Below are 111,306 nucleotides of genomic sequence, written 5' to 3' on the forward strand. Positions count from 1 at the left end.
GGGTGTTCGATGACTTGCGGATTCTGGGCGCTACGCGGATCGACGATCAGCAGCGTCAAGGTTGCCGGCGCGGTCTTAAACGTCACCGCGCCGCCGATCAGGTAGGGTGCGGAGACGACGACCCTGTCGGCCGCTCCGCCTCTGGCGGCGGTGTAGGCCACCCCGGTCGATGGCAAAGCGAAAGCCCTGTTCATGAAGGTGTCGATGCCGCCGCCGCCGAGGAGCGGCGTCTGGGATGCGAGCGTCATCATGTTGAACTTGCCCGCGCTGACGGAGATGTGCTCGCCGAAATCTTGCGTAACGCTGACGGAAAGCGCCGAATGGTAGCCTTGCTTATTCACGTAGGCTTGAGCGGTGTTGACGGGAAGGAGCGCGTTGTCCCTGCGGTTTATGTCATCGCCGAAATAATGCTCGTATTGCGCGCTGACGTGGAAGCCCGGCCACAGGCCGAGTTTCGCCGCATCGATCTTTAGGAAGGCGTCGACTTTGCCGCCATAGAACCATGTCCGACTCGCGTCGCCGGCAATCTGCCCTTGATAGAACTGCGTCACCCAAACATCGGGCGCGACGCCAAAGCGGCGCAATTGCGCCTTGGGGCCATCGGGCGTGTCGGTCAGGGAAGATTGCGTGGCCAAGGACGACAGCGCGTCTTCTGCGCGCGCATGGAATGTCGATGCCGCGAAAAGCACAGGTACAGCCAGCAGGGCCCTTGGAAGAGATCTTCTGATCACCAGGCTCTCCCGATTTGCGCCGCTCCGAGAACCCTACTGATAAATCAAAATGGTCCTTCTGATGGCCGGCCTGCTTGTATTTTTGGGATCGGCGTTACCTTTCGGCCACTACCCCGCCTGTAAAAAACTCTCCAGCACCATCTTCCGCCCGGCCTTGTCGAAATCCACCGTGCACTTATTCCCATCCACCGCCGCGACTGTGCCCGGCCCGAATTTCAGGTGAAACACCCGGGCCCCCGCGCCGTATCGCCCATTGGTCGATGAGCGGGCGACGACCTCGCCGTCGATCGTCATCGGCTGTTTGGCGCGCGGGCGCGACTCGCGCATTGGCTCGGCGCGCGGCGTCGCGGCGCCCGCCTTGGCGCGCTTCCAGCCCGGCGTCGAATAATCGGAGCCATAGACATCGAGATTGGCGAAGCGCGAGACCGCATAGCCGCCATATTGCGAGGCGCTCGGCGCCTCCACCACTTCGACATGGTCCGACGGCAGATTATCGACGAAGCGTGACGGCACGGTCGGCTGCCACAATCCGCGAATGCGGCGGTTGCTCGCGAAAAATATGCGCGCCCGGCGTTTCGCGCGCGTGATGCCAACATAGGCGAGCCGGCGCTCCTCTTCGAGCCCTGCGCGGCCCTGCTCGTCGAGCGAACGCTGATGCGGAAAGAGCCCTTCCTCCCAGCCGGGGAGATAGACGGTCTCGAATTCGAGACCTTTGGCCGCATGCAGCGTCATCACCGAGACGCGCGCCTGCTCCTTGCCTTCCTCGGTTTCCATGACGAGCGAAACATGCTCCAGAAAGGCGGCGAGGTCGGGAAACTCCTCCATCGCGCGCACGAGTTCTTTCAGGTTTTCGAGCCGTCCGGCGGCTTCCGGCGTCTTGTCGTCGCGCCACATTTGCGTATAGCCGGATTCGTCCAGCACCATTTCGGCGAGCTCATGCTGGGGCTTTGAATCGATCAGACTGCGCCAGCGCTCGAAATCCGTCACGAGGCTCTTCAAAGCGCCGCGCGGCTTGGGCTTCAGCTCCTCCGTCTCGACAAGAAAACGCGCCGCCTGCATCAGCGGAATGCGCTCGCGCCGACCATATTCGTGCAGCAATTGCACGGTCGCGTCGCCCAGGCCGCGCTTCGGCGTATTGATGATGCGCTCGAAGGCGAGATCGTCGGAGGGCTGCGCAACGCAGCGCAGATAGGCGAGCGCGTCGCGAATTTCGGCGCGCTCATAGAAGCGTGGGCCGCCGATGATGCGATAGGGCAGGCCGATCTCGACGAAGCGCTCTTCGAATTCGCGCATTTGGAAAGAGGCGCGCACGAGTATGGCGATCTCTTCGAGCGAATGGCCCTTGCGCTGCAATTGCTCGATGTCCTCGCCGATGACGCGGGCTTCCTCCTGGCTGTCCCAGACGCCGGTGAGCGTCGGCTTCTCGCCCTCTTCGCCATCGGTGAACAGCGTCTTGCCGAGACGTCCTTCGTTATGCGCGATCAAATGCGAGGCGGCGGCGAGGATGTGCCCGGTCGAGCGATAATTGCGCTCGAGCCGCACGATCTTGGCGCCGGGGAAGTCCTGCTCGAAGCGCAGAATGTTTTCGACTTCCGCGCCGCGCCAGCCATAGACGCTCTGATCGTCGTCGCCGACGCAGCAGACATTGCGGCGTCCCTGCGAGATGAGCCGCAGCCAGAGATATTGCGCGACATTCGTGTCCTGATACTCGTCGACGAGAATATATTTGAAGCGCTTCTGGTAATCCGCGAGCACGTCGGGGTTCTCGCGAAAGAGCCGCAGCGTCTCGAGCAGCAGATCGCCGAAATCGACCGCGTTGAGGATTTTGAGGCGCTCCTGATAGAGCGCGTAAAGCGCGCCGCCTTTGCCATTGGCGAAACTCTCGGCCTCGCCCGCCGGCACTTGCGCGGGCAGGAGGCCGCGATTCTTCCAGCCGTCGATGCGCATGGCGAGCGCGCGGGCGGGCCAACGCTTGTCGTCGATGTTTTCGGCCTGCAACACCTGCTTGAGCAGGCGGATCTGATCGTCCGTGTCGAGAATGGTGAAATTGGGCTTCAGCCCCACAAGCTCGGCGTGGCGGCGCAGAATTTTGGCGCTGATAGCGTGGAAAGTGCCGAGCCATTGCATGGCCTGCGCGCCTTCGCCGACGAGCATTTCAACGCGCTCGCGCATCTCGCGCGCCGCCTTGTTGGTGAAGGTGACGGCAAGGATCTCATAGGCGCGCGCCTGGCCCAGCGCCATGATATGCGCGATGCGCGTGGTGAGCGCGCGGGTCTTGCCAGTGCCGGCGCCGGCGAGGACGAGCACCGGGCCGTCGAGCGTTTCGACCGCGGCGCGCTGCTCGGGGTTGAGACCGTCGAGATAGCGCGGCCGTTGCGCCGCCGCGGCCGCGCGGGCGGCGAGCCCGCCGGCCTGCGGCGCGTAATCGTCGAAATCGGTCAACCCTTTGCTCCTTCTGATTCCTCAGACGAGCATATAGGAGAACGGAAGGCGAATCACGAACAAGGGAGGCACCTTCTCCCGCAGGCGGGAGAAGGAGTCACGCTGCCAAGCTTAGGATTCATTTCCCTCTTGGCGATCAGCCCCCGACCCGCTATAAGGCCCTCTAACGTGGCGCGTGGCCGGAAGGTCCCGCGCCGCGACTGTTTTACGGCGCGCGTTCTTTTGCGGCGCCACAGGCAAGTCAGGCAAGCGAATGGTCAACCCGTTTACATTCCTGCAGGAAGTGCGCACCGAGGCGAACAAGGTCACCTGGCCGACCCGCCGCGAGACGATGATCACGACCGGGCTCGTGATCCTCATGGTGCTGTTCGCGAGCCTTTTCTTCGTCGTCGTCGATTCCGCCCTGCGCTTCGGCGTCGGCCTGCTGCTGCAGGCCGGCCAATAATTCTTTAAAGGAGCTGAGCGCGCCCCATGGCCATGCGCTGGTATATCGTCCACGCCTATTCGAACTTCGAAAAGAAGGTCGCTGAGTCGATCCGCGAAGGCGCCGCCCAGCGGGGCCTGGCCGAGGCTTTCGAGGAAATCCTCGTGCCGACCGAGCAGGTCGTCGAGGTGCGCCGCGGGCGTAAGGTGTCGACCGAGCGCAAGTTCTTCCCCGGTTATGTGCTGGTGAAGTGCAATCTGACCGACCCGGTGTTTTCGCTCATCAAGAACACGCCGAAGGTCACCGGCTTTCTCGGCGCCGACAACAAGCCCATGCCCATCTCCGAAGACGAGGCGATGCGGATCAAGGGCCAGGTCGCCGAGGGCGTCGAGCGTCCCAAGGCGACGATCAGCTTCGAGGTCGGCGAGACGGTGCGCGTCGCGGACGGCCCCTTCGCCTCCTTCAACGGCCTGGTCGAGGAAGTGGACGAGGCCCGTTCGCGCCTCAAGGTGGCGGTCTCGATCTTCGGCCGCCCGACGCCTGTCGAGCTGGAATTCGGACAGGTCGAGAAAGTCTGACGCTGCGGGACGCCTGAAGGGCTGCCGTCAAATGGCGGCCAAGGCCGCCGCCGCAATCAACCATCCTGCTGATGCGAACCCGACTGTGGTCGCGACGCAGCTCAGCAACATCCAGGCGAGGAACGCGCCGGGCGGCGACGCGACATAGCTGGGCCGGAGGGCGCAGACGAGAAAGCCCGCCGGGTTGAAAAAGGCGCCGAAGCAGGCGCTCGCGACGACCCATCCCGGGGGGACGACCGCAAGCAGGCGGAACAGTCCGAAAAACACGAATAAAAATAAAGCCATCATTAAATAGTCGATGTGCGATTTCAGCAGGTCCCTGACATTTGGAATCCAGCGGGCCGCCGCGTTGCTTCCTTTCGTCGTCGCGAGAAGCAGCCATGCTTCGACGAGCGCGATGAAAAGACAGGCAGAGGCGCTGAGGGCAAAAGCGGCAAGCGGCATTTAGGTTCCTTTCCGAACTGGCGTGGCTGAGCCAGGTCTGCAGTATGGCTCCTTTGGCCACGGCCAGCTTGCATGGACGCGCGGAAAGACTTGACCAGAAGCGCGAAGCGACGGTTCATGTCGCAGCCCTCGAACTCCTGCGGTGTATCGATGGAAGCGCGCGATCTACGCTTCGATTTGCCTGGCCTTTCGCTGGAGCAGCGGTTGCGGCGGTGGCGGGACGCCGTCGGCGATCATCTCGTCGATGTCGACATGCGCGCTCCGACCGACGCACCGGCCCGCGAAGCCTTCACGGGCTCGATGACGATTCATCCGCTACAGGACGGATCGCTCGCCCTCGTCGACGCCGCGTTCCAACGCCTGGATCGCACGGCTGAGCGTATCCGGCGCGCGTCGACGGAGACGGCGCTGCTTACCCTCATTCTCTCAGGGGAATGCCGCATCTCTCAGCGCGACCGCGTCGCGCGCCTTGGGCCCGGCGATCTCTGCCTCTATGAAAGCGTGAGCCCCTACCGGCTAGAGGTGACGGGGCGCACCCGCGCCATCGTCGTGACCGCCGACCGCGCTGGCGTCGAAGCGGCGCTCGGCGACCTTCGTCCTTTCGTCGCGGCGCCTTTGTCGTTCGCCTCCGCTCCCGGCGGGCTGGCGGCGAATTACTGGAAGGATCTCGCCCTTCGGCTGCCGTCGCTCGACCCGATGAGCGCGCGCCGGCTCGTCGCGGCAGGTCTCGAAATCGTTTCCGCGGGCCTTGCTGACACATATGGCCATGCGCAGCCGGCTGGCGCGGCGCTGGTCCTCAGTCGGGCCAAGGCCTTTATCGCCGGGAACCTTCACCGCGAGTCTTTGAGCGGGAAAATGGTCGCTGCGACCGTCGGATTGTCCGAGCGCCGGCTTCAGGAACTCTTTCAGCAGGACGGCGGGACGCTCTCCGGCCATATTCGGAGGGCGCGCCTGGAGGCGGCACGCCAACAGCTTGCCGATCCCGCTTTTGCGCATGTTTCCATCGCCCGGATCGCCGATAATTTTGGTTTTCCCGACGCCGCGCATTTCAGCCGCGCGTTTCGAGCGAGATTTGGGGTGAGCCCACGAGAAGCGCGAGCGGCGTCGCTCCCGAGCGCGGAGGGGAGCGTTGCGCCCCGCTCGAAATGATTTGCCTTCCCGCTCCATTCCGCTATAAGACCGCCAGCCCTCCCTCCGAGGGCTTTTTTCGTTCCTCTGACAGGGAACGAAAACCGACGTGGCAGGCCCGCCCCGACGCCATCGGGGAGCACGGATCGGACCACGGACTGCAACCGATGGCTAAGCGTGCGTGAGCGCGCGACGCCGTCATTTGTTGGAGAAAGCAAATGGCAAAGAAAATTGCCGGCTACATAAAGCTGCAAGTGCCGGCCGGCGCGGCGAACCCCTCGCCGCCGATTGGTCCCGCGCTCGGTCAGCGCGGTCTGAACATCATGGAGTTCTGCAAGGCGTTCAACGCCAAGACGGCGCAGATGGAGAAGGGGACGCCGATCCCCGTCATCATCACCGCCTATCAGGACCGCTCCTTCACCTTCGAGATGAAGCAGCCGCCGGTCTCCTTCTTCCTGAAGAAGGCCGTTGGCCTCAAGATCGGCAAGAAGCCGGCCTCGGGCTCGAAGACTCCTGGCCGTAACGTCGTCGGCAAGGTGACGCAAGCGCAGATCCGCGAGATCGCAGAGAAGAAGATCGTCGATCTCAACTGCGCGTCGATCGAATCCGCAATGTCGATGATCGCCGGCTCCGCCCGCGCGATGGGCCTCGAGGTGGTGGAGTAAGATCATGGCGCATATCGGAAAACGCATCGCCAAGGCCCGCGAGGGCATCGAGCGCACCAAGCTCTACGGGGTCGACGAGGCTGTGAAGCTCGTGCGCAGCCGCGCCACGGCCAAGTTCGACGAATCGGTCGAGATCGCCATGAATCTCGGCGTCGACCCCAAGCATGCCGACCAGATGGTTCGCGGCGTGGTCAATCTGCCGAATGGCACGGGCCGCGTTCTGCGCGTCGCCGTCTTCGCGCGCGGCGCCAAGGCGGACGAGGCCAAGGCCGCCGGCGCCGATGTGGTGGGCGCGGAAGATCTGGTGACGACGGTGCAAGGCGGTCAGATCGACTTCGATCGCTGCATCGCCACCCCGGACATGATGCCGCTCGTCGGCCGTCTCGGTAAGGTGCTCGGCCCGCGCGGCATGATGCCGAACCCGAAGGTCGGCACGGTGACCATGGACGTCGCCGGGGCGGTGAAAGCCTCCAAGGGCGGCGCGGTGGAGTTCCGCGTCGAAAAGGCCGGCATCGTGCAGGGCACGGTGGGCAAGGCCTCTTTCGACGACGGCAAGCTCGTCGAGAACATCAAGGCCTTTGTGGACGCGGTCGCCAAGGCCAAGCCGCAGGGCGCCAAGGGCACCTACATCCAGCGTGTCGCCATCAGCTCGACCCAGGGTCCGGGCGTGAAGGTCGACGTCGGAACGCTCGGCGCGACCGGGGCGTAAGGGCTAATTACCCAATTAGAGAAAAGCCGGCAGGGAGACCTGCCGGCTTTTCGCTTTTGTTGAGGCGCGGATGAGGCTCGCGACGTCTGTGTCGCCAGACGTCTCTGCTCCAGAACAGCCCTCGTCGGATTTCGCGTTGCGTCTCAAACGAAAACGCCCGCCGGTCAGGCGGGCGCTTCTCTGCATCTGTCTCAGCGGACGATCAATTGGTCCTTCACCTGGGTGAGGACCTCGCCGGTGACGATCTTTCGCGCCGCCAGCTCATCGACATATTTGAACGGGCGCGCCTTCACGATGGCTTCGGCGATCGTCTTGTTGAAGCCCTTCACCTCTGAAAGCTGCTGGACGGTCGCCTTATTGAGATCAAGGCGCTGGGCTTCGGCCGCCATTTTGGCGGAGGGCGCCTGAGTCATGGTCGCGACCGGGGCGGGCGTCGTGGGTTTCGCGACCGGCGCTTCGGCGAGGGCGGGGGCGGCGGCGAGGAGGGCGGCGGCGAGAAGAAGATTGCGGATCATCGCTTGAAACTCCTGGTGATCGAGACCGTGTCTCGATGGATTGGAGTTTCGTTCAAAGCGGCTGAACAGCCGCTGAGGGCGGCGTTCAGCCGCCGTTTAGCAAAGGAGGCCTGACGCCGCTACTTGGTCTTGCGGCAGGCAGGGTCTTTCGACACGCAGGCGATGCCAGGCAGGGAGCAGCCATCGCGCGTGCAGACCATGCAGCCGTCGCTCCATTCCCCGCATTCGGGGTGATCGTCGCCGAATGCGGGCACGGGTTTTTGCGCCGCATGGGACGGCGCGGCTGTGTCGGGCTCAGCGAGGGGCGGCGTCTGCGCGACGGCGGCGGGGATAACGAAAACCGTCAGCAGCGCGACCAGCCGGGTCCTCATTTTTCGCCGACCCGCTTCACTGCGTCGAAGCCCTTCGCTTCCAAGGCGAGATGCAGCCGGTTCTGCAGCCCGTTGTCGTCGCCTTTGACGAGCAGCGCGGCGTTGTCGGCGATGGCGTTGCAGAGCGCCTCGACCCAGGGCTCTTCGCTTTTGGCGAAGTCGTTGAGCACATAGCTATGCACCAGCGCCTTGTCGCCGGGATGGCCGATGCCCATGCGCACGCGCTTGTAGTCGTTGCCGACATGGGCGGTGATGGAGCGCAGCCCATTATGGCCGGCGACGCCGCCACCGACCTTGATGCGGCATTTGGCCGGCGCGAGGTCCAACTCGTCGTGGAAGACGACAATGTCGCCAACGGGAATTTTGTGGAAGCGCGCGGCCTCGCCCACCGAACGGCCGCTCTCGTTCATATAGGTCTGGGGCTGGAGCAGCAGCACTTTCTCGCCGCCGATATTGCCTTCGCTCACGAGGCCCTGGAAGCGGGCGCGAGCGGTCGCAAAGCCGTGGCGACGGGCGATCGCTTCGAGCGCCATGAAGCCGATGTTGTGGCGGTTTTTGGCGTATTGGCGGCCGGGATTGCCGAGGCCGACGAAGAGCAGCATGGGATTGGTCCTAACGCTCTTCCCTCCTCCCGCTTGCGGGAGAAGGCGTCGCGCCGGAGCGCGTCGGATGAGGGGGCCCTCACCCGACCCTCGCTGACGCGAGGGCCACCCTCTCCCGTGCGCGGGAGAGGGGATTTGTCGTAATTACTTCTTGCCCTTGGCGGGCGCAGCGGCGGCCGGAGCCGCTTCCTCTCCGCCGCCGGCCGGCGGGGCGAGGCTCGCCACGGTGAAGTTCTTGTCGGGATTCGTGGGCTTGCAGCCCTCGGGCAGCGGGATCTGCGACATGCCCAGCGAATCGTTGAAGTCCATGCCGGCCAGATCGGCGACGATCGCCTCCGGGATATTGTCGGCCGGCACGTACATCTCCACCGAGTGATACACGATGTTGAGGGCGCCGCCGCGCTTCAGGCCCGGCGAAGTTTCCTGGTTGATGAAGTGGACCGGCACGTTCACCTTGAGGCGCGAGCCGGGCTTCAGGCGCAGGAAATCTACATGGATCGGGAAGTCGCGAACGACGTCGAGCTGATAGTCGCGCGGAATGGCGCGCTCCTTCTTGCCGTCGATCTCGAGCTCGAAGATCGTCGTGAGGAAGTGGCCCGCGAAGATCAGCTGGGTGGTGACCTTCTTGTCGAGCGACAGCGGCAGGGGCGCTTCGCCGCCGCCATAGAGCACTGCTGGAATACGGCCCTCACGGCGAACGCTGCGGGCGGCCCCCTTGCCGGTCCCGCTGCGCACCGTGGCCGCGAGCGTTTTCATCTCGGCCATTTTCGGTGTCCTTTAGAAAAAGAAAAAGCGCCGCTCGCCTCCAGGGGTGTCGGAAACGCAGGCGCCGGGCGCAGCTTATAGGGGAGCGCGGCGGCTGAAGCAAGGCGGATGCGGCAATGCCTCGCTTGCGTCGGACCGGCGACCGCATTTACAGGGTTGAAATTGCACAGTTGAGGGCGGGCCATAATAGGGGGCCACGGGGGGATCAGGCTTCATGACAATAAACCAATCGCGCCGCCGGGTCGTCGTTACCGGCATGGGCGCCGTGTCTGCGGCGGGCGTCGGCGCCTCGGCCTTATGGGCCGCCGCTCGGGACGGTGTGTCCTGCGTCCGGCCGCTGAAGCTCGCGCGACCCTATCAGGGCCGCATCAAGATCGCGGCTCAGGTCCCGGACTTCGACCCGACCGCGCATATCGAGTCGGAGCTGCTGCCCTATTGCGATCCTTTCACCCAATACGCCATCGTCGCCGCCGACGAGGCGGTCGGACAGGCGGGCTTTGCGCGCAAGGATATCGGCGGGCCGCGCACGGCGGTCGTCATCGGCACGGGCATCGGGGGGGCCCATACGATCGACGACACGTCCTACTATGAATATGCCGAGGGCGTGCGCCCCGAGACGCTCGCCGTGCCGCGCCTCATTCCCAGCGCCGCGCCGACGACCCTCGGCATGCGCTACGGCGCCAAGGGGCCGACCTTCGCGCTTGCTTCCGCCTGCTCTTCGGCGACGCAGGCCATCGGCGAGGCGTTTGAGATGCTGCGGGCGGGCCGGGCGGATCGCGCCATCGCCGGCGGCGCCGAGGCCTGCGTCATAAATGGCTCCATGCGGGCTTGGGAAGCGCTGCGAGTGCTCACCCCCGATTTCTGCCGGCCATTCTCGGTGAAGCGCAACGGCATGACGCTCGGCGAAGGCGCTGCGGTCTTCATTCTGGAGACGCTGGAGTCGGCGCTGGCGCGCGGCGCGACCCCGCTGTGCGAGCTTGCGGGATATGGCACGACGAGCGACGCTTTCGACCCGCTGCGCGCCGATGTCGAAGGCCCGGCGCGCTGCATGCGGCTCGCGCTCGAGAGCGCGGGGCTGGAGGCGTCGGCGGTCGATTATCTCAACGCCCATGGCACCGCGACCTACGCCAACGACATCACCGAGTCCGAAGCCATGCGCGCCGTTTTTGGCGACCGGCCGCCGCCGGTGTCCTCGACCAAGCCGATACACGGCCATGCGCTCGGAGCCTCGGGCGGTCTGGAGCTCTGCGTGACGATCAGCGCCCTGCGCGAGCAGACCGCGCCGCCGACGATCAATTTTGTCGAGGCCGACCCCAAATGCCCAGTGGACGCTATTCCCAACGAGGCTCGCAAAATGCCGATCCAGGTCGCGCTCTCCAACTCCTTCGCTTTTGGCGGGATCAATGGGACGCTGGCGCTGAAGGCGATATAGCTCGGGGCGCGGGGGCTGCGCCGCCGCGCTTGCGACCCCTGCCGCAAAGGCCTAGGAAGGCGCTTGCTTGCCATGGTTGACAAGTCGATGACGGAAGAGGGCAAGGAGCCCGATCCGGCCCCAAAGAAGGCGGATTCGGGCTCGAAAGCTGGCAAGGCCGGGACCAATAAGAACGCCGCGCTTTCCGCGGCGCTCCGCGCCAATTTGGCGCGCCGCAAAGCTCGCGAGCGGGCGGTGAAGGCGGCCGCGCAAAAGAGCGACAGCGAGGATTAATGGACAAGATAAAGATCACCGGCGGCGCGCCCTTGAACGGCGTCATTCCCATCTCCGGCGCCAAGAACGCCGCGCTGCCGCTGATGATCGCCTCGCTTCTCACCAAGGAGACGCTGACGCTCGAGAATATGCCGCAGCTGGCGGACGTCACGCAGCTGGAGCGGATCCTCGGCAATCACGGCGTTGATTTCACCATCTCCGGCAAGCGCGCGACCGACACGGAAAATTCCGGCCGCACGGTGCATTTTACCGCGAGCGAGATCGTCGACGTCACCGCGCCTTATGAGCTTGTGTCGCGCATGCGGGCGAGCTTCTGGGTCTTCGCGCCGCTTCTTGCCCGCATGGGCGAATGCCGGGTGTCGCTGCCGGGCGGCTGCGCGATCGGCACGCGTCCGGTCGATCTTCTGCTGATGGCGCTCGAAAAACTCGGCGCCAATATCGAGATCGAGAACGGCTATGTGGTCGGCATGGCCAAGGACGGGCTCGTCGGCGCCGAAATCGACTTTCCCAAGGTCACGGTTGGCGGCACCCATACGGCTCTGATGGCGGCGTCTCTTGCGCGTGGAACAACCGTCCTGCGCAACGCCGCGCGCGAGCCTGAAATCGTCGATCTCGCCGAATGCCTCATCAAAATGGGCGCGCGCATCGGTGGCGCGGGAACCTCGACGATCGAAATCGAGGGCGTTACGTCTCTTACCGGCGCGCGCCACGCCGTGATGCCGGACCGGATAGAGGCCGGCACCTACGCCATGGCGGTGGCGATGACCGGGGGCGACGTTCTGCTCGCCGGAGCCCGCGCCGATAGTCTGCAGGCGGCCTTGGACGTGCTGATCGAGTCGGGCGCGACGGTTTCCGAGACGAATGAGGGCTTGCGCGTCTATCGCAACGGGGTGGGGATTTCCCCGGTCGATGTAGAAACCGCGCCCTTCCCGGCTTTCCCGACGGATCTGCAGGCGCAATTCATGGCGCTGATGACCCGCGCCAAGGGAACGTCGCGCATACGCGAGACGATCTTCGAGAACCGCTTCATGCATGTGCAGGAGCTTGCTCGGCTCGGCGCTCGCATCAAGCTCGAGGGGGATACGGCGATCGTGACCGGCGCAGATCATCTCGATGGCGCGCAGGTGATGGCGACTGATCTTCGCGCCTCGGTGTCGCTCGTGATCGCGGCGCTTGCCGCGCGCGGCGAGACGACCATCAATCGAGTGTATCACCTCGATCGCGGCTTCGAGCGGCTGGAGAAGAAGCTTTCCGGCTGCGGCGCGCAGATCGAGCGCGTCAGCGGGCAGGGGTAAAGTCGCGTTCCCGTCATTTCGAGCGAAGAGAAGCAATCCAGGAGCCCCGCGGCGGCTCTAGATTGCTTTGTCGCTTCGCTCCTCGCAATGACGGTCGCTCGGCCAGGGTGGGAATGTCATTCCCGGCAGGCTGAAGGCCTGACCGGGAATCCAGAGCGGGCGCGGCGCTCTTGCAGCAATGTCCCTGGATTCTTGTCCAGAGCCTCAGAGCAATGACCTGAACTCTTCCTCGGTCATCCCTGTCTGTTCGATTATCAACCTCAGCAACGGCCTCTTGATATCGCCGCTATGCATTGGAACGACGGTCGTGCGCTTCGTCTCGGGATGGCGATAGGTGGCGTGGCTGCCTTTCTGGCGCTGGAAGACGAAGCCCGCTCTTTCGAGTGCCCTGGCGACCTCTTTGGCGTCGAGGCTCGGAAGGCGCGGCGTCATAGGCCTCAGGCGGCAATGTCGGCGCGAACCATGACGCCAAGCGTTACCGCTCGGTCGATCTGGCCAGTCTCCGGAATCGGGTCCCCATTGGCCGCGAGCGTCTCTATGTAAACCGCCAGCGCCTCCTCGGCGTTGCGCACAGCGGACTCATAGGTTTCCCCCCACGTCTGGCAGCCAGGAAGCGTCGGGAAAACAGCCAGATAGCCGCCTTCGTCTTTGCACGGCTCGATCGAAAGGGGGTATGAGAGCGTTTTGAGCATGCACTCAATCTAGCAGGTTCGATAGCTAGAAGGGAGTGAAGGCTCGACTCTTATCGCTCTGCGCGCCGGGAGGCGCGCGGTCCAGGCAGCATCAGACCGCGAGCCTTCAGGCGTGCAACCTCCGAAATCACCCCCGCGCCGCGAGCGGCACGACATTGTGCAGCTGATCCGCCGTGTCGAAGAAACGCCGCAGGTTGCGCGCCGCCTGACGAATCCGTTGCTCGTTCTCGACCAGCGCCAGCCGCAAATACCCTTCGCCATGTTCGCCGAAGCCCTCGCCTGGCGCGACGGCGACGTCCGCCTTTTCGATGAGGAGCTTCGAGAACTCCAGGCTCGACATTGAGCGGAAACGCTCCGGCACAGGCGCCCAGGCGAACATCGACGCGCTCGGCGCCGGGATCGGCCAGCCCGCCTGGGCGAAGCTCTCGACCATCACGTCGCGGCGTTTCTTGTAGATGGCGCGCATCTCTTTGATGCAATCGTCGGGGCCGTTCAGCGCCGCCGTCGCCGCCACCTGAACAGGCGTGAAGGCGCCATAGTCGAGATAGCTCTTCACGCGCGCCAGCGCCGCGCAGAGCCGCTCGTTGCCGACAGCGAAGCCCATGCGCCAGCCGGCCATGGAGAAGGTCTTCGACATGGACGTGAATTCGGCGGTCACGTCCATCGCGCCTGGCACCTGCAGCACGGACGGCGGCGGATCGTCGTCGAAATAGACCTCCGCATAGGCGAGGTCGGAGAGGATGAAAATCTCGTGCTTCTTCGCGAAGGCGACGAGATCCCTGTAGAAATCGAGCGAAGCGACTTCCGCCGTCGGATTCGATGGATAGCAGACGATCACTGCGATGGGCTTAGGTATCGAATGCGCCATCGCCCGCTCCAGCGCCGGAAAATATTCCGGCGTCGGCGCCGAGGGCACGGAGCGGATGACGCCGCCCGCCATCAGAAAGCCGAAGGCGTGGATCGGGTAGGAGGGATTGGGGACCAGCACCACGTCGCCCGGCGCGGTGATCGCCTGCGCCATATTGGCGAAACCCTCCTTGGAGCCGAGCGTCGCGACGACCTGCGTCTCGGAATCAAGCTTCACGCCGAAGCGGCGCGCATAATAGGCGGCTTGCGCCCGGCGCAGCCCGGCGATGCCCTTGGAGGCGGAATAACGGTCGGTGCGCGCCTTGCCGGCGGTCTCGACGAGCTTGTCGACGACATGCTTGGGGGCGGGCAGGTCTGGATTGCCCATGCCCATGTCGATGATGTCCGCGCCGCCGGCGCGGGCTTTGGCCTTCAGCCGGTTCACTTGCTCGAAGACATAAGGGGGCAGGCGCTTGATGCGATAAAAATCCGACATTCTTTCTTTGTTCCGGGAGGCGGCGAGACGAGGAGTTTAGCTGATTTGGGTGGTCTGCGGGAGGGGGCTGGGCGGGCGTTCAAAACCGCACCAGCGTCCTCAGCCCCAGCACCAGGGAATTATGCAGCGTCGCGACCCCCGTTGGATCGCGCGGATCAGGGGCATTTCCGCCAGGACGCCTGATATATTGGAGATCGGGCTGAAGGTACCAGCCTGAAGCCATGCGCGCAATATAGGTGGCCTCGACCAATTCCTCGCTGGAGCGGATCGGGGCCAGGGGATTGTTGAAGAACGCCGTGTCGCGATCGAGGCCGCGCGCGCCATTGGATATTCGGGCGTAGCCGACCGCCACGCCGAAGAGATCGTCCGGACGCGCGTCGATCACGCCGACGAAGGAGACGCCGGCGTCCGCCGAGGCGCTGACGAGATTGCGGTCATTGGGGGTAAGCCCGGCGCGCAGGAAAAACCCCGCGCCGCGACCGGGCCCTGCGCCGGCGCCGATCTGCTGGTCGAGGATGGCGTAATAACCTTGGTCGCCATGCCTTTGGAGTGAGACTCCATTGCTGTTGGGATCCGAAAGCGAGAGGAAATCCGTACCCCAGCGCTGATCCGCGAATTGGCCGAAATGCCGCCATCCTCCCAGCTTCAACACGCCGTCGAGCCCGTTGAGGCCATATTTGAGCTGCGCCTCGCCGATGACATAGCGCGGATCTCTCATCCGGAAGCGTAGCCCGTCGGGATTGCGCCGCTGGGGATCGGCGTTGTCGAAGGGCGTCTGAGGTCCGGCCGGGTCGCCGTCCAGCACGGCGGCGAGAAAGGAGAAATGCGCGTTTGGATTGAGCGTGACGCGCGCGCCCACATTGGAGAGGGGATAGGCGGGGCCGCCACCGGGCAGGTTGGAGGCGTCGACGACCGGCCAGCCAAAGGCGCCGTTGACGAACACCGCGCCCCAGATGGGATACATGAATTCCTGATCGGAGCCGAGTTGTCCGGCGCGGATGTTGATCCTGTCGTCGAAGAGGCTCTGCTGGAGCCAAAGCTCGTAAAGCCGCGTCGCGCGCGAGGCCTCGATATTCGAGGGCGGCATCAGCGCGCCGACATAAAGCGCGTCGATCCCTCGCCCATGCAGCTGAAGCCCGCTCGCGTGAAGCGCCAGGCCGGGGATATTGGCGAGCTTGCCGAAATCGGCGTCGAGCGAGAGACGGAACCTGCCGTCATACGCCGCGCCCTGCCGCAGGCCGCCGCTGGTATTGGCGAAGATTTCGCCGATATATTTGCCGGTGAGACGGACGCCCAACTCCTCGAGCGCGTCGCGCTTCTTCCTCAGCGAGGGCCCGGGCTCCGGCAGCACAGAAAGAACCGAGCGCGAATCGCCTGGATCGATGGGCGGCGGCGTGGGATCGTGGCGGTCGCGGGACGGCCAAGCGGACGCGTCGCCGGCGATGAGCAGCGCGAGTCCGAGTAGAGCTGCGCGGACAAGAGAGGGTCTGCGCCGGTTGCGCAAATGGTCCGGGCGGCGTTTTGGCGCGAGCATTAAATCCTGCGGCTGGCGTTTTGCCCGGAGCCTAGCAGTTCAAGAGTTCTTGTGGAAATCTAGCTTCGCATTCATCTGTCTGAAAGACTGTCTCTTTCCGTCCACGTCGAAAACTGGCGCCAGGCCTGCTATAGCAGCAGCGATCCCCAGGGTGGGGCGTTTCGTTTCAAGGGTAAATCATGCAGCTCGACGCACAGAGCAAGGAAGCGGCGGCAAAGGTCCTGGTCGAGCCGGAGGCAAAGACCGAAAAGCCGCTCGACGAGGACATCCGCCTCCTCGGCCGCCTCCTCGGCGACGCCGTGCGCGAGCATGAGGGCGACGAGGCCTTCGAGCGCATCGAGACCATCCGCCGCCTGTCCGTCGCGGCGAGCCGCAACAAGGATCAGGACGCCGCGGCGAAGCTCGACGCGCTATTGCGCTCGCTCACCGCCAAGGAGGCGACGGCTGTCATCCGCGCCTTCAGCTATTTCTCGCATCTCGCCAATATCGCCGAGGATCTGCACCCGCTCAAAGAACGCGCCCGCGCGCTCGCCGACGGCGGGACGCTCGACGAGCCGAGCCTCGCGCGCTCGTTTTCGCATTTGCGCAAGGCGGCGATCGGCCCCGGCAAGATCGCCTCGGCCCTGTCGCGCGGTTGGATTTCGCCGGTGCTCACCGCCCATCCGACCGAGGTGCGGCGCAAATGCCTGCTCGACGCGGAGCGCGCCATCTTTACGCTGCTCGCCGCTCATGAGCATCTCAAGGGCAAGGAGCGCGCGCGCAACGAGATGGAGCTGCGCGCCCGCGTCACGCAATTGTGGCAGACGGAGCTTCTGCGCGAATCGCGTCTCACGGTGCGCGACGAGATCGAGAACTCGCTGTCCTATTACCGCTCGACCTTCCTGCGCGAGATTCCGAGGCTCTACGGCAATATCGAATCGAAACTCGACGGGCTGCGGGTGCCGCCCTTCCTGCGCATGGGCGCCTGGGTTGGCGGCGATCGCGACGGCAATCCCAACGTCACGGCCGACTCGCTCTCGACGGCGCTACGCATGCAATGCGAGACGGCCCTGCGCTTCTATCTCACCGAAGTGCATGCGCTCGGCGCCGAGCTGTCGATCTCGCGGCGCTATGGCGGCGCGACCAAGGCGCTCGAGGATCTTGCCGCGCGTTCGGGTGACGATAATCCGCATCGCGACAACGAGCCCTACCGCCGTGCGCTGATCGGCGTCTATTCGCGTCTCGCCGGCACGCTGGAGAAACTCACGGGCCAGCAGGCCATGCGCCATGCGCTGGCGCCGGGCCAGCCTTACGCCAATAGCTGGGCTTTCCTCGCCGATCTCGTCACGATCGACGAATCCTTGCGCGTCCATCACAGCGAGGTGATCGCCTCGCAGCGCCTGGAGCCGTTGATCCGAGCTGTGGAAGTGTTCGGTTTCCATCTCGCGACTCTGGACCTTCGCCAAAGCTCCGACCGTCACGAAGAGACACTCTCGGAGCTTCTCGCCGCGGCGCGCGTCGCCGAAGATTATGCCGCTCTTCCCGAGACCGAGAAGCAGCAGCTTCTCATGCGGCTCCTCTCCGACCCGCGTCCTGTGCGTCTGCCGGATCGGGTCTACAGCGACCGCGCGATGAGCGAGCTCGCGATCTTCGAGCGCGCGATCGAGATGCGCCGCCTTTATGGCGATGAAGCCATCCGCCATTACATCGTCAGCCATACGGAGACCGTAAGCGACCTTCTGGAAGTGCTGCTCCTGCAGAAGGAGTGCGGCCTGATGCGCGGCACGCTCGATCCGCGCGACGCGGAAGCGGTAGCGGCCGATCTCATCATCACGCCGCTGTTCGAGACGATTGGCGATCTGCGCAACGCGGCGCCGATCATGCGCGAATTTTACGCGCTGCCGGGCATTCAGCGGCTCGTCGTCAATTCCGGCGCTCAGCAGGACATCATGCTGGGCTATTCGGACTCCAATAAAGACGGCGGCATTCTCACGAGCATTTGGGAACTCTACCGCGCCTCGACCGCGCTCGCGGAATTCTTCGCTTCGATCCCCAATGTGACGATGCGTCTCTTCCATGGGCGCGGCGGCACGGTGGGCCGCGGCGGCGGCCCGAGCTACGACGCCATTCTGGCGCAGCCGCCGGGCACGGTGAACGGCCAGATCCGCCTCACCGAACAGGGCGAGGTGATCGCCGCGAAATACGCCAATCCGCAGATCGGCCACGTCAATCTGGAGCTGCTCGTCGCCGCGACGCTGGAGGCGACGCTGCTTTCGCAGCACAAGGCGCCCGCTCCGGAGTTTTTGGAAATCGCGGAAGAACTATCGCGATCCGGCATGGCCGCCTATCGCAAGCTCGTCTATGAGACAGACGGCTTCGTGGATTATTTCTTCGCCTCGACGCCCATCACGGAAATTGCTTCGCTCAACATCGGCTCTCGCCCGGCTTCGCGAAAGCCGTCGCGCAAGATCGAGGATTTGCGCGCGATCCCGTGGAGCTTCTCCTGGGCGCAGGCGCGCGTGGCCTTGCCGGGCTGGTATGGTTTCGGCTCGGCCATCGCGAATTATCTGGAGCAGGATCACAAGGAGCGCATCGAGCTGTTGCGGCGCATGGCGACGGAATGGCCCTTCTTCCGCTCGCTGCTTTCCAACATCGACATGATTCTGTCGAAGACCGATCTTCAGATCGCGCGCCATTATGCCGAGCTTGTCGAGGATCGCGCTCTGGCGCAGCGTATTTTCGCGATGATCGAGGCTGAGCACGCGCGTTCGGTCGATGCGCTGACGCAAATATTGGGCACGACGGAGCGGCTTGCCGACAATCCGACGCTGGCGCGCTCCATTCGCCAACGTTTCCCCTATATCGCGCCGCTCAATTACATCCAGGTCGAACTCATCCGCCGCCACCGCGCCGGCATGATCGACGACGAGATTCGCGAGGGCATTTTGATGTCGATCAACGGCATTTCGGCGGGCCTGCGCAATACGGGCTGAACGAGAGGCCTTCGTTTCTTGTATCCCTATCGCTCGTTCGCGCGAGCGATAGGGTGCGTGCGGATTGCGGCTCGTATATCAAATCAGGCAAACGAGCCGATCGCGGCCCGCTTGTCCTCGACGACTGGCCGCGCCTCCGCGAAACCATAGAGCGCGCCCTGAAAATATTCGACGCCCCAGTCACGCAGAATGCGCGCCGTCGCTTCGTCCTCCACCCATTCCGCCACGACCTTGATGGAGAGATGGCGCGCGAGGTCGATCAGCGTGCGTACGAAGAAGCGGTCGTCCTGGGAGTTCGTGATATTCTGGATGAAGGCGCCGTCGATCTTGACGATGTCGAAGTTGAAGTCCCGCAGATTTCTGAAGGACGTGTGGCCCGCGCCAAAATCGTCCATCGCGACTTTGACGCCCTGTTCCTTGCAAACGGCGATGAGGTTTCTTGTCGTCTCGAAATCCTCGATCAGGCTCGTTTCGGTGATTTCGACGATCAGCCTGTCCGAGATGGACGGATTCATCGTGATCGCCGCTTTGAGGCGGTCCGGCCACTCCGGATCGAGCACCGTATTCACCGAGCAGTTCACCGAAACGCGCAAATTGGGGTCGGCTGCGAGCCTTTCCAGAGCGAGCTCCATCACGCGCTGATCGAGCAGACGCACGAGCCCGGCCTTTTCCGCGACAGGCAGCAACGCCGCAGGGGACGCCATGGTCCCATCCGGCAGGCGTATCCGCAGCAGCGCCTCGTGGAAGGCGGCTTCTCCGGTAGCTGCATGGACGACAGGCTGGAATGCGAGATCGACGCGGCGCTCATTGAGCGCCGAGACAATGCTGTCGGCGACCTGCAGCGTGCGAAATCGCGCGTCCTCCCGGGCGAGTGACGCCGTATAGGCGACGAACCGCTTGCCATTGTTCTGGCGCGCCACGTCGAGCGCCTCCTCGGCATGCTGCAAGAGCACGTGGGGAAGGCGACCCTCGCGCGGCCCGATGACCCCGCCGATGCGGATCGTGGTGGGAATGGGTCCGGCGGAAGTTTCGAAGGGCGCGCTCTTTACGAGTTCAAGCAGGCGCTGGGCGGCGACGAGCGTTTCATCGGCGTCGCAGTTTTCGAGCACGAGAGCGAATTTATTGCCGGCATGGCGCGCCACCACGTCGCAGGCCCGCACATTCTCGCGCAGGCGCTTGGCGAGGTTCGCAATCACCTCGTCCCCGGCGTCATATCCATAAGTCCGGTTGAGCGCGAACAGGTTCTCCAACGCGACGAGCAGCACGGCGAAGGGCTTACGTGAGCGTTCGGCCTGCTGGAGGAAACGGGCGATATGCTCGCCGAGCTGGGCTCGGTTCAAAACGCCCGTCAGCGGATCGATCTGCGCGCCCAGCGCGAGCTTGCGCTCCATCTCGTGGCGCTCGGTGACGACCCGCACGACGCCATAAGCGCGCGAAGGTTTGCCGGTGGGGCCGGCGAACCAGCGGCCGGTGTCCTCCACCCAAACGAGCGGTCCTTGGCCAAGCTCCCGCGGCTGAGCCAGGGCGTAGACCACCTGATAAGGAACGCCTTCCCCTGCGTCCGTCTTGCCGGATTGCACGATGGCGTCATAGCGGGAGGCGCCGCTTTCACGCGCAATCCGCTCGCCATAGCCGAGCCCGGTGTCGAGATCCTCGCCGGCGATGGGCCCTAGGATTTCACCAAGATTCGGGCCCCAGGTCAGTCGATCCGAGCTGAGCTCCCAGTCATAGACGACTTCTCCGATCGACGACAAAATCTCCCGCGGGTCCGGGCCGGCGACAGGGGCGGGCGCGATCGGGAGGGCGGGAGGCTCCCGCGTCACAAGAGGCGCTTTGAGAATAGATGAATGAATCGTATTCGCAGCGGGGGCCTCCAAGCCGCGATTTGCGATATGGCGCAATTGCATTTTTGGCGGAACCTTCGGCGCTGTTTCGGGTCCTCCACTGTCGCCTCGAAACGTAAATGCCACGTTGCGGCTTCTGCCGAATTTTCCGGCAGGCCTCCTCAGCCCGTTCACATAGCCCGGTTTGTGCTTAAGAAATCGCGGCGCTCGGCCTCTCTGGACGGGGGGCCGCTCGCATGCGATTGATCCTGTGGATAAGACATTCTCTGGAGTCGAAACTGATGAACGCCTCTCCTTTCAATGACATCGGCCTCGATGCGCTTAAGGCCGGTCTCGCCGACGGCTCGATCCTTCTGGTCGACGTCCGGGAAGCCGACGAATATACCGCCGGCCATATCAAGGGGGCGCTGTTCAACCCGCTCTCGCGCTTCGACCCGACGAAGCTCCCCGTCGCGGGAGAGGGGCAGAAGGTCGTCATTTACTGCCGCTCGGGCCGGCGTTCCGTGTCGGCTATGGAGCAGGCCCGGCTCGTTGGGCGGCGCGACTGCAACACCCATTTCGGCGGCGGCATCCAGGCCTGGCTCAACGCCGGTCAGCCGGTCGAGCAGGGGATGTAATCACCCCCAAAGCGCGACGGGCGGCGGGGTCATGGTCGAGCCCTCATAGACCAGGCCCGGCTCGCGGTCCCTGGCGAGCAGCAGCGGTCCATCGAGATCGACGAAAGCCGCCATCTCGCCGATCAGCATGGCCGGGGCCATGGCGAGCGAGGTGCCGACCATGCAGCCGGCCATGATCTGCAAGCCCATCTGCCGGGCCGCTTCCGCCATAGCCAGGGCCTCGGTAAGGCCCCCGGCCTTGTCGAGCTTGATATTGACCGCGTCGTAGCGGCCCCTGAGCGCCTCCAGGGAAGCCCTGTCGTGGGCGCTTTCATCGGCGCAAATGGGGATGGGCCGAGCGATCTTCGCCAATATGTCGTCCTTGCCAGCGGGCAAGGGCTGCTCGACCAGCGCGACGCCGTGGCGCGCGCAGACGTCGAGCTGCACGGCCAGCGTCTCCTCGCGCCAGGCTTCATTGGCGTCGACGATGAGCTGCGCATGCGGAGCCCCTTCCCGGACGGCGGCGAGCCTTGCGTCGTCCCCCTCGCCGGCGAGCTTTACCTTCAGGAGCGGCCGGGCGGCGGCTTTGAGCGCGGCCATGCGCATCTCCTCGGGCGTCCCGACCGATAGCGTATATGCGGTGACGAGCGGCGAGAGGCGCTCGAAGCCCGCGATCACATAGGCGCGCCGGCCCGAGCGCTTGGCCTCCAGATCCCACATGGCGCAATCGACGGCGTTGCGCGCCGCGCCTGCCGGCAGCAGTCGCTGCAAGGCGGCCCGGTCGGCGCCCGATTCGATCTCGCCGCGCACGCCCTCGATCGCCGCGACGACGCTCTCGACGCTCTCGCCGTAGCGTGCGTAGGGCACGCATTCTCCGCGTCCCACGACATCGCCCGCGCGTAGCATCGCCGTGACCACCCGCGCCTCCGTCTTGGCGCCGCGAGAGATGACGAAGCGCCCGGCGATGGGGTAGGCTTCGACGGCGAGAGTCAGCTCGATGCGCAAGGGCATGGCTCCATTAGCTTGCAAGTCGGCGAATACTGTGCGCTTGCGCGCTTGTCGACCGCATGTCACGAAGTTAAGAGCATTTGCAAGCTGCCGCTGAATCGCCTTCCGAACGAGGCCGCATGGCTGTCGACGCCGCCCAGAATCCCCCGGACGTCTCGCCCCTCGAGGGCGGCGCGCGGTTGGCGCTCGCCGGCGATTGGACCCTCGCGGCCTCCCGCCGCCTCGAAAACAAGGCGCAGGAGGTCGTCGATTTCGGTCGCCGCGGCGACTTCGTGACACTCGACCTTTCTGGCGTGTCGCGTCTCGACACCGCCGGCGCCTGGCTGATCAATCGCGCCCGCCGCACGCTTGCGCGATCCAATGTCGGCGTCGCGCTCGAACATGTGCGTCCCGAGCACGACATATTGCTCGAGGAAGCAACCTACCGCGATTTCCAAGCGCCCGCGCGCAAGTCCGTCCCCATCGTTCTGGAGCTTCTCGCGGATGTCGGCCGCGCCATCGTCTACAGCCTGAAGGAATTCTACCGGGGCATCGCCTTCCTGGGCGAATTCGTCGCGGTGCTGGGATATATCGCGACGCACCCGCGCCATTTCCGCGGGACCTCTCTCGTCGCGCATATGGAGCTGATCGGTCTGCGCAGCGCGCCGATCGTTATCCTCATCAATCTCCTCGTGGGCGCCATTGTCGCCCAGCAGGGCATTTACCAGCTCATCAGATTTGGCGCGACAACCTACGCCGTCGACCTGATCGGCATATTGGTGCTGCGCGAGCTCGGCGTCCTGCTCACCTCCATCATGATCGCGGGCCGCTCGGGCTCCGCCATCACCGCCGAAATCGGCTCCATGAAGATGCGGGAGGAGATCGACGCGCTGCGCGTCATGGGCCTCTCGGTCATCGAAGTGCTCGTCGCGCCGCGGGTGCTGGCGCTCATCCTGTCGCTGCCGATCCTGACCTTCATCGCGGATATGTCCGCGCTCTTCGGCGGCATGCTGGTCTCCTGGGGCTATGGCGGCATCAGCCCCGCAGCTTTTTCCTCACTGCTCAGGGAAGCCATCGGATTCAACACATTCATGGTCGGGATCATCAAAGCGCCGTTCATGGCGCTGGTCATCGGGCTGATCGCGATGATCGACGGGCTGGCGACGCAAGGCTCCGCCGAATCGCTCGGCCGTCAGGTGACGTCCTCTGTCGTGAAATCGATTTTCATGGTCATCGTGCTCGATGGCCTCTTCGCCATCTTTTTCGCCTCGATTCATTACTAACCGGGCCTCTATGAGCTTTCTTACCAACGATGGCTGGGGCGGAACGACAGCCGACGTCATTATCAGCGTGCGCGACCTCATCGTCGGCTTCGGCGACAAAATCGTGATGAAGGGGCTCGATCTCGACGTCTATCGCGGCGAGGTGCTCGGCTTTGTCGGCGGTTCGGGGCAGGGAAAGTCCGTGCTGACCCGCGCGATTCTGGGCCTCGTTCCGACCCGCGGCGGCTCCATCCGCATTTTCGGCAGGGATCGCGACGCGCTGGCGCCGGCCGAAAGGCGGGCGCTCGAGCAGCGCTGGGGCGTTCTGTTCCAGAACGGCGCGCTCTTTTCCGGCCTTACGGTGAAGCAGAACATCCAGATGCCGATGCGTGAGACCCGCGATCTCTCGCCCCGGCTGATGGATGAGCTCGCCATGCTCAAGCTGGACCTTGTGGGCTTGAAACCTGACGCGGCCGACAAATTTCCGTCGGAATTATCGGGCGGCATGGTCAAGCGCGCGGCGCTGGCCCGCGCATTGGCGCTCGACCCTGAGCTCGTCTTCCTCGATGAACCGACATCCGGCCTCGATCCGATCGGCGCGGCGGAATTTGACGAACTAATTGGGACGCTGCAGAAAACGCTCGGGCTGACGGTGTTCATGGTCACCCATGACCTCGACAGTCTTTACGCGATTTGCGACCGGGTCGCGGCGCTCGCCGATGGCAAAGTGATTGCGGCGGGGCCGCTCGAAACCCTGCTGGAATCGGATCATCCCTGGCTTAGGGCATATTTTCACGGGGCGCGCGGCGGGCGATTCGCCGCGAAAAGCCCCGACTGAAGAGGACGAAGATGGAAACCCGCGCCAATTACGCCTTGATCGGTGCCTTCACGCTGGCGACGATTTTTGCGGCCTTCGGTTTCGTCTTCTGGTTCTCGGGACCGAGCCAGGTCGGCAAGCAGGACGCCTATCAGATCGTCTTTGCGGGGTCGGTTTCCGGGCTCTCGCGCGGGTCTTCTGTCCTTTTCAACGGCGTGAAGGTCGGCGAGGTCACCCACATCGCCATTTCCGAAAACGATCCCAGCAAGGTCGACGTTCTCGTGAAGATCGACGAGCATACGCCGGTCAAAGCCAATACGCGCGCCCGGCTGGAGACCCGCGGCTTCACCGGCGTCGCCGACGTGCTGCTGGTCGGCGGCACGCCCGGCGCGCCCGATCTGGTCGCGGAGGAGGGGCAGCACTACCCGCAGATTCAGGCCGAGCGCTCCGAAAACGTGCAGTCGCTTTCCACTAAGGCCGCCGCGCTGCTCGTGAAGCTCGACACGCTCCTCGATGAAAACAAGGACACCATCCGGGGCACGCTGAAAAACGCGGAAACTTTCACCAAGACGCTCTCGGACAACTCCGAGCAGATCTCCGCCTTCATTAAGGATGCCGGCGACGCGGCCCATTCATTGAAGCCCGTCGCGGCGCGGCTCGACCGCTTCCTGGCGGCGGGCGAGCAGACGCTGAAGGCGCTCGACCCCAAGCAGCTCAAGGCGATCACGGGCAACGTCGCCAGCGCCTCGACAAATATCAAGAATTTCTCGGCGACCGGCCTCAAGCAATATGAGCAGCTGGCGGTCGACGCCCGTAAAGCGATCGACTCGCTCGACCAGGCGATCAAATCCATCGAGCGCGATCCCTCGCAGTTCATCTGGGGCCCGTCGCAGACGACGCCGGACTATCGCGCGCGCTGACCGCCTGGCCTTTGGCCGCCCGGCATGTGGGCCGGCGCGGCTTTGTCTTCCCGGCCCGCTCGCGCTAGATAAGCCAAAGCCGTGCAGGCTCGGGCGGATAGGCGAAGGGCGGGCGTCCAAGCATGGGGCAGGTGCGCATTTCGATATGGACGCCGGCAAGGCGCGCGTCTTTCGCGGGCCTCGCCTTTCTTGTCGCCGGCTGCGTCGCTCCGACCCGCGAAACCTTCGATCTCGCTATGGCGCCTAGCGCTCTGCAGGTTGCGATGGGCGGCCCTGTTCTCGGCGTCAGGGAGCCGACGGCGACGCCGCCGACGAGCTCGGAGCGCGTGGTCGTGCGCAACGTCGATGGGAGCGTCGCCCTGCTGCCGGACGCGCAATGGTCGCAGCCCCTGCCGCGCCTCCTGCGCGAGCGCATGATCGAGGCCCTACAGCGCCGCGGCGTCGCTGCTTCGAGGATCGGGTTCGGAAGCAACCGGGCGCTCGCGACCGACATTCGGCGGTTCGAAATCGACGCGGCGCGCAATGTCGCTGTCGTGGAGATCGCCGTCTATATCGTGGACGAAAGCAGTGGCGCGACGCGTGCCGGGCACAGCTTCAGCGCGGAGGCGCAGACGCCAGAAAATATCGGGTCGGGCGCCGTTTCCGCGCTTGGCCAAGCGGCGGCGCAGGCCCTCGCCAAGATGGCCGATTGGGCGCGCGGGCGCTAGAAAGAAATCGCGGCAGGAGCCGGCCCCGGTTTCGCGGGCCCAGCAGGGCGCCTATGAAATGCGCGGAAGTCTTGTTGGGGGCTAGCGCGACAAACGGCCCGATGCTAATCGAACGCAGCAAAATTCGAGTGTTCGGCGCGGCCGAACGGCGGAAAGCGTTCGGGGTCGCGCCTTTGACGAGACCTCGGGGTTGACCAGGACCAGGGAAGACGGGCGTCATGGTGAAGATGAGCTTCGACGACACAGCGACACGCTACGGCGCCGAACCGGGCGGCGGCGCGCCGACCAAGGTCAAGATCACCTTCGTCGACTCCAACGGCCAGCCCCGCACGGTCGAGGGCGAGGTAGGCTCCACCGTGATGGAAACCGCCCGCCGCAACGACATCCCGGAGATCGCGGCCGAATGCGGCGGCGCCTGCGCCTGCGCCACCTGCCATGTCTATGTCGACGAGAAATGGGTCGAAAAGGCCGGCAAGCCCTCGCAGATGGAAGAGGACATGCTCGACTTCGCCTTCGACGTGAAGCCGAATTCCCGCCTGTGCTGCCAGATCACCGTGCGCCCGGAGCTCGACGGGCTGGTCGTGACCACCCCCGCCCAGCAGGGCTGATAAAAGGGGATCGCGAGCCTTCAGGCTCGCCCTGGAATGCGCGCCTGAAGGCGCGTGGTCCTGTACGCTCAAATGCCGGGCGTGAACTCTTCCCTCCCCTTTACGGGGAGGGTGGCCCCGCGCAAGCGGGGTCGGGTGGGGTAAGGCCCCACCACGATCGTGGCTGCGCGAACCCCACCCGTCGGCCTTCGGCCGCCGACCTCCCCGTAAAGGGGAGGTAAGGAGGCATACCCACACATCGTCGTTTGCCCCCGGCGTCCCCGCGGCGCGGTTTGGCGTTGCATCTTGCGACGAATGCTATAGACGAACGCGAGCGGCGGCGGGTGGCTCATCCGCCGGTCGGCTGGCCGCGTTCGAAAATCCTCCCCGGTTTCTTCGCCAGGCCGTTTCCGACCCGAGAGAGGGTATTCGCCCATTCGCCGTCCCAGCGTGCGGCGATGCGCGCCGCCATTGATGTGAGGATTTGACGCATGAACCAGGTCAACGAAGCCGCGATCGAAACCGATGTCGTCATCGTCGGCGCCGGCCCGGCCGGGCTTTTCGCGGTGTTCGAACTGGGGCTCCTGGACATCAAATGCCATGTCATCGACATTCTGCCGCGCGCCGGCGGCCAGTGCTCGGAGCTTTATCCCGAGAAGCCGATCTACGACATTCCGGGCCTGCCGGAGATCACCGGCCAGGGCCTGACGGATAATCTGCTCAAGCAGATCGAGCCTTTCCACCCGACCTTCCACTTCAACGAGATGGTCGAGACGCTCACCTCGCTCGGCACGCCGGAGAAGCCGGCCTTCCGCCTCACCACCGACGCCGGCAAGGTCTTCCACGCCAAGGTCGTCGTCGTTGCGGCCGGCGGCGGCTCGTTCCAGCCCAAGAAGCCGCCGATCCCCACGATCGAGCAATATGAGGGCAAGTCGGTCTTCTACGCCGTGCGCCGTATGGAGGACTTCCGCGACAAGGACGTCGTGATCGTCGGTGGCGGCGATTCGGCGCTCGACTGGACGCTGAACTTGCAGCCGATCGCCAAGAGCCTGACGCTGGTGCATCGCCGTGACGCCTTCCGCGCCGCCCCGCATTCGGTTTCGGCCATGCAGGAGCTGGTCGCGGCCGGCAAGATTTCCTTCAAGCTCGGGCAGATTACGACGGTCGAGGGCGCCGACGGCGAGCTGTCCACGGCGCTTCTGAAGGGCAATGACGGAGTCGAGCAGAAGCTCCCCTGCCAGCGCCTCATGCCCTTCTTCGGCTTGACGATGAAGCTCGGCCCGGTCGCCGAATGGGGCCTGCAGCTCAACGAGAATCTCATCCCGGTCGACACCGAGAAATTCGAGACGAGCCATCCGGGCATCTTCGCCGTCGGCGACATCAACTACTATCCGGGCAAATTGAAGCTCATTCTCTCGGGCTTCCACGAGGGCGCGCTCGCGGCGCAGAAGGCGCATCGCTACGTCTATCCCGAGAAGAAGCTGCTGTTCCAATACACGACGTCGTCGACGAATCTGCAGAAGAAGCTCGGCGTCTCCTAAGTGAACGTCGCGGTTCGGGCGCTGGACATTTCGGGCGTTGCGCCCGGGCAATGGTCAGCGCTCGCCGCGTCGCTCGATGACGCAGAGCGCGCGCGCGCCGCGCGCTTTGCATTTGAAGAAGACCGTCAATCTTACATTGCCGCCCATGCGCTATTGCGGGCGGAACTTTCGAGTCACGCCGACCGCGCTCCCTCCGATTGGCGCTTTGCGGCGACGGCGCTCGGCAAGCCTTTCCTTCTCGACGCGCCCCGCGATCTGCGTTTCAGCATCACCCACACGCGCGGCATGGTGGCGGTCGCCATCACGGAAGGCCTTGAGATCGGGGTCGACGTCGAATCCGAGGATCGGCGCGCGGAAAGCATGAAGCTCGCGGAGCGTTTCTTCGCGCCGGAGGAAATTGCGCTGCTGCGCGCTGTCGAGGGCGATGCGCGGCGCGAAATGTTTTTCGCCATATGGACGCTCAAAGAGGCGGTGGTGAAGGCCACGGGCCAGGGGCTCTCCCGCGCGCTCGACAGTTTCGCCGTCTCGCCCGATCCGCCGCGCGTGACGATGCGCGACGAAGAGTGGGGCGCCGACCATTGGCGCCTCGGCTCATTTCATTTCGCGCTGGCGGCGCAAGGCAACATTACCGCCGATTTCAGCGTAGTGGATGTTGGCTTAACCTTCTCGCAATAGGCTCGCGCGCGTGCCTATCTCATGGAGGGTCACGCGATGAAGAAAGCCCTTTTCAGCCTGTGCCTCGTCTCAGCCTTCGCTTTTTCCGGCCTTTCCGCCAACGCCTGCACGCGCATCCTTTACGAGACCGGGGCCAAGTCCTACCAAATCGGCCGCACCATGGATTGGATGGTCGACCCCGGAACCGATCTCTGGGCTTTCCCCAAGGGCATGGCGCGCGACGGCGGCGTGGGGCAGGGGTCGATCAAATGGACCGCCAAGCACGGCTCGGTCATCAGCTCCTTCTATAATCTCGCGGCCGTCGACGGCATGAACGACGCCGGGCTCGTCGCCAATGTGCTCTATCTCGTCGAAGCGGATTACGGCGACGCCGCCAAGTCGAAAAAGCCGAAGCTCTCCATCGGCGCCTGGGCGCAATATGCGCTCGATAATTTCGGCTCTGTGGCCGAGGCCGTGGCGGCGCTGCAGAAGGAGCCTTTCGTCCTGATCGCGCCCGACCTGCCCGACGGCAACAAGGCCGGCGCCCATCTCGCCCTCGCCGACGCCTCGGGCGACAGCGCGATTTTCGAATATTTGAACGGCAAGCTCGTCATCCACCATGGCGCGCAATATCGGGTGATGACCAACTCACCGAGCTTCGACCAGCAGCTTGCGATCGAGTCATATTGGAAGCACGTCGACGGCGAGAAATTCCTGCCGGGCACGGCCCGCTCCGCCGACCGTTTCGCGCGCGTGAGCTGGAATCTGAACGCCGCCGCCAAGGAGAAGGACCCGCGCCTCGCCACCGCCACGACCTTCTCGCTGATCCGCGCCATCTCCGTGCCGCTGGGCATTGCCGATCCCGAACGCCCGAACATCGCCTCGACCATCTGGCGCACGGTCTCTGATCTGGGCGCCAAGCGTTATTATTTCGAAAGCGCCTACAGCCCGTCGATCTTCTGGGTGGACCTCGACCGGCTGAAGCTGGAGCCGGGCGCAAAGCCCATGAAGCTCGATTTGAGCGGCAAGCCGATTTTGTCGGGAGAGGTTTCGGGGAAGTTTGTGGAGGCGGAGGCGTTCAAGTTTTTGGCGAGGTAAGGTGGCGCAAGCTCTGAAATCAGGGCCAGTATTGACCCTGAGCGGATGTTCGCGAGGCTTCCCGGTATAACCGCGTCGGCGGGTGGAGCGTTGTCGCGCGCCGCTGCCGCCCTAGGTATTTCTCCCAATTGAGCTCCGCCATAAGCGGCGTAAAGCGTTGTCGGTCCCGGCAATGATATGCCGCAATTACATGCCTTCGGTTCCAAATGCGTCTTGTTCTCGTCGAGTCCGTCTCGGATAGAGTCCTTGGGGACACGGCCGAGTTTGCCAAAAATTCCGCCGAATGGGTGGAGTGCGCCTTTCGCGAAATAGGCTTTGAGCATCTCGCAGTTGTCGCTGCGCGGCTTTTCGACGAAAGCCGAGGAAGGTACGGTTGGCTCTACCAATTCGCGTGCTTCGGACGAAAAGAGAATACGAGCTATGAGATCTTCACAGTAAACGAAGAAGAGGAGGCCGTATTCCGTGCTGACGACTCTTCCGCAATCGGGGCCGTTATGACGCGCTGCGCCTATGTTGGGTTTGTTCGTCGAAAGCCGCCTGAGCCGGCGAAGGCGCCCTTGCCGATCGCAAGAGCAGCATAGCAGCCGCTTAACCCTTCTCGGGGCAACCCGCGGGCTCCTCCTTAGCCTGGTCTTTTAACGCCCCGTCTAGGGCGAGCTGCAATAACAAAATGGCCATCGCTTTGCTCAGCGGCTCGCAAGTAGCGGCCGCTAGCGAGGTTCGGATCGCTGTTCCAAGCTCCTGTTGAACGCTGGATTCTAGTCTTCCTGCGTCGTGGTTGTCATTGACGGGCCGCACTGGCGACCCCGATCGTTGAGCGCAGCGAGAGGGCAAGCGGGGTGCCTTGCCCCCTCGGATGCGAGGCAGCTTAGCGCGTCTCTGCGGGCCGGTGATTGTTGGTTATCTCCTCCGGTGGCTGCCAAACCAGGTCAGAAGAAGCGCTTGGGTTGAGAGCCTGGGTAACTTTGCCCACCTTTCGATAGGCCGATACCGCCATGGATGCGATTTGCCATTCCTGGTCGGTCCAGTTTCTGGCCTCGGATGCGGTCGAACCCTGCGTCGGGTTTCCCGAAACAGCCTGCGCATTCCTTTCAAGTGACTTCGTGGATGGCTGTGCGGAGCCATAGGCGTTCGGCGGAACCTGAGCACGGAACCCAGAGTTGGAAGCGGAGGTAGGCTGGCTGATTTGTGCGCCGCTCATCTCTGGAAGGCTCGAAACGGGACGCTTCGTTCCCATGCTTCCTAGAATGGCGAGCCCTATGATCGCCAACGCGAGAGCCGGGATACCAACCGCGTGACGGTTGATTTGAGAAAACCGCAGCATGAGCATACTCCTGAATGCAGGTGGTAGGCTTTGACTTCTCGGATTGAGTTGGAAGTCGCGAAGCGCCGGGACGGCTAGTTCCAAGGCGAGGCGGGGCCGTCCCGGACGACCTAAAGGAGGCGACCATCCTCCGATTACCGTTTAATCTTTTGAACGAACGGTTGTTTCTTGATCAGTACAAAAATGCAGCAGGTCCCAACAGAGCAATTGTTTGGAAGGCCAGGGATGGTGCAAGGCCCCGTCCCGTGGTTCGAAGGTCCACTCGGGCGCTGGCGCTTACGGCGCGCTATGCGTGTCACGTTCCGGAGGTGGGTCGAACGTCTGCTCCTAGCGCATTGCAGAACGCCAATCAGGGCGATGGATGCCAATCGCCGCTTTTCCTTGCCTCCCCCCGCCCCTTCGGTGTATAAGCTCCCAACTTCCATCTCATACCGATCATTCTAGCAATGGTCGCCGTTGAGAGTGGGCCCCCCGCCGGGACCCGCTCTTTTCGCATTGGCGGACCCAACAGACAGGACCAGACACGCTTGACGGAAAACGCCGCTCCCATCGACGCCCCGCTCGACGAGCCCCGCCTCGTCTCCGAGACAGGCGTCGCCGCGCGCGTGGCGCATGTCGCCGAGCCGGTGCTGACGCAGCTCGGCTTTCGGCTGGTGCGCATCAAGCTCATGCAGCAGAACGGCCAGACGCTGCAGATCATGGCCGAGCGGCCCGACGGCCTCATGACCATCGACGATTGCGAGGCGGCGAGCCAGGCGCTTTCGCCCGAGCTCGACGTCGCCGACGTCATCGCCGGTGAATATCGGCTCGAAGTTTCGTCGCCCGGCGTCGACCGGCCGCTGGTGCGCATCTCCGATTTCGTCCGCGCCGTGGGCCACGAGGCGCGCGTCGAACTGACGCATCCGGTCGAATCCGGGCGCAAGCGCTTTCGCGGGATCATCAAGGGCGTCGAGGGCGAGGGCCGCGGCGCCAAAGTGACGATCGAGCGCACTGACGCGCGTTCCGACGAGGAGAAGCTCGTCACCGTGCCGCTCGCCGATCTCGACGAGGGCAAGCTCATGCTCACCGAGGCGCTGATCCGCGAATCGCTGCGCGCCGGCAAGCTCCAGCAGACGGGCGATGAAGAAGAAGGCGCCGCGCCGCAAGAGGAAGAGCGCCCGCGCCGTGGGCCGGGCCGTTTCCGCAGCCCGCAGAAGAACAAGCCCAAGCCGCTGGTTCCGGCCGGCGTGCAAACGCAATTCAAGAAAGGTCCGGGGCCCGTGAAGCCTCGCGCCGCCCGCTCCGAGGGAGATTGATAATGGCCGTCAGCGCCAACCGACTCGAGATTTTGCAGATTGCCGACGCCGTCGCGCGCGAGAAGTCGATCGACCGCACGATCGTCATCGCCTCGATGGAGGATGCGCTGCAAAAGGCGGCCCGCTCGCGCTATGGCCAGGAGACCGAGGTGCGCGCCGAGATCAATCCGCGCACCGGCGAAGTGCGCTTCTCGCGCCTGCTGCTCGTCGTCGACAAGGTCGAGAACGACGCCACGCAGATTTCGATCGAGGACGCCCGCAAGCGCAATCCGGCGGCGCAGCCCGGCGACTGGATTTCCGAGACGCTGCCGCCCTTCGACTTCGGCCGCATCGCCGCGCAGTCGGCCAAGCAGATCATCGTGCAGAAGGTGCGCGAGGCCGAGCGCGACCGGCAATATGAGGAATATAAGGACCGCATCGGCGAGATCGTTAACGGCGTCGTCAAGCGCGTCGAATATGGCAATGTGATCATCGATCTTGGCCGCGGCGAGGGCATTATCCGCCGCGACGAGATGATCCCGCGCGAGATGTTCCGCCCCGGCGACCGCGTGCGCGCCTATGTCTATGACGTGCGGCGCGAGCAGCGCGGCCCGCAGATCTTCCTGTCGCGCACCCATCCGCAATTCATGGCGAAGCTCTTCAAGCAGGAAGTGCCGGAAATCTACGATGGCGTGATCGAGGTGAAGTCGGTCGCCCGCGATCCGGGCTCGCGCGCCAAGATCGCCGTGGTGTCGCGCGATTCGTCGATCGATCCGGTCGGCGCCTGCGTCGGCATGCGCGGCTCGCGCGTGCAGGCGGTGGTGCAGGAGTTGCAGGGCGAGCGCATCGACATTATTCCGTGGTCGGCGGACGCCGCGACCTTCATCGTCAATGCGCTGCAGCCGGCGGAAGTGGTGAAGGTGGTTCTCGACGAAGATTCTTCGCGCATTGAAGTCGTCGTGCCCGATGACCAATTGTCTCTGGCCATCGGCCGCCGCGGCCAGAATGTGCGTCTCGCCTCTCAGCTGACGGGCTGGGACATAGACATCATGACCGAGGCCGAAGAGTCGGAGCGCCGCCAGAGAGAATTCGAGGAGCGCACGCGGCTCTTCATGTCGGCGATCGACGTCGACGAGGTTGTCGGCCGGTTGCTCGCTTCGGAAGGCTTCCGCTCGGTCGAGGAGCTCGCTTACGTCGAGCTTCCCGAGCTCGCAACCATCGAAGGCTTCGACGAGGAGACGGCGGGCGAGATTCAGATGCGCGCGCGCAATTATCTCGAGCGCGTGGAGCAGGAGAACGAGACCCGCCGCAAGGAAATGGGCGTCTCGGACGAATTGCGCGAGATCGACGGGATGACCACCGCGATGCTGGTCAGGCTCGGCGAGAACGACGTGAAGACGATGGAAGATTTCGCCGGCTGCGTGCCCGACGATCTCGTCGGCTGGACCGAGAAGAAGGACGGCGAGACCAAGAAGCACGAAGGCTTCTTCACCGGCATAGAGGTGTCGCGTGAAGAGGCGGAAGCGATGATCATGACGGCGCGCGTGTGCGCCGGCTGGATCGAGCAGCCCGTGGAGGCGGTCGACGCCTCCGAGGCGGCTGCCGAGGCGGAGGGCGAATAAGGATAGTGACGGCCTTGGCGAGAAAAGAAGAGCGCGAGTCCGAGCGGACATGCATCGTCACGCGGCGGCGCGAGCCGCCGGAGGCGATGATCCGCTTCGTGCGCGGGCCCGATGGGGTCATTGCGCCGGACATTCGCGCGCGCTTGCCGGGGCGGGGGGTCTGGGTGGGCGCGCGCGCCGCGCTCGTGGCCGAGGCCGCCAGGAAACGCATGTTCGCGCGCAGCCTCAAGGAGCAGGTGGAAACCCCGCCGCAACTCGCCGAGGATGTCGACCGTTTGTTGGAAGCTGATTGCCTGCAGATGCTCGCTATCGTCAACAAGGCGGGCGCGGTGACAGCGGGTTTCAACAAAGTCGCGGATTTGCTTGCAAAAGGCCAGGTCTGCCTTGTCGTCGAGGCCAGCGACGGCGGCGCCGACGGCAAGCGCAAGCTGCGTCAAAGCGCGCGGCGGGCGGAGAACGGGACGGGGCAGGAAAACGATGGCGTTCCGCCTGTCATAGGCTTATTTACGTCGAGCCAATTGGATTTGGCTTTAGGTCGCACAAATGTGATACATGCAGCGCTCGCCCCTGGCGGGCCGGGCACGAGTTTTCTTTCGCGCTGCCGCCGACTGGCGACTTATAGGGGTGCGACGCTGGACGGCGCGCCCCTCGCAGCGCAGATGCGGGATGAACTGCCGGACGCTGGCGGGCGGCCGGACGAAACTGTGGAAATAAGTGGGTCGGAAGCGGCCGAGGATCGGAAGCTGGATGAGTGAGAGCGAGAATAGCGACAAGACTGTGACTGCCGCGCCGTCGAAGACGTTGCATCTGAAGCAGCGCCCGGCGGGGGAGCAGGGCATGGTGCGCCAGAGCTTCTCCCATGGCCGCTCGAAAGTGGTCGTGGTCGAGAAGGTGAAGCGTCGCGCGCCCGGCCATGTCGAGCCGGCGAAGCCGACTGCAGCCGCGCCCGCTGCGCCCGCCGCGCCGCCGCCCGCCGCTCCAAAAGCTTCCGCCCCGCCGCCGCGGCAAGAACGCGCTGCGCCGCCCTCGCGCGGGAACGCCGGCATGGTGCTTCGCGCGCTGACCGACGAGGAACGCGAGGCCCGCGCACGCGCGCTGGTCGACGCCCGCTCGCGCGAAGAGGATGAGCGGCGCCGCGCCGAGATCGAAGCCAAGGCGCGCGCCGAGCGCGAGGAGCGCGAGCGCGCCGACCGCGTCGCCGCCGAAGCGCGCAAGCGTGAAGAGGAAGAGCGTTTGGCCCGTGAGGCGGAAGCCAAGCGCAAGGCCGAGGATGAGGCGCGCCGTCGCCTGCCGCAGGACCAGCAGCACGCCGCGGCCGCGCCCTCGAAGCCGGCAGCGCCCGCGCCGAGGGCCGCCGCGCCGGCCGGAAGGCCTGCAGCGCCTGCCGCCCGACCGGGCCAGCCGGGTCAGGTCGAGACGACGACGATCCGGCGTCCGCCCGCCCGCACCGTTGGCGGTTTCACGCCGCCGACGCCGCCGCGTCCCGCGCCGTCGCGTGGCGGGGCGATGAAGGATCGCGGTCGTCTGACGGTTTCGACCGCCACCGCGGGAACGGATGAGGAGCGCACGCGTTCCGTCGCGTCGTTCAAACGACGTCAGCAGCGTCTGTTCCGCGGTCAGGTCGAGCAGAAGGAAAAAGTGCTCCGCGAGGTCATCCTCCCCGAGACGATCACCATCCAGGAACTGGCCAACCGTATGTCGGAGCGCGCCGTCGACGTCATCCGCCTGCTGATGAAGCAGGGCGAGATGCACAAGATCACCGATGTGATCGACGCCGACACCGCGCAGCTCGTCGCCGAGGAGATGGGTCACACCGTCAAGCGCGTCGCCGAGTCGGACGTCGAGGAGGGTCTGTTCGACACGCCCGACGCCGAGGCCGACCTCGAGTCGCGTCCGCCGGTCGTCACCATCATGGGCCACGTCGACCACGGCAAGACCTCGCTGCTCGACGCGATCCGTCAGGCGAATGTGGTCGCGGGCGAAGCCGGCGGCATCACTCAGCACATCGGCGCCTATCAGGTAACGTCGCCTGGCGGCCAGCCGGTCACCTTCATCGACACGCCCGGCCACGCCGCCTTCACCGCCATGCGCGCCCGCGGCGCCAAGGTGACGGACATCGTCGTGCTGGTCGTCGCCGCCGACGACGGCGTCATGCCGCAGACGATCGAAGCCATCAATCACGCCCGCGCGGCGGGCGTTCCGCTGATTGTGGCGATCAATAAGGTCGACAAGCCGGACGCCAAGCCCGAGCGCGTGCGCACTGAGCTGCTTCAGTATGAGGTGCAGGTCGAAAGCATGGGCGGCGAGACGCTCGAAATTGAGGTTTCCGCCAAGCAGAAGACCAATCTCGACAAGCTGCTCGACGCGATTTCGCTGCAAGCGGAAGTGCTCGACCTCAAGGCTAACGCCGATCGCGCTGCCGAGGGCACGGTGATCGAGGCGCGTCTCGACAAGGGCCGCGGCCCCGTCGCGACCATGCTCGTTCAGCGCGGCACGCTGCATGTGGGCGACATCATCGTCGCCGGCACGCAATGGGGCCGCGTCCGCGCCTTGCTCGACGACAAGGGAGCCACGCGCCAGGAGGCTGGTCCGTCCTTCCCGGTGGAGATTCTCGGCTTCAACGGCACGCCCGAGGCCGGCGACCGCGTCGCGGTGGTCGAGTCCGAAGCGCGCGCCCGCGAGATCACCGAATATCGCGAGCGCATGAAGCGCGACAAGCTCGCCGCCCGCGGCGGCACGGCGCGCGGCTCGCTCTCCGACATGATGAACCAGCTCAAGACGGCGGGCCGCAAGGAATTCCCGCTCGTCATCAAGGGCGACGTTCAGGGTTCGGTCGAAGCCATCGCGGCCGCGCTGGAGAAGCTCGGCACGGACGAGGTCGGCGCGCGCCTTGTGCATGTGGGCGTCGGCGGCATCTCCGAGTCGGATATTGCGCTCGCCGAGGCGTCGAACGCCGCGGTCATCGGCTTCAACGTGCGCGCCCATAAGGAAGCGCGCGAGGCGGCCGAACGCGCCGGCATCGAGATCCGCTACTACAACATCATCTACAACCTCGTGGATGACGTGAAGGCGGCGATGTCTGGCCTGCTCGCGCCGACGTTGCGCGAGACGATGCTCGGCAATGCGCAGATCCTCGAAGTCTTCGACATCTCGAAGGTCGGCAAGGTCGCGGGCTGCCGCGTCACCGACGGCAGGGTTGAGCGCGGCGTGGGCGTGCGCCTCATCCGCGACAATGTCGTGGTGCACGAGGGCAAGCTGTCGACGCTCAAGCGCTTCAAGGACGAGGTCAAGGAGGTCGAAGCCGGCCAGGAATGCGGCATGGCCTTCGAGAACTACCAGGACATGCGTGCGGGCGACATCATCGAGTGCTACCGCGTCGAGGAGATCAAGCGGACGCTGTAAGGGGCCGCGCCTGGCGCGCTTTCCGTTCGCATGGAAATCATGCGAGGCGATAGGAAACCGCGCGAGATAAAGAACACGAATGCGCTCTGGAGGGCATTCGAAATACCGTCATTGCGAGGCGCAAAGCGACGAAGCGATCCAGAACCCCAAGAGTGTCTGGATCGCTTCGCTTCGCTCGCAATGACGTTGGCAAAACCAATTCGAGCCACCCAAGAATCGTCGTCATGTCCCGATCTCACCACTCCCCAGGCTCCACGCCGTCGCAGCGCATGTTGCGCGTGGGCGAGCTCGTGCGTCACGCCATGGCGCGCATGCTTTCGCGCGGCGAAATCAGCGATCCCGTGCTCGAGAAGCATGTGGTCACGGTCGCGCGCGTCAAGATGAGTCCCGACCTCAAGCTCGCGACGATCTTCGTCATGCCGCTCGGCGGCAAGGACGAGACGGAGGTCATCGCCGCGCTCGATCGCCACAAGAAATTCCTGCGCGGCGAGATCGCGCACGAGCTCAACCTGAAATTTGCCCCGGACATCCGTTTCCGCATCGACGATAGCTTCGACACGGTGTCGCGCATCGACGCGATCCTCAATTCCGAGCGCGTCAAACGCGACCTCGAAGCGCCGGATGACGACGCGCAGGACAACGTCTGAAGAAGAATATGAATAAGAAAAGATCCAATCGCGTCGTCGTCGACGGCTGGGTGGTGCTCGACAAGCCTGTGGGCCTGACGTCCACGCAGGCTGTCTCGCGCTTGAAGCGCATTTACAACGCTCAGAAGGCCGGTCACGCCGGCACGCTCGATCCTTTGGCGTCGGGCATCCTCCCCGTAGCCTTCGGCGAGGCGACCAAGACTGTTCCATTCGTGCAGGACGGCGAAAAAGCCTATCGCTTCACCGTGCGTTGGGGCGCTGAATCTAACACCGACGATTCCGACGGCGAGATCACGCGCACGAGCGAGAAGCGGCCTACGCGCGCCGAGATCGAGGGGCTCATGCCCCAGTTCCTCGGCGACATCTTGCAGACGCCGCCGCAGTTTTCCGCGATCAAGATCGGCGGCGAGCGCGCCTATGACCTCGCGCGCGAGGGCGCGCAGGTGGAGCTCAAGGCCCGCGCCGTCACCATCCATTCGCTGACGATCGAGGCCTTTTCGCCCGAGGAGACCGTTTTCTTCATGGAATGTGGCAAGGGCGCCTATGTGCGCGCCATCGCCCGCGACCTCGGCCGGCTGATGGGCTGCTACGGCCATGTCACGGCGCTGCGCCGGACGCGCGTCGGCCCTTTCATCGAAGAAGACTCCTACACGCTGGAGGAGATTGAAGCGCAAGGCATGGCCGCGGATGCGCTGCTCTCCGTCGAGGCGGGCCTCTCGGAGCTTCCCTGCGTCGTCGTCGACCGCGACACCGCGGCGCGGCTTCGACGTGGCGGCTCAGTGATCCTGCGCGGTCGCGACGCGCCTGCTGAGGGCGTGGTCTACGCGGCTTGCGGCGGCGTGCCGGTGGCTTTCGGCCAGGTCGTCGAGGGGGCGCTGGAGCCCTCGCGCGTGTTCAACCTGCCGTTCTGATCCATATTAGCGCCGAGGATTTTTCTCGGCGCGCGAAACGATCCGTCGACTGATTGTCTGTTGCCCAACGCGTTGCCGCTGTCTCTTGCTATCCCCGACGGCGCTCTCAGCTCTCTTTCAGCGAAATCCGAAACGTGGCCCCGCCGCCCGGGGTCTGCTCGACGGACAGCGAGCCGCCCATCGACTCGACCAGCTCCTTTGAAATGGCCAAGCCGAGCCCGGCCCCGTTGCCAGTTGTATCGCGCCGCCAGAACGGTTCGAATACCCGCTCCATCTCGGATGGACGAACGCCCTCGCCATGGTCGATGACGTCGATTGACGCCGGCGCGGAGACGCGGACGAGAACGACGCCCCCCGTCGGCTCGGCGCGAAGCGCATTGTCCAAGAGATTTGTCACCACGCATTCGAGCGCCCATTTGCGAAGGCGGACGCTGATTCGACAAGGCGGCCCTTCGAAAGCAATGTTCCGACTATTCTCGATCGCGAGAGGCGTGATGTCGGCGATCAACGTCAGAATAGTCGGGCAAAGATCAAATTCATCGATGGCAGGTTCGCAATGCGCGGCAAGACGCACTGACGCGAGCAGCTGCTCGACAATGGATTGAACGCGCCGAATATCGCGCTTTATGTCGCGTCTGAACGCAGCGTCGTCGGGATTGTCGGCGTGAGCCCGCATGATCGCGATCGGCGTACGCAACTCATGTGCGGCATTGGCCACAAAACGACGCTGAGCCGCGACGCCGGCGTCGAGGCGCGATAGCGCATGATTGACTGCGTCGATGAAGGGCGCGACCTCTTTCGGGGTCTGCTGCGCGGAGATGCGCCGATGCAGCGTGTGCACGTCGATCGAGGCGATGTCCGCAGCGGCCGCGCGCAAGGGCGTCAATCCGCGCCGGACCACGATCCACGCGACGAGCGCCGCGCCCAATATGCCGGGAGCGATGACGATGGCGGTGTGCCAGGTCAGAAACAATTTTGCGACCCCATAAAGGTCGTCCCACGCAAAGCGGTAGCCGTAAACGGCGATTGCGTACCGGCCGACGGGCGTCTCTAACAGCCGCAGGCTTCCGCGCGCCCTCCCGATTTCATCGCCGGGCACGCGGAATTTTATCGCGAGCGCGTCGATCCGCTCGAGACCGGCAAGGGCGGCGACAAGGGCAGGCGAAGATCCGGGAAGCGGCGCTTTTGTTCGAGCGTCGAAAACAGCGTAACCGGCTTGCGGATTGGCCTCCATATAGTTGCGCAACGCGGCGGTAGGTTCGATGCGGACGCTCTTGTCGGGCGCGCGCGTCAGCGATGTTTGGACGAGGGCGCTGAGCCGATATTCGCCCCAGTCGTCGGGCGCGATCGTTGAAGCGCCCAAACCGGAGATGGAGATAAAGAATTCCATAATTGGAACGAGGAAGACGATCGCAATGAATTGCGCCGCGGCAAGGCTGACGATCAAGCGAAACGCCAGTGACTGCCGCCCGCTCACCTCTCGGGCGCCCGCGCGATCATATAGCCGATTCCACGCGCGGCGTGGATTTCGACTCCGGCGCCGAGATCCTGCAAGCGCTTGCGCAAACGCGATACGAGAATGTTCAAGGCATTGTCCTGCACGTCATCGTCGAAGCCATAGACTTCATCTTGAAGCTGATTGCGCAAGACCAGGCGCCCGGCGTTGCGCATCAGCATCTCGAGCAAAGCGAGTTCGCGCCGATGAAGCACCAGTGGCTTTCCGTTGATCGATACTTGTTGGGATGCAAGATCGAAAGAGAGCGCCCCAAGCAGGACGGGCGGCGCCGCCTCTCCGCCGGGACGCCGCAAACAGGCCCTGATCCGGGCCATCAGCTCGTCGAGATCGAAGGGCTTGGCCAGATAATCGTCGGCCCCTGCGTCCAGGCCGCAGATGCGCTCGCTCACGGTTTCGCAGGCGGTCAAAACGAGAATGCGGATGCCCGGCTGCAGCCGTTTGAGTTCCGGCAATAGTTCGAGCCCGTCGCCGTCCGGCAATCGACGATCGAGAAGCGCAAGCCCGTAACGATGGCATTGCAGAGCCGCCCGCGCTTCTTCCAGCGCGCCGACATAATCCGCAATGAAGCCTGACCGCCCAAGACGCGCCCCGAGGGCCCGAGCCATATCCGGCTCGTCCTCGATCAACAGCACGCGCATCTTGAAAGCCGGGTCACGCGCAATCGCGCGTCTGCAAGTTTGAACATTGATCGCTCCGCCGCGCTGAGAAGCTAATGCCGGATATGATAAAAATGCAACAGTCACGCAGAAGCCAGGGCGCACGCCTCTGGCGTTATCTCCATGAAAGCTTGGCTACCTAGGAAACCGCCTCCGGGATGCGGCAACTTCCCGACAAATGAGCGGATAGGAGGCCAACCTTGCTCGATCGCGATCTTTTCAAACATGTCAGCGCTGGCGTTTTGGCGCTTTGCTATTCCGGCGACGCGCTCGCCCAGGAGAATTTGCCGACGATCGAGATCGGCGCGCCGGCGCGGCCGGCAGTCGGTCGGGCGGCGGCGCCGGCGGCACAAGCGGCTCCTAATTCGGCGCCCGTCCGAGGCCAGGCGGAAAGCGGCCCGCCCGTCCGGCAGACGACCGCCGGACCGGTGCGCGGCTATCAGGCGCTCACCTCGCGCGCCACGCGCTTCGAGACGCCGATCAAAGAATTGCCGATGTCGATCGAAGTCATCCCGCGCAAGCTGATCGACGACCAGCAGGCGATTTCGCAAAGCGAAGTCTTTCGCAACGTTTCGGGCTTGCAGCCGGTCAGTCCGCTTTTTCCGGGCGGCATTGGTCCGAGCCTGCGCGGCATGCGGGCCGAGCGATATATCGACGGCTTGCCGAATTTTTATGATCTGGGCGTGCGCGATCTGCTCGCAAATGTCGAACGTATCGAGGTGCTGAAAGGGCCGGCGAGCATTCTCTTCCAGGGTGGCTCGAGCCCAGTTGGCGGCGTCGTCAATGTCATCTCGAAGCTGCCGACGCCGGATCGTTTTGCCGAGGCAGGGATTCGCACCGGCGGCTACAGCTATCTAAGTCCCTATGTCGATATCAATCAGCCGCTCACCGAAAACAAAAGCGTCCTTTTCCGGCTAACGGCGCAATATGAGACCACGGAATCGAACGTCGACGTCGTGCGGCGGCGCAGCTACACGGTCAATCCAACGATAAAATTCGCGCCGACAGACGCAACGTCGCTGACGGTGCAGGGATATATCACGCGGCGCGACCAGCCGGATTATCCCGGCTTGCCCGCGACCGGCACGATCGACACGGCTTTCTATTCCGTGCGTCCGCAAGCCTTTCTGTCAAATGCGGGCTTGCCGGCGTCTAGCACGTCGTCCTCGGGAGTCACGGTTCGTTTCGATCACAAATTCGACGAGACCTTTTCGACCTTCACCAGCGCGCGTTTTTCGTCCTCGAGCCTGTACGAGCCGTCGCAGATCCCCTTCGGCAATACGCCGACCTTCAATGCCGATTCTACCCTGCGTCGCCTTATTGGCGGGCCGAGCCAGTTTTATATGGCGAATACGATCATGGCCCAGCAGACGAAGGAAATTTCCGTCACATCGAATGTGATGGCGAAGTTCGACGCTGGTCCGACAAGGAACAAGCTCCTGCTCGGCGGCGATTTCAACCGCGTCTGGGACCAGGGCTATATGGCCGCCGCAAACGCCACCCAGCCTGATCCCAAAATCAAAAGCGTATTGGACTTTTTCGGGTTTGGGGTCTACGCGCCCTTCTATCCGATCCTCGTCGACTTCCGGGCGCCTGTCATCCCGCCCTATGCTTATCCGCTTCCCGGCCAGGGCGGTTACACCACGCTCAGCCGCATCAACAACGCCTACCAAAATGCGGGCGTGACGGCGCAACTCCAGTCTACGATCTTTGAGCGCCTGCATATTCTCGCCGCAGGCCGCGTCGCCTTCGTCGATATCTATTCGGAGGAAGGCGCCGCCCGGCCGCCGACCAGATTCAATTCGAGCCAGACGGCGTTTCTTCCGCGTGTCGGCGCTTTGTTCGACGTGACAAACTGGCTCTCGGTCTATGGCAGCTATGCGCAAGGCTTGCGGCCTGTCACCCTGTTCAATGGTGCCGGCGGCGCGGCGCCCAAGCCGGAGGGCTCCGAGCAATGGGAGGCGGGCGTCAAATTGGACGGCCCGATGGGCCTGTCAGGCACGCTCGCCTATTTCGACCTCAAGCGGACCAATGTGCCGATCACGCCGCCTGGCAGCCTGACCCAGCGGCAGTCGGGGGAATGGCATTCCTCCGGCGTAGAGGTGGATTTGGTTTGGCAGCCGACCGCCAGCCTGTCGTTCCTCGCGAGCTATGCGCATATCGACGCCAAGGTTTCAAAGGATTTGAATCCGAAGATTCAGAATGCGCCCTTGAACCTCGCGCCGCCCGACTCGGGCCGCTTGTGGGGGAACTACGCCTTCGACGGCTTTTTGCAGGGGTGGTCGCTGGGAGCGGGTCTCTATGCGGCCTCGGGACAGGTCATCGAGATCGGCCGGCCTTGGAGCACGAGCGGCTATGTCACATTCGACGCGGCTCTGACCTTCAAGCACGACAATTTCACCTTCTCGGTCAACGGTAAGAATCTCGCGGATCACCAGTATTTTGTTCAGTATCCGTATCTTTCCGGGCGTGTCATGCCGGCCGAGGGGCGGGCGTTATTCGCCAATCTTTCCGTTCGCTTGTAGGAGCGTGAATGATGGAAATCGACCGACGCCGAGTAGGAGAAGCGATCGCCGCCTTCGCAGCGCTTCTCGCCAGCGGCCGAGCGCCGGCTATGGGCGGCGAATCGCCCGGCCGGGTGGCGCCGTCGCATGACATGTCGGCGATGCCGGCCCACTGGCATGGCAAGGAGAGAGTGGCCTTCCTGATCTACCCCGGCTTCACCGCCCTCGACATGGTCGGTCCGCAATATATGTTCGCGAGTTTAATGGGCGCGAAGATCGACATCGTCGCGAAGTCGCTGGAGCCCGTGCGCAGCGACACCGGCTTGATATTCACGCCATCGAAGAAGTTCGACGATGCGCTGGTCGATTTCGATATATTTTGCGTGCCCGGCGGGACCCAGGGGACTCTCGCCGCAATTCGCGACGAAGCAACTGTCGCCTATGTTCGAGAGGCGGGCCAGCGAGCCCGCTTCGTCACCTCTGTCTGCACGGGTTCGATTCTGCTCGGGGCCGCGGGGTTGCTCGACGGTTATCGCGCCACCTCTCATTGGGTGACGAAGCCGTTGCTCTCCATCTTCGGCGCAACGCCGACCGATGGGCGCTTCGTAAGGGACCGCAACCGAATAACCGCGGAGGGCGTAACAGCCGGGCTGGACTTCGCGCTTTCGCTCGTCGCAGATTTACGCGATGAGAAATATGCCCAGGGCGTCCAGCTTCTCGCGCAATATGCGCCGGCGCCGCCCTTCAATTCGGGCGAACCCGAGACGGCCCCGAAAGACGTCACCAAGATGATCGACGGCATGTTTACTCAACTGAAGCAGGACATGCGCGAGGCGGCCGGCGCCGCCTATGCAAAATACAACAAGCCTTGAAGCTTCATTCGGCCTAACGGATACGTCGTCATTCCCGACGCTCGCAAAGCGAGTGATCGGCAATCCAGAGCAACCACTGCTATCTCGACTCTGGGTTCCCGGTCGGGCTTTCAGCCCGCCGGGAATGACGCCCCCCAAACGAACGGATTTCGAGTCTTACGTTTGCCGGTCTGGTTGGCCCGAATATTGATCTTTTGAAAGAAGCGCGCGATAGCCTCACCCTAATCTGGGGCTAAACCAGGGATGGCGTTCCGCCCCGCCGTCCGCTCGAGACGCTCATGAGCCGACCGCCCAAAATCCTTGTCTTCGACTCCGGCCTTGGCGGGCTCACGGTCTTCGCCGAGATCATCAAGCTGCGCCCCGGCGCGGATTACGTCTATTGCGCCGACGACGCCGGTTTTCCTTATGGCGGCTGGAAGGAGCCCGACCTCGTAAAGCGCGTCATGCAGGTGATGGAGACGCTCATCGCCGAACATGCGCCGGATATGGTCGTCGTCGCCTGCAACACAGCCTCGACCATCGTGCTGCCCGCTTTGCGGGACCATTGGCCGGAAGTCCCCTTCGTCGGCACCGTGCCGGCCATCAAGCCGGCGGCGGAGCGCTCGCGCTCCTATCTGATTTCCGTGCTCGGCACGCCCGGCACGGTGGCGCGCGATTACACGCAAAACCTCATCGCGCAATTTGCCGCTCATTGCCGCGTGACGCTCGTCGGCTCGGCCATGCTGGCGCGGCTGGCCGAAGCCCGTATGCAGGGGCAGGGCGTTTGCGACGAGGATATCGGCGCCGAGATCGCCCCTTGCTTCAAGGAGGAAGGCGGCGCGCGAACGGACGCCGTCGTGCTCGCCTGCACCCATTATCCGCTGCTCGTCGAGGATTTTCGCCGCCTCGCGCCCTGGCCCGTGGATTGGATCGACCCTGCGCCGGCCATTGCGCGGCGCGTCGATCAATTGCTGCGGGACGCGGGCTATGAGGAGACCTTCGCCGCGACGGGGCAGGCGCGCGCGGTCTTTACCAGCGGAACAACGCCCGACGCGCAATTGCGCGCCGCACTCGCGCGCTACGGCTTGGTCGCCGCCTGAGGCTTGTCGGTCAGGGTTTCGAGGAAAGCGACGATCGCGTCTACGTCTTTCTCGGAGAGATGCGGCTTCTGCCCTTGCTTGCGGTCGTAAGGGACCTCTTTGACGTTCACATTGGCGCGATATTCGGCCGGCAAATCGTTGAACTTCTCGGCCCCAGGGTACCAACGCGCCGGGTCGGTGTCGCGCGTCGCGTAGAAGGCCACGACATCGCGCAGCTTCGTGAATGCGCCATTGTGCAAGTAAGGCCCGGTCACCGCGATATTGCGCAGCGTCGGCACTTTGAAGGCGCCGCAGACGCTGCCGACGTCGAAGCCCGCGGGCGCCAGCTTCTCGAGGCCTGGCCGCTTGCAGAGGCCGAGATCGGGCGCATTCGCCGTGGCCACGATCGCCGGGTTCTTCGGCGCGCCCAGCGCGTCGTAAGTGAAGTCGGTGAAGAGCCAATCTTTCGGGTCGCGCGAAGCTTCCTTGCCGGCGTGACAGGCGAGGCAATTGCCCTTCTTGGGGTCTTTGAAAAGCTCGAAGCCCTTCCTCTCGATTGCCGTCAGCTCCGCGTTGCCGCGCAGATAGTCGTCGAACTTCGACGCGAACGGATGGAAGCGCGAGCTCGACTCATAGGCGACGACGGCCTGCGCCAGCTTCTCGAAAGCCGCGTCGGGATTGTCGAAAATCTTCTCGCCATAGACTTCCCTGGCGAGCCCGGCATATGCGCCGTCGCGCATGGCCTCCACCGCGAAACGCTTGGAGGGCGCGTTCATCTCCAATGGATCAAGCAGGGGGCCTTCAAATTGCGCCAGGAGGTCGCTGGCGCGCCCGTCGAGAAATTGACCCCCGGCAGGGATTTTCTCGACCTTGTCGGTCTCCTCGTCCTTGTCGTCGACAAAGCCGAAAGGCGGGGCGAAGGAAGCGTACATGATCGTCGGCGTATTGCGCTTGCCGAGCGAATTGGGCTGCGAGCCGCGCGCCACGGCGGGGACCGGCGAGCCATTGGCGCCCTGGAACGCCGTCGCCGCATCATGGCAGGATGCGCACGAGACGCCTGCGGGCCGAGATAGGGACTTGTCCTCGAAGACGCGCTTCCCAAGGCGCTCGACAGGCGTCAGGCCTGCCTCGTCGGAGTCGAGCGCCATGACGCCGCCAGGCGCGGGCCAAGTGAGCGCGGCAAGCGCAAAAATCAGGGCCCGGCCTTTGGAATAATGGGGAAGCATCGCCGCTCGCGTGTAAACTGCCTAGCTCGATAGTAGGAAGAGCACGTCGGGCGCGTCAATTTGGATAGCTTACATTCATTCCAGATAGGACTGCGCTTTGTCGTCGCGCCCCAGGCCTCGGGCTCGACGCGGAACAATCAATAAGGAAGGCTCGAATGCGCGAAACGAAGTTCACGTCGATTTGCCTGCTGGCGGCGTTCTGGGCCCTTCCGGCCGTCGCGGATGACTGTTCCGATCTCGAGGCGCAGGAGGCCAAGGTCGCCGCAGCGAAGAATTGCGGCGAGGCCCACAAGCTTTATGAAGCCTGTCTTTGGGGATCGACCGCTGACCTTCAGCGGGGCTCCGTGGTGACGGAGACTTGCGAAAAAGCCTTTCTCTCGACCCTAAGCGCCGCCCAGCAGAAAAGCTACAGCCGGAAAAAAGACGCCTGCGCAAAAAAATATCGAAATGAGTCGGGCACGATGTATCGTTCCATGGAGGCGGTTTGCATCGCCGACGCGGCCTACGACTATTGGAAGAAATACGGAACGAAATAAGCAATGAAAAAGGCGGCCGGTTCGCGCGGCCGCCTTCTGATTCAGTGCAGGGTCTTCAGCCACTCGTCGACGTTGCGCTTCGCCTGATCCTTACCAAGACCATATTTTTCCTGAATCTTTCCTTCGAACACCTCGCGATTGCCTTCCATCTTGTCGATGTCGTCGTCGGTGAGCTGCCCCCATTGTTCCTTGATCTTGCCTTTGAATTGCTTCCAGTTGCCTTCAATGCGGTTCCAATCCATGTCGGGTCTCCTGATCGCTTGGCGGACTCTTGGGAGGCCGCCGCTGGCCCCAAAACGCTCGCGCCGCGACGACGTTCCGGCGGCACCTGGGCTTAAGAGGCGAATAACCGCCACAATTTATGGTTTCGATTCGGGAACCGAACTAGCTGGATCCGGGCCAAGGCCAAGGACCGGCATTTGAAATAAGCGCCCCATCAAGGCGGCGCTCGACGTCAGCTAAGTGAGTAGCCATGACCCAACAGGCCGACGACAAGGAACTCATGGCGGCTTTCGCCGAGTTCAAGGAACTCTTGCAGCGCGAGACCGAGCCGGTCGGCGCTTCCAAGGCGCCTGCTGTCAGCCTCGCGCTCGAAACAAATGTCGCGACGCGGGACGGCGCGGCTCTGGAGGCGCCGCGCCTTCTGGCCGTCGACGCCCCTGTCGCGCGCGCGCCCGCGCACAATTCGGCGCCGCCGCCGATCGCGCCTGCGCTGAGCGCGGCGGACGGCTGGTCGGCGATTCCCTCGGACGAGGCCGAGGCCATCGCCTCCGAGAATGAGACGGGCGGCGGCCGCCGCAAGCTGATTTATCTTTCGGTGGCCGTTGTCGCGGTCGGCGTGGCGAGCCTTGGCTGGACGCTGACCAAGTGGCGTCCGGCGGAGGACCCGGCGGTCGCCGACCTAAGCTTGCCGGCTGAACCCGAGGCCGCCGATCAGGCGGCGCTCGAGCCGCCCGCCGCCGTCGATCCCATGAAAGACGCTTTGCCCGCGGTAGAGGCTGCAACGACCAACAGGGCCGAATTGACGCCCCCGCCTGCGGCAGAGGCGCTGGCTCACGAACAGGCGCAGCCTGCGGAAGCGCCCGCGCCCGAAGCGGCCGCTGCGCTTCCCGAGGCCGCTGCTCCGCGGCCGGCCCCCGCGCCAAGACGGGTAGAGGCGGTTTCGGCGCCGCCGGCCGCAGCCGAGGCTGTCGCGCCTGTGGCGGCCGCCGCCGCGGCGGGCGCTGCGGCCCTGCCGCTCGCGTCTACCGGCGCAGGCGGAGCCGCGAGATTGACCCCGCCTTCCGCGCCGAGAACAGCTTCGCTGCCGCCAGCGAACCGTTTCACTCCGCCGGAGCCCGTGACGCCCGCGGCGGAACCGGCCCAAGCCGCGCCCAAGGCGCCCGCGCCGCCCAAGGTCGCGAAACCGAAGCCGAAGCCCGCGCCGGTCGTCGCCAAGCACGCCAAGCCGCGTCCGTCGCCGGCGGAGAGCGCGCCCGTGGCCTCGACGGCGCCTGTCGCCGCGGCGCCCGAGCCCGCTCCGCCGCTTCCGGCCGCGCCGCAGAACGAGGGCGGTCCTTTCGGCTTCGTCAAGCGCACCTTCAACTCCGTGGGCTCCACCATCGGCGGCGTCGCCCGCAGCGTGATCCCGCAGTAAGCCCTCGGTCCTGTTGCTAAATCAGCCGCTCCGTCGCAAGGTGAAGGCGACGGGGCGGTTTTTCTTTTTGAGAGAGCCCGACCCCGGCAAGCGGCCCGGAGAGTTGAAGCAATGGCCAAGCCGACCCAGACGGACGCAGAAGCGGCGGTGCGCGTTCTCATCGAATGGGCGGGGGACGACCCCGATCGCGAGGGGTTGATCGAGACGCCGGCGCGGGTCGCGCGCTCCTACAAGGAGCTGTTCTCCGGTTATGAAATCGACCCGCGGGACTATCTGCAGCGCACGTTTGAAGAAGTCGGCGGCTATGACGAGCTCGTGGTGCTCAAGAACATTCGCGTCGTGAGCTTCTGCGAGCATCACATGCTGCCGGTTTTGGGCCGCGCCCATGTCGGCTATCTGCCGACGAACCGCGTGGTCGGCATTTCGAAGCTAGCGCGCGTGGTCCACGGCTTCGCGCGGCGTCTGCAGATTCAGGAAAAGCTCACGGCCGAGATCGCCGCCGCCATTCAGGACATTCTCAAACCTGCGGGCGTCGGCGTCGTGATCGAGGCCGAACATAATTGCATGACGCTGCGCGGCGTGAACACGCCGGGCTCTCAGCTCACGACGAGCAAGCTGCTCGGCGTCATTCGCGACGATCCGCGGACGCGCGAGGAGTTTTTGGAGCTGGTGCGGGGGGCCTGAGGCCGCTCCATTTGAACGCCCTCTCGCGCCTGCCTTTGCCCAGGAACATCTCCCGCCGCATCGCGTTAACTCGCCACTTGCTCGAACCGTCGGAGGCGGCAATGGCCGAGGAACGCAGTGTGCAACAGCGCCAACACAATGGGCATGGCGAGATTTCGGGCGCGATCGCCGATCAAGCGTCGACTGCAGCCGAGCAGATGGGACGGGCCGTCCAGCAGGGCATGGGCCGAGCCAATGCGGCGCTCTCCGCCGTCTCGGAGCGCAGCGGAGAGGCGGCGCAGCGCACGGGCGAGGTGCTCGGCAATTTCCGCTCGGCCATCGAAACCTCCGCGCGTTCGCAGCCCACGACCACCGTCATGCTGGCGGCGTTTGCCGGCTTCGTCTTCGGCGCCTTCTGGAGAATGGGCAGATAAGGCGATCGGCGCGTAAGTCTTTCATCCAATCGCGGTGACGTCTCATGTTCGAGCCGATGATAAAAAGGGCCGAGAACGCCGTCGGCGCCACGATCACGCGCCTCTCCGGAAATGCGATGGCGGCGGTTCCGCTGCTCCTCGCTTTCGGCTTCGCCCTGGCGGCCGCGGCCTATTGGGCGAATGAGGAGCTCGGTCCGCTTTTTGGCAATCTCGCAATTGCGGGCGTTTTTCTCGTGGTCGCCCTCCTCGTCTATGCCTATGCGAGACGGCGGGAGGCGGCGCAGCAGGCGCGCGCGAGCGCGGAACTGGCGGCGCTCACCGAAGCTTCGCCCATGACCGCAATCACGCGCGCCTTGCAGTCGTCCAATGTCTCGCAGGCGCTGTACGACTTGGCGAGAAACGCGGCGCCGACCGCGGCGAAGACGGCGGCCGTCTCCGCATTGCGCGCGGCCCCACGAAACCTGCCGCTGCTTCTCGGCGCCGGTCTCGGGCTGATGGTGGCGTCGCGGCTTGTCGACGCCTGGACCAACGGGCGGCGGCATTAGGCGCAATGGACCGCGAGCCTTCAGACTCGCCCAAAGATGCGAGGCTCGCGGTCCGTAGCTAGCCGAATAACCACGACGCCAGCATCGTGAGCGCGGCGAGCCCGATCAGCAGCCGGTTGCTCGCCTGTCGCCGGGTATCGGCCATCGAGTCCAATGCGTGTTGCGAGAGATCGACGCCCTCTTCCGCGATGCGGGAGACCCGCTCGATCGCCCTTTCGGCGTCGGCAAGCGTCTTCGGGAGATGCGTTGCAAGGCGCGCCAGTTCCGCGATGCTCTTGCCCGCGTCTTCGAGCTTCGCCTTCGGCCCGAGATTTTCCTCGATCCACCCGCGCACGACGGGGTCGCAGGTTTTCCATATGTCGAGCTTGGGATCGAGCGTGCGCGCGACGCCTTCCGCCACGACCATGGTCTTTTGCAGCAGGACCAGCTCGGTGCGCGTGCGCATGTCGAAGAGCGCCGTGACCTCGAAGAGCAGGGTCAACAGCCGCGCCATGGAAATATCCGAGGCGTTGACCGTATGCAGCGGCTCGCCGATGGCGCGCAGCGCCTGCGAGAACTCCTCGATCGAATGTTTTGCCGGCACATAGCCGGCCTCGAAATGCACCTCGGCGACGCGCCGATAGTCGCGCGTGATGAAGCCGTAGAGAATTTCCGCCAGGAAGCGACGCTCCTTGTCGCCGAGCCGGCCCATGATGCCGAAATCGATGGCGACGAGACGGCCCTGCTTGTCAACGAAGAGATTGCCCTGATGCATGTCGGCGTGGAAAAAGCCGTCGCGCATGGCGTGGCGCAGGAAGGACTGCAGCACATGGGCGCCGAGCGCTTTGAGATCGTGGCCTTCGGCGGCGACGCGCTCGAGATCGGAGAGCGGCGCGCCGTCGATCCATTCGAGCGTCAGCACCTCGCGCGCCGTGCGATCCCAATCGACATGCGGCACTTTCATATCGGGATCGTTCGCGACATTCTCGGCGAATTCGGACGCGGCGGCGGCCTCCAGCCGGAAGTCCGTTTCCAGCTTCACCGTGCGCGCGAGCGTATCGACGACCTCGATCATGCGCAGGCGACGGCCTTCCGACGACCAGCGCTCCGCCACGCGGGCGACCATATACATGTCGCGCAGGTCGCGGGCGAACTGGCCTTCGACGCCTGGGCGCAGCACTTTCACCGCGACCTTGCGCGGCTTTCCGTCGTAGAGCGCGGTGGCCATATGCACCTGCGCCACGGAAGCGGCGGCGACCGGCTCGCTGAGGCTCACGAAAATTTCGTCGACCTTCCTGCCGAGCGACTTTTCGATGATCTTGATCGCCTTCTCGCGGCCGAAGGGCGCCATGCGATCCTGCAGCGCCGTGAGCGCGTCGGCGATCTCCCCGCCGACGACATCCGGGCGGGTCGCGAGGAACTGGCCGAGCTTCACATAGGAAGGGCCGATCTGGGAGAGGGCGCGCACCAGCGCGGCGCCGGCGTTCTCGCCCTTGCCCGTCGCGAAGAGATTGGCGATCCGCACGAGCGGGGCGGCGGCGGGCGGCAGAAGATTGGGGTCGAGCGACGTGAAGACCCCTTCGCGCGCCAGAATATAGCCGGCGCGCGCCAGTCGCAGGAAATTGCCTGTTTGAAGGAGCATCCGCCGCCTTAATACTTCCAGCCGGAATGGATCGCGACCACGCCGCCGGTCAGCCGCTCATAGCCGGTGCGCCGGAAACCCGCCTTGCGGATCATGCGCTCGAATTCGTCGGCGGCGGGGAACTGGCGGATCGACTCGACAAGATAGCGATAGGGCTCGCCGTCGCCGGCGACCAATTTGCCCACGGCGGGGATCACATTGAACGAATAGGCCTCGTAGATCTTGTCGAGGCCGGGCACATTCACCTGCGAGAACTCGAGGCACAGAAAACGCCCGCCGGGCTTGAGCACGCGATAAGCCTCTTCGAGCGCGACCTGGATGCGCGGCACGTTGCGGATGCCGAAGGCGATCGTGTAGGCGTCGAAGTGTTGGTCCGGGAAGGGCAGGGACTCCGCGTTGGCCTGAACGAATTCGAGCTTTCCGTCGATGCCCTTCTCGCGGGCGCGGTCGCGGCCGACTTCCAGCATGTCGCCATTGATGTCGAGCACGGTGATCTCGGCGTCGGCGGCGGATTGGCGGGCGATGCGGAAGGCGATGTCGCCGGTGCCGCCGGCGACGTCAAGATGCTTGAAGCCCTTGCGATTGCGGGCGTTGATCTTGCCGGCGAAAGTATCCTTCCAGAGCCGGTGCAGGCCGCCGGACATCAGATCGTTCATCACGTCGTAGCGGCGGGCGACCTTATGGAAGACGTCGTCCACGAGGCCCTGCTTCTCGGACAGCGGCACCTCGGAGTAGCCGAAATGGGTCGGGCCCTCTCGATCGGAATGGGAATCGGTCATTTAACGCTCGCCTGACATTGGAAGATCGGGGGTGGATATAGCCGCTTGCGGGCGGGATGGCTATGGGCGGGGGCGGGGGCGGGGGCGGAACCGGACAGTGCGCCTTCGCCCGTGCGTGGTCGGGCCGGAAGGCCCGCGGTCCTTCTACGGCTGCAACTCATTTTATTTACCAGCTTCGTTTATGGTGAATCGTGATCGGGCCTCCGGTAAACAAGCGCCCGCGCGTCAAGGCTTTGGTAATGCGTCCCATGTTCACACGGCGTATTTTCTCTTTTTCGCTCTTGTCCTTCGGCGCCTCGGGCCTCACCGGCTGCTATGCGCCGCGCCTCTTTGCCGAGGGCGACGCCGCCCCGGCTGGCCGCGAACTCACGCGCACCCTCGCGCGGCCCAATTACGCCGCGACTTATGGGCCTTATCCGGGCGAGCGCTTCGCGGTGCCGGCCGTGAATTATCAGCGCATCGACCCGAGATTCCTGCGCCAGACTGTCGACTATCCATGGGAAGAGCCGGTCGGCTCGGTCGTCGTCGACCCCGGCTCCTATCACCTTTACTTCGTTGAGTCGCCCGGTCGCGCGACCCGCTATGGCGTCGGCGTCGGTCGCGAAGGGTTCGGATGGGCCGGTCCAGCGCGGATCAATATGAAAAGAGACTGGCCCGACTGGGTGCCGCCGCGCGAGATGATCGCGCGCGACCCGGAAATTGCGGCGCGTCTGGAGCCCACGTCGCGCGGCCTCGGCGTGCGGGGCGGGCCGTTGAGCCCCTTGGGCGCCCGCGCCATGTATCTCTTCGGCGAGGGACGCGATCTCGGCTACCGCATCCATGGCACGTTGGAGCCGGAGACGGTCGGCACGAATGTTTCGTCCGGCTGCGTCCGCATGATCAACCAGGACATCGTGCATCTTTACACGCGCGCGGCTATCGGAACCCCCGTGACGGTGCTGCCGACTTAGGCTAGCGGGTGTGGCGGGCAATTTGCTATTGGGTTTCCAAGGGTGCCGCCCCGAAGCGTGATTTGTAGATAGAATGCCCGAACTTCCCGAAGTCGAAACCGTCCGGCGCGGACTTTCGCCCGCGCTCGCTGGCGCGCGTATTTCGCGCGTCGAGCAGCGGCGCAAGGATTTGCGTTTTCCGTTTCCGCCCGATTTTGCCCCACGTCTCGCCGGGAGGCGCATTCTCGATCTCAGGCGCCGCGCGAAATATCTCCTTGCCGATCTCGAACGGGCCGAGACGCTCGTCATGCATCTCGGCATGAGCGGCTCCTTCCGCGTCGACGGCGATCTTCCGGGGTTCTTCCACCATCCGCGCGACAAGAGCGCCGCGCATGACCATGTCGTCTTCCACATGGAGACTGGCGCGCGCGTGACCTACAACGATCCGCGCCGTTTCGGCTTCATGCTGCTCGTTCCGACGCCAGAGCTCGATTCCCATAAGCTCTTCAAGGGCCTGGGCGTCGAGCCGCTGGGCGAAGCGCTCGACGCGGCGTTTCTGGCGCGCGCCTTTCGGGGCCGCGCAGCGCCGGCCAAGGCCTTGTTGCTGGATCAACGGCTTATCGCCGGGCTCGGCAATATTTACGTCTGCGAAGCGTTGCATGGGGCCGGGATTTCGCCTTTGCGCGAAGGGGGCAAGCTCGTGACGGCCGCCGGCAAGCCCACGGCCGCGCTCACGCGCCTGCCGGAGATCATCAAAAACGTGCTCGAAGCGGCGCTGGCGGCGGGCGGCTCGTCACTGCGCGACCATCGTCAGGCGGATGGGTCTCTGGGCTATTTCCAGCATTCCTTCCGGGTCTACGACCGCGAAGGCGCCGCCTGCCCGACGAATGGCTGCAAAGGGACGATCGCGCGGGTCGTGCAGTCGGGCCGGTCGAGTTTCTACTGCCCTGTCTGTCAGAAGTGACGCCCCGTCATTGCGAGCGCAGCGAAGCAATCCAGGGCCGCGATGGCTGCCCTGGGTTGCTTCGTTGCTACGCTGCTCGCAATGACGAGTTTGCGCGTTTGCCAATCTATAGCCGAGATCCAGCCCTGCGGAATTGTCCCGAAGCGGCGCCCCGGCGGCCTTGCCCGGGCCGCGCGGGCGGGCCATAACCTCTCCCCATGTCCCCCTCATCGCTCGAGCCGGCGCTTTCGGTTCACGGCCTCCGCAAGACCTACGGCGAGCGTAGCGTCGTCGGGCCGCTCGATTTTTCGCTGTCGCCGGGCTCGGTCACGGCGCTCCTTGGCGGCAATGGCGCCGGCAAGACGACGACGATCGGCATGGTCATGGGGCTGATCGAGCCCACGGCCGGCTTGATCCGCATCTTCGGCCATGATCTGCTGCGCGAGCGCTACCAAGTGCTCGGCCGCATGAATTTCGAGAGCCCCTACGTCGATCTGCCGCATCGTCTTACCGTGCGGCAGAATTTGCGCGTCTTCGGCCTGCTTTATGACGTGCCCGACGTCGACGCGAAGATCGAGGAGCTTGCCGAGGCCCTGGCGCTCCGCGAATTCCTTGACCGCCAGACGGGGCGCCTCTCGGCCGGCCAGAAGACCCGCGTCGCCATCGCCAAGGCGCTGATCAATGATCCGCAATTGCTGCTGCTCGACGAGCCCACCGCCTCGCTCGATCCCGACACGGCCGACTGGGTGCGCGCGCGGCTCGAGGCGCATCGCGCCACGCATAATTGCGCCATCCTGCTTGCCTCGCACAATATGACCGAGGTCGAGCGGCTCTGCGATCGTGTGCTGATGCTGAAGGAGGGCGTCATCTTCGACGAGGACTCGCCCGCAAATCTTTTGGCGCGCTATGGCCGCGATAATCTCGAAGAAGTGTTTCTCGACGTCGCGCGCGGCCGCGCGGGGGCGGCGTGATGCGCGACGCTTTCTCGATCAAGCGCGTCGGCGCCATGCTCCTGCGCTACAGCTATCTGCTGCGCGCTTCTTATACGCGCGTGCTCGACATCATCTATTGGCCGTTGGTGCAGATGCTCACCTGGGGCTTTCTGCAATCCTATCTCGTGAAGGCGGGCGCGCTTCAGGCGCCGGGCGGAGCGGCGCAGGCCGCGGGCACGCTTATCGGCGCGATCCTGCTCTGGGACATTCTGCTGCGAGGCCAGCAGGGCTTTTCCTTTTCTTTCATCGAGGAGATGTGGTCGCGCAATCTCCCCAATATTCTCATGAGCCCGCTGCGGCCGCCGGAATTCATCATCTCGCTCATTCTCATGAGCATCCTGCGTCTCTTCGTCGGCGTCGTGCCGGTGACGCTGATGGCGATCCTGTTCTTCGGCTTCAATCTCTGGGCGCTCGGCGTCGCTTTCGGCGCCTTCGTCATTGTGCTGATGTTCTTCGCCTGGAGCATCGGGCTTTTGGTGTCGGGGATTTTGCTGCGATACGGATTGGGCGCGGAAAATCTCGTGTGGTCGCTGATGTTTTTCGTGCAACCGCTCGGGGCGGTCTACTATCCGGTCTCGACCTTGCCTTTCTGGTTGCAGCCGATCTCATGGATGCTGCCGCCGACTTATGTCTTCGAGGGATTGCGCGCCGTGCTGATCGAGCATGTCATTCGCTGGGATCTGCTGGCGCAGGGCTTGGCGATCGACGTCGTGATGTTCTCGCTCGCCGCCTTCGCCTTCGGCCGTTTGCTGAAAAGCGCGCGCCGCGCCGGCACGCTGCTGCAGACGGGAGAGTGACGCAGCAATGCTAGCCGTCATTGCGAGGAGTGAAGCGACGAAGCAATCCAGGGCAGCTACAGCGGTTCTGGATTGCATCTTTTCGCTCGCAATGACGGGCTCGGCTACGAAGCAACAAACCGGATCACCATAATGGCAACGAAACGCGCCGATGCGGCGCTTCACGAATGGGGCTATTTCGAAAGCCGCGCCAAGGCGCGCGAGGCGATCGAAGCCGGGCTCGTGACCGTCGATGGGCGCGTCGTCGCCAAGCCCTCCGCGCCGATTGCGGAAGGCGCGACGATCAGCGCCGCCGCGCCTTACCCTTGGGTGTCGCGCGGCGGCGTGAAGCTCGCCCATGCGCTCGACGCCTTCGGCGTCGATCCGCAAGACCGCTATTGTCTCGATGTCGGCGCCTCGACGGGCGGCTTTACCGACGTGCTGCTGACGCGCGGCGCACGGCATGTCGCGGCGGTCGATGTCGGGCATGATCAACTGCACGAGAAGCTGCGCAGTGACGCGCGCGTCACGTCGATGGAAGGTCAGGACGCGCGCACATTGACGCTGTCGCAGCTTCACGAAGCGCCATCCTTGATTGTCATGGACGCCAGCTTCATCTCGCTTTCGGCGCTGCTGCCCAATGTGCTCACTCTCGCCGCGAGTCAATGCGAGCTCGTCGCGCTCATCAAGCCGCAATTCGAGGCAGGCCGCGCAGCGGTGAAGAAAGGCGTGGTGCGCGACGAGAAGATACACGCCGAGGTCTGCGACAAAGCGAGGCGTGAGATCGAGACGCTCGGTTGGCGCGTCCTTGGCGTCGTCGCCTCGCCCATCGAAGGCGGCGATGGCAATCGCGAATTCCTCATTCACGCGGCCAGACCATGAAAAAGCTTTACATCGAACGTCTCGGCCTTCGCGGCGAGGGCGTCGCCCTCGATGGCGATGCGCGCGTTTTCATCCCCTATGCGCTGCCGGGCGAGACAGTGGTCGCTGAGGTCGAGGGCGATCATGCGCGGCTCGTCGACATAATCGAACCGTCGCCCGATCGCATTGCGCCCTTTTGTCCGCATTACGCCCATTGCGGCGGCTGCGCCGTGCAGGCCTTGGCGCCCGCCGCCTATGCCGAATGGAAGCGCGGCCTCGTCGTGACGGCGCTGCGCAACGCGGGCCTTTCTTGCGAGGTTGCGCCGCTTGTCGATGCGCATGGCGCCGGGCGCCGGCGCGTAACCTTCCATGCGCGCATGGAGAAAGGTCATGCGCGCGTCGGCTTCATGGCGGCGCGTTCGCATGAGATCGTCGAGATCGAAAGCTGCCCGCTGCTCGTTCCCGAGCTTGCGGGCGCGCTGCCGGCGGCGCGGACGATTGCGCAAATCCTCGCCGCGCGCGGCAAGCCGCTCGATCTCTCCTTTACGTCGACGCTCGACGGCATGGATGTCGATCTGCGCGGCCCCGGCCCGCTGGAGGAACATGAGACGAGCGCGCTCATCAAAGCGGCTGAGGCGCATGACCTCGCGCGGCTCTCGAACCACGGCAGGCTGGTGGCTCTCCGCCGTCCGCCTGTCGTGCAAATCGGCCCCTTGCGCGTTCCCGTTCCGCCGGGATGCTTTCTTCAAGCGACGGAAGCGGGCGAAGAAGCGATCGCCGCGCGTGTGACGGCAGCGGCCAAGGGCGGCAAACGCGTCGCCGATCTCTTCTGCGGCGTCGGCGCCTTTGCGTTGCGCCTGGCGCAAAACGCGCGGGTCTCCGCCTTTGATTCCGCCGCAGACGCTGTGGAAGCCATGTTCGCGAGCGCCCGCAACTCGGAGGGGCTCAAGCCGCTCGACGGCGCGGCGCGAGACCTCTTCGAGCGCCCGCTTTCTGTGCAGGAGCTCGCGCCCTTCGATGTCGTGGTTTTCGATCCGCCGCGCGCGGGCGCCCAGGCGCAGGCGCGCGAAATTGCCAAATCGGCGGTGAAAACGGTGGTCGCCGTATCCTGCGGCGCCCAAAGTTTCGCGCGGGACGCCGCAATTTTGCTCAACGGCGGGTACTCACTGTCCCCCGTGACGCCCATTGATCAATTCCGCCACGCGCCCCATGTCGAAACTGTCGCGGTTTTTTCGCGGGGAGATGGGCAGAAGCGGGTAAAACGGGCTCTTCTAGGGTGAAACCCTTAATTTTTAGGTAACGTTCCTGTGACGAGAATGTCTCAAGGAACGGGGAAAACGACTCGTTGGATAGGATCAGAAGCGGAGCCGGTTGCCGACGAAAAGAATCAGGCATAGGATTTGCTGATGTTCCTGGGTGTAGACGGAAATCGAGTGATTTCCGGGAATTGGAAGGAGATGGTCATGATGAATGCGCTGATCGCCGCAGCATTGTGCAGTGTCGTCCTCGCGAGTGCGCCTGCCGCGGCGCGCGCTTACGTCTACGCCCGCAAGAAGGACGCTATGGCCCGCCGGCGCCGCAATTATTACTAAGGCCCGGCTTAACCCGAGGGCGCTTCTCTGTCTCAGAGTGATTGGTTCGACGCGCCCGATCTCTGCGATCGCCTGAAGGCGATCGTCGGAGCTTCCGCCGTGATAACCGATGCGGCGGATATGGACGCCTATCTGTCCGAGCCGCGCGACCTTTACCATGGCCGTGGTCTTTGCGTCGTCAGACCGAAAGACGCTGGCGAAGTCGCCCGTGTGCTGGCGCTCTCCAACGAACGCGGCGTGGCGATTGTTCCGCAAGGCGGCAACACAGGTCTCGTCGGCGGCCAGACGCCGGACATGAGCGGCCGGCAGATCGTCCTTTCACTGCAAAGATTGGATCGGGTGCGCGAGGTCGATCCGTCCTCCGACGCGATGACGCTCGAAGCCGGCGTGACGCTTGCGCGGGCGCAGGAGATCGCGCAATCCGTCGACCGTTATTTTCCATTATCGCTTGCGTCCGAGGGAAGCTGCACGATCGGCGGCAATCTTGCGACCAATGCCGGCGGCGTGCATGTGCTCGCCTATGGCGCGGCGCGGGACCTTGTGCTCGGACTCGAAGTCGCGCTCGCCGACGGGCGGATTCTCTCGACGCTCGGCAAGCTGCGCAAGGATAACACCGGCTATAATCTCACCCAGCTTTTCGTAGGGTCCGAAGGCACGCTCGGCGTCATCACCGCAGCGACGCTAAAGCTCTTCCCGCACCCGCACTCGCGCGCCGTCGCGTTTCTGGGCCTCGACAATCCGGCCAAGGCGTTGGCGCTGCTCAACTTCATGAAAGGCCATGCCGGGCCGGGCTTGCACGCTTTCGAGCTGATTCCCCGCGTAGGGCTCGAGCTTGTCTTGCGGCATATTCCCAACGCGCGCGATCCGCTCGATGTGCCTCATCCCTGGTATGCGCTTCTCGAAATTGCCGGCTTTGCCGAGGGCGAGGCCGAACGGACAGCGGCGCTGTCGCTTGCGCAGGCGCTGGAGGTAGGGCTCGCCCACGACGCCACGATCGCTCAGTCGCTCGACCAGGCCGAAAGCCTTTGGCGGCTGCGCGAGAGCCTTTCTGAGGCGCAAAAGCGCGAGGGCGGCTCGATCAAGCACGATGTCTCCGTGCCCATCGAGCGCATCCCCGCCTTCATCGCTGAGGCCGGCGCGCGAATCGCTGCGCAATTCCCTGGCGCGCGGCCGGTTCCCTTCGGCCATGTGGGGGACGGCAATCTTCACTATAATGTCTCGCAGCCTGTCGGGGCCGATAAAGCGGCCTTTCTGGCGCGCTGGGACGAAATGAACGACATCGTCCATGGGCTCGTGCATGAATATGGCGGGTCCATATCCGCCGAGCACGGAATCGGCCGATTGAAGCGCGACCTTCTCGCCCGCGTAAAGGACTCTGTCGCGCTCGATCTGATGCGCGCCTTGAAGAAGACGCTCGATCCAAAGGGCGTGCTCAATCCGGGCAAGCTGATTTGATCAGCCAAAAAGCGTGCGGCCCAGCGGCTCCTGCAAATGTGGCCCGTCTTCGGTCGCCTTGTTGACCGCCGGGGCGATCTCGAAAAATTCTAGGGCGTCGTCGGCCGCTGGCCTAAGCAGGGCCGCGGCCATTTCGGCGCTGACGCCGTCGCAGTCCAGCCAGGCGGCGAAGTCCTTTGATTCTAGAACCGCCGGCATCCGCTCATGCACGGCGATGGTCGCCGCATTTGCAGCCGTGGTGAGAATGCAGGCCGTGTCGATCTCGGAGCCATCCGCGCCGGCATAGGTCTCCCAAAGGCCGGCCATGCCCATCGGCGCCCCGTCGGCCCGGCGGAAGAGGTAGGGCTTGCGCGCTATTTTTCGTGCTGCGTCGAGCTTCAGCCATTCATAATAAGCGTCCGCGGGGACGAGACAGCGCCGCCGCTTCATGGCGGCGCGAAAGCTCGCTCTTTCGAGAACTGTCTCGGATCTTGCGTTGAAAATTAGCGGAAAATCGCTGGGGTCTTTCGCGAAACCCGGCAGGAAGCCCCAGCGCGCCAGCATGAAGCGCCGCGTGGGCTTTCCGTCTTGACGCTCGCTTGTGACGATCGCGATCGGCTGCGTTGGCGCGATATTGTAACGTGGCGGAAAATTAGGCGTTTCAGGATAGCCGAACAGCTTCCTGATTGCCTCGGGCGCGGAGGTGAGCGCATAACGTCCGCACATTTCCCATCCTACTCAAGTCTTGCCGGTCCAAGCGCCATGGCGAGCGGCCGCGAGCTTGGCCTCAAATGATCATGGCGGCGCAAGGAATTGTTATCACATTCCGTTCAAGCTTGGATCGAGCGCATTGGCGAGACCCGAATGAACTTGAACCTGCAACTTATCGAGCCGAGCATAGCGCGCCCGAAGGCGGTCGAGGAGTTGCAGTCGAAGACGCTGGTCAACCCCGTCTCCGGCCTCGCCAATGATTATCTCAACCTGTTCAATGAGCTAGTGATGATTCTGGAGCAGATCCCGCTTATGCCGGAATTGCTCGAGGATCTCTGCGCATGGCGCCCCGTCAGCTACCAGGAGTATTTCCGCCGATCGCCTCTTCCGGGCCGGCATTCGGCGCTCTCGGCCTATGAGGAGCTGAGCCCGAGCTTCCGGCGTCGTTTCGAGACCTTTGTCGCCGAGCTCGACGTCATTGCGTTGGCGAGTGTCGCCGCCGTGCGCCGTCAGCTCCGCGACGGACCGCCGCCCGATATGGAGCGCCTTCAGGCGACCTGCGCGCGCGCCGGGGAAAAGATGCGCGTCATCCTGCTGCGCGCCTCCCGCCTCGTCAATTACGCGAACATAGAAGGCTAAAACCAGACTATCGGCCGCGCGCGAAGAAGGCCGCCAGCCTTTCGCGCGTGGTAGGCGAGGCGAGCGCCTGCGCGAAAAGCGCGGCTTCTTCGTCGATGCGCGCCAAAATTTCCGCCGGGTCGCCGCGCATCAGCCGCCGCGCGGCGAGGAGAGCTGCGGGCGGCTTTTGCGCTAGCTTCTTTGCCGCCGCCTTCGCCGTTTCGAGCACAGCCTCTGGTTCGACCAGCGCATTGACCAGGCCGAGCCGGAACGCGTCTTCGCCGGAGAAGTCCTCTCCAGCAAGGAGATATTGAGACGCTCTCGCCATACCGAATCGTAGGGGAACAAGCAGGCTTGCCCCGGCCTCCGGCACGAGGCCGAGATCGATAAAGGGCATGCGAAGCCGCGCTTGCCGGCTTGCATAAACCAGGTCGCAATGGAAAAGCATGGTCGCGCCGACGCCGATGGCGTCGCCCGTGACGGCCGCGACCATGGGCTTCTCAAAGGCGGCGAGCGTCCGCACGAAGGCAAGCGCCGGGAAGTCCTCTGGTTTTTCCATAAAGTCGCGGAAATCGCTCAGGTCATTCCCAGCGGTGAAGTCTGCGCCGGTTCCCGAGAAAACGACCGCGCGGACGGCTGCGTCGCGGCGCGCGTCGTCGAGCGCACGGATGAGCGTCAGGTAGGTTTCCCGGTCCAGCGCATTCTTTTTTTCGGGCCTGTTGAACGCGAGCCATAAAACGCCCTCGCTGCGCGAAACCAAAACCCTATCGGACATGGCGAAACCTCGAAAGTCGGGAAGGAAAAGCGCGTTTGGTCCAATCCGAGAGAAGCTTTCTAGAATTTAACTATCTAGCGCCGCCTCTTGTCGCTCATATGGTTGGCGCCCCGAAGGCCCGTTAGCTGCGGGGCGGCGGGGACGTCGGATGGAGGCCCCGCAGAGAGACAATTCGCTCCTGCTTAGATTGTGGCTCGTTGCGAATTCAAGAAGTATAATCTATGGGGGATTCAGGGTGCGGCCGAGGCGGTGGGGAATGATCGATTTCTTCACATTGGTTTTTGGGAATCCCGCGCAGCGCACCCAAAGCTTCTTTCGGGGCGCGGAGCTCCGCATGATCGACAACATCGCCGAATCGCTGCCGGACCGCGTCGAGCCGATGCAGCTTTCGGGCTTGGGGGCGTGCGGCGCCGTCGTTGCTTCGATCGCTTTGATTTCGTGCAACCAATTCCCGAACGCGATGTGGCTTGTCCCTTTTGCGATGGCGATCAATTGGTTCGGCCTCTCGGTCGATCTGCCGCTCGCGCGGAAACGCCAGCAGGAGGCCGCCGCCGAGGGCATGGCGCATCACCTGGGGGAGATCTTTTCGCACCTCTCGATTTTGATCGCCTATGGCTTTTCGCCCTTTTTGTCCGTTCGGGCCGCGACCGCCGTGGTGGTCTGCTACCTGCTCTTCGCCGTCTATGGCTATATCCGCGCTGCGACGCGCCATGTCGAGCAAATGGCCTATATCGGTATCGGGGTGACGGAGTTTCGGATTTTGTTGGCTTTTTGGCCCTTCGTCGCGGTCTCCTTGGGCGTGCCGCAGAGCCTTGGGGATAAGCAGCCCGCCATCGACGTCGCCGTCTTGTCGCTCGCAGGTTTTGCAATTATCGGATTGCTCACCAAGCTTTTCCTCGATAGCCGGAAAATGACGGCGGCGTCCGGGCGTGACGACTAACGTTTCGCCATAAAGTCATCGCATCTTTGCCACAAGAATAGGGCCGGCGCGAAAGCATTAAGCTTGCCGCAACCTTACGACGCGATCTTTCGCGTAATGTCAGTAAACCTTAATGATTAGATGTGACATAAGCGCCACATTGGAGCGGAATCGCGAGGAGCCGAGATCAATAAACCTCTGCGGTTCTTGGTTGGGTGATACCCTTTCTGTTAGTTTCCGGCTCTCTCTCCTATGGAGAGCCTCTGACGCGGTTGGAGCGACTTTGACAACTACTCGTCTCGATCTTCTGAAGCGTCTTTCTCTTGTCGCTTTGTGTGGCGCGCTCACCGCGTGTGGAATTACGCCGGCCAGCGGGCCGTCTCGCGACGAGATGGTCAAGGGCGTCTCCGCGACATCGCAGGAAGGCGAGGGGTCTTTTGCCTGGGTGGAGATCGACCGGCACACGCTCGACGTCCTTGCAAGGCGAGCGCCGCCCAGTCTGCGTGGCTTTTTTGGCGATTATCGTCCTTCCGCTTCGCAGGTGATCGGCGTCGGAGACGCCCTTCAGATCACTGTGTGGGAAGCGGCTTCCGGCGGGCTTTTCTCGGCGGGCGAGTCCGCGGGCGGCGTCAATCCTGGCTCCCGCTCCTCGCTCATTCCCGAGCAGATCGTCGGGCATGATGGCTCCGTGACGGTGCCTTATGCCGGGCGCCTCCAGGTCGCTGGGCGTACGCAGCAGCAGGTCGAGGCCGCCATCGTCGAACGCCTGCACGGAAAGGCGATCGAGCCGCAGGCGCTGGTGAATGTCACGCGGAACGTCACCAACACGGTCACCGTGACGGGAGAGGTCGCAAATGGCGCGCGCGTTCCGCTCAATCTGCGGGGCGACCGGATTCTCGACGTCGTCGCCCAGGCCGGCGGCTATCGATCGCCCGTCCACGAGACTTTCATCAGCGTTACGCGCGGCAATCGGACGGCGCGCGCGCCGCTCCAGGCGCTTTTGGCGAACCCCGGCGAGAATATCTATGTGCGCCCTGGGGATATTTTGACCGTCGAAAGTCGCCCGCAGACTTTCACTGTCGCGGGCGCCGCTGGCGCGAACGCCGTGATCCCCTTCGACGCGCGCGGCATTACGCTCGAGGAGGCGATCGGCAAGTCGGGCGGCTTGAACGACAATCGCGCTGATCCCGACGGTCTCTTTATTTTGCGCTATGAGCCGACAACGCTCGTCCGCGAGTTCCCGAACGTTTCTCCCGAGTTGCTGCGGCAGCCGCAAATCCCCGTCGCCTATCATCTGAACATGAAGGACCCGACCGCGCTCTTCGCGGCGCGCCGGTTCGCGGTCCGCGACAAGGACATCATCTACATCTCGAACGCGCCTTTGGCTGAGATCGGGAAGGTCGTGCAGCTCATTCAGATGGTGGCGCAGCCGGCAGTCCAAGGAATGGCGGTCAGCCGTATCGGGCATTGATAAACTGGTGGTTTTGTAGGACAAAGGCCAAGGTAGGCGAATCTATTCTTGACCTTGACTACTTGTGAGGGCCAATATCATGAGCGACAGATTCCATGACGCTCCGTGGAGGCGTCTTACATTCGGGATTATGCATCTTTTCAACGAGCGACATGGGTGCGGCGGCGGCTCATTGCGACACCTAGTTCCAGGAGGGAGCCGTGGCCAACATTAGGATAAATGACAGCTTGCTCTCCAGGGCCGAGCGTGCGGCGCTTGCGGCGCTGGTTCGCCGCTTGCCCCGTTCGATGACGCCGGACCATTTGACGTCTATCGGTTTGGTGGGGGCGGTTTTGACCTCGGCGGGCTTTATCGCGTGCTGGTGGTCGAACTGGTTCCTCGTCGCCGTCGTTGCAGGGCTCGCTCTCAACTGGTTTGGTGATTCGCTCGATGGGACGCTTGCCCGCTACCGGCAGATCGAGCGCCCCCATTATGGGTATTTTATCGATCATTCCGCCGATCTGATCGCCCAGACGCTGATCGTCGTCGGCCTCGGTTTCTCCCCGTTTTTCACGATACCGTCGGCTCTCCTGGTTCTGTCGCTCTACCTTCTGATCAGCTCTTACACCTATCTGCGGGTTGTCACGGAGAGCGTCCACCGCTTGTCCTATGGCGGGATGGGGGCGACGGAATTCCGTATCCTCGTCGCCGTTTGGGCGCTCGTTGCCGCTTGGGTCGGACCTGTTGTTTCCACCGGTCGGATTTATTCTTTCGTCGGGCTCGACGTCATCATCGGCTTTCTCTCGGCTTGCACGTTCTGCGGCTTCATCTGGATTGTCCGCAGCGACTTGAGCCGCTTGCAGAAAGAGGAGCGCGCCGCTCAGAAAGCGTCGTCTGTCGCCGCCCTTCGGCAGGAGCCGTTATTCGACATCCAGAAGGTCGATCTGGCTGATCAGACCGCCCAGTAAACAAGCATTTGAGATGCGCGCTAGGGACGGTTATTGATCTTTCGATCAATGCTGTCTTTTTCGCATTCTCTTTTTTTACTGCGACGCTCGTAAACCCCAAGCCTTATTTATAAAATACAACGACGCAGAGGCTGTGGTGTTTTAACGCGCCATTCGGCTGCAACATTGCTTTGGCGCTGGGGAATCATGTCCAATAATAGTCTTGTGCTGGTCACGGGCGCGAGTGGCTTCATCGGGGGCGCGGTCGTCCGGCTCTTGATTTCAAAGGGTTTTCCGGTAAGAGCCCTCGCGCGGAACTCGAGTATCCGCGACAATATCCCAGATGCCTGCGAGGTATTCGAGGGCGACGTCACCGACGAGGAAAGCGTCCGCGCCGCGATGCGCGGCGTCAGCCGCGTTTTCCACCTGGCGGCTGATTATCGGATTTGGGCGCCGGATCCCGAGCCGGTGTTCAGGGTCAATGTCAGAGGCGCCGAGCTTGTGATGCGCGAAGCGATTCGCTCGGGCGTCGAGCGAATCGTCCATACGAGCAGCGTCGCAACGCTTGCCGCGGCCAATGGCTGCGTCTGCACCGAGAAAGACCGGCTTTCGCCAGAAAAGGCCATCGGCGCTTATAAGCAAAGCAAAATCCTTTCGGAGCGCCTCGTCGAGCGGATGGTCGAGAAAGAGGGGCTGCCGGCTATTATCGTCTGCCCCTCGGCCCCGCTGGGGCCGGGCGACGTCAAACCCACGCCGACGGGCCGAATCGTGTCGGAGGCCGTGCGCGGGGCCATGCCCGCTTATGTCGAGACGGGTCTCAATATCGCGCATGTGGACGACGTCGCCGCTGGCCACCTCGCCGCCATGGAGCGGGGCCAAATCGGCGAGCGTTATATCCTGGGCGGCGAAAACTTGACTTTGCGGGACCTATTGACGGAAATTTCCCGGGTCACCGGTCGGCGCGGCCCGCAATTCAAGCTGCCCGCGGCGCCTCTGATGCCGCTGGCCTATGCCAATGAATGGGGCGCGCGCCTGTTGGGGTATGAGCCTTTTCTCCATTGCGATAGCCTGAAGATGTCCCAGACACGCATGTTTTTCGACGATCAGAAAGCCCGCCGCGAGCTTGGTTATACAACCCGACCGGTGCAGCACGCGGTTGAGGACGCCGTCGCTTGGTTCCGCGGGGCTTCACGGCGTTCTGGTCGGAAGAGCGCATGAGGCGGTCGCTCGCGACCGCCGCGCAGATTTTCCCCGTTTTTCTCGCCTTGGCGGACCCTTGCGCCGCAGGGGAGGCGCCGAGCGGGTTTAATTTTTGTGCGCCGCCTTTGCGGCCACCCTGCATAGACGCGCCTGTCGCCAATGACGCCTGCGACGCGGAAGTACAGGCCTTTATCAAAACGGTCTTCAGATATCGCGAGTGTCTGGAGAAAGAGACCCAGCGGGCGGTTCGCGAAGCGAATGACGTGCTGGAGGCATGGAAATGCCGCACGGGCGCTCTGACGTGCCGCTGACACGCGCCGCCGCAGCGCCGCGAACCGTCTATGACGTGACCCGGCTCGTGACGCGCGCGCTCAATCCGTCGCCCAATGGGATCGATCGCGTCGATTTCGCGCTAGCCCGCCATTTTCTCGGCAATGGCGCAACGCCGCTGGTTTGCACAGCGTTGGGACCGCGTCTCTCCGATACGAAAAAAGCGCTCGAGACCATCGACGCGGTCGAAGCCTATTGGCGCGAGGCGGCGGACGCCGATGATGACGCTGTCTACCATTCCGTGGTCGCGGCGCTGGCGCGCGAGCCGGGCGCGGGGACGAATGTGATTCGCCACGATCGCAGGCCGGGCTTCGAGCGGGTGTCCCGCAACTGGCGCGCCTTACGCGACTGGGCGTTGCATCTAGGGCGGCCGCTCAACGAGGTTCCCAACGACGCCGCCTATTTCAACGCCACCCAGTTTCTACTCGACCGACAGTGGTATGTGCGGTGGCTGGAGTCGCGCCCGGACGTGAAGCCGGTGGCGTTTATCCATGATTTGCTCCCCGTCGATCACCCCGAATTCTTTCGCCCTGTCGAGGCTGCGCTGCATCCGCGCCGCAATCGCAATATTGCGCGGCTGGCTGCAGGGGTGGTCTCGGCCTCGCGCGCCGTCGCAGACCGCTTCACGGCTTTCGCCGCCGAGAACGGCCGCGCGGATATTCCGGTCTGCGTGGCGCCCTTGCCTGTCTCATCGGTTTTCAAAAGGCCCGCCGCGCCGCCCGAGGGGCTTCTGGGGCAGAATTATTTCATCGTCTGCGGCACGATCGAGCCGCGCAAGAATCATATGCTGCTGCTCAATGTCTGGCGTGAGCTCGCGAAAAGCGGCCCGGCGCCCAAGCTCATCGTCGTCGGCAAGCGCGGCTGGCTCAATGAGAATGTCGTGGACATGATGACGCGCTGCCCCTCTCTGCGCGCGAACGTCATCGAAGCCAGGGGCCTCTCGACGCCCGGGCTGCGTCGCCTCATGGCCGGCGCCCGTGCGTTGCTCATGCCTTCCTTTGGAGAGGGCTTTGGCCTTCCGGTCGCCGAGGCGTTGGCTGCGGGCGTTCCGGTCATCGCTTCCGATCTGGATGTCTTTCGAGAGCTGGGCGGCGACGCGCCCGATTATCTCCATCCGCTGGACGGCTTGGGCTGGCTTCAAGCGGTGCGCGACTACTCGGGCCAGGACTCGCGCCGTCGCGCAGACACGCTCGCGCGAATGAAAGCAGCGTCGATCGATAGAGACCCTGAGTCGTTTTTTGATACGATTGATCGCTTTACCTCGACCATTCCGCCGAGGGCGAACTGATCGAAGTCAGACTCAGTAACCGGTCATTTCCAAATAGCCCTCGCCGGCCTGCGAGCCCTGGAATGAGATCGGCCCTTCCCAATAGGACCAACTCGCGCCCATCCAGCTTTTCGGGTTGAGCGGCGTGGTCTCTATGTCCAGCCTCCGGCTTTTCACCTGCACGCGCCAGCGCGTTGGCAGGCTGTGGGCGCCGATCGCCGTCTGCGCGAGCGGCACAAGAGAAATGTCGTCGCTCGAGAGCAAGCTTGTCGCGCCGTCCGCCGAGATCCAGTTTCCCGAGACATAATCTCGCAGGCCGCGAAAGCGGAAGAGCATAAGCGCGTCGCCATTGGCGAGATGCAGCGAGAGCCAGTCCCAGCCTTTCTGGTCCGGCGCGAGCGTCTGGCTGCTCCATTCCCGGTCCATCCAGGCGCGCCCCGACACCGCAATGTCGCGACCACGCAGTTTCAGCGTTCCGGCGACCGAGAAGAAAGGCTGGCTGTAATAATGGGAGGCTTGGCCCGTTTCGGCTTTTTGGCTGAAACCGGCGTCGCCTTGCAGCACAAAAGGGCCGCCGCGCGTGAGATCGAGCGAATAGGAAAACTCGGGTCCCTGCGCCCTGACGCGCGCCTTGTCGAAGCTCGCGTCACGCGCCTCGAGAGACCAGTCGTCGATGTAGGCCTTGAATGGGTCGGCCTCGACGCCCGCCGTTCCGATGCCGCCGCGTGATCTGGTCTCGGCGAAAAGATGCTCACTCGCGCTGGTGGCGGCGGCATGGGCCATCCAGACATTGCGGTCGGCCCAGCCGTCGCTCTGTTGGCGTGGCGGTTCGAGGCCGAAGCGAAAGAGCGTCCATTGCATGCCATAGGCGGCGCCATCGGCACCGTGCAGATTGGCGGTGAGATACCACCATTCCGTGCGAAAGCGCGGATGCGCGCCATGGTCTTTCGGAAAGACGATGGGCGCTCCGCGCTTCGGCATATCGAAGCCCGGCGCCTCGTCGCCGAGCCCGCCATAGCTTTGCGCCATTGCGGGGGCGGGAAAGAAGGCCAAGAGAAGCGCCAGAAGCTTACCGTTCATTGGCGAAGACCTTCAAAAGATCGACGGGCGCGCTGCGCGCGAGACGCAGGGCGGGAATCGTCGCCGCAAAAAGCGCGGTGAGGAGCGCGACGAGAAAGACTTCGCCCCACTGCAACGGAAAGACGTGCATCGGCAAGCGCCAGCCAAAGGCGGCGACATTGATGATGGCGACGAGGCTCCAGGTCATGAAGAGGCCGAGCGGAATGGCGATCAGCGCGGCGCCCGACGCAAACAGCAACATGCGCAACAGCTCGAGCCCCGCGAGCCGCCGGCGCGTGACGCCAATCGCCCAGACCGGCGCGATATGCGCGAGTCGTAGATTGCTGAGCGTCAGCAGGCTCGCAAAGAGCGCGATGGCTGCGACGATGAGGGTGAGTGTGTTGAGCGCCGTGGTGACGGTGAAGGTGCGCTCGAAAATATCCGTCGAGATCTTCTTGATCCCTGCATTATCGATCAGACGCGCGAGCTTCGGGCCAAAGCGACTCTGCATCTTCCCAATCAAGGGCGCGACATTGCCCTGCGCCACGCGCAGCGAATAATGCACGCCCGAAGCGTCGGAGAAATGCGCGACAAGCCTCGCGTGATCGAGGCGCAACTGCCCTCTTGGATTGCCATAGTCGGGGAAAATGCCGACGACCTTCGCACGCCACGATTCATGCGGCGTCGGAATGTCCAGCATGGCGCCGAGGCCGATTTTCAGGCGCCGCGCCAGCTGTTCGCTGATGAGCACGGCGTCTTCTTCGTGCAGCGCGCGCCAGGCGTGCGCGCCGCCGTCGAGAAGGGTGAAATGCGCGGAATAGGTCTCATGCGGCGCCAAGCCGATGATTTCGACGGGCCAGTCTGAGATGCGCGTCTTCGTGCGCCAGACAGGCAGAATGGCGGCAATCTCCGGCTGCTCCTTCGCCCAGGCTTCGATCTCGCGCGCGTCCGCCGGCGTCGCCGCTTCGAAATAAACCTCCGCGACAAGCCGCTGGTCGAGCCAGCTCGTGAAGGTCTGGCGGAAGCCTTCGACCATGCCGCCGACGCCGATATTGGTGGCGAGCGCAAGAAGCAGCGCTGTCAAAGCGAGCGACAGGCCGCCGAGCTCCTGCCGACCATCCGCGAAGAACCAGCGCGTAAGCGGGCGCTCGGCAAGGCTTTCGCCGAGATGCAGCATGCCCGCAAGCGCCACAGGCAGGAGGAGGGCCGCGGCAAGCACGGCGAGCGCGACAACCGCGAAACCCATCGCCAGCCCTTCTGCAAAAGAATAGGCAAGCGTCGCGGCGACGAGCGCGAAAGCGGCAAGCGCGGCCTGCCGGCGCAGATAGCGATGATGCGCTTCGCGCCACGCGACAGGGCGCGCTACTGAGAGAACCGGCAGGCGCAGAGTTTTCGACAGGCCGCTTCCAGCCGCCAGCAGTGCGCCCGCGCTGGCCATGCCAAGACCCGAAAGCCACCAGCGCGCGTCTAGGGCCAGCCGCCCTGGAAGCTGCGCGCCATAAAGCCCTTCGAGACTTGCGGCGACATCCGGCAGCAGCGCGGCCGCGATGAGATAACCGCCAATGACGCCGAGGCCTCCGGCGACGAGCGTGAAGGCCGCGAGCTCGCAAAATAGCGCGGCCACCAGCACGCGCATCGAGACGCCGAGCGCGCGCAGCGTGCGCACCATGGGCAGGCGCTGCTCGAACGCCAGCCCGAAGGAGGCGTTGACGATGAAGAAACCAACGAGAAAAGCGAGCAGACCGAAGGCGGTGAGATTGAGATGGAAGCTGTCGGTCAGGCGTGAGAGGTCGCTCTCTTCGTCCGGCTCGACGAGCCGCAAAGAGTCGCCCGCGATTGCTGTCAGCTGCGTCGTATCGAGCCGCGCCTGAGGCGGCAGAATGAGCCGCGAAAGGCGCAAAGACTTGTCGAGCGCCTTTTGCGCGACGCCGATGTCCACGATGACGGCCCCGGGCGGGGCGGCGTCGATGGCGTAGACAGGCGGCAGCGTAAAGCCGCGCTCCGTGACGATCCTTGCACCTTCCTCGATGTGCAGATCGCGCAAGGTTTGGGACGCGGCAAAGCTGCGTCCGACGCCGGTAAGAATATTCCGGGCTTCCTTGTTCTCACGCAAAGGCGCGAGCGTCGTCGCTGTGGGCAACGTGACGGGTTCTATGCCGATGAGCCGGATGTTCCTCTGGCCGATCCGCGCCGTTCCCTCGAGCGCGGGCGAAACCTTCAAACCGGCGCGCCGCAGCGTCACGAAGAGCGACTGGGGAAACAGCCCCCCACGCGCGGAAACGATATTTTGTGCGCCGCCGCCGATGAAAACGGCCGCCGCGCTGTCATAGCTCATGCGGGCCTGGGCGTTGAGCGCCTGCACGCCGCTCCATAAAGCGGTGGCGATGGCGAGCCCGAGGACCAGCATGGCGAGATTGGCGGGGTGGCGCCGCCAATGGCTGAGCAAAGCCGCGAGAGCGAAGACCGTCTGCCTCATGATGGCGCGAGCGCTCCGGCGACGAGCCTTTCCCGGCGCGATAAAAGCGCGGCGAGACGGGCGCTATGCGTGACCATCAGGAAAGCGCAGCCTGTCTCCGCGACGAGCTCCAGCGTCAGCGCCATTACGGCGTCGCCGGCCGCCTCGTCGAGATTGCCGGTCGGTTCGTCGGCCAGCAGGAGCTTTGGTCGCGCGGCCAGCGCCCGGCCGACAGCGACGCGCTGCTGCTGTCCGCCCGAAAGCTGCTCGGGATAGCGCGAGACAAGATCGTCGAGGCCGAGGCGGCGCGTCAGTCGCGCCTGCCAGTGGGGATCGAGGCGCCCGGCGAGCCGCGCCTGAAAGGCCAGATTTTCGGCGACGGTGAGGCTCGCGATGAGATTGAACTGTTGAAAGACGACGCCGACCGTCTCCCGGCGCAGCGCCGCCCGCGCATTTTCCGACAGCCTTGTAATATGGACGCCATCGAGGATGATTTCGCCGCCGTCGGCGTCGTCGAGCGCGCCGATCAGATGCAGCAGCGTGCTCTTGCCGCTTCCCGACTCGCCCATGAGCGCGAGCGTCTCGCCCGCTGCGAGCGATAGGTCGACGCCTTGCAAGACGGGCAATGAGCCCTGCGGCGTCGCGTAGGATTTGCGCAAGTTTACGACGCGCAGCAGCGGGGCCGAAAGCGTATCGCGCGAGGCCGCCTCAGCGCGGATCGACGGGGCGTGCAAGCGAATGGCCTTTGTCTGATGGTTGCGGGGAGCCGACCATCATATAGGCGAAAGCGTCTCGCTGCGCCCGTCGCTTTTGCGACAATCGCGCGCGCTAGACGGCGCCTTCCGCAAGCGCGGCGATGACCGGCCAGCCGACGCTCCCTGCCGGATCGACGGTCGAAAGAATCTTCAGCAGCGCGTCCGTCGCAGCGCGGTCGCCGCGTTTCAGCTCGATGAAGCTCAGCGCCTTCAGCGTGAAGAGCGCAAAGCGCGCTGGACCATCCGTATGCGATTGGCCCGCTGGCCAGAAGTTTGGATCGTCGGACCAGCCGGCCTGGCGCGCCGCCTCGTGCATGCCGTCGAGCGCCGCCGCCTTGGCCGTTTCGAGATTGCCCATGTAAGTGTGGATTTTATACAGGCAGAAATAGGCGGCGAGCGCTTCCGGCGCGAGGTCCAGCGCTTGTCTGAATAAGCGATCTGCGCGCTCTTTGTCGCTGCGATAGGCGACGACGCCCTGCTGCAACAAGGTGTCTACCGGCCCCGGCAGGGTTCCGAAATCGACGCCCTCCACTTCGCGAAAAATATCCATATCGACCGCAATCCATCCGTGGTTTCCCCGGCCACTCCGTCGCAAACATGGCGCCAGCAATGGGTTTATTTCTCGCGCGGTGCGCCATTTTGCGTCATGGCGCTAAGGCGGCTAATAAGCCGAGCATGACGACAGCTGCGCCTCAACAGAAAATCGAACAAGGTGGAACCCGCGAGCCCTATGGCCTCGCCGCGCTTCTCTTTCTCGCCAGTGCGCTGGCTCTCGCCTTTCCCTGGCTTTCGGGCCACGTCACCATTCCGTGGGACGCGAAGGCGCATTTCCAGCCGCAATTCGTTTTTCTCGCGCATGCGCTTCATTCCGGGCAATCGCCGTTCTGGACACCGAATGTCTTCGCCGGCATGCCGCAGATCGCCGATCCTCAATCGCTGATTTTCGTGCCCTTTTTTCTCCTTGTGGCCGCGCTCGTCCCGGAGCCTTCCTTCGTGCTGGAAGACGGGATCGTTTTCGGCATGCTGGCGATGGGCGGCCTCGCGCTGATGGCCTATTTCCGCGATCGGCGCTGGAGCGCGGCGGGCGCTCTGATTGCGGCGCTGGCTTTTGCTTTCGGCGGCTCGGCGGCCTGGCGCATCCAGCACACGGGCCAGATCATGAGCCTCTCATGGCTGCCGGTGACGCTGTGGCTGCTTGCCCGCGCGCTCGACCGTCGCTCGGCGGCCTATGGCGCGGCGGCCGGCGCCGTCGCGGCCTTTATGGTGCTCGGGCGCGATCAGGTCGCCTATCTGAGCGTGTTGGTGCTGGCGGCCTATGCGCTTTACCGGGTTGTGATTGACGACGCCCCCATCGCTTCCGCTATTGCGCCGCTTCTCGCTGGAGCCGCCGTTGGCGCGGCGATCATCGCCGTGCCGCTCGCTTTCACACTGGAGCTCGCCGCCAATTCCAACCGGCCTGAAATCGATCTCGACGGCGCCTATAAGGGGTCGCTGCCGCCCGCGTCCTTTTTCACGCTTCTTTCCGCCAATATGTTTGGGACGGATGGACCGCTCGCGGCTTTCTGGGGGCCGCCGGTCGGCGAGCCGGATCTCTTCCTCGCCCGCAATATGACCAACGTCTATGCGGGCGCGATCCCCCTCGTCGCCGCGCTAGCTACGCTGGGTCGTGGCTTCTTTGCGGAAAGGGAAGTGCGCTTCTTCGCCGGCGCTCTTCTTTTTTTCGCTCTCTATGCGCTCGGCCGCTACACCCCCGCCTTTGCGTTTTTCTACCATATCCCCGGCGTCGATCTCTGGCGCCGGCCGTCCGACGCCACCTTCCTTTTCGGCTTCGCCTTCGCGCTTCTTGCCGGCTACGCTTTCACGCTCATCGAGCGTCGCGTGGCGACGCCGCGCCCGGCTTTGCTCATCGGCGTCCTCGTGGGGCTTTTCGCACTCGCCATCGCTTATGCGGCGAAAAGGGAGCATTTCGCGCAAGCCCTCGCGCCGCTCGCCGTCAGCGCCGCTTTCGTGGCGGGCGCGGCGGCGTTGGTCATCGCCACGGGCGCCGGGCGGCTGCGCGGCTTTGCCCTTCTCGCCGCTGTTGCAGCGCTCGCGACGGCCGATCTTGCCGTCGGCAACGGCCCCAATGAATCGACCGCTCTGCCTCCGGAGCAATTCGATGTGCTGCGCGCCAATTCGAAAGATCCGGTGATCGCGTTCCTCAAAGAGAAGCTGAAAGACAACGCCGCGCCCGATCGGCGTGACCGCGTCGAGCTCGCGGCGATCGACTTCCATTGGCCCAACGCTTCGCTCGTCCACGGGTACGACCACGATCTCGGATATAATCCGATCCGGCTCAAAATATTCGAAGATGCGACCGGCGCCGGCGACCATGTGGCGCTGCCCGAGCAGCGGGAGTTCTCCAAGCTCTATCCCGCCTATCGCTCGCCGCTCTCCGACATGCTGGGCCTGCGTTATGTCGCAACGGGCGTGCCGATCGAGGAAATCGACAAGCATTACAAACCCGGCGATCTCGACGAGCTGACGCAGATCGGCAAGGTCTATATCTACGAGAACAAAAGCGCCTATCCGCGCGTCATGGTCGTGACCTGCGCCATGCATGTCGATTTCGCGCGCATGGTCGAAACCGGCGAATGGCCGGAGGCTGATTATCGCGAGACGGTGCTGCTTGAGGAGCCGCCGCTCTGCCACACGCGCAAAGGCCTGCCGCCTGACGCCGCGCGGGCGCAAATTGTCACCTATAGCAACACAAAAGTCGTCATCGAGGCGAACGCCCCGCCCGGCGGCGGCTGGCTCATCCTCAACGACGTCTGGCACCCTTGGTGGTTCGCGACGCTCGACGGCGAGGCTGCAGAGATTCTGCGCGCCAATGTGCTGTTCCGCGCGGTGGCGATTCCGGAAGGGCGGCATGAGGTGCAATTTACCTTCGAGCCGGTTCCGGGGCTGTTGCGTGAGATTTGGCGCAGGCGCCAGCATAACTGATACGAGATCCGCTTGATTGGTTCGGTGTCATTCCCGACGCGCGCAAAGCGAGCGATCGGGAATCCAGAGCAAAACCGGCGCTTTTGCAGCTCTGGATTCCGGTCGGGCTTTCAGCCCGCCGGGAATGACAATGCCCACGCGAGCTATTCAAACGGAAATGGTATGATTTGAATTTGGAGAGAGCCCGGCGCTTGTGCGCCGGGCTCTCTCTCACGAGACGTTCGTAGTGGTCAGAACTTCAAATTCGTCGCCACATAAAATGACCGCCCCATCCCCGGGACGGCGATGCCCCAGGGCGGCGCGATCGGCAAAGGCCCCGACATCGTCGCGCCGGCGCCGATATAGGCTCCGCCGAGCGGCAAATAATAGAACGTATTGAATAGATTATCGATGCCGACATCGACGCGGAGCTTTCCCCATTCATAGCTCGAGCGCAAATTGAACAACGCATAGGCCCCGGTCTTCAATTCGTTCCGGACCTGCTCGATGTTTTTCTTTGCGCCGACGAATTGCCCTTCGATCGCATTCGTCCAGCCGCCCATTTTTTGTTCGAGCGACAGTTTCGCATTGACCGGCATCATTTGGTACAGATTGCCGCCGGTCGTGATGTTCTGGCCATTGACGTAAGCGAGGATGCCTTTCGCCGTGAAGTCGCCGAGCGGCGTGTCTTTCGCCAGCACGGCGCGGCCGGAAAGATCAGCGCCGAAGATGCGGGCGTTTTGATTCACGAACTGAAGAGACGTAAATCCGTAGGTGTTGTACGGGTTGTTCATCGGCGAGGTTCCGCACACCGAGAACGGGCATCTTTGAACGTCGATGTAATTCGAGATGTAGGTGAAATAAGGAGTGAACGTCAGGTTCATGCTCCCGTTGGCGTCATGCCAATCCGCCGTCGCGCTGATCGTGTTGGCGACTTCCGGCTTCAGGTTCAGATTGCCGATATAGAAGTTTCCGTCGCCGAACCACCCGATCATTTCCATCGCCATCAGGCCATTCGACCAAGTGTAGCGTTCGAAGAGATTCGGCGAGCGGCTCTTTAATGAATAACCGAGCGAATAAGTTTGCGTTGCGCTCGGCGTGTAGGTAGCTTGCGCCGTTGCGTTCCAGTTCTGATCGGTGCGGGACCGGTCGGCGAGATTGAAACGGGTGGCGGGGAATATCGGCTTGGCGTCATAGCCGGAGCTATTGTAGCCGTGCACCGGCCCGGCGCTCATGAGGACGGTGTCGCTGCGAAAGCCGAACTGGGTCGTCCATTGTCGGTTCCAGTGCGATTCCAGCTCCGCATAGACGTCGAAACGGTCTCTCTGCCCGTTATTGATGTTTATGAAAGTATCAGGTGCCATGCCGCCCACTGTGAAGCCGCGCGGGAGAACCGCGGGGGACGGCGGCCACCATTCATTGTAGCGGTACTGTTGATATTCTCCGCCGACGCGCAGAATATCCCGGTCCGTCACGTTGATGCTGGCGTTGATTTTCGCGCCCGTATTTTGCGCCTTGGTGTCCATCGGCATGCCGGGCGCAACGACGGTGTTCACGGTTCCATAGAAGAACTGCTTGTCCTCGCCGAAGTCCATGATGTGGCGGACGGTCTGGTGATAGACCTGTGCGTCGAGCAGGCCCCACTCATATTGGCCGTCGTAGCGAAGATTGCCCTGGATGCTGCGGTTTTCCGTCATATCCATGCGCTGGTTGGGGTACCATTGATATGGAATATGCTGGAAGCCGAGATTGAATCGCAGCTGATGGTTTTCGTGCCGCCATGCGAAGCCGATGTCGTGGTTCTGGGTCTGGTAGGCGCTGCCGCCAACCTCATTGCCGGTCAGCCAGGGCGTGTAGGCGCCGAGCCGGGTGATCGGGAAGGTCGACGGAGGCGTCAGAAAGGCCGACCATGCGGGATGGAAATCCGCGGCGGCCTTATAATTCTGCGACTGTGCGTAGGAGCCGTTGTAGGTCACGCTGAAAGTGTCGGTCGCAGCGGTCGCCGAGAGATGACCGCCCAAAGCGTTCCCGTTGCTGCGATAGAAAGCGCCGACTTCGCCCGTGACGAGCACCTGCTGGCCGGGAGCCGCGTATAGGGGCGGCCGCGGATCGACGCGAATGGTTCCGCCGACGCTGTCGCCGCCGACGCTGACTGGGACGACGCCCGGATAGACCTGGATTTTCCCTATATTGGAGGGGTCGATGTAGGAAAGCGGCGGGTTCATGTGGTTGGCGCAAGCGGCCAGAATGGGCATGCCGGCGACGGTGACATGCAAGCGGTCGTCGGCGAGCCCGTCGAGGACCGGCAGGCTGGAGACGCCGCCAGCATTGTAGACAAATGCGCCCGGCACATCGCGAAGCAGACTCGCCGTGTCATTCGTCGTCGCGCTTTGCGCGACGACGTCGTCGATGACCGTCGAGACGCCGGCCGGCTGGCTGATGCTGCGCACCGCCGGCGCGGGCGGATGCGGCGCCGCAACGACCGTCGTCGGACGGGCGGCTGTGGTGCGCGCCCGGCGCGCGGCGCCGATTTCGATCGGGGGCAGGGGGTGCGCGTGTGCGCCACTTGCGTCGCTGCGCCTTCCTGTGTCTGCTTCGGCGAGCACGATAGAAACCGATCGGCCGCCCTGATCGATTTCATATTTCAGTCCCGTGCCGATCAGCAACTCGCGCAATGCGCCGTCGAGCGTGCGTTTGCCGGAGACGCCGGCGGTTCTCAGGTGGCGCGTGAGCGCGGCGTCATAAAGGAGTTGCGCGCCGCTTTCGTCCGCCAGCGAGTTGAGCGCATCGGCGACCGACCCGGCAGGGATCGAATAGGCCTGCGCAGAGACATGCGCTTTAGCCGGCGAACTATCGATGCCGAGGGCGGACGAGCCGGCGAGAAACAGGCCGATTGCCGTTGCCGCCGCCGTGGAGTTTCCTCTGTCGACAATGTGTTTTTTTCTTCCCGCCATTATTGTGGCCTCCTCGTTCTAGCGGTGGGGGCGTTTGCCCACACCCAAGACGCGGAGGATCAGAAAACAGGATAGAAAGAAGCGGAGAATTCATCCCCTGTGATATATTTGTCACGAGTGGAGAAGGATCAGATAATCCGAGAGGCGCGTCGATCTGACGCCCAATCTGTTTTCGATGGCGCGGAGAACGTCGAGCGGTTCATTCATCCGGAAGACGCCGGTCACTCTTCGGTCTCTGATGTCCGAGCCGGCGATGAAGATAAGACCGTGGCGGAAGCGGCCGAGCGCCGTGATGACCTCGCCGAGCGGTTTGTCCTTGAAGATGAGTTTGCCGCGTCGCCAGGAGGTTACGCTCTCCGGGTCCACCTCATATGGGGGAATGGCTGGCAGGCCGGGCCCATAGGCGGTCTGGCGTCCTGGGCTGACGAGGACCGATGATCCCTCGGCCGTCACTTCCACGATGTTTTCTGTCGCGGTGACCTCGATGCGCGCTTTATTGATGGCGACGTCGAAGGCGGTTCCGCGCGCCGTGATGGTCCCGCCGGCGGCCTCGACGGTGAAGGGGCGGCTCGGATCTTTCTCGACTTGGAACCAAGCTTCGCCCCGCATCAATATCACGCGTCGCTGATCGCCGGCGTAGTCCAGCGCCAATGCCGAGGCGGCGTTCATATGCGCGCGAGACCCGTCCGGCAGCGTGACGGTTTTGAGCTCGCCGACATCGGTGCGGAAATCGGCCCGCCGCCAAATCCACAGCTCGTCGAAGAAGAGAAAGAGGCTGGCCGCAGTCGCCATCGCGCCGGCCAGCCAAAATCGCTTTCGCTGGCGTTCGGGAGACCGGGAGGCGACGTAAGCCTGCACCGCGCGCCTGGGCAGCGCTTGCCAGGAGCTCCAGAAATCGCAGGCCTCCTCGAAAGCGGCCTCGTTTCGCGGATCATTGGCGAGCCATGCTCGGAACGCCGCGAGCTCCGAAGGGGACAGGTCGCCGCCATCGATGCGGACCCACCACCGGATGGCCGCGTCTAGGCGTTCCGAAGCGTCGAGATCGTCGGAGTTGTGCTCAGCCATGAGCCGTTTCTAACTTTCCTATTCCAGCGCCTGCTTGAGCTCCTTGAAGGCCGCGCGCAGATGTTTCTCGACCATATTGCGCGATATGCCAAGCCGACGCGCGATCTCCTCCTGATGGAGATTTTCGAACCTGCGCATCATGAAGACTTCCCGGCGCCGGGGCGTCAATGTGTCGAGGGCGTCAAATAGCCGCGTAACCGATTGTTCGGCTTCGAGGCGGGTGACCGGGAGGGCGGTCGGCTCGGCGAGTTCGTCGATGGTCAGGCCGGCCACGAAATATTTGCTTTCCGTTCTCCGGCGTCGCGCCAGATCTTTGGCCAGATTTGCAGCCGTTGCGTGTAGTAGCGACGTCGGGTTGGTCACGTCGCCGTGTTCGGCGTGGCGCAGAACGCGGAGCACGGCTTCCTGCGCAAGATCCGGCGCATCGTCAGCGCCGACTCTGCGAGTGAGGAAGCGTACGAGGTCTCTGGATTGACGCGCAATCTGTTCGCGAAGAGCATTTTGAAAGGACATGGATATGTCCGCAATTCATGCCCGTTGCCCTCGGCCGTCGCCTTTTGTCGAAGCGAGAAGGTGGCGTTTGGGAGGTTCGAGCGGATGTAAGGAGGGCGCCGGCGCAATGACCGACGCCAGACGACAGCGTCGCGTCTTTCGACGATTATTATTCTCTAAATGAATGCAGGCGGCGCGCGTGACGACCACGAACTCGCCCAGCCGCTCGCCGGACGTGGCGGGTCATTGGTGAAGGTTGGAGGCTTTTCGGCCACATCTTCAACCAGGGGAAGGAGGAAGCTCGCGGCCGCGCTCAAACGAGCGATAAAGGCAAAGAGACTGCCGCGTCCGCCAAATTTGCAGCATTGCGCCCAACAGCGACTCTGGTCGCTGTGCGCCGGCGTGTGGCCGTCGTCTTCCGACGCCGTCGTCGAGCATCTCTCGCCGGCGGATTGCGCTGCTGTCGCGGACCCGGAGAAATTCGCGGACGCGTAGCTCAGACTTTGGATGGCAAGCAGACAGGCGACGACGACCGCAAAGAATGCGCCGAACGCAAGATGTCGCCGTGACCGAAGCGGAGCCATGGCGAAACAATTAATTCTCTAAATCCTGACGCGTCAACGATCGCGGCGATGTTTTTCCTCAATTCCGTCATTTTGAATGGCGGCGTGGCGGCGCCGAAACGCTAACGGAGGGAAGCTCCAAAACTAAGGACAATCCGGATCCCAGATAAGCCGGGCAAGATCGGTCGAATCGACCTGACGATCTATGGGGCAAGCGGGGCAGTCTTTTCGGTTTGGCTTGTTCGGGCACTCGAAACATTGCCGAATAAGCGCGTCCGCCTTTTGAAGATCGATCTTTAGAGCGCTGAGCTCGTCGAGGTTTTTATCTATCCACCCCCTTAGTTCGACGAGAAGGGTGACAGCGCCGGCTGCGGCTTGTGCGCCGCTAACGCAGCGCTCGCGAGTCCGGGCCAGCCGCTCTATGTCGCCGAGCTCTCTCCCCAGATGCGCTAGCCGTAATGCGATCTTGAGGCGCTTCGCATCCTTCTCACGGTACAAGCGGGTGCCGCCCGGCGTGCGCTCCGGCGCGATTACACCCAGCTCCTCATAAAGCCGAATCGTTCTGGGCGTTGTGTTCAATCGCTCCGCCAGCTCGCCGATTTTCATGACGTCGCGTTGGTTGCGAGGGGGGAGGCGCACAGCCATATTGCCAGCTTTCTTACCGTAAGGTTAGATTGTGTTGCAAGATTGAGAGCTATAGGCCCATTCTCATGGGCCTGACGTCTCAAAAGGCTTGTTTTCGGTTTTTCGAACGAGACCCCATTCCAGGAGCTAACCCTATGAAAAAATGTCTACTGCCGCTCATCCCGATCTTTGCGCTCGCTTCGGCTTCTCGTGGGGCGGAGACCGCAAATGCTCCGGGTCGCGACGGTATTTCCATGCCGTCAGATTATAAGAACTTCCGCGTAGTCGGCGTGTCACAACGCTCGGATGATCAAAGCCTGCGGGTAATCCTCGGTAATGACATCGCTGTCGAGGCGGCGCGGGCAGGAAGGACGAACCCTTGGCCGAACGGGGCTATCCTGGCCAAGTTGGTGTGGAAGCAGAAGCAAAGCGCTCAGTTCCCCGCGGCGACCGTCCCCGACGCCTTCAGCAGCGCCGCATTCATGATCAAGGATGATTTGAAATTTGCAGCCACCGCAGGCTGGGGTTGGGGCGAATGGGTTGGTTTGCAGCAAAAGCCGTACGACAAGCCAGGATTCGCCCAAGAATGCGTAGCGTGCCATTCATCGGTCAAAGATCAGGATTGGGTTTTCACGCGGCCAGGACAACTTCCTTAATCTGCGGGAGCCTGCGGCTCGAGCGTTAGGCGAGGTCAGCATAAACCGCGTCGATCTTCGCCCCGCGATTGAGTCCCTTATGGACGGAGATCGCTAGCCCCGCGGCGCGCGCTTCCGCCTCGACCCGCGTGACAATCGCCTGCGCTACCGCTTCGCTCTCGACAAAGGCGAAGCCCGTCGGCCCCCATGAGGTCTGGCCGCCGCCGGTCGCGCCTTCGCGCGTCAGTCGTTCGACCGCCGCCTCCACCTTGGGGCTGGTGAAGCGCCTGCCCCCCTGCTTGGGCGCGAAGTAATCGCCGACGATCTCCTGTATCCGCGCCACGGCGGCGCCGAAGGACGCCAAGTCTCGCTCGGCCAGCGCCGGCAGCGCCTGCATCAGCACGAGGCGGCACAGTTCGCCGCTCTCCGCCGCGCTGGACGGCGGCAGCGCCACAAAGGCTTCGCGCTCGTCCGGGCCATGCAGGCCCACGCAAGTCGGGTCACAAATGAGCAGCACGCGCCACTCCTCAGGAAACGCGCTCCTGGCGATGACCGGCGGCGTCAGCGTGCCCGGCCCGCGTCCGCCATCGACCACGACGCCGCCCGTCACAAATAGCCCCGCGCCCAGCCCCGAGCGGGCGCCGCGCGACATCAGCGCGGCGTCGGCGACCGAATCACTCGGTAAATCCTCCAGCCGGCGCAGGGCGGCCGCGATCGATAAAGCTAATTGGGTGCCGGAGCCGAACCCCGAATGCGCAGGAATCGCCTCGTGGATCGTCAACGCATGGGCGGCGCCCGGCGCCAGCGCCGCCTGCGCCCGCGCGAGCAGCTGCGCGCCCCGCGCGCTTTCCGGCCCCTCGGCGTCATTCTGCGCGGCGCGGGCGAGGGTGAGCCGAGTGGCGGGCGCGTCCAGCGACAGGCCGAGCCCCCCAAATTTGCGCCCGAGCCCGCCGTTCATATCGAGAAAACCGAGATGCAGCCGGGCTGTCGCCTCGACGCTCACTTTGGGCGCCATGTCGTTCCTTGTGTCGATCGAACAAGACTTCACGCTCGTTTAGGCTATATCTCGCTAAGACGAAAGAAGTTGCGCCGCCGCAAAACACGATCGGCAGCAAAGGGGAGCCGGCATGAGCAAGGAAGAACGGGCGCTGCCCGAGAGCGAGATCGTCGAGCGTCTTGGCAGGGAGCTGCCGCACTGGCGCTTCGAAAACGGCTGGATTCGCCGCAAATACAAGACCCACAGCTGGAAGGGCACGCTGATGGCGATCAACACGATCGGCCATCTCGCCGAGGCCGCCTGGCACCACCCCGATATTGCCGCCTCCTACGCCTGGGTCGAGGTCAAGCTGATGACCCATACCGCCAAGGGCGTGACGGACAAGGACTTCGCGCTGGCAAAAAAGATCGAGGAGGTCGTCTGTTGGCGGCCGGGCCCGGAGGGCGGCCCGCTCGAAGGCACGCCTGAGACCGACCAGCGCTTCGCCTACATCAAATATGACTGAAGCCCTTTCGTTCGACCGTGCGGCGATCGCCGCCGCCCGGGACCGCTTTTTCGCGCCCATCGGCCAACGGCCGGTCATCATGGGCATCGTCAACGTCACGCCTGATTCCTTCTCCGACGGCGGGCTTTTCGCCTCGCGGGAAGCGGCGCTCGCGCAAGCGAAAAGGCTCGCGGCGGAGGGCGCGGACATCGTCGACGTCGGTGCCGAATCGACCCGTCCCGGCCACACGCCCGTGCCCGCCGAAGAGGAATGGGCGCGTCTTGAGCCGCTGCTCGCCGCTCTGGTGCGGGAGGCGGGGGTTCCGGTCTCGATCGACACCTATAAGGCCGCCACCGCCCGCCGGGCGCTGTCGGTCGGCGTCGCGGTCGTCAATGACATTTGGGGGTTGCAGCGCGACCCGGAAATGGCGCTGGCGATCGCCGAGGCCGGAGCAGGCGCCGTGCTCATGCACAATCGCGAAGCGATTGAGCCCGAGATAGACATCGTCTCGGATATGCTGCGCTTTTTCGAGCGGTCGATCGACATTGCCCGGCGCGCGGGCGTCTCCGAGGGTCATATCGCGCTCGATCCGGGCATCGGCTTCGGCAAGAGCCGGCAGCAGAACTATGCCGCCCTGCGCGCCGCGCCGGAGCTTCTCAGGCTTGGATTTCCCTTGTTGATCGGCGTCTCTCGCAAATCCATCTTCAAGGACCTGCCCGACGGCCGGGTCGAGGGGCGCCTTGTCGGCACGCTCGCCGCCAATCTGATGGCGGCGGTCGACGGCGCGCAGATTTTTCGGGTGCACGACGTGGCCGAACACCGCGCAGCTTTCGAGGTTTTTTCCACTTTATGCGCCGCGCCGGCGAAGGGGTGAAGAATGAGAGTGGGGTTTGGGCTGGGAAGTAATATCGGAGACAAGCCGGGCAATATTCGTAAGGCGCTGGATTTATTGGAGGCGCGTGACATCGCGCGGATGACGGCGGTCTCGCGCGTTTATCGCACGCCGCCGTGGGGCGTCACCGACCAAGGGGATTTCGCCAACGCCTGCGCCATCGGCGAGACGGCTTTGTCGCCCTACGAGCTTCTGGCCGCGGTCAAGAAGATCGAGGCTGATATGGGGCGTGAGCCCAGCCGCCGGTGGGGGCCGAGGCTGATTGACGTCGACATCCTATTCCTGGGCGACCACACGCTCGACGATCCCGAATTGACTTTGCCACACAAAGAGTTATTCGGCCGCGGCTTCGTGCTGACGCCGCTGGTGGAGATCGCGCCCGATCTCGTCCTCGATGGCGTCCCGATTGCGGAAGCGTTGCGGAAGGTCGATTCCGAGGGAGTCAGGCCTTGGAGCGAGGGCTGAACAGCCTACCCTCGATGGTTGGTGTTACTGCATCGCAGCATGAGTGCCCCGCAAGAGCGTCAAAAAGTGACACAGAATGGCGTAACGCTCTGATTTACGTTGGATATTGCAGTGTCTCAGAAAAATCCGCCAAACGCTCGGAATGGAGGCATAGGGTAGGAAAACACCCATCCACTGGGGTTGTTTAGACTATTCGATAGACAGTTGAATGCTATCCCATGGGGTATTGTCATTATGTTGGTGAGAGGGAATGGTTGGGCCACGCTAAACGGGGTCTGTTGGCTTGGCTCGGGAGGGCCGGTTTGGGGCACTGTTTAGGCGGCGACGTCGGTGTTCGTCCGATAACAACAAGGCGGCCTTATTGGATGTTCGATCTTTTGGGGGGAAATTCTCAAAGGTCGGGGTCTGAGAGCTGCTTCAAGAAAGGGCGGGACGGTCTTGGGCTCCGTTAACAGCGGGTCCGACCTCACGTTAATCAAACGAGGACGAAGCGGCTCCGTTCCGGGAGGCGGAGCTTTTTTACCGGTCACGCGCATCCCTGGGAGCACATAGGAGGAGTTAAATATGAGCTCGACGACTAGCACGGCTGCCGGCGCAGCTGCTGAAGTAGAGTCCGTAGTCGATCTGCGCGGCATGTGGATCGGCCTTGCGGTTCTGAATGTTTTCTATCTGATCGTCCGCATTTACGAGCAGGTTTTCGGCTGGCGCGCCGGCCTGGATTCGTTCGCTCCGGAATTCCAGACCTACTGGATGTCGATCCTTTGGACCGAAATTCCGCTGGAGCTCGTCTCCGGTCTGGCGCTCGCCGGCTTCCTGTGGAAGACCCGCGACCGTAACGTCGACGCCGTCTCGCCGCGCGAAGAGATGCGCCGCCTGGTGGTTCTCGTTCAGTGGCTGGTCGTTTACGGCATCGCCATCTACTGGGGCGCCTCGTTCTTCACCGAGCAGGACGGCACCTGGCACATGACGGTTATCCGTGACACGGACTTCACGCCGTCGCACATCATCGAGTTCTACATGAGCTACCCGATCTATTCGGTGATCGCGGTTGGCGCGTTCTTCTATGCGAAGACCCGCATTCCGTATTTTGCTCATGGCTACTCGCTGGCGTTCCTGATCGTCGCCATCGGCCCGTTCATGATCATCCCGAACGTCGGCCTGAATGAATGGGGCCACACCTTCTGGTTCATGGAAGAGCTGTTCGTTGCTCCGCTGCACTGGGGCTTCGTGTTCTTCGGCTGGATGGCGCTCGGCGTGTTCGGCGTCGTGCTGCAGATCCTCGGCCGCATCCATGCGCTGGTCGGCAAGGAAGGCGTCGCCCTCCTCACCGAGTAAGATGTGACGACCCGCTCGCGCCCTTAAAGGGCGCGGGCGGAGAGTTCGGGCGCGGGGCTTTTCTTTAGACAAGAGAACGAGCGTTATCTGGCCGCCATTGGCGACTGGGGTGGTTCTTCTCGGGTCGTGGTCAGGGGTTCCTCTGGGAGTTTCCTGGCTGAAAAGGAAGGCTTCGCTCAGGCGGCGCGCGAGCGCGGCCCAAAGGAAATGCCGGGCGGGGCCCTAGAGGCGATCGTCCGGGCGCGGTCCGGGGGCGCGACGCTTCCGGTCTGCGGCAAAAAGAAACTCGGGGCCTTAAGGCGCTCGAGAAACACCAAGGAGAAGAGTGATGTCACAATCGAAAAGCGGGGGGGCGGTCGGTCCGTTCAACTCCGTCGCCGAGGCGGCGGGTTGCGTCGCGACGACGGACTGGATGCTTCTGGTTCTGCTGTTCTTTGCGGTCCTGGGCGGCTATCACGTCCACTTCATGCTGACGGCGGGCGACTGGGACTTCTGGGTTGACTGGAAGGATCGTCGTATGTGGCCGACGGTTATCCCGATCCTCGGCGTGACCTTCTGCGCGGCTTCGCAGGCTTTCTGGTGGGTCAACTTCCGTCTTCCGTTCGGCGCCGTTTTCGCGGCTCTGGGCCTTCTGATCGGCGAGTGGATCAACCGCTACGTCAACTTCTGGGGCTGGACCTACTTCCCGATCAGCCTCGTGTTCCCGTCTGCTCTGATCGTTCCGGCGATCTGGCTCGACGTGATCCTGCTCCTGTCGGGCTCCTATGTGATCACGGCGGTTGTCGGCTCGCTGGGCTGGGGTCTGCTGTTCTACCCGAACAACTGGCCGGCCATCGCCGCCTTCCACCAGGCGACCGAGCAGCATGGTCAGCTGATGACGCTGGCCGATCTGATCGGCTTCCACTTCGTCCGCACCTCGATGCCGGAATACATCCGTATGGTCGAGCGCGGCACGCTGCGCACCTTCGGTAAGGACGTTGTGCCGGTTGCGGCGTTCTTCTCGGGCTTCGTCTCGATGATGGTGTACTTCCTGTGGTGGTTCATGGGTCGCTGGTATTCCACGACCAAGCGGATCGAGCAGATCTAATCGCCAAAAAAAGATGCGGTGGATTTTGGTTGGATCATCGGTTTGGCCTGATCTGTCGCGGATGAAAAAATCGGCTGGCGCGCGAGGCGCCGGCCGGGAGAAGAACCTGGGAGGTTTGTTCATGAAAAAGCTAGTCAAGCTCGCCGCCTTCGGCGCGGCGGCTGCTGTGGCGGCGACGCTCGGAGCGGTCGCTCCGGCCTCGGCGCACGGCGAGAAGTCCCAGCAGGCGTTCCTTCGTATGCGCACGCTGAACTGGTATGACGTTCAGTGGTCGAAGACGACGGTCAACGTCAACGAGGACATGGTCCTGTCCGGCAAGGTTCACGTCTTCTCGGCGTGGCCGCAGGCGGTCGCCAATCCGAAGGTGTCGTTCCTGAACGCCGGCGAGCCCGGCCCGGTTCTGGTCCGCACGGCTCAGTTCATCGGCGAGCAGTTCGCTCCTCGCTCGGTGTCTCTGGAGGTCGGCAAGGACTACGCCTTCTCGCTCAACCTGCGCGGTCGTCGCGCCGGTCGTTGGCACGTTCACGCTCAGATCAACGTCGAAGGCGGCGGCCCGATCATCGGACCCGGCCAGTGGATCGAGATCAAGGGCGACATGAAGGACTTCACCGATCCGGTGACGCTCCTCGACGGCTCGACGGTCGACCTCGAGAACTACGGCATCAGCCGCGTTTACGCGTGGCATCTGCCGTGGCTGGCGGTTGGCGCCGCCTGGATCCTGTTCTGGTTCATCCGGAAGGGCATCATCGCCTCGTATCTCCGTGTTGCTGAAGGCCGTCCTGACGACGTCATCGGCGATGACGACCGCCGCATTGGCGCGATCGTTCTCGCTCTGACGATCCTGGCGACGATTGTCGGCTATGCGGTGACGAACTCGACCTTCCCGCGCACGATCCCGCTTCAGGCCGGCTTGCAGAAGCCGCTGACGCCGATCGAGACGGAAGGCACCGTGGGCGTGGGCAAGGAGCAGGTGACGACCGAGCTGAACGGCGGCGTCTACAAGGTTCCGGGCCGCGAGCTGACGATCAACGTGAAGGTCAAGAACGGCACGTCGCAGCCGGTTCGCCTCGGCGAATATACGGCGGCTGGCCTGCGCTTCCTGAACCCGACCGTGTTCACGCAGAAGCCTGACTTCCCGGATTACCTGCTTGCTGACCGTGGTCTGTCGAACGACGACGTGATTGCGCCCGGCGAGTCCAAGGAAATCGTCGTGAAGATCCAGGACGCGCGTTGGGACATCGAGCGTCTTTCGGACCTCGCCTACGACACGGACAGCCAGGTCGGCGGTCTGCTGTTCTTCTTCACGCCGGACGGCAAGCGCTTTGCGGCTGAAATCGGCGGCCCGGTTATTCCGAAGTTCGTCGCCGGCGACATGCCCTAAGCGAAACTCGATAGCCTAAAATAATGCGCCGGCCGGACGAAAGTCCGGCCGGTCGCTTTTTGGGTAGGGCGCAGCGCCAGAAAGCGAAAAGACGCAGCAAGCGCCGGCGCTTGTTTGCGCAAGGAGCAACCTTTAGATAAGGCGCACGGGCGCATTCGCGGCGGCCGCTCGGCCGCGACGGAGCGGCGAGCTTCCTTGACCGCAATTGACGGCGCCATGCGAGGAGCCGCGCGGACGTGTCAAATCTTTCGCCTTTATTCGACGCCAGCGCAGGCAACGCCTGGGTATTCATCCCAACAGCCATTCTGCTCGGCGCCTTGCACGGGCTGGAGCCGGGTCATTCAAAGACGATGATGGCGGCGTTTATCGTCGCCGTGCGCGGCACAGTCGGCCAGGCGGCGCTTCTCGGACTTGCCGCAACCATCTCCCATTCAGCAATCGTTTGGCTCGTCGCTTTGATCGGGATGTCCCTCGGGGCTCAGATAAATGTCGAGGCCAACGAGCCCTATCTGCAGATCGTCTCGGGCTTGATGATCCTGACCGTAGCCATCTGGATGACATGGCGCATGTCGCGGAACAGCGCCTCGCCAGCGCCGGCCCATGTCCATGGCGATCACGGACATGACGATCACGCACATCGCGATCACGAACATGCCGATCACGGACATGGTCACGGCCACGGCGATCACCATCATTCCCACGATCAAGCCCATCACGCCCACAGTCATAGCGGCGATCATCACCACCATCCGCACGGCGAGGGAGCCGCCCTAGCGGCGCGCATGGACGAGGAGACGTTCGAAAGCGAGTTGCTCTCCGTCGACCCTACGGTTTACGCCGACGCCCATGAGCGGGAGCATGCGCTCGAAATAGAGCGCCGCTTCGCCAATCGCAAGGCGACCAAGGGACAGATCATCCTTTTCGGGCTTACCGGCGGGCTCGTCCCCTGTCCGGCCTCGATCACCGTGCTTCTGCTCTGTTTGCAGGCTGGCCGCTTCGCCCTTGGCGCGACTCTGGTGCTGTCTTTCAGCATCGGCCTGGCGCTCACGCTCGTATTGGTTGGCGTCGCCGCGGCGCTCGGGGTGCGCCATGCTGTTTCGCGCTTTCCGGCGTTCGAGGCGCTTGCGGCTCGCGCACCCTATCTGTCGAGTGGCGTCGTGGCCCTCGTCGGCCTTTATACGATCGCGATGGGCGCGAAGGGATTGGCCTGACTATTTGCCAGCATGGAAGGCAGATTTCTGGACATGGGGGCTGATCGGCTCGTCCAGGAAAAAATCCAGCACCGCCTCATAGGCGGGATCGACCGCGTAAGACGAGAAGTCCGTCACGCCTTCCTCGGCCAGCACGCGGACGTCGATGAAGAAGTTCCCCGTGCATGCGCGCGCCGACCGGGTGAGCACGGCATGCGCCGCATCCGCGACAATCTCGGGCTTACGGGAGCGTCGGATGATCTCCTCGCCGCCCAAAAGGTTGCCGACGGCGGCGGTGGCGATCGCGGTCTCGGGCCAAAGCGAATTCACCGCGACGCCATCGCGCGCAAGCTCCTTCGCGAGGCCGAGCGTGACGAGGCTCATGCCATATTTCGCCATTGTGTAGGCGAGGTTGGGCGCGAACCATTTTGGGTTCAGATCGAGCGGCGGCGAGAGAGTCAGTATGTGCGGGTTTTCGGCCTTGCGCAGATGCGGCAGCGCCACTTTGGCGCAAAGATACGCGCCTCTCGCATTGATCTGGTGCATCAGATCGAAGCGTTTCATGTCGAGGAGGTCCATGCCCCGCAGGTCGATGGCGCTGGCGTTGTTGATCAGAATGTCGAGGCCGCCAAAGGTCTCAATCGTTTTGGCGATGGCGGCCGCGACCTGATCGTCGAAACGTATGTCGCAGGGCAGGGGCAGAGCCTTGCCCCCTTCCGCCTCGATTTCAGCGGCGGCCGTGTAGATCGTGCCGGGAATTTTCGGGTTTTCGGCCACGCTTTTCGCAGCGATCGCGATATTGGCGCCGTCGCGGGCCGCCTTTTTGGCGATCGCGAGACCGATGCCGCGGCTGGCCCCCGTGATGAAAAGCGTCTTGCCCCGAAGCGATGCCTTCATCCCGATAAATCCCCGAAATACTGAGCACTACCAAATAGCCTAAACCGGATGAACGGCAAGCGGCGGCCAAGGCGTGGGAGCCACCCTCGGCCGCTGCGAAAAGGCCCGGCCGACGGCCGGGCCGTAGGGACTCAACGGGCGTTCTTCAGAACCGCGTCCATCAGCGAAGATTTCGGGAGTTTCTTGCAGTAGCGCGAAATCTTGTCGGTATTACGCTTGACGTAGCGCGAGTCGATGACGGTGATATTATTCTTCGCGCTGAAGTAACCCCGCATCCAGTTTCCGATGAAGTCCTGGGTTTCCGCGTCGTAGCCATGGAAATCCTTGCAAGTGATTTCCGACATGTCGATCGTAACCTGAGCAGAGGCCGGCGCGACGAAAGCGAAGGCGCTGGCGGCGCCAGCAAGAATGAGCTTGCGGATCATTTGTGTGCAATCCCTCGTCATTGTTTCTTGTCGAAAGCGCGCTGTAGGCCCGCCATCACGGACTCGGACTTGTTCGCCGCGCACCACTCGGTCACGCTCGCGGCGTTCTTTTGGAACAGAACGAGATCGATGGAAGTGCGGCCGCTCTTTTGGGCAAACCACCCGCTCATGAAGGCCCCGAAGTCGGCTTGGTCCTCGGGGGGCAGCGCTAGCAATTCGCCGCAGGTAATTTTCGTCATATCGATCTTGACTTGTGCCTGCACGGCTGCGGGCGCCAACATTCCTGCCATAGCGATCCCAAAGATCAACTTATTCATGTTTTCCTCCAGAAAATGCACGGCGCGCCAGGCTTCGGTCGCACAATCGAACAATGTGCGTGAAAGCGTCGCCTCTCCAATCAGCGCGAGCGCAGGGAACACATACAGGCAAAAAACAAACTTTGACTTAAGCCTGCAGATAACTTGAGCGGGAATGAACAAACGTCGCTTAAGTATTCTGATTCCACGCGATTTTGACCTTTCACGCTTTTCGAGCGCCTTGCGCCCCGCCGGTGGACGCGGACGGCCGTCTGATTTAGTTTTGGCACCGCAGCAACAAGCGTTTTTTCGACAGAGACGTGACATGAATTGGATGCGCCCGCGCGCTTATCGCCGCCTCGCTTGGATGACGCTGGGCTTTATTGCCGTGGCCGCCGTTGTGGCGCTGAGGCCCGGCGCCGGCGCTCAGGACGGCACGCCCGCGGCGCCGCCCGCGCCGCCAGTTACGGTTGCGCATCCGCTCGCCGAGACTGTGCCGCGTTTCGACGAATATACGGGCCGTTTCGTGCCGGTTCAGCGCGTCGAGGTGCGTCCGCGCGTCTCCGGGGCCGTCGAAAAGATTCATTTCACCGACGGCCAGATCGTGAAAGCGGGCGATCTCCTGTTCACCATTGATCCGCGTCCCTATCAGATCGCTGTCGACAGCGCTCACGCCGAGGTTGCCCGGATGCAGGCGCAAACCTCGATGCTCTCCAAAGACGCAGCGCGGGGCGAGAGCCTCGTCGGCGGCGGAACGATCACGCGGCGCGATATGGACCAGCGGCGTGGTGGGTCCGATGCGGCGCGCGCCCAGTTGATGGGCGCCGACGCTTCTTTGCGCAACGCACAGCTCAATTTGGAATGGACGCAGGTGCGCGCGCCGATTGCCGGGCGCGTCTCCGATCGCCGCATAGACGTCGGCAATCTGGTTCAGGCCGGGGCAACGCTGTTGACCACGATTGTGAGCCTGGACCCCATTCATTTCGAGTTCGACGTGTCCGAGGCGGATTATCTGCACTACGCCCGGACCGGGACGGGCCGTCACAAGACGGAGACGACGCCCGCTTACGTGCGCCTCACGGATGAAGTCGACTGGAAGCGCTCGGGCGCAATCGACTTCATGGACAACCAGCTCAATGTGCATTCTGGCACGATCCGCGCGCGCGCCGTTCTCGACAACAAGGATTTGTTCCTGACGCCCGGCGCTTTCGGCCGCGTGCGCGTCAATGGCGGCGATTTCGCCGGGCTGCTCGTCCCCGACGCTTCCATCGCTTCGGACCAGACGAACAAGATCGTGCTTGTCGTCACGCCGGATCGCAAGGTTGCGGCGAAGCCCGTGACTCTCGGGCCGCTCCATAAGGGGTTGCGCGTCGTGCTGTCGGGCCTCGACCCTAGTGATCTTGTCATCACGGCCGGCCTCGCCAATCCCATGGTGCGGCCCGGAGCCACCGTCGCGCCAACCGAAGGCGCGATCGCGCCCTCAGTTAAATAGGCTAGGGGCGCATGCGTTTTCCGCATTTCTTCATCGAACGGCCAATTTTCGCCGCCGTCATCTCGGTGCTGCTCACCATCGCGGGTCTCATCGCCCAGCGCGCGCTGCCGGTGTCGGAATATCCCGACATTGCGCCGCCGACGGTGATGATCACCGCGACCTATCCCGGCGCCTCCGCGGAAGTCATCGCGCAGACGGTCGCCTCGCCGATCGAGCAGGAGGTCAATGGCGTCGACGATATGCTCTATATCGTCTCGCAATCGACGGGCGACGGCTTGCTCACGATCAATGTCGTCTTCAAGACGGGCGTGAATATCGATCTCGCCCAGGTGCTGGTGCAGAACCGCGTCGCCATCGCCACGCCGCGCCTGCCGGAGGAAGTGCAGCGCTTCGGCGTCGTCGTGAAGAAGGCATCGCCCGATCTGATGATGGTCGTGCATCTGCGCTCGCCCGATGGTTCGCGTAGCCAGCAGTATATTTCCAATTACGCCACGCTTTATGTGCGCGACGAGCTGGCGCGCCTCGAGGGTGTCGGCGACGTGCGCGTCTTCGGCGCCCGCGACTATTCGATGCGCGTCTGGCTCGATCCGGACAAGGTGGCCGCGCGCGGCATGACGGCGGGCGAAGTGGTCGCCGCCTTGCGCGCCGCCAATCTCCAGGTGGCGGCGGGCGCGATCAATCAGCCGCCGGCCGCGTCTCCCGGCGCCTTCCAGCTTTCCGTGCGCACGCTCGGGCGGCTTTCCGATCCGGCGCAATTCGCCGATGTCGTGCTGCGCGCCGACGCCGACGGCCAAGTGCGACTGCGCGACGTGGCGCGGGTGGAGATCGGCGCGCAGGATTACACCGTCAACGCCTATCTCGATCGCGATGCGGCGACCGCCATCGCCATCTTTCAGAAGCCGGGGTCCAACGCCCTCGCCACCTCCGCCGCGGTGGAGGAGGCCATGGTTCAGGCGAAGAAGCAGTTCCCCGCCGGCCTCGATTATTCCATCGTCTATAATCCGACCGAGTTCATTCAGCAGTCGGTGGACGAAGTCGTTCGCACGCTCGGCGAGGCGATAATCCTCGTCGTCCTAGTCGTGATCCTCTTTCTGCAGACATGGCGCGCCGCGATCATTCCTGTTGTGGCGATTCCGATCTCGCTTGTCGGCAGTTTCGCGGTGATGAAGCTCGTCGGGCTCACCTTCAACACGCTGTCGCTCTTCGGCCTCGTGCTGGCGATCGGCATCGTGGTCGACGACGCCATCGTCGTCGTCGAGAATGTCGAGCGCTATCTGGCGCAGGGGATGACGCCGAAAGAGGCCGCGCATAAGACCATGGACGAGGTCGGCGGCGCGCTCATCGCCATCGCGCTCGTGCTCTGCGCCGTTTTCATCCCGGTCGCCTATATCACGGGGCTGCAGGGGGCCTTCTATAAGCAATTCGCTATCACCATCGCTTCCGCGACGCTGATTTCCGCCTTTGTGTCGCTGACGCTCTCCCCTGCGCTCGCGGCCATTCTTCTCAAACCGCATGGCGAGGAGCATGCGGCGCATGCAGGGCGTTTCGAGTTTCTGCGCCATCCGCTCAACGCTTTTTTCGCGCGCTTCAATCGCCTTTTCGACGCCATGTCGGCGCGCTATGGCGCATTGACGGCGCGGCTGGTGCGGGTCGGGCTCGCCTCGCTTGTGGTCTATGGTCTGCTGATCGCCCTTGCGGCGGGGCTTTTGTGGCGCACGCCGACCGGCCTGGTGCCGACGCTCGACCGCGGCTATCTCATCGCCGCCTTCCAATTGCCGCCCGGCGCCGCGCTCGACCGCACCGACTCCGTGATGCGGCAGGCGACCAACATTATCCTGTCGCGGCCAGGCGTCGCGTCGAGCGTCGTCTTCACCGGCTTCGACGGCGCGACCTTCACCAACGCGCCGAACGCGGGCGTCATCTTCGTCACGCTGAAATCCTTCGAGGAGCGCCACAGGGCCGGCCTCACGGCGCCCGGCATTCGTGACGACATCCGCGCCGCGCTCGCGCCGATCAAGGACGCCTTTGTTTTCGTGCTGGAGCCGCCGGCGGTGCCGGGCATCGGGACGGGCGGCGGCATCAAGGGCTATGTGCAGGATCGCGGCGGCATGGGGCTTCCGGCGTTGGAGGGCGCCGCGTGGTCGCTGGCCGGCCCGGCGATGCATACGCCGGGCGTCGCTCAGGCCTTCACGCTTTTCAACACGCGCACCCCGCAGATTTTCGCCGACGTCGATCGCACAAAGGCAGAGATGATCGGCGTGCCGATCACGCGCGTGTTCGAGACCATGTCGATCTATCTCGGCTCGGTCTTCGTCAACGACTTCAATATTCTCGGCCGCACCTACCGCGTCATGGCGCAAGCCGACAATCCGCACCGCTTGACGCTGCGCGATCTCTCGGAGCTCAAAACGCGCAGCGCCACTGGGGAGATGACGCCGCTCGGCGCCCTGGCCAGCTTCAACGATACGACCGGCCCTTTTCGCGTGCCGCGCTACAATCTTTATCCGGCTGCCGAGGTGCAGGTTAATCTCCAGCACGGCGTGTCGTCGGGGCAGGGCATCGCCATGATCGAGGGGCTGGCGAGCAAATCGCTGCCGCAGGGCTTCGGCTTCCAATGGACCGAGATCGCCCTGCAGGAGAAGCTCGCCGGCAATACCGCGATCCTCGCCTTCGGACTTGCTGTCGTCTTCGTCTTCCTGCTGCTCGCCGCGCTTTACGAGAGCGTCGTGTTGCCGCTCGCGGTCATTCTCATCGTGCCCATGTGCATTCTCGCCGCCATGAGCGGCGTCGCGGCGCGCGGGCTCGACCGCAATATTCTCGTCGAGATCGGCCTTGTGGTGTTGATCGGCCTTGCGGCGAAGAACGCCATTCTCATCGTGGAATTCGCCCGGCAGGGCGAAAATGAGGGCAAGGATCGCTTTACGGCGGCGATCGAGGCGGCCCGCACGCGCTTGCGTCCGATCCTCATGACCTCGCTTGCCTTTATTTTGGGCGTGCTGCCGCTTGCGGTCTCGCATGGCGCGGGCGCCGAAATGCGCCAGTCTCTGGGCGTCGCGGTGTTCAGCGGCATGATCGGCGTGACGATCTTTGGTCTCCTCTTCACACCAATCTTCTATGTGCTGTCGCGGGCGCTCGGGATACGATCCTGGCGGCCTTAGGGTGCATAGACGAAAGACTTGCGCTCGCGTCCGTTTCCGTCTTTCATTGGCGACGCCGAACGAAAGAGAAAGACGGAGGAATGGCGCGCGACGTCGACCTGATGCGGTTGCTGCTGCTTGATCTCGAAGAGAGACAGCTTTCGCCGCCAGAAGCTTTTCTGCTGCCGCTGGAGGAGATCGCGCTCCGCTTCGATCGCACCCGAGGAGAGATCGTCGACGCGCTTGAAATGCTTCGCGAGGCGGAATTTATCGAGGCGCCGGGCGCTTTCCATGAGAGCGCGTGGATTTTCCGCAAGCTCACCCGTCGCGGCGTTGAGCTTGCCAATCTGGTCGCCGATGCGCGTCAATGGGACAAGGTGAAAAACGCCTATGTCGACTTGCTTGAGGGCTGACGCCGCTTTTCGCGCCAGTCTCTGAGCCACGCCTCGAAGCGTCTGCGGCGGCCAAGCAGAACCTGACGTATTTCAGTCCCGCGCAAGTTGAAGCGGTCGTTTGCTGGTATAGCCATATAGCGCTCGGCAATCTCAGTGACGACGAAATCCGGCTTGGAGCGCTTTACGAGAGTCCAATCGACATTCGCCGACCAGACGAATTCCAACTCGGAGACGGTCTCGGCGAGGGCGGCGGTCAGAAAATAGGGGCTGACGCCCGCAAAAGAATCGCCGAACAGCAAGAGCTTGCACTTGTTCCTGGCGTGCGGGTTCTTGAACACCGCATGGCAGCCGACGTGGATTTCTCCGCCATATTCATGAGCTTCCAGCAGGCGAACGACGGCATTGTCATAAACGCGCGTCGCATCCTTGCGCCATGTGGCTTCGCGGATCGTCTCATAGACAGGGGGCTCGAGCTTGGAGCCCAAATCGAGCAGGCGACCTTCCTCGACGAAAGGGCGCGCGACGAGATCGTCATTGCGCACCAGTCCAAGCGCGTCGCACAGAATTTCATAGCCGAGAAGACAGCCGAGCGGCGTCCAATGCGTGTCCGTGCGCCAATAGAGATCGACGTCATCGCGATGCGCGCGCATGAGCGGGACCATGTCGACGTAACCATAAGCTGCGGGGTCGCGCTCGAAAAGTTGGGTGAGGCGCAGCGAGGGCGCAAGGTCGGCGTCGACGAGCGGCTCGGCTGTCTTGTGGGAATAGATCGTCAGTTTCTCGGGCACGACGAGATGGGCGAATTTGGCGCCGAGCGCGTCGCAGCGCTTTTTGCGCTCGACGATGAGATCTCGCCAACGCGCCAGCGCTCTATCCGGCAGGTGCCCGGATTCGCGCTCGTATAGCGTCGCGACAAAATTGGAGCCGCCGACGAGGAAAAGCCATCCATCTAGCCCACGATGGACGAATAGGCTTGCATGACTCATTGCGGTTCTTGCGTGCTCGGCGTCGGCGTCGGCGCCTGCGGCTTGCGCGCGAGGAGAATTGTCGCCGCAGCGAGCTCGAATTGCTTTTCGACCGGCAGCTCCTTGGCCCAGGCTTGCTCCAGCATGGGACCCGGGAAGGCGATGAGATCGCTGACGCGCTGACGCAGAAAGGATTTGCGCGCTTTTGGCGGCAGGCCCTCGGCCCAGGATCGAAGCTGCCATGCGATCGCCCAGACGGGATGCGTGGCGGGATTCACTTCCTGCCGTTCGATGGTGAGATAAGGCTCGAACAATGTGCGAAGGCCTTCATGCGTCATATTAAAGTAGTGATGCGGAAAGCCGTGCAAGGGCTGCAGGAAAGGCACGCAGCACTTCAGCCATCCGCCGGGCTTCAAAACCCGCGCGATTTCACGCGCGCAACGAAACGGGTCCTTGACATGCTCGAGGACAGCGATCGAGATGACGCCGTCGAATGACGCATCCTTGAATGGCAGGCTGTCAGCGGCGCCAATGACGTCGGTTGTCGGATAGTCTGCGATCTCCAGATTGACGACATTGCTGTAATAGACCGGCCGGAAGCCGGCGCCGACATCCAGAACAAGCCCCTCGCGGCAGCTTTCGATCAGCTCGACGGTTTCTTGATCGTAGCTATTCTCACTGATCGGAATCTCGTCATCGAGGCTGTCCCGCGCGCGCGTCGCTTCGTCCAGGAAGCAATATTTGCCGCTCTCATTCAGGGTCTTTTCAGGGTCGAGGAGAAGCGGCCGCAAGGCGGTAAGTTTTCTTGCGCGGATCGCGGGCACCGGGCTCACGCGTCGCTGGCGCCGTTTTTCGCAAACGCCGAATCGCTCGAAATGCGCCCGCGCGGAAGGGAATTTTCCCTGCTCGATCGCTTGCGCGACGTCGGGATTGCTTTCGAGATAGCGCGTCTCGTCGAAATTCTCGCAGGTGGCGGCCTCATCCTGCTTGGCGAACTGCCGTCGCCCCTCCACCACGCCAAACTTCTTGAAATGCGCCCAGCCGGACGCGATCCGTCCGGCCCCAATCGCCTCGGCGACGTCCGGATTTGCCGCGAGATAGCAGCGCTCGTCGAAGGTCGACGGCGTCGGGATTTCCTGGAGCAGCGCAGTTTCGAAGGGATTGTTCATCAGAAGAGGGGCGCCGAATGAAAAGACCGGGTCGTTTATCATAGGTCGTAAAATAAGAAAAACTGGGCCAGAACGGGGCGGGGCCGGGTTTTTAGGCTCTCTTGGTCTTTGGCCCGCAGACGAATATGTTGCGCGGACAAATATGCAGCGCAGATTGGAGCGGGATGCTATGGCGGATGGCGAGCCGATCGAGGTCGAAGCATTTTATCATTATGGCTATCGGGGGCGTGACATGATCGCGATTCGTGCGCCCTTCGCGATGTCGACCGACTCGGAAATCATCGGCCGCCGGGTGCTCGTCGGAAACACGGCGCATCGCGTGCGCGGCGTCTTCCGCCAGATTTCGGGGCCGATCCAAAAGGGTGAGCCTATCGGCGTCGAAGTCGACGAGCGGGATTGATGCATGAAAATATTAGGGCTGGGGCATAGCCATATAGTGGCGATTGCAGAGGGCTGTTACGAGCTCCAGCATCAGGGCGCAACGATCGCTGGCGCGCGGTTTTGTTCGCGCTTTATTTATCTTTTGGACCCGGCGGTCACGCCGACGCTTCTTGACTCTGTTGACGGCCAGAAGATCAATCCGCGGCTCGAGGAAATCATCGCCCAAGAAGACGCCGATTTCGGATTGTTGTCGATCCGCGGCAATGAGCATATCGCGCTTTCCATCGCGCAGCGCTTCGAGCCCATCGATTTCTTCCTCAGGGAGGAGAATGAACTGCCGCTCGCCGAGGGCGCGACCCAGTTGACCGAGGCAGCGATCCGCGAAACCCTGCGGGATAAAATGGCGGAGACGATCGCCATCCTCGCGGCACTGCGCGGCGCGACGCGCATGCCGCTTTATTGCCTCGCGCCGCCGCCGCCTCTGCCGGATTGCCAGATCATGGCCTATCCAAAGGAGTTTTTCAAAAAGGCGATCGACGCCGAGCGACTCTCGCCGGAAATCTTCCGCTACAAAATATGGCGCGTTGCGTGCCAGCTTTATCGTGAGATCTGCGCCGCCCAAAACATAATTTTCGTCGAGGTCCCTTCCGCCTTCATTGCGACGCCCGGGCTCCTTGCCCGCGAAGCGTGGGGCGCCGATGCGACTCACGCCAACTTGATTTTTGGAAAAGCGATGGTCGAAAAAGTCATCGGCATGCTTGAAGCGCAGCGGGAGTCGGTCGCCCGATGACGTCGCACCCTTATTCGAAACTTCCGCCCTATGCCTATTGGCGCCACGCCGTGGCGGGCGTCGCAGCAGGCGAGATCGACCCTGTCGTCGAGCCGCCTTTCCGCTTCGGTGCGCGGGAGAAGATCGCAGCCGCCGGCAGTTGCTTCGCCCAACATATTGGTCGCTATCTCATCGCCAACGGCTGCAACTATCTGGTGACGGAGCAGCCGCATCCCTTTCTGAGCGAAAAAGCGGCGCAGGCGTTGAATTACGGCCTCTATTCCGCACGCTACGGCAATGTCTATACAAGCCGGCAGCTTCTGCAGCTCTTCGAGCGCGCCTACGGCCGCTTTACGCCGAAAGAGAACTATTGGCGCGACGGCGCTGGCGCCGTGATCGATCCATTCCGGCCGCAGATACAGCCGGGCGGATTCAGCTGCGCGAGAGAGCTCGACGTGGACCGCGAACGCCACTTCGCAGCGGTCCGCGAGGCGTTCGAGACCCTCGACGTGTTGATCTTTACGCTCGGTCTTACGGAAGCCTGGCGGTCGCGCGCGGACGGCGCGGTCTTTCCGCTTTGCCCCGGCGTCGCCGGCGGTGAATATTCATCTGCCTCGCACGAATTCATCAATCTCGGCGTGGACGAGGTTGTCGCGGATATGACCGCCTTTCTCGAACGTCTGCGCGACGTGAACCCCGGCGCGCGGGTCATTCTGACCGTTTCGCCCGTGCCGCTGATTGCGACCGCCGAGCGACGGCATGTTATGGTCTCGACGCTTTGCTCGAAAGCCATTTTGCGCGCAGCCTGCGACATGCTCGAGCGCACATGCCCGCAAGTCGCTTATTTCCCTTCCTACGAAATTGTCGCTGGCGGCTTCACCGGCGCAGATTATTTCGAAGCCGACCGCCGAAGCGTCACGCGCGAAGGCGTCGCGCATGTCATGCGCATTTTCGAGCGTCATTTCATTCGTCGCAATCTTATGGAGACGGCGCTGCGCAAAACAATGCAAGCGCTTGCCACTCCTGTGGCGCCGACGGACGCGATCTCGGACGCCATGAGGCTCATGTGCGACGAGGAAGCGCTCGAACGCGGCGCGATCCCGGCCATAACGGAAAGCTCGGGGAGCGCTGGCGACGATCTCGGCGCTGCGATTGGCGACGCAAATTAGCGCGGAGGCGGACGCGACAGATGGCCGCGCTTACTTAGAGCTTCGAGTATTTCGACGGAAGTTTACTTGTCGTCAAGCAAGGCGCAAGATGGCGCTGGCCTTGCGCCGCATGATGACGTTGCATTGGCCGGGACGGCCTGCCGTGCTTTCCGCTCGCATGTAATCATCCGAGCGACAAGAATTCGCGCTATCAAAAGTTTGGAGCGGGGGTGCGCTCTAAGGCTGTTTTTGATTTTTATCACGTCGAGTCATCTCGGCGCTTTTCAGAGAGGATGCGGCATGCCCAGTTTCTCTTCGTCGGACATTATTCGTATGAGAGCGGCCGAGGCCGCCCCGCTGCATAAAAATTGGGGATGGATGGTCGCCTTCGGCGCGCTGCTGGCGCTTGCGGGATTCGTTGCGCTCGGCAGCGTCGTCCTCTCGACGATCGCCACCGTGCTCGTCGTCGGCGTTGCGATGATCGTGAGCGGCTTCATCGAGATTGCCTATGCCTTCGCAATGCGAAGCTGGGGCAAGTTTTTTCTCTGGATCGTCATCGGTCTGCTCTATGTCGTCGGCGGCGGCGCGGTGGTGCAGAACCCGCTGCTCGCAGCTGGTTTTCTCACGCTGCTGCTTGGCGCTGGCCTCGTCGCCTCGGGGCTTGTGCGCATTTTCCTCGCCTTTCAGCTTCCCAAGGACGCGCCTTGGGGCTTTGTCGCGCTCTCCGGCGTCGTTACTTTCCTGGTCGGCGGCGTCATTCTTGCCCAATGGCCGGTGTCGAGCCTTTGGGCGCTCGGCGTCTTCCTCGGCGTTGACCTCATCTTCGCTGGCGCGAGCTGGATTGGCTTCGGCATGTCGCTCAGGGACGTCGAGGGCGGGCAGGCGGCCGGGTTTCTCGCAGACGAAAGCGGGAGCGCCGGATCTCGTTTCGGCGACGGGTTCCAGCGAAAGCTGTTCGCCGAGTTTCTCGGGACGTTCTGGCTCGTTTTCGGCGGTTGCGGCAGCGCGCTGATCTCCGCCGGCTTCCCCCAGCTCGGCATCGGTTTCACCGGCGTATCGCTGGCTTTCGGCCTTACCGTGCTCACGGGCGCCTACGCCTTTGGCCCCGTGTCCGGCGGCCATTTCAATCCGGCGGTCTCGCTGGGGCTCGCCACGGCGGGGCGCTTTTCCTGGAAGGAACTCGGGCCCTATTGGCTCGTCCAGCTGATCGGCGCGACCGCCGCGGCTTTTGTGCTGTTGAAGATCTGCGAGGGCAATATCGATTTCTCGCTGGCCAACGGTTTCGCCGCCAATGGCTATGACGAGCATTCGCCAAATGGCTATACGTTGCAATCCGCCTTTCTTGTCGAAACCGTGCTGACGGCGTTTTTCCTGCTCGTCATTCTCGGCGTGACGGAAGGCCGCGCGCCGGTCGGCTTCGCGCCGCTCGCCATCGGACTTGCGCTGACGTTGATCCACCTTGTGGATATCCCGATCACCAACGCCTCGGTGAATCCGGCGCGTTCGACGAGCCAGGCGCTTTTCGTCGGCGGCTGGGCGCTGGAGCAGCTGTGGCTGTTCTGGGTCGCCCCGTTGCTCGGCGGTTTGATCGGCGGGCTTATCCATCGATTCGCGCTCGCCGATAGGGCCTGAGCGCGGCGTTGTTCGCAAATAACGGGTCCGGTCTTTTATCGGGCCCGTTTTGGGAAGGAGGCGTGACGCGCCGACCGGCGGCAGCGGGCCCCTTTAGAACGATCCCGGCGGGCTTTGGATGTTCACGCGCCGCGCGCTCGCGACGTTGTGAGCCCGGCGCTTTTGCAGCCAGCGAAGGAACCCGGTCGCGAACAACAGCGGCCAGCTCAACCCGAACAGAAATACCGCGATGCGACCCGGCCAGCCGTAGACATAGCCGGAGTGCAGCGGCCACTGCCATTGAATGAAACCATCGCCGTCGCCCGAGAGCGGATCGTTGGCTTGCAGAATGTCGCCGCGGAATTGATCGATGTAGATGGTCCGGCGGCCGTCGAGGCCCCAGCCGATCGGAAACAACTGATCGACGATATAGGCGCCGTCATTAGGCTTAGGCATCGTCACGGCATAGATGCGCCCGTCCGGGAAGGACCGCGTCGCGGTGGCGATGGCTTCGTCGAGCGCGACGAGGGCCGAGCCGCTCGCCACCGAGCGATAATGCTCCGGCTGCGTGAGTGTCGAAAACGACTCGACGACGGCTTTGAACTGCTGCGGCAGGTTGAAATGGACGCCGGACAGCAGCACGGCCAAAGCGACCGGCAGCAGGAACAAGCCGGCCAGGCGATGAAGATCGTAATTCAGCCGCTCCGATCTCGCGGGCCATTTCACTGAGAAGGCATTGCGCCATTTTCCGTTTCTCGGCCACCAGAGAACGACCCCGCTCACCGTGGAAACGAAAGCGAGAATGGCGATGATTCCGACCGCGACATCGCCGATCCCGGAAACAAGAAGGGCGTAATGCAGCTTGAACAGGAATGCGACGAAGGCGTCTTCGAGCAGGTTTTCGCTGGAATGCCAGACACGCGTCCCCGTAACCTTCGCCAAATAGGGATCGACGAAGACCTGATGCGTATCGGGTTTGCCGGAACGTGGATTATCGACACGGTAGTAGAATAAAAACGTCCCATCGTCGTTCTGCGGCCAATAGCACCAGCCGAGATAAGAGTCGGCCGGAATAGCGCGACGCGCCGTATCGGCGATCTCCTCCAGCGGCCGCCACGCCGCCCGGCCTTCGGGAGGCGCAGCGACGATCCGCAGCTGCGGGTTGAGCGCTTGGTCGATCTCCTGAAAGAACACCAGCGCCGAACCGGTAAGGCCGATCACCGACAAGAACAGCCCGAGCGCGAGCCCCAGCCAAAGATGGGTCTTCAGCCAAATCTTGCGCCAGCTCCAGAGCGCGACCTGCCGCCGCGCGGCGCCGACCCGAGGCAAACCGATAGAAGTCATGATTTCCTCCGCCAGAAAATCGACTTTGATCGAGCCGATCGCGGAGAACGGCGCGCCGGGCGCGCATCAACATCGCGTTCTGGATCGGTGATTCGAAATATCTTGTATTCGTGATGTGTCGTGCGCGGTCGCTTTCGTCGGCCCGATGTTCCAACGATAGGTCGCGACCGCGTCAAAATGCAAGCTACCGGGACGCTGAGAAGCGCTCTTCTTCAGCAAAGGAGCGCATGCCCGCTTCTTGTCGCCGCTGTGCGGCGTGCGCGTCCTGATCTTCACCACCAAACGCGACGCGCACCGTGCGGCTATTCCTTCCCGTTCGCTTCGAGTCGTCCCGCCGCAAGCCGCGCGGCTTCGGCGCCCGACAGCATTGCTCCATTGAAGCCATGCTCGCCGCCGAAGGCGGAGGCGAGATAGAGCCCGCCGATCGGCGTCTCCGGCGTGCGCGGGAAGCCCATCAATATCGGCGCTTCGGGGGGCAGCGGCGCGAAGCCGTAAACCGCGCCTTCCGGCGTGTTGAGATAGCTCGACATGGAATAGGCGTTAAGCAGCAGACGCGACGTCACGAGGCTGGAAAAGCCCGGATAATCCTGTTCCAGCCGGCCCTGAATGGCGTCCAGCCAAGCCTCGCGACGGGCGACGCCTTCTTCCTTCGATGCGCTTTTCCAGTTGTCGAGCCGGTCGAGGCCCAGCACTGTGAGAAGCACCGGCGGCTCGTCCCAAAGCCCTGAATCGACCGCCGTGAAATTGGCGATCGTATGCAGCGGCAATTCGCCCTTGGGCATGTCGGCCATGGCCGTCGCGCCGTCGCCATATTGATCGAAGCGCTGCATGGTCGAGGGCATGACGATGGTCGAGAAATCCGTCATGCCGATGGTCGACGGCTTGGCGGAAAGGCCGAAATTCGCCGAGAAGAGCGAGGTCGAGAGCGGACGGCCGCCGAAGGTCTCCTCCATTCGGGCGCGTGCCGGCGCTTCCATCAACGAGGCGGCGACAGCGGGCGCGCAATTTGCCATCACGATGCGCGCCTCGACGCGCTCGTCGGCGTCGTTCGTGCGGCGCGCGACATGCCGCACGGCAATGGCGTTTCCGTCAGCGTCGGTCTCTATCTGCGTGACGAGCCGCCCCATGCGCACCACGCCGCCTGCCTTGGTGATGCATTTGGCGAGCTTGAGGCTCAATTGGCGCGAGCCGCCCTTGATGTAAGCGCCGCCCGAGGCGATGTAGCCGCCCTGCGCGAGCGCATAGAAAATCCACCAGAGCTTGCGCGGATCATCGCCGTAATAAGCGAGATTGGCTCCGAGCGCGCATTTCAACCCTTCGGCGCCGGCGAAGTCGCGCGTGAAAATCTCATCGAGGGAATTCATCCAGCTGGCGGCGGCGGGCTCGACTTCCCACAGGCCGCGCGTGAATTTGGCGAGCGAGCCTTCCTCGCGCGCCTGCTTGAGCGTCCATAAGGCGTCGTGGGTTTGTTCGACTTCGCTCAAGAAGCGCTTGATGGCGGCGCTTTTGTCGGGAAAACGAGCGGCGAGCGCGTCATGGGCGGCTTCAAAACCAACCGGCAGCTCGAAGGGCTCGCCTATGGGGCCGCCTTTCACCTTGTAGAGCGGGCCGGTCGGCAGCCATTCGATCTCGTGGAGAATGCCGAGCTTGCTCAAAATATGGTGCTTCACGTCGCGCGGATTGCGCGCGTCGGAGGTCTGATGCAGCGAAGCCTCGACCCAGAGATCGCCGACCTTATAGACCGAGGCGGCGCCCCCTAGGCTGAAGTTGCGCTCGAGCAGGCAGACGCTGTAGCCCGCATCAGCGAGCAACGCGCCGGCTGTGAGGCCGCCAAGTCCGGAGCCGATCACCACAACGTCGTATTTCTTGTCGCTCATCGGGACGTCGTCGCCTCTTTGTGTAAAAGCCCGCCTATATGCGGGAGCGGTATGGCCAAAGCCTGAGTCGGCGCCAACATAACATGGCGCGCCGCCGGATCGCGGCCCCTTTCGAGGAAGCGTCAATGACCGATGAAAGTTTTGCTGTTACGCGCACCGATGAGGAATGGCGGGTGCGGTTGACGCGCGAGCAATATGACGTGATGCGCCGCCACGCTACCGAGCGGCCGGGCAGCTGCGCGCTCAATCACGAGAAGCGTCGCGGCGTCTTTCAATGCGCCGGCTGCGACCAGCCGCTGTTCCGCTCGGGCGATAAGTTTGAAAGCGGCACCGGCTGGCCGAGCTTCTTCGATCCTTTGCCCGGCGCGCTGGGGACGACGACCGACGACAGCTACGGCATGAGGCGCACGGAAGTGCATTGCAGCCAATGCGGATCGCATCTCGGCCATGTCTTTCCCGACGGCCCGAAGCCGACCGGGCTTCGTTATTGCATCAATGGCGTCGCGCTGAATTTCGTTCCCGAGAAAGAGCCTGTTTGATAAGCTCTCGCAATGACGCGATAGAAATCAGCGCTGCGACTTTCGGGTGCGACAAAAATTTTTTTCACCTGCCTGTTTCCTGCGCGATTGGTTTCACCCATACCCCCATCCAGGATGGGTTCGGGCGGGGCGGACCTGACCGTGAGAACGCGCGTGATCCGCTCCAACACCTACCATGTCGGTCTGATCCAAATTCGAATAGTGCAATAAATATAGGCCGTTTGTCTCAACTTTAGCGCGTGTGAGAAACTGATCGATCGGGTAGGGCAAGGATAGTCGTCTCGCCCGGCTTGTCGTATATGCAGCCAAGCCATTCGGGGCCGTCGCGCGAGCGGGAAAGCCGATTTTGCTGCGGCGCCATATCGGCGCCGCGCGCACGCTTGCCTGCTTGACGGCTCATTTTTATTGCCGTCATACGAAACGGCAAAATCAGGTCGTTCGATGGGCTCATTGCGCGCGGGGGCGGCGTCGGTCTAAGCCCGACGAGCGAAAGCGAACTTGGCGCAAGGCCGATAAACGGCGGCGCAAACAACCCGCCGCCCATCGCGTTGCGGCCGATAAAATTTCCAGGGCCCGCGAACGGGCTCGAGAGGGAGTGGAGCTATATGTCGTCAACTACGTCAGCCGCCGCGCCGGGCGCGAGCGGAAAAGACAACCAGCACCTTTCGCCCAAGTCGGACATCGAGATTTCGCAGGCCGCCAAGATGCGGCCGATCATCGAAGTTGCCAAGGACAAGCTCGGCATTCCGGCCGAGCATGTGCAGCCCTACGGTCATTACAAGGGCAAGATCGCTCTCGACTATATCGCTTCGCTCGAAGGCAAGCCGGACGGCAAGCTGATCCTCGTCACGGCGATCACCCCCACGCCCGCCGGCGAAGGCAAGACCACGACGACGGTCGGCCTCACCGACGGCCTCAACTATATCGGCAAGAAAGCGCTGTGCTGCCTGCGCGAGCCCTCTCTCGGCCCGTGCTTCGGCGTGAAGGGCGGCGCGGCCGGCGGCGGCTACGCCCAGGTCGTGCCGATGGAGGACATCAACCTCCACTTCACCGGCGACTTCCACGCCATCGGCGCGGCCAATAATCTGCTCGCGGCGCTGATCGACAACCACATCTATTGGGGCAATCAGCCGGCGATCGACTCGCGCCGCGTGAGCTGGCGCCGTGTGGTCGACATGAACGACCGCGCCCTGCGCTCGGTCGTCTCGTCGCTCGGCGGCGTCGCTAACGGCTTCGCTCGCGAAGACGGCTTCGACATCACGGTCGCTTCGGAAGTGATGGCGATTTTCTGTCTCGCCTCGAACTTCGCCGATCTGCAGCAGCGTCTGGGCAACATCATCGTCGGCCAGACCCGCGACAAGAAGAACGTGCGCGCCAGCGAAGTGCACGCGGCCGGCTCCATGGCCGCGCTGCTCAAGGACGCCATTGCGCCCAACCTCGTGCAGACGCTCGAGAACAATCCGGCGATCATCCATGGCGGTCCCTTCGCCAACATCGCCCATGGCTGCAACTCGGTCATCGCCACCAAGGCGGGCCTCAAGCTTGCCGATTATGTGGTGACCGAAGCCGGCTTCGGCGCCGACCTCGGCGCGGAGAAGTTCTTCGACATCAAGTGCCGCAAGGCGGGCCTGAAGCCCTCCGTGACGGTCATCGTCGCGACCATCCGCGCGCTCAAGATGCATGGCGGCGTCGCCAAGGACGACCTGAAGGCCGAAAACGTCACGGCGGTCGAGAAGGGCTTCGAGAATCTGAAGCGCCATATCGGCAACGTCCGCAAGTTCGGCGTGCCGGTGCTCGTCTCGATCAACAAGTTCTCGTCGGACACGGCGGCCGAGATGGCGGCGCTCGACAAGCTCTGCAAGGCGGAAGGCGTTGATTGCGTCGTCGCCGACAACTGGGGTTCGGGCGGCGCCGGCGCGGCGGACCTCGCCCGCGCGGTGGTGCAGACGATCGAGACGCAGCCCTCGAACTTCAAGCCGCTCTATCCCGACGAGCTGCCTCTGCCTGAGAAGGTGCGCACCATCGCCAAGGAGCTCTACGGCGCCGCCGACATCTCCTACGACTCGAGCATCAAGGCGCGCTTCGCGGAGCTGGAGAAGGAAGGCTTCGGCAACTTCCCGGTCTGCATCGCCAAGACGCAATACAGCTTCTCGACCGACGCCAACGCCAAGGGCGCGCCTTCGGGACACATCATCCCGATCCGCGAACTGCGTCTGTCGGCGGGCGCGGAGTTCATCGTCGCGGTCTGCGGCGACATCATGACCATGCCGGGCCTGCCGAAGGTGCCGGCCGCCAACAATATCGCGGTGGATTCGAACGGCCGTATCGCCGGCCTGTTCTGAGCATCTCGATAAAAGAATTCCGCGGCGTTCAGTAGGGCGCCGCGGTTCCTTCCAATCCTGCAAACTCTTCGCTCGAAAGGAGCAAATTAAATGGCGCAGAATTCCAGAGTCCCCGGCAGAAACTTCCTCTTCGTGCCGGGCCCGACCAATCTTCCCGACCGCATCGTGCGCGCCATGGCGGTCGCCTCGGAAGACCATCGCTCGCCGACCTTCCCCGACCTCGTGAAGCCGCTGTTCCCGGGCCTCAAGAAGGTCTTCAACACCGACAAGGGCGTGCCCTTCATTTTCCCGGCGTCCGGCACCGGCGGCTGGGAAGCGGCTATCACCAACACGCTGTCGCCCGGCGACAAGGTTCTCGCGCAGCGCTTCGGCCAGTTCTCGCACCTCTGGATCGACCTCTGCCAGCGTCTGGGCCTCGAGGTGATCAAGCAGGAGCGTCCGTGGGGCACGGGCAATGATCCGGAGTCCATCGAAGAGGCCCTCAAGGCCGACAAGAACCACGAGATCAAGGCCGTTCTCGCCACGCACAACGAGACCGCCACGGGCGTGACCTCGGACATCGCCGCCGTCCGCAAGGCGATCGACAACGCCAAGCATCCGGCGCTGCTCTTCGTCGACGGCGTGTCCTCCGTCGGCTCGCTCGAGTTCAAGATGGACGAATGGGGCGTGGACGTGATCGTCTCCGGCTCGCAGAAGGGCTTCATGCTGCCGGCCGGCCTCGCGCTGATGGCCGCGAGCCCGAAGGCGATCGAGGCGGGCAAGAACGCCAAGATGCGCCGCGCCTATTTCGAGTTCCAGGACATGATCGCGCAGAACGCGAACGGCTACTTCCCCTATACGCCGTCCGTCCCGCTGCTCTACGGCCTCAAGGAAGCGCTCGCGATCCTGTTCGAAGAGGGCCTCGATCAGGTCTACAAGCGCCACCATCACCTCGCCTCCGGCGTCCGCGCCGCTGTCGCGGCCTGGGGCCTCAAGACCTGCGCGCAGGACCCGAAGTGGGATTCGGACACCGTCACCGCGATCCTGGTTCCGGAAGGCTACAACGCCGCCAAGGTCATCGAGACCGCCTACAAGCGCTATAACCTCGCGCTCGGCGCCGGCCTGTCGGAAGTCGCCGGCAAGGTGTTCCGCATCGGCCATCTCGGCGACCTCAACGAGCTGATGCTGCTCGGCGCGATCGCTGGCGCGGAAATGGCGATGCTCGACAACGGCATCAAGATCGAGGCCGGCTCCGGCGTCGCCGCCGCCCAGGCGGTCTATCGCGCCAATCCGCTGCTGAAGGTCTAATTTGCTACTTCCTCTCCCCGCGCTTGCGTGGGGAGAGGGTCTCTCCAGATGAGGAGAGCTGTTGCGAGAATAAGGGAAACGAGGGGAGCTTCATGTCGCACAAAATCGTCTTTCTGGATCGCGAAACGCTCGACGCCAATGTGCGCAAACCGAATTTCCCACACGAATATACGGAATATGCGCAGACCGCGCCGGACCAGCTCGTCGAGCGCGCCAAGGGTTGCGACATTATCATCACCAACAAGGTGCCGCTGCGCGAAGCGACCTTGAAGCAGCTTCCCGACGTGAAGCTCATCGCCGTCGCCGCGACCGGCACCGACGTGATCGACAAGGCCTACACCACGGCTAACGGCATCACGGTCTCGAACATCCGCAATTACGCCTACAACACGCTGCCCGAGCATGTCTTCGCACTGCTCTTCGCGCTGCGTCGCAATCTGGTGAACTATGTCGACAGCGTGCGCCACGGCCGCTGGGGCTACGCCAACCAATTCTGCTACTTCGATTACCCGATCTATGACATCGCCGGCTCCACGCTTGGCATCATCGGCTATGGCGCGCTCGGCAAGCAGGTCGAAAGCCGCGCCAAGGCGCTCGGCATGAACGTGCTGATCAACGACGTCACGGATGTTCCCGGCAAGGTGGATGTCGCGACGATCCTGCGCGAGGCCGATGTCGTCACGCTGAACATTCCGCTGACGCCGCAAACCAAGAACATGATTGGCGCGAAGGAACTCGCGTCGATGAAGAAGACCGCCAGCATCATCAACACGGCGCGCGGCGGCATCATCGACGAGCAGGCGCTCGCTGACGCGCTGCGCAACGGCGTGATCGCCGGCGCGGCGCTGGACGTGCTGACCGTCGAGCCGCCGAAGAACGGCAACGTCCTGCTCGATCCGACGATCCCCAACCTCATCATCACGCCTCACGTCGCCTGGGCC

The 111,306-nt window shown here is 63.5% G+C and carries 106 protein-coding genes and 1 pseudogene (2 of these 107 running past the window's edge); 68 read left to right on the top strand and 39 right to left on the bottom strand.

Going from position 1 to position 111,306, the window contains the following annotated elements; translation table 11 throughout:
- A protein-coding gene (locus OGR47_RS01960; protein ID WP_246729706.1) for a carbohydrate porin crosses the window boundary here: on the bottom strand, positions 1–731 show its 5' portion. Its footprint begins 580 nt before the window's first position; only the first 731 of its 1,311 coding nucleotides appear in the window; its start codon is at positions 729–731; the stop codon falls past the left edge of the window.
- Positions 732–839: 108 nt separating this feature from the next.
- Positions 840–3,173: an ATP-dependent helicase gene (locus OGR47_RS01965; RefSeq protein WP_165052577.1), complete on the bottom strand. Its 2,334-nt coding sequence runs from the start codon at positions 3,171–3,173 to the stop codon at positions 840–842.
- Between the two features lie 253 nt (positions 3,174–3,426).
- On the opposite strand from OGR47_RS01965, the gene secE reads away from it, so the two are divergent.
- The gene (gene secE / locus OGR47_RS01970; RefSeq protein WP_165052574.1) at positions 3,427–3,618 is read left to right on the top strand and encodes a preprotein translocase subunit SecE; all 192 of its coding nucleotides are present in this window, start codon (positions 3,427–3,429) and stop codon (positions 3,616–3,618) included.
- A gap of 26 nt (positions 3,619–3,644) precedes the next feature.
- Entirely contained in the window at positions 3,645–4,175 is a 531-nt protein-coding gene (gene nusG, locus OGR47_RS01975; protein WP_165052571.1) for a transcription termination/antitermination protein NusG, read from the top strand.
- A gap of 27 nt (positions 4,176–4,202) precedes the next feature.
- Here nusG and OGR47_RS01980 read toward each other — a convergent pair whose 3' ends face one another.
- The gene (locus tag OGR47_RS01980) at positions 4,203–4,619 is read right to left on the bottom strand and encodes a hypothetical protein (protein WP_165052568.1); all 417 of its coding nucleotides are present in this window, start codon (positions 4,617–4,619) and stop codon (positions 4,203–4,205) included.
- Between the two features lie 117 nt (positions 4,620–4,736).
- On the opposite strand from OGR47_RS01980, the gene OGR47_RS01985 reads away from it, so the two are divergent.
- The 3 genes from OGR47_RS01985 to rplA all read left to right on the top strand — a co-directional run bounded on the left by OGR47_RS01985 (position 4,737) and on the right by rplA (position 7,121).
- Complete coding sequence (locus tag OGR47_RS01985) at positions 4,737–5,768, top strand: helix-turn-helix domain-containing protein (protein ID WP_165052565.1); 1,032 nt, start codon at positions 4,737–4,739, stop codon at positions 5,766–5,768.
- 197 nt (positions 5,769–5,965) lie between these two features.
- Entirely contained in the window at positions 5,966–6,412 is a 447-nt protein-coding gene (rplK, locus tag OGR47_RS01990) for a 50S ribosomal protein L11 (protein WP_165052563.1), read from the top strand.
- A gap of 4 nt (positions 6,413–6,416) precedes the next feature.
- Positions 6,417–7,121 carry a 50S ribosomal protein L1 gene (gene rplA / locus OGR47_RS01995; protein ID WP_165052560.1) on the top strand — a complete coding sequence of 235 codons (705 nt, stop codon included), beginning with the start codon at positions 6,417–6,419 and terminating at the stop codon, positions 7,119–7,121.
- 191 nt (positions 7,122–7,312) lie between these two features.
- Here the strand turns inward: rplA and OGR47_RS02000 are convergent, their stop codons facing one another.
- The 4 genes from OGR47_RS02000 to OGR47_RS02015 all read right to left on the bottom strand — a co-directional run bounded on the left by OGR47_RS02000 (position 7,313) and on the right by OGR47_RS02015 (position 9,374).
- Positions 7,313–7,636 (bottom strand): ComEA family DNA-binding protein, encoded by a 324-nt coding sequence (locus OGR47_RS02000; RefSeq protein WP_165052558.1) that lies wholly within the window; start codon positions 7,634–7,636, stop codon positions 7,313–7,315.
- A 119-nt stretch (positions 7,637–7,755) separates the two neighbouring features.
- The gene (locus OGR47_RS02005) at positions 7,756–8,007 is read right to left on the bottom strand and encodes a hypothetical protein (protein WP_165052554.1); all 252 of its coding nucleotides are present in this window, start codon (positions 8,005–8,007) and stop codon (positions 7,756–7,758) included.
- The gene (pth, locus tag OGR47_RS02010; protein WP_165052552.1) at positions 8,004–8,609 is read right to left on the bottom strand and encodes an aminoacyl-tRNA hydrolase; all 606 of its coding nucleotides are present in this window, start codon (positions 8,607–8,609) and stop codon (positions 8,004–8,006) included. The genes OGR47_RS02005 and pth overlap by 4 nt, the downstream gene beginning before the upstream one ends.
- Positions 8,610–8,753: 144 nt before the next feature.
- On the bottom strand, positions 8,754–9,374 hold the full coding sequence (locus OGR47_RS02015) for a 50S ribosomal protein L25/general stress protein Ctc (protein WP_165052550.1): 621 nt from the start codon (positions 9,372–9,374) through the stop codon (positions 8,754–8,756).
- A gap of 214 nt (positions 9,375–9,588) precedes the next feature.
- Between OGR47_RS02015 and OGR47_RS02020 the strand changes: the two genes are divergently transcribed.
- The 3 genes from OGR47_RS02020 to murA all read left to right on the top strand — a co-directional run bounded on the left by OGR47_RS02020 (position 9,589) and on the right by murA (position 12,374).
- A complete protein-coding gene (locus OGR47_RS02020; protein ID WP_165052548.1) occupies positions 9,589–10,806 on the top strand; it encodes a beta-ketoacyl-[acyl-carrier-protein] synthase family protein in 1,218 nt (405 codons plus the stop codon).
- 72 nt (positions 10,807–10,878) lie between these two features.
- A complete protein-coding gene (locus tag OGR47_RS02025; protein ID WP_246729705.1) occupies positions 10,879–11,079 on the top strand; it encodes a hypothetical protein in 201 nt (66 codons plus the stop codon).
- The gene (gene murA, locus OGR47_RS02030; protein ID WP_165052546.1) at positions 11,079–12,374 is read left to right on the top strand and encodes a UDP-N-acetylglucosamine 1-carboxyvinyltransferase; all 1,296 of its coding nucleotides are present in this window, start codon (positions 11,079–11,081) and stop codon (positions 12,372–12,374) included. The genes OGR47_RS02025 and murA overlap by 1 nt, the downstream gene beginning before the upstream one ends.
- Before the next feature lie 204 nt (positions 12,375–12,578).
- Here murA and OGR47_RS02035 read toward each other — a convergent pair whose 3' ends face one another.
- The 4 genes from OGR47_RS02035 to OGR47_RS02050 form a co-directional block, all read right to left on the bottom strand.
- Positions 12,579–12,806 carry a type II toxin-antitoxin system HicA family toxin gene (locus OGR47_RS02035; protein WP_165052543.1) on the bottom strand — a complete coding sequence of 76 codons (228 nt, stop codon included), beginning with the start codon at positions 12,804–12,806 and terminating at the stop codon, positions 12,579–12,581.
- A gap of 5 nt (positions 12,807–12,811) precedes the next feature.
- Positions 12,812–13,066 (bottom strand): type II toxin-antitoxin system HicB family antitoxin, encoded by a 255-nt coding sequence (locus OGR47_RS02040; RefSeq protein WP_165052541.1) that lies wholly within the window; start codon positions 13,064–13,066, stop codon positions 12,812–12,814.
- Positions 13,067–13,193: 127 nt separating this feature from the next.
- Entirely contained in the window at positions 13,194–14,408 is a 1,215-nt protein-coding gene (locus tag OGR47_RS02045) for an LL-diaminopimelate aminotransferase (RefSeq protein WP_165052538.1), read from the bottom strand.
- Between the two features lie 79 nt (positions 14,409–14,487).
- The gene (locus OGR47_RS02050; protein WP_165052536.1) at positions 14,488–15,942 is read right to left on the bottom strand and encodes a carbohydrate porin; all 1,455 of its coding nucleotides are present in this window, start codon (positions 15,940–15,942) and stop codon (positions 14,488–14,490) included.
- A gap of 179 nt (positions 15,943–16,121) precedes the next feature.
- Between OGR47_RS02050 and ppc the strand changes: the two genes are divergently transcribed.
- Positions 16,122–18,914: a phosphoenolpyruvate carboxylase gene (ppc, locus tag OGR47_RS02055; RefSeq protein WP_165052534.1), complete on the top strand. Its 2,793-nt coding sequence runs from the start codon at positions 16,122–16,124 to the stop codon at positions 18,912–18,914.
- Between the two features lie 83 nt (positions 18,915–18,997).
- Here ppc and OGR47_RS02060 read toward each other — a convergent pair whose 3' ends face one another.
- Positions 18,998–20,737: a putative bifunctional diguanylate cyclase/phosphodiesterase gene (locus tag OGR47_RS02060; RefSeq protein ID WP_246729704.1), complete on the bottom strand. Its 1,740-nt coding sequence runs from the start codon at positions 20,735–20,737 to the stop codon at positions 18,998–19,000.
- A 302-nt stretch (positions 20,738–21,039) separates the two neighbouring features.
- Between OGR47_RS02060 and OGR47_RS02065 the strand changes: the two genes are divergently transcribed.
- Positions 21,040–21,375, top strand: a complete 336-nt coding sequence (locus OGR47_RS02065; protein WP_165052530.1) for a rhodanese-like domain-containing protein — start codon at positions 21,040–21,042, stop codon at positions 21,373–21,375.
- Here OGR47_RS02065 and dgcA read toward each other — a convergent pair whose 3' ends face one another.
- Complete coding sequence (gene dgcA / locus OGR47_RS02070; protein WP_165052528.1) at positions 21,376–22,365, bottom strand: N-acetyl-D-Glu racemase DgcA; 990 nt, start codon at positions 22,363–22,365, stop codon at positions 21,376–21,378. It lies immediately after the preceding gene.
- A gap of 116 nt (positions 22,366–22,481) precedes the next feature.
- Between dgcA and OGR47_RS02075 the strand changes: the two genes are divergently transcribed.
- The 8 genes from OGR47_RS02075 (at position 22,482) to OGR47_RS02110 (ending at position 29,927) form a co-directional block, all read left to right on the top strand.
- Positions 22,482–23,624, top strand: a complete 1,143-nt coding sequence (locus tag OGR47_RS02075) for an ABC transporter permease (protein ID WP_165052526.1) — start codon at positions 22,482–22,484, stop codon at positions 23,622–23,624.
- Positions 23,625–23,634: 10 nt separating this feature from the next.
- Positions 23,635–24,441, top strand: a complete 807-nt coding sequence (locus OGR47_RS02080; RefSeq protein ID WP_165052524.1) for an ABC transporter ATP-binding protein — start codon at positions 23,635–23,637, stop codon at positions 24,439–24,441.
- 11 nt (positions 24,442–24,452) lie between these two features.
- Positions 24,453–25,340 carry an MlaD family protein gene (locus OGR47_RS02085; protein ID WP_165052521.1) on the top strand — a complete coding sequence of 296 codons (888 nt, stop codon included), beginning with the start codon at positions 24,453–24,455 and terminating at the stop codon, positions 25,338–25,340.
- Positions 25,341–25,462: 122 nt separating this feature from the next.
- Entirely contained in the window at positions 25,463–26,047 is a 585-nt protein-coding gene (locus tag OGR47_RS02090; protein WP_165052519.1) for an ABC-type transport auxiliary lipoprotein family protein, read from the top strand.
- A gap of 218 nt (positions 26,048–26,265) precedes the next feature.
- Positions 26,266–26,655, top strand: a complete 390-nt coding sequence (locus OGR47_RS02095) for a 2Fe-2S iron-sulfur cluster-binding protein (protein ID WP_210340712.1) — start codon at positions 26,266–26,268, stop codon at positions 26,653–26,655.
- Between the two features lie 470 nt (positions 26,656–27,125).
- Positions 27,126–28,175, top strand: coding sequence for an NAD(P)/FAD-dependent oxidoreductase (locus tag OGR47_RS02100; protein WP_165052515.1), 1,050 nt, complete (start codon positions 27,126–27,128; stop codon positions 28,173–28,175).
- On the top strand, positions 28,176–28,850 hold the full coding sequence (locus OGR47_RS02105) for a 4'-phosphopantetheinyl transferase family protein (protein WP_165052513.1): 675 nt from the start codon (positions 28,176–28,178) through the stop codon (positions 28,848–28,850). It begins immediately after the preceding gene.
- A gap of 36 nt (positions 28,851–28,886) precedes the next feature.
- A complete protein-coding gene (locus tag OGR47_RS02110) occupies positions 28,887–29,927 on the top strand; it encodes a linear amide C-N hydrolase (protein ID WP_165052511.1) in 1,041 nt (346 codons plus the stop codon).
- 868 nt (positions 29,928–30,795) lie between these two features.
- Here OGR47_RS02110 and OGR47_RS02115 read toward each other — a convergent pair.
- Positions 30,796–31,251, bottom strand: a complete 456-nt coding sequence (locus tag OGR47_RS02115; RefSeq protein WP_165052509.1) for a hypothetical protein — start codon at positions 31,249–31,251, stop codon at positions 30,796–30,798.
- A gap of 527 nt (positions 31,252–31,778) precedes the next feature.
- On the opposite strand from OGR47_RS02115, the gene rimP reads away from it, so the two are divergent.
- From rimP to truB, 6 genes are all read left to right on the top strand, one after another.
- Positions 31,779–32,546, top strand: a complete 768-nt coding sequence (rimP, locus tag OGR47_RS02120) for a ribosome maturation factor RimP (protein ID WP_246729703.1) — start codon at positions 31,779–31,781, stop codon at positions 32,544–32,546.
- 2 nt (positions 32,547–32,548) lie between these two features.
- The gene (gene nusA / locus OGR47_RS02125; RefSeq protein WP_165052504.1) at positions 32,549–34,147 is read left to right on the top strand and encodes a transcription termination factor NusA; all 1,599 of its coding nucleotides are present in this window, start codon (positions 32,549–32,551) and stop codon (positions 34,145–34,147) included.
- A gap of 5 nt (positions 34,148–34,152) precedes the next feature.
- Positions 34,153–34,902, top strand: a complete 750-nt coding sequence (locus OGR47_RS02130) for an RNA-binding protein (protein ID WP_165052502.1) — start codon at positions 34,153–34,155, stop codon at positions 34,900–34,902.
- Positions 34,895–37,549 (top strand): translation initiation factor IF-2, encoded by a 2,655-nt coding sequence (infB, locus tag OGR47_RS02135; RefSeq protein ID WP_165052500.1) that lies wholly within the window; start codon positions 34,895–34,897, stop codon positions 37,547–37,549. The genes OGR47_RS02130 and infB overlap by 8 nt, the downstream gene beginning before the upstream one ends.
- Positions 37,550–37,773: 224 nt before the next feature.
- Entirely contained in the window at positions 37,774–38,196 is a 423-nt protein-coding gene (rbfA, locus tag OGR47_RS02140) for a 30S ribosome-binding factor RbfA (RefSeq protein ID WP_165052498.1), read from the top strand.
- Between the two features lie 8 nt (positions 38,197–38,204).
- Positions 38,205–39,107: a tRNA pseudouridine(55) synthase TruB gene (gene truB, locus OGR47_RS02145; protein WP_165052496.1), complete on the top strand. Its 903-nt coding sequence runs from the start codon at positions 38,205–38,207 to the stop codon at positions 39,105–39,107.
- A gap of 106 nt (positions 39,108–39,213) precedes the next feature.
- On the opposite strand, the gene OGR47_RS02150 is transcribed toward truB, so the two are convergent.
- Positions 39,214–40,554, bottom strand: a complete 1,341-nt coding sequence (locus OGR47_RS02150; RefSeq protein WP_165052493.1) for a sensor histidine kinase — start codon at positions 40,552–40,554, stop codon at positions 39,214–39,216.
- Between the two features lie 26 nt (positions 40,555–40,580).
- The gene (locus tag OGR47_RS02155; RefSeq protein ID WP_165052491.1) at positions 40,581–41,261 is read right to left on the bottom strand and encodes a response regulator transcription factor; all 681 of its coding nucleotides are present in this window, start codon (positions 41,259–41,261) and stop codon (positions 40,581–40,583) included.
- A 218-nt stretch (positions 41,262–41,479) separates the two neighbouring features.
- Between OGR47_RS02155 and OGR47_RS02160 the strand changes: the two genes are divergently transcribed.
- From OGR47_RS02160 to murI, 3 genes are all read left to right on the top strand, one after another.
- Positions 41,480–43,804, top strand: a complete 2,325-nt coding sequence (locus tag OGR47_RS02160) for a TonB-dependent siderophore receptor (RefSeq protein WP_165052489.1) — start codon at positions 41,480–41,482, stop codon at positions 43,802–43,804.
- Between the two features lie 8 nt (positions 43,805–43,812).
- Positions 43,813–44,655 (top strand): DJ-1/PfpI family protein, encoded by an 843-nt coding sequence (locus OGR47_RS02165; protein WP_165052487.1) that lies wholly within the window; start codon positions 43,813–43,815, stop codon positions 44,653–44,655.
- Positions 44,656–44,933: 278 nt separating this feature from the next.
- Entirely contained in the window at positions 44,934–45,734 is an 801-nt protein-coding gene (gene murI / locus OGR47_RS02170) for a glutamate racemase (protein ID WP_165052485.1), read from the top strand.
- Here the strand turns inward: murI and OGR47_RS02175 are convergent.
- Positions 45,713–46,939: a cytochrome-c peroxidase gene (locus OGR47_RS02175; protein ID WP_165052483.1), complete on the bottom strand. Its 1,227-nt coding sequence runs from the start codon at positions 46,937–46,939 to the stop codon at positions 45,713–45,715. The two genes, murI and OGR47_RS02175, sit on opposite strands and share 22 nt — an antisense overlap.
- A 155-nt stretch (positions 46,940–47,094) precedes the next feature.
- Between OGR47_RS02175 and OGR47_RS02180 the strand changes: the two genes are divergently transcribed.
- The gene (locus OGR47_RS02180; RefSeq protein WP_165052481.1) at positions 47,095–47,475 is read left to right on the top strand and encodes a hypothetical protein; all 381 of its coding nucleotides are present in this window, start codon (positions 47,095–47,097) and stop codon (positions 47,473–47,475) included.
- Between the two features lie 41 nt (positions 47,476–47,516).
- Here the strand turns inward: OGR47_RS02180 and OGR47_RS02185 are convergent, their stop codons facing one another.
- Positions 47,517–47,717, bottom strand: coding sequence for a CsbD family protein (locus OGR47_RS02185; RefSeq protein ID WP_165052479.1), 201 nt, complete (start codon positions 47,715–47,717; stop codon positions 47,517–47,519).
- Positions 47,718–47,947: 230 nt separating this feature from the next.
- Here OGR47_RS02185 and OGR47_RS02190 point away from each other — a divergent pair, with 230 nt between their 5' ends.
- The 4 genes from OGR47_RS02190 to OGR47_RS02205 all read left to right on the top strand — a co-directional run bounded on the left by OGR47_RS02190 (position 47,948) and on the right by OGR47_RS02205 (position 50,753).
- Positions 47,948–49,111 (top strand): hypothetical protein, encoded by a 1,164-nt coding sequence (locus tag OGR47_RS02190; protein ID WP_165052477.1) that lies wholly within the window; start codon positions 47,948–47,950, stop codon positions 49,109–49,111.
- A 111-nt stretch (positions 49,112–49,222) separates the two neighbouring features.
- Positions 49,223–49,795 (top strand): GTP cyclohydrolase I FolE, encoded by a 573-nt coding sequence (gene folE / locus OGR47_RS02195; RefSeq protein ID WP_165052475.1) that lies wholly within the window; start codon positions 49,223–49,225, stop codon positions 49,793–49,795.
- Positions 49,796–49,896: 101 nt separating this feature from the next.
- A complete protein-coding gene (locus OGR47_RS02200; protein ID WP_165052473.1) occupies positions 49,897–50,208 on the top strand; it encodes a hypothetical protein in 312 nt (103 codons plus the stop codon).
- 44 nt (positions 50,209–50,252) lie between these two features.
- A complete protein-coding gene (locus tag OGR47_RS02205) occupies positions 50,253–50,753 on the top strand; it encodes a hypothetical protein (protein ID WP_216697877.1) in 501 nt (166 codons plus the stop codon).
- 58 nt (positions 50,754–50,811) lie between these two features.
- Here the strand turns inward: OGR47_RS02205 and ubiB are convergent, their stop codons facing one another.
- On the bottom strand, positions 50,812–52,374 hold the full coding sequence (gene ubiB, locus OGR47_RS02210; protein ID WP_165052468.1) for a 2-polyprenylphenol 6-hydroxylase: 1,563 nt from the start codon (positions 52,372–52,374) through the stop codon (positions 50,812–50,814).
- Between the two features lie 8 nt (positions 52,375–52,382).
- Positions 52,383–53,153 carry a bifunctional demethylmenaquinone methyltransferase/2-methoxy-6-polyprenyl-1,4-benzoquinol methylase UbiE gene (gene ubiE / locus OGR47_RS02215; RefSeq protein WP_165052465.1) on the bottom strand — a complete coding sequence of 257 codons (771 nt, stop codon included), beginning with the start codon at positions 53,151–53,153 and terminating at the stop codon, positions 52,383–52,385.
- 239 nt (positions 53,154–53,392) lie between these two features.
- Between ubiE and OGR47_RS02220 the strand changes: the two genes are divergently transcribed.
- The 8 genes from OGR47_RS02220 (at position 53,393) to OGR47_RS02255 (ending at position 60,701) form a co-directional block, all read left to right on the top strand.
- A complete protein-coding gene (locus OGR47_RS02220; protein ID WP_246729702.1) occupies positions 53,393–54,103 on the top strand; it encodes a L,D-transpeptidase in 711 nt (236 codons plus the stop codon).
- Between the two features lie 73 nt (positions 54,104–54,176).
- Positions 54,177–55,046, top strand: a complete 870-nt coding sequence (gene mutM, locus OGR47_RS02225) for a bifunctional DNA-formamidopyrimidine glycosylase/DNA-(apurinic or apyrimidinic site) lyase (protein ID WP_165052464.1) — start codon at positions 54,177–54,179, stop codon at positions 55,044–55,046.
- A gap of 197 nt (positions 55,047–55,243) precedes the next feature.
- Entirely contained in the window at positions 55,244–55,996 is a 753-nt protein-coding gene (locus OGR47_RS02230) for an ABC transporter ATP-binding protein (protein WP_165052462.1), read from the top strand.
- Positions 55,996–56,814, top strand: a complete 819-nt coding sequence (locus OGR47_RS02235; RefSeq protein WP_165052460.1) for an ABC transporter permease — start codon at positions 55,996–55,998, stop codon at positions 56,812–56,814. Before OGR47_RS02230 ends, OGR47_RS02235 begins: the two co-directional genes overlap by 1 nt.
- Positions 56,815–56,946: 132 nt before the next feature.
- Positions 56,947–57,675 (top strand): TlyA family RNA methyltransferase, encoded by a 729-nt coding sequence (locus OGR47_RS02240; RefSeq protein WP_165052458.1) that lies wholly within the window; start codon positions 56,947–56,949, stop codon positions 57,673–57,675.
- Positions 57,672–58,934 carry a class I SAM-dependent RNA methyltransferase gene (locus OGR47_RS02245; RefSeq protein ID WP_165052456.1) on the top strand — a complete coding sequence of 421 codons (1,263 nt, stop codon included), beginning with the start codon at positions 57,672–57,674 and terminating at the stop codon, positions 58,932–58,934. Before OGR47_RS02240 ends, OGR47_RS02245 begins: the two co-directional genes overlap by 4 nt.
- A 183-nt stretch (positions 58,935–59,117) precedes the next feature.
- Positions 59,118–59,246: a hypothetical protein gene (locus OGR47_RS02250; protein WP_255537318.1), complete on the top strand. Its 129-nt coding sequence runs from the start codon at positions 59,118–59,120 to the stop codon at positions 59,244–59,246.
- Positions 59,247–59,348: 102 nt separating this feature from the next.
- On the top strand, positions 59,349–60,701 hold the full coding sequence (locus OGR47_RS02255) for an FAD-binding oxidoreductase (protein ID WP_206527453.1): 1,353 nt from the start codon (positions 59,349–59,351) through the stop codon (positions 60,699–60,701).
- Here OGR47_RS02255 and OGR47_RS02260 read toward each other — a convergent pair whose 3' ends face one another.
- Complete coding sequence (locus OGR47_RS02260) at positions 60,702–61,406, bottom strand: SOS response-associated peptidase (RefSeq protein WP_165052454.1); 705 nt, start codon at positions 61,404–61,406, stop codon at positions 60,702–60,704.
- 138 nt (positions 61,407–61,544) lie between these two features.
- Here OGR47_RS02260 and OGR47_RS02265 point away from each other — a divergent pair, with 138 nt between their 5' ends.
- A complete protein-coding gene (locus OGR47_RS02265) occupies positions 61,545–62,030 on the top strand; it encodes a hypothetical protein (RefSeq protein WP_165052452.1) in 486 nt (161 codons plus the stop codon).
- A 7-nt stretch (positions 62,031–62,037) separates the two neighbouring features.
- Here the strand turns inward: OGR47_RS02265 and OGR47_RS02270 are convergent, their stop codons facing one another.
- Positions 62,038–62,784 (bottom strand): enoyl-CoA hydratase-related protein, encoded by a 747-nt coding sequence (locus OGR47_RS02270; RefSeq protein ID WP_165052450.1) that lies wholly within the window; start codon positions 62,782–62,784, stop codon positions 62,038–62,040.
- A 256-nt stretch (positions 62,785–63,040) separates the two neighbouring features.
- Between OGR47_RS02270 and OGR47_RS02275 the strand changes: the two genes are divergently transcribed.
- From OGR47_RS02275 to OGR47_RS02300, 6 genes are all read left to right on the top strand, one after another.
- Positions 63,041–63,724: a hypothetical protein gene (locus OGR47_RS02275; protein WP_165052448.1), complete on the top strand. Its 684-nt coding sequence runs from the start codon at positions 63,041–63,043 to the stop codon at positions 63,722–63,724.
- A gap of 262 nt (positions 63,725–63,986) precedes the next feature.
- Positions 63,987–65,174: a polysaccharide biosynthesis/export family protein gene (locus tag OGR47_RS02280; RefSeq protein ID WP_246729701.1), complete on the top strand. Its 1,188-nt coding sequence runs from the start codon at positions 63,987–63,989 to the stop codon at positions 65,172–65,174.
- 200 nt (positions 65,175–65,374) lie between these two features.
- Complete coding sequence (locus OGR47_RS02285) at positions 65,375–66,121, top strand: CDP-alcohol phosphatidyltransferase family protein (RefSeq protein WP_165052445.1); 747 nt, start codon at positions 65,375–65,377, stop codon at positions 66,119–66,121.
- Positions 66,122–66,307: 186 nt separating this feature from the next.
- Positions 66,308–67,318: a hopanoid-associated sugar epimerase gene (gene hpnA, locus OGR47_RS02290; protein ID WP_206527448.1), complete on the top strand. Its 1,011-nt coding sequence runs from the start codon at positions 66,308–66,310 to the stop codon at positions 67,316–67,318.
- The gene (locus OGR47_RS02295) at positions 67,315–67,611 is read left to right on the top strand and encodes a hypothetical protein (RefSeq protein ID WP_165052443.1); all 297 of its coding nucleotides are present in this window, start codon (positions 67,315–67,317) and stop codon (positions 67,609–67,611) included. Before hpnA ends, OGR47_RS02295 begins: the two co-directional genes overlap by 4 nt.
- The gene (locus tag OGR47_RS02300; RefSeq protein WP_165052441.1) at positions 67,581–68,918 is read left to right on the top strand and encodes a glycosyltransferase family 4 protein; all 1,338 of its coding nucleotides are present in this window, start codon (positions 67,581–67,583) and stop codon (positions 68,916–68,918) included. The genes OGR47_RS02295 and OGR47_RS02300 overlap by 31 nt, the downstream gene beginning before the upstream one ends.
- A gap of 12 nt (positions 68,919–68,930) precedes the next feature.
- Here the strand turns inward: OGR47_RS02300 and OGR47_RS02305 are convergent, their stop codons facing one another.
- From OGR47_RS02305 to OGR47_RS02320, 4 genes are all read right to left on the bottom strand, one after another.
- Positions 68,931–69,977 carry a lipocalin-like domain-containing protein gene (locus OGR47_RS02305; protein ID WP_165052439.1) on the bottom strand — a complete coding sequence of 349 codons (1,047 nt, stop codon included), beginning with the start codon at positions 69,975–69,977 and terminating at the stop codon, positions 68,931–68,933.
- Complete coding sequence (locus tag OGR47_RS02310) at positions 69,967–72,432, bottom strand: ABC transporter permease (protein WP_165052437.1); 2,466 nt, start codon at positions 72,430–72,432, stop codon at positions 69,967–69,969. The genes OGR47_RS02305 and OGR47_RS02310 overlap by 11 nt, the downstream gene beginning before the upstream one ends.
- The gene (locus OGR47_RS02315; protein ID WP_246729700.1) at positions 72,429–73,145 is read right to left on the bottom strand and encodes an ABC transporter ATP-binding protein; all 717 of its coding nucleotides are present in this window, start codon (positions 73,143–73,145) and stop codon (positions 72,429–72,431) included. The genes OGR47_RS02310 and OGR47_RS02315 overlap by 4 nt, the downstream gene beginning before the upstream one ends.
- A 94-nt stretch (positions 73,146–73,239) precedes the next feature.
- Entirely contained in the window at positions 73,240–73,716 is a 477-nt protein-coding gene (locus OGR47_RS02320; protein ID WP_165052434.1) for a tetratricopeptide repeat protein, read from the bottom strand.
- 125 nt (positions 73,717–73,841) lie between these two features.
- Here OGR47_RS02320 and OGR47_RS02325 point away from each other — a divergent pair, with 125 nt between their 5' ends.
- Complete coding sequence (locus OGR47_RS02325; RefSeq protein WP_165052432.1) at positions 73,842–76,148, top strand: YfhO family protein; 2,307 nt, start codon at positions 73,842–73,844, stop codon at positions 76,146–76,148.
- A 230-nt stretch (positions 76,149–76,378) separates the two neighbouring features.
- Here OGR47_RS02325 and OGR47_RS02330 read toward each other — a convergent pair whose 3' ends face one another.
- From OGR47_RS02330 to OGR47_RS02345, 4 genes are all read right to left on the bottom strand, one after another.
- Positions 76,379–79,081, bottom strand: a complete 2,703-nt coding sequence (locus tag OGR47_RS02330; protein WP_165052430.1) for a TonB-dependent receptor domain-containing protein — start codon at positions 79,079–79,081, stop codon at positions 76,379–76,381.
- A 111-nt stretch (positions 79,082–79,192) separates the two neighbouring features.
- Positions 79,193–80,146 carry a FecR family protein gene (locus OGR47_RS02335; protein WP_165052428.1) on the bottom strand — a complete coding sequence of 318 codons (954 nt, stop codon included), beginning with the start codon at positions 80,144–80,146 and terminating at the stop codon, positions 79,193–79,195.
- An 18-nt stretch (positions 80,147–80,164) separates the two neighbouring features.
- A complete protein-coding gene (locus tag OGR47_RS02340; protein ID WP_165052426.1) occupies positions 80,165–80,659 on the bottom strand; it encodes an RNA polymerase sigma factor in 495 nt (164 codons plus the stop codon).
- Positions 80,660–81,345: 686 nt separating this feature from the next.
- Positions 81,346–81,807 (bottom strand): MerR family transcriptional regulator, encoded by a 462-nt coding sequence (locus OGR47_RS02345; protein WP_216697879.1) that lies wholly within the window; start codon positions 81,805–81,807, stop codon positions 81,346–81,348.
- Between the two features lie 173 nt (positions 81,808–81,980).
- Between OGR47_RS02345 and OGR47_RS02350 the strand changes: the two genes are divergently transcribed.
- Positions 81,981–82,481 (top strand): cytochrome P460 family protein, encoded by a 501-nt coding sequence (locus OGR47_RS02350; protein ID WP_165052420.1) that lies wholly within the window; start codon positions 81,981–81,983, stop codon positions 82,479–82,481.
- Positions 82,482–82,506: 25 nt separating this feature from the next.
- On the opposite strand, the gene OGR47_RS02355 is transcribed toward OGR47_RS02350, so the two are convergent.
- Positions 82,507–83,475 carry a beta-ribofuranosylaminobenzene 5'-phosphate synthase family protein gene (locus OGR47_RS02355; RefSeq protein WP_165052418.1) on the bottom strand — a complete coding sequence of 323 codons (969 nt, stop codon included), beginning with the start codon at positions 83,473–83,475 and terminating at the stop codon, positions 82,507–82,509.
- 112 nt (positions 83,476–83,587) lie between these two features.
- On the opposite strand from OGR47_RS02355, the gene OGR47_RS02360 reads away from it, so the two are divergent.
- The 7 genes from OGR47_RS02360 (at position 83,588) to OGR47_RS02390 (ending at position 90,312) form a co-directional block, all read left to right on the top strand.
- Positions 83,588–83,962 carry a 4a-hydroxytetrahydrobiopterin dehydratase gene (locus tag OGR47_RS02360; RefSeq protein WP_165052414.1) on the top strand — a complete coding sequence of 125 codons (375 nt, stop codon included), beginning with the start codon at positions 83,588–83,590 and terminating at the stop codon, positions 83,960–83,962.
- Positions 83,955–84,815: a dihydropteroate synthase gene (gene folP / locus OGR47_RS02365; protein ID WP_165052412.1), complete on the top strand. Its 861-nt coding sequence runs from the start codon at positions 83,955–83,957 to the stop codon at positions 84,813–84,815. The genes OGR47_RS02360 and folP overlap by 8 nt, the downstream gene beginning before the upstream one ends.
- A gap of 3 nt (positions 84,816–84,818) precedes the next feature.
- Positions 84,819–85,298, top strand: coding sequence for a 2-amino-4-hydroxy-6-hydroxymethyldihydropteridine diphosphokinase (gene folK, locus OGR47_RS02370; RefSeq protein WP_165052410.1), 480 nt, complete (start codon positions 84,819–84,821; stop codon positions 85,296–85,298).
- A 564-nt stretch (positions 85,299–85,862) separates the two neighbouring features.
- Positions 85,863–86,633 (top strand): bacterial ammonia monooxygenase, subunit AmoC, encoded by a 771-nt coding sequence (amoC, locus tag OGR47_RS02375; protein ID WP_216697880.1) that lies wholly within the window; start codon positions 85,863–85,865, stop codon positions 86,631–86,633.
- A gap of 328 nt (positions 86,634–86,961) precedes the next feature.
- Positions 86,962–87,720, top strand: coding sequence for a bacterial ammonia monooxygenase, subunit AmoA (gene amoA, locus OGR47_RS02380; RefSeq protein ID WP_165050364.1), 759 nt, complete (start codon positions 86,962–86,964; stop codon positions 87,718–87,720).
- 121 nt (positions 87,721–87,841) lie between these two features.
- Positions 87,842–89,101, top strand: a complete 1,260-nt coding sequence (gene amoB, locus OGR47_RS02385) for a bacterial ammonia monooxygenase, subunit AmoB (RefSeq protein WP_165050362.1) — start codon at positions 87,842–87,844, stop codon at positions 89,099–89,101.
- 236 nt (positions 89,102–89,337) lie between these two features.
- Positions 89,338–90,312: a sulfite exporter TauE/SafE family protein gene (locus OGR47_RS02390; RefSeq protein WP_165055727.1), complete on the top strand. Its 975-nt coding sequence runs from the start codon at positions 89,338–89,340 to the stop codon at positions 90,310–90,312.
- Here the strand turns inward: OGR47_RS02390 and OGR47_RS02395 are convergent, their stop codons facing one another.
- The 3 genes from OGR47_RS02395 to OGR47_RS02405 all read right to left on the bottom strand — a co-directional run bounded on the left by OGR47_RS02395 (position 90,313) and on the right by OGR47_RS02405 (position 92,236).
- A complete protein-coding gene (locus OGR47_RS02395) occupies positions 90,313–91,188 on the bottom strand; it encodes an SDR family oxidoreductase (RefSeq protein ID WP_165055726.1) in 876 nt (291 codons plus the stop codon).
- A gap of 131 nt (positions 91,189–91,319) precedes the next feature.
- Positions 91,320–91,613, bottom strand: coding sequence for an HdeA family protein (locus OGR47_RS02400; RefSeq protein ID WP_165055725.1), 294 nt, complete (start codon positions 91,611–91,613; stop codon positions 91,320–91,322).
- Between the two features lie 17 nt (positions 91,614–91,630).
- Complete coding sequence (locus tag OGR47_RS02405; RefSeq protein ID WP_246729858.1) at positions 91,631–92,236, bottom strand: HdeA/HdeB family chaperone; 606 nt, start codon at positions 92,234–92,236, stop codon at positions 91,631–91,633.
- Between OGR47_RS02405 and OGR47_RS02410 the strand changes: the two genes are divergently transcribed.
- From OGR47_RS02410 to OGR47_RS02420, 3 genes are all read left to right on the top strand, one after another.
- A complete protein-coding gene (locus OGR47_RS02410) occupies positions 92,235–93,401 on the top strand; it encodes an efflux RND transporter periplasmic adaptor subunit (protein WP_165055724.1) in 1,167 nt (388 codons plus the stop codon). The two genes, OGR47_RS02405 and OGR47_RS02410, sit on opposite strands and share 2 nt — an antisense overlap.
- 11 nt (positions 93,402–93,412) lie before the next feature.
- Entirely contained in the window at positions 93,413–96,559 is a 3,147-nt protein-coding gene (locus OGR47_RS02415) for an efflux RND transporter permease subunit (RefSeq protein WP_165055722.1), read from the top strand.
- A gap of 80 nt (positions 96,560–96,639) precedes the next feature.
- Positions 96,640–96,951, top strand: coding sequence for a DUF2513 domain-containing protein (locus tag OGR47_RS02420; RefSeq protein WP_165055721.1), 312 nt, complete (start codon positions 96,640–96,642; stop codon positions 96,949–96,951).
- On the opposite strand, the gene OGR47_RS02425 is transcribed toward OGR47_RS02420, so the two are convergent.
- Positions 96,927–97,919, bottom strand: a complete 993-nt coding sequence (locus tag OGR47_RS02425; protein WP_165055720.1) for an alginate O-acetyltransferase AlgX-related protein — start codon at positions 97,917–97,919, stop codon at positions 96,927–96,929. The two genes, OGR47_RS02420 and OGR47_RS02425, sit on opposite strands and share 25 nt — an antisense overlap.
- Complete coding sequence (locus tag OGR47_RS02430; protein ID WP_165055718.1) at positions 97,916–99,067, bottom strand: class I SAM-dependent methyltransferase; 1,152 nt, start codon at positions 99,065–99,067, stop codon at positions 97,916–97,918. Before OGR47_RS02430 ends, OGR47_RS02425 begins: the two co-directional genes overlap by 4 nt.
- Before the next feature lie 169 nt (positions 99,068–99,236).
- Here OGR47_RS02430 and OGR47_RS02435 point away from each other — a divergent pair, with 169 nt between their 5' ends.
- The 5 genes and pseudogenes from OGR47_RS02435 (at position 99,237) to aqpZ (ending at position 102,997) form a co-directional block, all read left to right on the top strand.
- The gene (locus OGR47_RS02435; protein WP_165055717.1) at positions 99,237–99,467 is read left to right on the top strand and encodes a hypothetical protein; all 231 of its coding nucleotides are present in this window, start codon (positions 99,237–99,239) and stop codon (positions 99,465–99,467) included.
- Between the two features lie 3 nt (positions 99,468–99,470).
- Complete coding sequence (locus tag OGR47_RS02440; protein WP_165055716.1) at positions 99,471–100,238, top strand: hypothetical protein; 768 nt, start codon at positions 99,471–99,473, stop codon at positions 100,236–100,238.
- A complete protein-coding gene (locus tag OGR47_RS02445) occupies positions 100,235–101,386 on the top strand; it encodes a GSCFA domain-containing protein (protein ID WP_165055714.1) in 1,152 nt (383 codons plus the stop codon). The genes OGR47_RS02440 and OGR47_RS02445 overlap by 4 nt, the downstream gene beginning before the upstream one ends.
- Before the next feature lie 357 nt (positions 101,387–101,743).
- Positions 101,744–102,067: pseudogene (locus OGR47_RS02450) on the top strand (HdeD family acid-resistance protein); the annotation flags it as partial.
- 249 nt (positions 102,068–102,316) lie between these two features.
- Positions 102,317–102,997: an aquaporin Z gene (gene aqpZ / locus OGR47_RS02455; RefSeq protein WP_246729859.1), complete on the top strand. Its 681-nt coding sequence runs from the start codon at positions 102,317–102,319 to the stop codon at positions 102,995–102,997.
- A gap of 93 nt (positions 102,998–103,090) precedes the next feature.
- On the opposite strand, the gene OGR47_RS02460 is transcribed toward aqpZ, so the two are convergent.
- Together OGR47_RS02460 and OGR47_RS02465 are read right to left on the bottom strand one after the other, a co-directional pair.
- Positions 103,091–104,320 carry a PepSY-associated TM helix domain-containing protein gene (locus tag OGR47_RS02460; RefSeq protein ID WP_165055712.1) on the bottom strand — a complete coding sequence of 410 codons (1,230 nt, stop codon included), beginning with the start codon at positions 104,318–104,320 and terminating at the stop codon, positions 103,091–103,093.
- A gap of 302 nt (positions 104,321–104,622) precedes the next feature.
- Positions 104,623–106,197 carry a phytoene desaturase family protein gene (locus OGR47_RS02465; protein ID WP_165055711.1) on the bottom strand — a complete coding sequence of 525 codons (1,575 nt, stop codon included), beginning with the start codon at positions 106,195–106,197 and terminating at the stop codon, positions 104,623–104,625.
- Between the two features lie 125 nt (positions 106,198–106,322).
- Between OGR47_RS02465 and msrB the strand changes: the two genes are divergently transcribed.
- On the top strand, positions 106,323–106,736 hold the full coding sequence (msrB, locus tag OGR47_RS02470; protein WP_165055710.1) for a peptide-methionine (R)-S-oxide reductase MsrB: 414 nt from the start codon (positions 106,323–106,325) through the stop codon (positions 106,734–106,736).
- A gap of 232 nt (positions 106,737–106,968) precedes the next feature.
- Here msrB and OGR47_RS02475 read toward each other — a convergent pair whose 3' ends face one another.
- Positions 106,969–107,136, bottom strand: coding sequence for a hypothetical protein (locus tag OGR47_RS02475; protein WP_165055709.1), 168 nt, complete (start codon positions 107,134–107,136; stop codon positions 106,969–106,971).
- A 205-nt stretch (positions 107,137–107,341) separates the two neighbouring features.
- Between OGR47_RS02475 and OGR47_RS02480 the strand changes: the two genes are divergently transcribed.
- From OGR47_RS02480 to OGR47_RS02490, 3 genes are all read left to right on the top strand, one after another.
- Positions 107,342–109,078 (top strand): formate--tetrahydrofolate ligase, encoded by a 1,737-nt coding sequence (locus tag OGR47_RS02480; protein WP_165055708.1) that lies wholly within the window; start codon positions 107,342–107,344, stop codon positions 109,076–109,078.
- Between the two features lie 90 nt (positions 109,079–109,168).
- Positions 109,169–110,365 carry an aminotransferase class V-fold PLP-dependent enzyme gene (locus OGR47_RS02485; RefSeq protein ID WP_165055706.1) on the top strand — a complete coding sequence of 399 codons (1,197 nt, stop codon included), beginning with the start codon at positions 109,169–109,171 and terminating at the stop codon, positions 110,363–110,365.
- A gap of 92 nt (positions 110,366–110,457) precedes the next feature.
- Positions 110,458–111,306, top strand: partial view of a D-2-hydroxyacid dehydrogenase gene (locus tag OGR47_RS02490; RefSeq protein ID WP_165055705.1) — the 5' portion only. 93 nt of this gene lie beyond the right edge of the window; 849 of the gene's 942 nt are visible here — the first part of the coding sequence; the start codon lies at positions 110,458–110,460; the stop codon falls past the right edge of the window.

It is taken from the genome of Methylocystis sp. MJC1 (genome assembly GCF_026427715.1).
Taxonomy (GTDB): Bacteria; Pseudomonadota; Alphaproteobacteria; order Rhizobiales; family Beijerinckiaceae; genus Methylocystis.

Excerpts from the sequence above, each read along its gene's own strand:
- secE (WP_165052574.1), top strand. The coding sequence starts at position 3,427 with ATGGTCAACCCGTTTACATTCCTGCAGGAAGTGCGCACCGAGGCGAAC.
- nusG (WP_165052571.1), top strand. The coding sequence starts at position 3,645 with ATGGCCATGCGCTGGTATATCGTCCACGCCTATTCGAACTTCGAAAAG.
- OGR47_RS01980 (WP_165052568.1), bottom strand. The coding sequence starts at position 4,619 with ATGCCGCTTGCCGCTTTTGCCCTCAGCGCCTCTGCCTGTCTTTTCATC.
- OGR47_RS01985 (WP_165052565.1), top strand. The coding sequence starts at position 4,737 with ATGTCGCAGCCCTCGAACTCCTGCGGTGTATCGATGGAAGCGCGCGAT.
- rplK (WP_165052563.1), top strand. The coding sequence starts at position 5,966 with ATGGCAAAGAAAATTGCCGGCTACATAAAGCTGCAAGTGCCGGCCGGC.
- rplA (WP_165052560.1), top strand. The coding sequence starts at position 6,417 with ATGGCGCATATCGGAAAACGCATCGCCAAGGCCCGCGAGGGCATCGAG.
- OGR47_RS02000 (WP_165052558.1), bottom strand. The coding sequence starts at position 7,636 with ATGATCCGCAATCTTCTTCTCGCCGCCGCCCTCCTCGCCGCCGCCCCC.
- OGR47_RS02005 (WP_165052554.1), bottom strand. The coding sequence starts at position 8,007 with ATGAGGACCCGGCTGGTCGCGCTGCTGACGGTTTTCGTTATCCCCGCC.
- pth (WP_165052552.1), bottom strand. The coding sequence starts at position 8,609 with ATGCTGCTCTTCGTCGGCCTCGGCAATCCCGGCCGCCAATACGCCAAA.
- OGR47_RS02015 (WP_165052550.1), bottom strand. The coding sequence starts at position 9,374 with ATGGCCGAGATGAAAACGCTCGCGGCCACGGTGCGCAGCGGGACCGGC.
- OGR47_RS02020 (WP_165052548.1), top strand. The coding sequence starts at position 9,589 with ATGACAATAAACCAATCGCGCCGCCGGGTCGTCGTTACCGGCATGGGC.
- OGR47_RS02025 (WP_246729705.1), top strand. The coding sequence starts at position 10,879 with ATGGTTGACAAGTCGATGACGGAAGAGGGCAAGGAGCCCGATCCGGCC.
- murA (WP_165052546.1), top strand. The coding sequence starts at position 11,079 with ATGGACAAGATAAAGATCACCGGCGGCGCGCCCTTGAACGGCGTCATT.
- OGR47_RS02035 (WP_165052543.1), bottom strand. The coding sequence starts at position 12,806 with ATGACGCCGCGCCTTCCGAGCCTCGACGCCAAAGAGGTCGCCAGGGCA.
- OGR47_RS02040 (WP_165052541.1), bottom strand. The coding sequence starts at position 13,066 with ATGCTCAAAACGCTCTCATACCCCCTTTCGATCGAGCCGTGCAAAGAC.
- OGR47_RS02045 (WP_165052538.1), bottom strand. The coding sequence starts at position 14,408 with ATGTCGGATTTTTATCGCATCAAGCGCCTGCCCCCTTATGTCTTCGAG.
- OGR47_RS02050 (WP_165052536.1), bottom strand. The coding sequence starts at position 15,942 with ATGCTCGCGCCAAAACGCCGCCCGGACCATTTGCGCAACCGGCGCAGA.
- ppc (WP_165052534.1), top strand. The coding sequence starts at position 16,122 with ATGCAGCTCGACGCACAGAGCAAGGAAGCGGCGGCAAAGGTCCTGGTC.
- OGR47_RS02065 (WP_165052530.1), top strand. The coding sequence starts at position 21,040 with ATGAACGCCTCTCCTTTCAATGACATCGGCCTCGATGCGCTTAAGGCC.
- dgcA (WP_165052528.1), bottom strand. The coding sequence starts at position 22,365 with ATGCCCTTGCGCATCGAGCTGACTCTCGCCGTCGAAGCCTACCCCATC.
- OGR47_RS02075 (WP_165052526.1), top strand. The coding sequence starts at position 22,482 with ATGGCTGTCGACGCCGCCCAGAATCCCCCGGACGTCTCGCCCCTCGAG.
- OGR47_RS02080 (WP_165052524.1), top strand. The coding sequence starts at position 23,635 with ATGAGCTTTCTTACCAACGATGGCTGGGGCGGAACGACAGCCGACGTC.
- OGR47_RS02085 (WP_165052521.1), top strand. The coding sequence starts at position 24,453 with ATGGAAACCCGCGCCAATTACGCCTTGATCGGTGCCTTCACGCTGGCG.
- OGR47_RS02090 (WP_165052519.1), top strand. The coding sequence starts at position 25,463 with ATGGGGCAGGTGCGCATTTCGATATGGACGCCGGCAAGGCGCGCGTCT.
- OGR47_RS02095 (WP_210340712.1), top strand. The coding sequence starts at position 26,266 with ATGGTGAAGATGAGCTTCGACGACACAGCGACACGCTACGGCGCCGAA.
- OGR47_RS02100 (WP_165052515.1), top strand. The coding sequence starts at position 27,126 with ATGAACCAGGTCAACGAAGCCGCGATCGAAACCGATGTCGTCATCGTC.
- OGR47_RS02110 (WP_165052511.1), top strand. The coding sequence starts at position 28,887 with ATGAAGAAAGCCCTTTTCAGCCTGTGCCTCGTCTCAGCCTTCGCTTTT.
- OGR47_RS02115 (WP_165052509.1), bottom strand. The coding sequence starts at position 31,251 with ATGCTGCGGTTTTCTCAAATCAACCGTCACGCGGTTGGTATCCCGGCT.
- nusA (WP_165052504.1), top strand. The coding sequence starts at position 32,549 with ATGGCCGTCAGCGCCAACCGACTCGAGATTTTGCAGATTGCCGACGCC.
- infB (WP_165052500.1), top strand. The coding sequence starts at position 34,895 with ATGAGTGAGAGCGAGAATAGCGACAAGACTGTGACTGCCGCGCCGTCG.
- rbfA (WP_165052498.1), top strand. The coding sequence starts at position 37,774 with ATGTCCCGATCTCACCACTCCCCAGGCTCCACGCCGTCGCAGCGCATG.
- truB (WP_165052496.1), top strand. The coding sequence starts at position 38,205 with ATGAATAAGAAAAGATCCAATCGCGTCGTCGTCGACGGCTGGGTGGTG.
- OGR47_RS02155 (WP_165052491.1), bottom strand. The coding sequence starts at position 41,261 with ATGCGCGTGCTGTTGATCGAGGACGAGCCGGATATGGCTCGGGCCCTC.
- OGR47_RS02165 (WP_165052487.1), top strand. The coding sequence starts at position 43,813 with ATGATGGAAATCGACCGACGCCGAGTAGGAGAAGCGATCGCCGCCTTC.
- murI (WP_165052485.1), top strand. The coding sequence starts at position 44,934 with ATGAGCCGACCGCCCAAAATCCTTGTCTTCGACTCCGGCCTTGGCGGG.
- OGR47_RS02175 (WP_165052483.1), bottom strand. The coding sequence starts at position 46,939 with ATGCTTCCCCATTATTCCAAAGGCCGGGCCCTGATTTTTGCGCTTGCC.
- OGR47_RS02180 (WP_165052481.1), top strand. The coding sequence starts at position 47,095 with ATGCGCGAAACGAAGTTCACGTCGATTTGCCTGCTGGCGGCGTTCTGG.
- OGR47_RS02185 (WP_165052479.1), bottom strand. The coding sequence starts at position 47,717 with ATGGATTGGAACCGCATTGAAGGCAACTGGAAGCAATTCAAAGGCAAG.
- OGR47_RS02190 (WP_165052477.1), top strand. The coding sequence starts at position 47,948 with ATGACCCAACAGGCCGACGACAAGGAACTCATGGCGGCTTTCGCCGAG.
- folE (WP_165052475.1), top strand. The coding sequence starts at position 49,223 with ATGGCCAAGCCGACCCAGACGGACGCAGAAGCGGCGGTGCGCGTTCTC.
- OGR47_RS02200 (WP_165052473.1), top strand. The coding sequence starts at position 49,897 with ATGGCCGAGGAACGCAGTGTGCAACAGCGCCAACACAATGGGCATGGC.
- OGR47_RS02205 (WP_216697877.1), top strand. The coding sequence starts at position 50,253 with ATGTTCGAGCCGATGATAAAAAGGGCCGAGAACGCCGTCGGCGCCACG.
- ubiB (WP_165052468.1), bottom strand. The coding sequence starts at position 52,374 with ATGCTCCTTCAAACAGGCAATTTCCTGCGACTGGCGCGCGCCGGCTAT.
- ubiE (WP_165052465.1), bottom strand. The coding sequence starts at position 53,153 with ATGACCGATTCCCATTCCGATCGAGAGGGCCCGACCCATTTCGGCTAC.
- OGR47_RS02220 (WP_246729702.1), top strand. The coding sequence starts at position 53,393 with ATGCGTCCCATGTTCACACGGCGTATTTTCTCTTTTTCGCTCTTGTCC.
- mutM (WP_165052464.1), top strand. The coding sequence starts at position 54,177 with ATGCCCGAACTTCCCGAAGTCGAAACCGTCCGGCGCGGACTTTCGCCC.
- OGR47_RS02230 (WP_165052462.1), top strand. The coding sequence starts at position 55,244 with ATGTCCCCCTCATCGCTCGAGCCGGCGCTTTCGGTTCACGGCCTCCGC.
- OGR47_RS02235 (WP_165052460.1), top strand. The coding sequence starts at position 55,996 with ATGCGCGACGCTTTCTCGATCAAGCGCGTCGGCGCCATGCTCCTGCGC.
- OGR47_RS02240 (WP_165052458.1), top strand. The coding sequence starts at position 56,947 with ATGGCAACGAAACGCGCCGATGCGGCGCTTCACGAATGGGGCTATTTC.
- OGR47_RS02245 (WP_165052456.1), top strand. The coding sequence starts at position 57,672 with ATGAAAAAGCTTTACATCGAACGTCTCGGCCTTCGCGGCGAGGGCGTC.
- OGR47_RS02250 (WP_255537318.1), top strand. The coding sequence starts at position 59,118 with ATGATGAATGCGCTGATCGCCGCAGCATTGTGCAGTGTCGTCCTCGCG.
- OGR47_RS02260 (WP_165052454.1), bottom strand. The coding sequence starts at position 61,406 with ATGTGCGGACGTTATGCGCTCACCTCCGCGCCCGAGGCAATCAGGAAG.
- OGR47_RS02265 (WP_165052452.1), top strand. The coding sequence starts at position 61,545 with ATGAACTTGAACCTGCAACTTATCGAGCCGAGCATAGCGCGCCCGAAG.
- OGR47_RS02270 (WP_165052450.1), bottom strand. The coding sequence starts at position 62,784 with ATGTCCGATAGGGTTTTGGTTTCGCGCAGCGAGGGCGTTTTATGGCTC.
- OGR47_RS02275 (WP_165052448.1), top strand. The coding sequence starts at position 63,041 with ATGATCGATTTCTTCACATTGGTTTTTGGGAATCCCGCGCAGCGCACC.
- hpnA (WP_206527448.1), top strand. The coding sequence starts at position 66,308 with ATGTCCAATAATAGTCTTGTGCTGGTCACGGGCGCGAGTGGCTTCATC.
- OGR47_RS02295 (WP_165052443.1), top strand. The coding sequence starts at position 67,315 with ATGAGGCGGTCGCTCGCGACCGCCGCGCAGATTTTCCCCGTTTTTCTC.
- OGR47_RS02300 (WP_165052441.1), top strand. The coding sequence starts at position 67,581 with ATGCCGCACGGGCGCTCTGACGTGCCGCTGACACGCGCCGCCGCAGCG.
- OGR47_RS02305 (WP_165052439.1), bottom strand. The coding sequence starts at position 69,977 with ATGAACGGTAAGCTTCTGGCGCTTCTCTTGGCCTTCTTTCCCGCCCCC.
- OGR47_RS02310 (WP_165052437.1), bottom strand. The coding sequence starts at position 72,432 with ATGAGGCAGACGGTCTTCGCTCTCGCGGCTTTGCTCAGCCATTGGCGG.
- OGR47_RS02320 (WP_165052434.1), bottom strand. The coding sequence starts at position 73,716 with ATGGATATTTTTCGCGAAGTGGAGGGCGTCGATTTCGGAACCCTGCCG.
- OGR47_RS02325 (WP_165052432.1), top strand. The coding sequence starts at position 73,842 with ATGACGACAGCTGCGCCTCAACAGAAAATCGAACAAGGTGGAACCCGC.
- OGR47_RS02330 (WP_165052430.1), bottom strand. The coding sequence starts at position 79,081 with ATGGCGGGAAGAAAAAAACACATTGTCGACAGAGGAAACTCCACGGCG.
- OGR47_RS02335 (WP_165052428.1), bottom strand. The coding sequence starts at position 80,146 with ATGGCTGAGCACAACTCCGACGATCTCGACGCTTCGGAACGCCTAGAC.
- OGR47_RS02340 (WP_165052426.1), bottom strand. The coding sequence starts at position 80,659 with ATGTCCTTTCAAAATGCTCTTCGCGAACAGATTGCGCGTCAATCCAGA.
- OGR47_RS02345 (WP_216697879.1), bottom strand. The coding sequence starts at position 81,807 with ATGAAAATCGGCGAGCTGGCGGAGCGATTGAACACAACGCCCAGAACG.
- OGR47_RS02350 (WP_165052420.1), top strand. The coding sequence starts at position 81,981 with ATGAAAAAATGTCTACTGCCGCTCATCCCGATCTTTGCGCTCGCTTCG.
- OGR47_RS02355 (WP_165052418.1), bottom strand. The coding sequence starts at position 83,475 with ATGGCGCCCAAAGTGAGCGTCGAGGCGACAGCCCGGCTGCATCTCGGT.
- OGR47_RS02360 (WP_165052414.1), top strand. The coding sequence starts at position 83,588 with ATGAGCAAGGAAGAACGGGCGCTGCCCGAGAGCGAGATCGTCGAGCGT.
- folP (WP_165052412.1), top strand. The coding sequence starts at position 83,955 with ATGACTGAAGCCCTTTCGTTCGACCGTGCGGCGATCGCCGCCGCCCGG.
- folK (WP_165052410.1), top strand. The coding sequence starts at position 84,819 with ATGAGAGTGGGGTTTGGGCTGGGAAGTAATATCGGAGACAAGCCGGGC.
- amoC (WP_216697880.1), top strand. The coding sequence starts at position 85,863 with ATGAGCTCGACGACTAGCACGGCTGCCGGCGCAGCTGCTGAAGTAGAG.
- amoA (WP_165050364.1), top strand. The coding sequence starts at position 86,962 with ATGTCACAATCGAAAAGCGGGGGGGCGGTCGGTCCGTTCAACTCCGTC.
- amoB (WP_165050362.1), top strand. The coding sequence starts at position 87,842 with ATGAAAAAGCTAGTCAAGCTCGCCGCCTTCGGCGCGGCGGCTGCTGTG.
- OGR47_RS02395 (WP_165055726.1), bottom strand. The coding sequence starts at position 91,188 with ATGAAGGCATCGCTTCGGGGCAAGACGCTTTTCATCACGGGGGCCAGC.
- OGR47_RS02400 (WP_165055725.1), bottom strand. The coding sequence starts at position 91,613 with ATGATCCGCAAGCTCATTCTTGCTGGCGCCGCCAGCGCCTTCGCTTTC.
- OGR47_RS02410 (WP_165055724.1), top strand. The coding sequence starts at position 92,235 with ATGAATTGGATGCGCCCGCGCGCTTATCGCCGCCTCGCTTGGATGACG.
- OGR47_RS02405 (WP_246729858.1), bottom strand. The coding sequence starts at position 92,236 with ATGTCACGTCTCTGTCGAAAAAACGCTTGTTGCTGCGGTGCCAAAACT.
- OGR47_RS02415 (WP_165055722.1), top strand. The coding sequence starts at position 93,413 with ATGCGTTTTCCGCATTTCTTCATCGAACGGCCAATTTTCGCCGCCGTC.
- OGR47_RS02420 (WP_165055721.1), top strand. The coding sequence starts at position 96,640 with ATGGCGCGCGACGTCGACCTGATGCGGTTGCTGCTGCTTGATCTCGAA.
- OGR47_RS02425 (WP_165055720.1), bottom strand. The coding sequence starts at position 97,919 with ATGAGTCATGCAAGCCTATTCGTCCATCGTGGGCTAGATGGATGGCTT.
- OGR47_RS02430 (WP_165055718.1), bottom strand. The coding sequence starts at position 99,067 with ATGAACAATCCCTTCGAAACTGCGCTGCTCCAGGAAATCCCGACGCCG.
- OGR47_RS02435 (WP_165055717.1), top strand. The coding sequence starts at position 99,237 with ATGGCGGATGGCGAGCCGATCGAGGTCGAAGCATTTTATCATTATGGC.
- OGR47_RS02440 (WP_165055716.1), top strand. The coding sequence starts at position 99,471 with ATGAAAATATTAGGGCTGGGGCATAGCCATATAGTGGCGATTGCAGAG.
- OGR47_RS02445 (WP_165055714.1), top strand. The coding sequence starts at position 100,235 with ATGACGTCGCACCCTTATTCGAAACTTCCGCCCTATGCCTATTGGCGC.
- OGR47_RS02460 (WP_165055712.1), bottom strand. The coding sequence starts at position 104,320 with ATGACTTCTATCGGTTTGCCTCGGGTCGGCGCCGCGCGGCGGCAGGTC.
- OGR47_RS02465 (WP_165055711.1), bottom strand. The coding sequence starts at position 106,197 with ATGAGCGACAAGAAATACGACGTTGTGGTGATCGGCTCCGGACTTGGC.
- msrB (WP_165055710.1), top strand. The coding sequence starts at position 106,323 with ATGACCGATGAAAGTTTTGCTGTTACGCGCACCGATGAGGAATGGCGG.
- OGR47_RS02475 (WP_165055709.1), bottom strand. The coding sequence starts at position 107,136 with ATGAGCCGTCAAGCAGGCAAGCGTGCGCGCGGCGCCGATATGGCGCCG.
- OGR47_RS02480 (WP_165055708.1), top strand. The coding sequence starts at position 107,342 with ATGTCGTCAACTACGTCAGCCGCCGCGCCGGGCGCGAGCGGAAAAGAC.
- OGR47_RS02485 (WP_165055706.1), top strand. The coding sequence starts at position 109,169 with ATGGCGCAGAATTCCAGAGTCCCCGGCAGAAACTTCCTCTTCGTGCCG.